General features: G+C 44.5%; 110 protein-coding genes and 6 pseudogenes (2 of these 116 only partly in view). 83 read left to right on the top strand and 33 right to left on the bottom strand.

Features of this window, described 5'->3' with window-relative positions; genetic code table 11:
• The 13 genes from DX060_RS05955 to DX060_RS05900 all read left to right on the top strand — a co-directional run.
• On the top strand, positions 1–232 hold the end of the coding sequence (locus tag DX060_RS05955) for an ArnT family glycosyltransferase (RefSeq protein ID WP_115011605.1). 995 nt of this gene lie to the left of the window's left edge; 232 of the gene's 1227 nt are visible here — the last part of the coding sequence; the start codon falls outside the window, past its left edge; it ends in the stop codon at positions 230–232.
• A gap of 1 nt (position 233) precedes the next feature.
• Positions 234–713 carry a hypothetical protein gene (locus DX060_RS05950; RefSeq protein WP_115011604.1) on the top strand — a complete coding sequence of 160 codons (480 nt, stop codon included), beginning with the start codon at positions 234–236 and terminating at the stop codon, positions 711–713.
• Positions 713–1954 carry a glycosyltransferase 87 family protein gene (locus tag DX060_RS05945; RefSeq protein ID WP_115011603.1) on the top strand — a complete coding sequence of 414 codons (1242 nt, stop codon included), beginning with the start codon at positions 713–715 and terminating at the stop codon, positions 1952–1954. Before DX060_RS05950 ends, DX060_RS05945 begins: the two co-directional genes overlap by 1 nt.
• Before the next feature lie 35 nt (positions 1955–1989).
• Positions 1990–2259 (top strand): hypothetical protein, encoded by a 270-nt coding sequence (locus tag DX060_RS05940; RefSeq protein WP_115011602.1) that lies wholly within the window; start codon positions 1990–1992, stop codon positions 2257–2259.
• Positions 2243–3754 (top strand): hypothetical protein, encoded by a 1512-nt coding sequence (locus DX060_RS05935; RefSeq protein WP_115011601.1) that lies wholly within the window; start codon positions 2243–2245, stop codon positions 3752–3754. The genes DX060_RS05940 and DX060_RS05935 overlap by 17 nt, the downstream gene beginning before the upstream one ends.
• Positions 3751–4746 carry a GtrA domain-containing protein gene (locus tag DX060_RS05930; RefSeq protein ID WP_115011600.1) on the top strand — a complete coding sequence of 332 codons (996 nt, stop codon included), beginning with the start codon at positions 3751–3753 and terminating at the stop codon, positions 4744–4746. Before DX060_RS05935 ends, DX060_RS05930 begins: the two co-directional genes overlap by 4 nt.
• Positions 4747–4751: 5 nt before the next feature.
• Positions 4752–5828, top strand: coding sequence for a hypothetical protein (locus tag DX060_RS05925; RefSeq protein WP_115011599.1), 1077 nt, complete (start codon positions 4752–4754; stop codon positions 5826–5828).
• Positions 5825–6187, top strand: a complete 363-nt coding sequence (locus DX060_RS05920) for a DMT family transporter (protein WP_181814211.1) — start codon at positions 5825–5827, stop codon at positions 6185–6187. The genes DX060_RS05925 and DX060_RS05920 overlap by 4 nt, the downstream gene beginning before the upstream one ends.
• Before the next feature lie 2 nt (positions 6188–6189).
• On the top strand, positions 6190–7185 hold the full coding sequence (locus tag DX060_RS05915) for an NAD-dependent epimerase/dehydratase family protein (protein ID WP_115011598.1): 996 nt from the start codon (positions 6190–6192) through the stop codon (positions 7183–7185).
• A 186-nt stretch (positions 7186–7371) separates the two neighbouring features.
• Positions 7372–7527 carry a hypothetical protein gene (locus tag DX060_RS11340; protein ID WP_181814210.1) on the top strand — a complete coding sequence of 52 codons (156 nt, stop codon included), beginning with the start codon at positions 7372–7374 and terminating at the stop codon, positions 7525–7527.
• 100 nt (positions 7528–7627) lie between these two features.
• On the top strand, positions 7628–9118 hold the full coding sequence (locus DX060_RS05910; RefSeq protein ID WP_115011597.1) for a DUF6056 family protein: 1491 nt from the start codon (positions 7628–7630) through the stop codon (positions 9116–9118).
• Positions 9119–9161: 43 nt separating this feature from the next.
• Complete coding sequence (locus DX060_RS05905) at positions 9162–9380, top strand: hypothetical protein (RefSeq protein WP_115011596.1); 219 nt, start codon at positions 9162–9164, stop codon at positions 9378–9380.
• Positions 9346–10824: a hypothetical protein gene (locus DX060_RS05900; RefSeq protein ID WP_115011595.1), complete on the top strand. Its 1479-nt coding sequence runs from the start codon at positions 9346–9348 to the stop codon at positions 10822–10824. Before DX060_RS05905 ends, DX060_RS05900 begins: the two co-directional genes overlap by 35 nt.
• Positions 10825–10896: 72 nt before the next feature.
• Here DX060_RS05900 and DX060_RS05895 read toward each other — a convergent pair whose 3' ends face one another.
• The gene (locus tag DX060_RS05895) at positions 10897–11229 is read right to left on the bottom strand and encodes a hypothetical protein (protein ID WP_115011594.1); all 333 of its coding nucleotides are present in this window, start codon (positions 11227–11229) and stop codon (positions 10897–10899) included.
• Positions 11230–11235: 6 nt separating this feature from the next.
• Here DX060_RS05895 and DX060_RS05890 point away from each other — a divergent pair, with 6 nt between their 5' ends.
• The 16 genes and pseudogenes from DX060_RS05890 to DX060_RS12475 form a co-directional block, all read left to right on the top strand.
• Complete coding sequence (locus tag DX060_RS05890; protein WP_115011593.1) at positions 11236–11670, top strand: hypothetical protein; 435 nt, start codon at positions 11236–11238, stop codon at positions 11668–11670.
• Positions 11591–12310, top strand: coding sequence for a hypothetical protein (locus DX060_RS05885; RefSeq protein WP_181814209.1), 720 nt, complete (start codon positions 11591–11593; stop codon positions 12308–12310). The genes DX060_RS05890 and DX060_RS05885 overlap by 80 nt, the downstream gene beginning before the upstream one ends.
• 154 nt (positions 12311–12464) lie before the next feature.
• Positions 12465–13409: an MqnA/MqnD/SBP family protein gene (locus DX060_RS05880; RefSeq protein ID WP_115011591.1), complete on the top strand. Its 945-nt coding sequence runs from the start codon at positions 12465–12467 to the stop codon at positions 13407–13409.
• Complete coding sequence (holA, locus tag DX060_RS05875; protein WP_181814208.1) at positions 13402–14439, top strand: DNA polymerase III subunit delta; 1038 nt, start codon at positions 13402–13404, stop codon at positions 14437–14439. The genes DX060_RS05880 and holA overlap by 8 nt, the downstream gene beginning before the upstream one ends.
• 85 nt (positions 14440–14524) lie before the next feature.
• Positions 14525–14953: a 30S ribosomal protein S6 gene (gene rpsF, locus DX060_RS05870; RefSeq protein ID WP_115011589.1), complete on the top strand. Its 429-nt coding sequence runs from the start codon at positions 14525–14527 to the stop codon at positions 14951–14953.
• A gap of 24 nt (positions 14954–14977) precedes the next feature.
• Positions 14978–15532 (top strand): single-stranded DNA-binding protein, encoded by a 555-nt coding sequence (locus tag DX060_RS05865; protein ID WP_115011588.1) that lies wholly within the window; start codon positions 14978–14980, stop codon positions 15530–15532.
• A 9-nt stretch (positions 15533–15541) separates the two neighbouring features.
• A complete protein-coding gene (rpsR, locus tag DX060_RS05860) occupies positions 15542–15796 on the top strand; it encodes a 30S ribosomal protein S18 (protein WP_023930631.1) in 255 nt (84 codons plus the stop codon).
• A 93-nt stretch (positions 15797–15889) separates the two neighbouring features.
• Complete coding sequence (locus DX060_RS05855) at positions 15890–16120, top strand: hypothetical protein (protein ID WP_115011587.1); 231 nt, start codon at positions 15890–15892, stop codon at positions 16118–16120.
• Positions 16121–16271: 151 nt separating this feature from the next.
• On the top strand, positions 16272–16463 hold the full coding sequence (locus tag DX060_RS05850) for a hypothetical protein (RefSeq protein WP_115011586.1): 192 nt from the start codon (positions 16272–16274) through the stop codon (positions 16461–16463).
• Positions 16464–16468: 5 nt separating this feature from the next.
• Positions 16469–18004 (top strand): CDP-glycerol glycerophosphotransferase family protein, encoded by a 1536-nt coding sequence (locus tag DX060_RS05845; protein WP_115011585.1) that lies wholly within the window; start codon positions 16469–16471, stop codon positions 18002–18004.
• Between the two features lie 3 nt (positions 18005–18007).
• Positions 18008–20500 (top strand): membrane protein insertase YidC, encoded by a 2493-nt coding sequence (gene yidC, locus DX060_RS05840; RefSeq protein WP_115011584.1) that lies wholly within the window; start codon positions 18008–18010, stop codon positions 20498–20500.
• The gene (locus DX060_RS05835; RefSeq protein ID WP_115011583.1) at positions 20497–22002 is read left to right on the top strand and encodes a sugar phosphate nucleotidyltransferase; all 1506 of its coding nucleotides are present in this window, start codon (positions 20497–20499) and stop codon (positions 22000–22002) included. The genes yidC and DX060_RS05835 overlap by 4 nt, the downstream gene beginning before the upstream one ends.
• Positions 22003–22145: 143 nt before the next feature.
• Complete coding sequence (locus DX060_RS05830; RefSeq protein WP_115011582.1) at positions 22146–22997, top strand: DMT family transporter; 852 nt, start codon at positions 22146–22148, stop codon at positions 22995–22997.
• 124 nt (positions 22998–23121) lie between these two features.
• Positions 23122–24561: an aspartate ammonia-lyase gene (gene aspA / locus DX060_RS05825; RefSeq protein WP_115011581.1), complete on the top strand. Its 1440-nt coding sequence runs from the start codon at positions 23122–23124 to the stop codon at positions 24559–24561.
• A gap of 328 nt (positions 24562–24889) precedes the next feature.
• Positions 24890–25654: pseudogene (locus DX060_RS12480) on the top strand (anaerobic C4-dicarboxylate transporter family protein); the annotation flags it as partial.
• A gap of 402 nt (positions 25655–26056) precedes the next feature.
• Positions 26057–26629, top strand: a pseudogene (locus DX060_RS12475) (anaerobic C4-dicarboxylate transporter family protein); the annotation flags it as partial.
• 101 nt (positions 26630–26730) lie between these two features.
• Here the strand turns inward: DX060_RS12475 and DX060_RS05815 are convergent.
• Positions 26731–27744 (bottom strand): YeiH family protein, encoded by a 1014-nt coding sequence (locus DX060_RS05815; RefSeq protein ID WP_258552217.1) that lies wholly within the window; start codon positions 27742–27744, stop codon positions 26731–26733.
• A 176-nt stretch (positions 27745–27920) separates the two neighbouring features.
• Between DX060_RS05815 and DX060_RS05810 the strand changes: the two genes are divergently transcribed.
• The 4 genes from DX060_RS05810 (at position 27921) to DX060_RS11985 (ending at position 32208) form a co-directional block, all read left to right on the top strand.
• Entirely contained in the window at positions 27921–28913 is a 993-nt protein-coding gene (locus DX060_RS05810; protein WP_115011578.1) for a glycosyltransferase family protein, read from the top strand.
• Positions 28914–28982: 69 nt separating this feature from the next.
• The gene (locus DX060_RS05805; protein WP_115011577.1) at positions 28983–29948 is read left to right on the top strand and encodes a methyltransferase FkbM; all 966 of its coding nucleotides are present in this window, start codon (positions 28983–28985) and stop codon (positions 29946–29948) included.
• Between the two features lie 57 nt (positions 29949–30005).
• A complete protein-coding gene (locus DX060_RS05800) occupies positions 30006–30950 on the top strand; it encodes a glycosyltransferase family 2 protein (protein WP_115011576.1) in 945 nt (314 codons plus the stop codon).
• Positions 30951–30972: 22 nt separating this feature from the next.
• Complete coding sequence (locus DX060_RS11985; RefSeq protein ID WP_258552216.1) at positions 30973–32208, top strand: class I SAM-dependent methyltransferase; 1236 nt, start codon at positions 30973–30975, stop codon at positions 32206–32208.
• On the opposite strand, the gene DX060_RS11335 is transcribed toward DX060_RS11985, so the two are convergent.
• Positions 32195–32368 (bottom strand): hypothetical protein, encoded by a 174-nt coding sequence (locus DX060_RS11335; protein WP_181814207.1) that lies wholly within the window; start codon positions 32366–32368, stop codon positions 32195–32197. The two genes, DX060_RS11985 and DX060_RS11335, sit on opposite strands and share 14 nt — an antisense overlap.
• Positions 32369–32422: 54 nt before the next feature.
• Here DX060_RS11335 and DX060_RS10850 point away from each other — a divergent pair, with 54 nt between their 5' ends.
• Complete coding sequence (locus DX060_RS10850; protein WP_147278783.1) at positions 32423–32635, top strand: hypothetical protein; 213 nt, start codon at positions 32423–32425, stop codon at positions 32633–32635.
• Between the two features lie 108 nt (positions 32636–32743).
• On the opposite strand, the gene DX060_RS05790 is transcribed toward DX060_RS10850, so the two are convergent.
• The 5 genes and pseudogenes from DX060_RS05790 to DX060_RS05770 all read right to left on the bottom strand — a co-directional run bounded on the left by DX060_RS05790 (position 32744) and on the right by DX060_RS05770 (position 39597).
• Positions 32744–33862, bottom strand: a complete 1119-nt coding sequence (locus DX060_RS05790) for a glycosyltransferase (protein ID WP_181814206.1) — start codon at positions 33860–33862, stop codon at positions 32744–32746.
• 44 nt (positions 33863–33906) lie between these two features.
• Positions 33907–35511 carry an arginine--tRNA ligase gene (gene argS / locus DX060_RS05785; RefSeq protein WP_115011574.1) on the bottom strand — a complete coding sequence of 535 codons (1605 nt, stop codon included), beginning with the start codon at positions 35509–35511 and terminating at the stop codon, positions 33907–33909.
• Between the two features lie 308 nt (positions 35512–35819).
• Positions 35820–36032 (bottom strand): annotated as a pseudogene (tatA, locus tag DX060_RS11980) (twin-arginine translocase TatA/TatE family subunit); the annotation flags it as partial.
• 69 nt (positions 36033–36101) lie between these two features.
• Complete coding sequence (gene gmk / locus DX060_RS05775; protein ID WP_258552215.1) at positions 36102–36764, bottom strand: guanylate kinase; 663 nt, start codon at positions 36762–36764, stop codon at positions 36102–36104.
• Positions 36754–39597: a midas domain-containing protein gene (locus DX060_RS05770; RefSeq protein WP_115011571.1), complete on the bottom strand. Its 2844-nt coding sequence runs from the start codon at positions 39595–39597 to the stop codon at positions 36754–36756. Before DX060_RS05770 ends, gmk begins: the two co-directional genes overlap by 11 nt.
• A gap of 65 nt (positions 39598–39662) precedes the next feature.
• Here DX060_RS05770 and DX060_RS05765 point away from each other — a divergent pair, with 65 nt between their 5' ends.
• The 7 genes from DX060_RS05765 (at position 39663) to putP (ending at position 49200) form a co-directional block, all read left to right on the top strand.
• Entirely contained in the window at positions 39663–40184 is a 522-nt protein-coding gene (locus tag DX060_RS05765) for a phospholipase D-like domain-containing protein (RefSeq protein WP_115011570.1), read from the top strand.
• 19 nt (positions 40185–40203) lie between these two features.
• Complete coding sequence (locus tag DX060_RS05760; protein ID WP_258552214.1) at positions 40204–41043, top strand: CheR family methyltransferase; 840 nt, start codon at positions 40204–40206, stop codon at positions 41041–41043.
• A 13-nt stretch (positions 41044–41056) separates the two neighbouring features.
• Entirely contained in the window at positions 41057–41719 is a 663-nt protein-coding gene (locus DX060_RS05755) for a CheB methylesterase domain-containing protein (RefSeq protein WP_115011569.1), read from the top strand.
• Positions 41720–42049: 330 nt separating this feature from the next.
• Positions 42050–42421 (top strand): DUF485 domain-containing protein, encoded by a 372-nt coding sequence (locus DX060_RS05750; protein ID WP_115011568.1) that lies wholly within the window; start codon positions 42050–42052, stop codon positions 42419–42421.
• Entirely contained in the window at positions 42418–44082 is a 1665-nt protein-coding gene (locus tag DX060_RS05745; protein ID WP_115011567.1) for a cation acetate symporter, read from the top strand. The genes DX060_RS05750 and DX060_RS05745 overlap by 4 nt, the downstream gene beginning before the upstream one ends.
• A 72-nt stretch (positions 44083–44154) precedes the next feature.
• Positions 44155–47709 (top strand): proline dehydrogenase family protein, encoded by a 3555-nt coding sequence (locus tag DX060_RS05740; RefSeq protein WP_115011566.1) that lies wholly within the window; start codon positions 44155–44157, stop codon positions 47707–47709.
• A 9-nt stretch (positions 47710–47718) separates the two neighbouring features.
• Positions 47719–49200 carry a sodium/proline symporter PutP gene (gene putP / locus DX060_RS05735; RefSeq protein WP_115011565.1) on the top strand — a complete coding sequence of 494 codons (1482 nt, stop codon included), beginning with the start codon at positions 47719–47721 and terminating at the stop codon, positions 49198–49200.
• A gap of 36 nt (positions 49201–49236) precedes the next feature.
• On the opposite strand, the gene mnmA is transcribed toward putP, so the two are convergent.
• Positions 49237–50265: a tRNA 2-thiouridine(34) synthase MnmA gene (gene mnmA, locus DX060_RS05730; RefSeq protein WP_115011564.1), complete on the bottom strand. Its 1029-nt coding sequence runs from the start codon at positions 50263–50265 to the stop codon at positions 49237–49239.
• A gap of 157 nt (positions 50266–50422) precedes the next feature.
• Positions 50423–51175 carry an outer membrane beta-barrel protein gene (locus tag DX060_RS05725; RefSeq protein WP_115011563.1) on the bottom strand — a complete coding sequence of 251 codons (753 nt, stop codon included), beginning with the start codon at positions 51173–51175 and terminating at the stop codon, positions 50423–50425.
• A 136-nt stretch (positions 51176–51311) separates the two neighbouring features.
• Between DX060_RS05725 and DX060_RS05720 the strand changes: the two genes are divergently transcribed.
• From DX060_RS05720 to DX060_RS05700, 5 genes are all read left to right on the top strand, one after another.
• Complete coding sequence (locus DX060_RS05720; RefSeq protein WP_115011562.1) at positions 51312–52037, top strand: ThiF family adenylyltransferase; 726 nt, start codon at positions 51312–51314, stop codon at positions 52035–52037.
• Complete coding sequence (locus tag DX060_RS05715; protein WP_258552213.1) at positions 52037–52252, top strand: hypothetical protein; 216 nt, start codon at positions 52037–52039, stop codon at positions 52250–52252. The genes DX060_RS05720 and DX060_RS05715 overlap by 1 nt, the downstream gene beginning before the upstream one ends.
• 18 nt (positions 52253–52270) lie before the next feature.
• A complete protein-coding gene (locus DX060_RS05710; protein WP_309473197.1) occupies positions 52271–53140 on the top strand; it encodes a carbon-nitrogen hydrolase in 870 nt (289 codons plus the stop codon).
• Positions 53141–53568: 428 nt separating this feature from the next.
• Positions 53569–54900 carry a Na+/H+ antiporter NhaC family protein gene (locus DX060_RS05705; protein ID WP_115011560.1) on the top strand — a complete coding sequence of 444 codons (1332 nt, stop codon included), beginning with the start codon at positions 53569–53571 and terminating at the stop codon, positions 54898–54900.
• An 8-nt stretch (positions 54901–54908) separates the two neighbouring features.
• Entirely contained in the window at positions 54909–56054 is a 1146-nt protein-coding gene (locus tag DX060_RS05700) for a glycosyltransferase family protein (protein WP_115011559.1), read from the top strand.
• A gap of 44 nt (positions 56055–56098) precedes the next feature.
• Here DX060_RS05700 and DX060_RS05695 read toward each other — a convergent pair whose 3' ends face one another.
• Together DX060_RS05695 and DX060_RS05690 are read right to left on the bottom strand one after the other, a co-directional pair.
• The gene (locus DX060_RS05695) at positions 56099–56872 is read right to left on the bottom strand and encodes a glycosyltransferase (RefSeq protein ID WP_115011558.1); all 774 of its coding nucleotides are present in this window, start codon (positions 56870–56872) and stop codon (positions 56099–56101) included.
• A complete protein-coding gene (locus DX060_RS05690; RefSeq protein WP_115011557.1) occupies positions 56847–57587 on the bottom strand; it encodes a glycosyltransferase in 741 nt (246 codons plus the stop codon). The genes DX060_RS05695 and DX060_RS05690 overlap by 26 nt, the downstream gene beginning before the upstream one ends.
• Positions 57588–57659: 72 nt before the next feature.
• On the opposite strand from DX060_RS05690, the gene bioD reads away from it, so the two are divergent.
• The 3 genes from bioD to DX060_RS05675 all read left to right on the top strand — a co-directional run bounded on the left by bioD (position 57660) and on the right by DX060_RS05675 (position 59850).
• On the top strand, positions 57660–58310 hold the full coding sequence (gene bioD / locus DX060_RS05685; protein WP_115011556.1) for an ATP-dependent dethiobiotin synthetase BioD: 651 nt from the start codon (positions 57660–57662) through the stop codon (positions 58308–58310).
• A gap of 99 nt (positions 58311–58409) precedes the next feature.
• Entirely contained in the window at positions 58410–59186 is a 777-nt protein-coding gene (locus DX060_RS05680; RefSeq protein ID WP_115011555.1) for a HugZ family heme oxygenase, read from the top strand.
• Between the two features lie 175 nt (positions 59187–59361).
• Entirely contained in the window at positions 59362–59850 is a 489-nt protein-coding gene (locus DX060_RS05675) for a hypothetical protein (RefSeq protein ID WP_115011554.1), read from the top strand.
• Here DX060_RS05675 and lpxB read toward each other — a convergent pair.
• The 6 genes and pseudogenes from lpxB to DX060_RS11330 all read right to left on the bottom strand — a co-directional run bounded on the left by lpxB (position 59847) and on the right by DX060_RS11330 (position 65917).
• Complete coding sequence (gene lpxB / locus DX060_RS05670; protein ID WP_115011553.1) at positions 59847–61091, bottom strand: lipid-A-disaccharide synthase; 1245 nt, start codon at positions 61089–61091, stop codon at positions 59847–59849. The genes DX060_RS05675 and lpxB overlap by 4 nt on opposite strands.
• Positions 61092–61147: 56 nt before the next feature.
• Positions 61148–62551 (bottom strand): outer membrane family protein, encoded by a 1404-nt coding sequence (locus DX060_RS05665; protein ID WP_115011552.1) that lies wholly within the window; start codon positions 62549–62551, stop codon positions 61148–61150.
• Between the two features lie 152 nt (positions 62552–62703).
• Positions 62704–63303 carry a hypothetical protein gene (locus tag DX060_RS05660; protein ID WP_115011551.1) on the bottom strand — a complete coding sequence of 200 codons (600 nt, stop codon included), beginning with the start codon at positions 63301–63303 and terminating at the stop codon, positions 62704–62706.
• A 391-nt stretch (positions 63304–63694) separates the two neighbouring features.
• The gene (gene groL / locus DX060_RS05655) at positions 63695–65335 is read right to left on the bottom strand and encodes a chaperonin GroEL (RefSeq protein ID WP_115011550.1); all 1641 of its coding nucleotides are present in this window, start codon (positions 65333–65335) and stop codon (positions 63695–63697) included.
• Between the two features lie 35 nt (positions 65336–65370).
• Positions 65371–65637: pseudogene (gene groES, locus DX060_RS05650) on the bottom strand (co-chaperone GroES); the annotation flags it as partial.
• 142 nt (positions 65638–65779) lie between these two features.
• On the bottom strand, positions 65780–65917 hold the full coding sequence (locus DX060_RS11330) for a hypothetical protein (protein ID WP_181814205.1): 138 nt from the start codon (positions 65915–65917) through the stop codon (positions 65780–65782).
• Between the two features lie 56 nt (positions 65918–65973).
• On the opposite strand from DX060_RS11330, the pseudogene DX060_RS05645 reads away from it, so the two are divergent.
• From DX060_RS05645 to DX060_RS05620, 6 genes and pseudogenes are all read left to right on the top strand, one after another.
• Positions 65974–66294 (top strand): annotated as a pseudogene (locus tag DX060_RS05645) (glycosyltransferase family 2 protein); the annotation flags it as partial.
• A gap of 120 nt (positions 66295–66414) precedes the next feature.
• Positions 66415–66720: pseudogene (locus tag DX060_RS11975) on the top strand (glycosyltransferase family 2 protein); the annotation flags it as partial.
• Positions 66721–67412: 692 nt separating this feature from the next.
• Complete coding sequence (locus DX060_RS05635; RefSeq protein WP_147278782.1) at positions 67413–67820, top strand: hypothetical protein; 408 nt, start codon at positions 67413–67415, stop codon at positions 67818–67820.
• A complete protein-coding gene (wecB, locus tag DX060_RS05630; RefSeq protein WP_115011547.1) occupies positions 67820–70384 on the top strand; it encodes a non-hydrolyzing UDP-N-acetylglucosamine 2-epimerase in 2565 nt (854 codons plus the stop codon). The genes DX060_RS05635 and wecB overlap by 1 nt, the downstream gene beginning before the upstream one ends.
• Positions 70371–72377, top strand: coding sequence for a glycosyltransferase family 4 protein (locus DX060_RS05625; protein WP_115011546.1), 2007 nt, complete (start codon positions 70371–70373; stop codon positions 72375–72377). Before wecB ends, DX060_RS05625 begins: the two co-directional genes overlap by 14 nt.
• On the top strand, positions 72349–72783 hold the full coding sequence (locus tag DX060_RS05620; protein WP_115011545.1) for a glycosyltransferase: 435 nt from the start codon (positions 72349–72351) through the stop codon (positions 72781–72783). The genes DX060_RS05625 and DX060_RS05620 overlap by 29 nt, the downstream gene beginning before the upstream one ends.
• 19 nt (positions 72784–72802) lie before the next feature.
• On the opposite strand, the gene DX060_RS05615 is transcribed toward DX060_RS05620, so the two are convergent.
• Positions 72803–76342, bottom strand: coding sequence for a S8 family serine peptidase (locus tag DX060_RS05615; RefSeq protein WP_115011544.1), 3540 nt, complete (start codon positions 76340–76342; stop codon positions 72803–72805).
• 221 nt (positions 76343–76563) lie between these two features.
• Positions 76564–77589 (bottom strand): ketol-acid reductoisomerase, encoded by a 1026-nt coding sequence (ilvC, locus tag DX060_RS05605; protein ID WP_115011542.1) that lies wholly within the window; start codon positions 77587–77589, stop codon positions 76564–76566.
• Positions 77590–77719: 130 nt separating this feature from the next.
• Between ilvC and DX060_RS05600 the strand changes: the two genes are divergently transcribed.
• Positions 77720–79513, top strand: a complete 1794-nt coding sequence (locus DX060_RS05600; RefSeq protein WP_115011541.1) for an ATP-binding protein — start codon at positions 77720–77722, stop codon at positions 79511–79513.
• A 192-nt stretch (positions 79514–79705) separates the two neighbouring features.
• On the opposite strand, the gene DX060_RS11325 is transcribed toward DX060_RS05600, so the two are convergent.
• A complete protein-coding gene (locus DX060_RS11325; protein ID WP_181814204.1) occupies positions 79706–80740 on the bottom strand; it encodes an HAD family hydrolase in 1035 nt (344 codons plus the stop codon).
• A gap of 134 nt (positions 80741–80874) precedes the next feature.
• On the opposite strand from DX060_RS11325, the gene DX060_RS05590 reads away from it, so the two are divergent.
• The 7 genes from DX060_RS05590 to ilvN all read left to right on the top strand — a co-directional run bounded on the left by DX060_RS05590 (position 80875) and on the right by ilvN (position 86466).
• Positions 80875–81468 carry a hypothetical protein gene (locus tag DX060_RS05590; protein ID WP_115011540.1) on the top strand — a complete coding sequence of 198 codons (594 nt, stop codon included), beginning with the start codon at positions 80875–80877 and terminating at the stop codon, positions 81466–81468.
• Positions 81469–81505: 37 nt separating this feature from the next.
• Entirely contained in the window at positions 81506–81763 is a 258-nt protein-coding gene (locus DX060_RS05585) for an HP0495 family protein (RefSeq protein WP_115011539.1), read from the top strand.
• A 108-nt stretch (positions 81764–81871) separates the two neighbouring features.
• Positions 81872–82936, top strand: a complete 1065-nt coding sequence (locus DX060_RS05580; protein ID WP_115011538.1) for an Mrp/NBP35 family ATP-binding protein — start codon at positions 81872–81874, stop codon at positions 82934–82936.
• 196 nt (positions 82937–83132) lie between these two features.
• Positions 83133–83813, top strand: a complete 681-nt coding sequence (gene hsrA / locus DX060_RS05575) for a homeostatic response regulator transcription factor HsrA (protein ID WP_115011537.1) — start codon at positions 83133–83135, stop codon at positions 83811–83813.
• 20 nt (positions 83814–83833) lie between these two features.
• On the top strand, positions 83834–84253 hold the full coding sequence (locus tag DX060_RS05570) for an META domain-containing protein (RefSeq protein ID WP_115011536.1): 420 nt from the start codon (positions 83834–83836) through the stop codon (positions 84251–84253).
• Positions 84254–84302: 49 nt separating this feature from the next.
• The gene (locus DX060_RS05565) at positions 84303–85988 is read left to right on the top strand and encodes an acetolactate synthase large subunit (protein ID WP_115011535.1); all 1686 of its coding nucleotides are present in this window, start codon (positions 84303–84305) and stop codon (positions 85986–85988) included.
• 10 nt (positions 85989–85998) lie between these two features.
• Positions 85999–86466: an acetolactate synthase small subunit gene (gene ilvN, locus DX060_RS05560; protein ID WP_115011534.1), complete on the top strand. Its 468-nt coding sequence runs from the start codon at positions 85999–86001 to the stop codon at positions 86464–86466.
• Between the two features lie 38 nt (positions 86467–86504).
• Here the strand turns inward: ilvN and DX060_RS05555 are convergent, their stop codons facing one another.
• Positions 86505–87257 carry an EI24 domain-containing protein gene (locus DX060_RS05555; RefSeq protein ID WP_115011533.1) on the bottom strand — a complete coding sequence of 251 codons (753 nt, stop codon included), beginning with the start codon at positions 87255–87257 and terminating at the stop codon, positions 86505–86507.
• 273 nt (positions 87258–87530) lie between these two features.
• Here DX060_RS05555 and DX060_RS05550 point away from each other — a divergent pair, with 273 nt between their 5' ends.
• The 3 genes from DX060_RS05550 (at position 87531) to prfB (ending at position 91300) form a co-directional block, all read left to right on the top strand.
• On the top strand, positions 87531–88691 hold the full coding sequence (locus tag DX060_RS05550; RefSeq protein WP_115011532.1) for an asparaginase: 1161 nt from the start codon (positions 87531–87533) through the stop codon (positions 88689–88691).
• Positions 88692–88774: 83 nt separating this feature from the next.
• The gene (dcuC, locus tag DX060_RS05545) at positions 88775–90145 is read left to right on the top strand and encodes a C4-dicarboxylate transporter DcuC (RefSeq protein ID WP_181814203.1); all 1371 of its coding nucleotides are present in this window, start codon (positions 88775–88777) and stop codon (positions 90143–90145) included.
• 60 nt (positions 90146–90205) lie between these two features.
• Complete coding sequence (prfB, locus tag DX060_RS05540) at positions 90206–91300, top strand: peptide chain release factor 2 (RefSeq protein ID WP_115011531.1); 1095 nt, start codon at positions 90206–90208, stop codon at positions 91298–91300.
• A gap of 65 nt (positions 91301–91365) precedes the next feature.
• Here prfB and DX060_RS05535 read toward each other — a convergent pair whose 3' ends face one another.
• From DX060_RS05535 to DX060_RS05515, 5 genes are all read right to left on the bottom strand, one after another.
• The gene (locus DX060_RS05535) at positions 91366–92877 is read right to left on the bottom strand and encodes a M48 family metalloprotease (RefSeq protein WP_115011530.1); all 1512 of its coding nucleotides are present in this window, start codon (positions 92875–92877) and stop codon (positions 91366–91368) included.
• An 8-nt stretch (positions 92878–92885) separates the two neighbouring features.
• Complete coding sequence (locus tag DX060_RS05530; RefSeq protein WP_115011529.1) at positions 92886–93776, bottom strand: class I SAM-dependent methyltransferase; 891 nt, start codon at positions 93774–93776, stop codon at positions 92886–92888.
• Complete coding sequence (gene argH, locus DX060_RS05525) at positions 93769–95226, bottom strand: argininosuccinate lyase (RefSeq protein ID WP_115011528.1); 1458 nt, start codon at positions 95224–95226, stop codon at positions 93769–93771. The genes DX060_RS05530 and argH overlap by 8 nt, the downstream gene beginning before the upstream one ends.
• A 25-nt stretch (positions 95227–95251) precedes the next feature.
• A complete protein-coding gene (gene hemJ / locus DX060_RS05520) occupies positions 95252–95707 on the bottom strand; it encodes a protoporphyrinogen oxidase HemJ (protein WP_258552211.1) in 456 nt (151 codons plus the stop codon).
• A gap of 61 nt (positions 95708–95768) precedes the next feature.
• Entirely contained in the window at positions 95769–96881 is a 1113-nt protein-coding gene (locus DX060_RS05515; protein ID WP_115011527.1) for a GDP-L-fucose synthase family protein, read from the bottom strand.
• A gap of 151 nt (positions 96882–97032) precedes the next feature.
• Between DX060_RS05515 and DX060_RS05510 the strand changes: the two genes are divergently transcribed.
• The 17 genes from DX060_RS05510 to DX060_RS05435 all read left to right on the top strand — a co-directional run bounded on the left by DX060_RS05510 (position 97033) and on the right by DX060_RS05435 (position 111139).
• On the top strand, positions 97033–98316 hold the full coding sequence (locus DX060_RS05510) for a 3-isopropylmalate dehydratase large subunit (RefSeq protein ID WP_115012315.1): 1284 nt from the start codon (positions 97033–97035) through the stop codon (positions 98314–98316).
• A complete protein-coding gene (locus DX060_RS05505; RefSeq protein ID WP_115011526.1) occupies positions 98316–99743 on the top strand; it encodes a M23 family metallopeptidase in 1428 nt (475 codons plus the stop codon). Before DX060_RS05510 ends, DX060_RS05505 begins: the two co-directional genes overlap by 1 nt.
• Positions 99743–100348 carry a septum site-determining protein MinC gene (locus DX060_RS05500; RefSeq protein WP_181814202.1) on the top strand — a complete coding sequence of 202 codons (606 nt, stop codon included), beginning with the start codon at positions 99743–99745 and terminating at the stop codon, positions 100346–100348. The genes DX060_RS05505 and DX060_RS05500 overlap by 1 nt, the downstream gene beginning before the upstream one ends.
• Entirely contained in the window at positions 100345–101238 is an 894-nt protein-coding gene (lpxC, locus tag DX060_RS05495; protein WP_115011524.1) for a UDP-3-O-acyl-N-acetylglucosamine deacetylase, read from the top strand. The genes DX060_RS05500 and lpxC overlap by 4 nt, the downstream gene beginning before the upstream one ends.
• A complete protein-coding gene (locus DX060_RS05490; RefSeq protein WP_115011523.1) occupies positions 101239–101775 on the top strand; it encodes a hypothetical protein in 537 nt (178 codons plus the stop codon).
• Positions 101776–101843: 68 nt separating this feature from the next.
• Entirely contained in the window at positions 101844–102308 is a 465-nt protein-coding gene (locus DX060_RS05485) for an HP1233 family protein (protein ID WP_147278781.1), read from the top strand.
• Between the two features lie 52 nt (positions 102309–102360).
• Positions 102361–102813 carry a peroxiredoxin gene (locus DX060_RS05480; protein WP_115011521.1) on the top strand — a complete coding sequence of 151 codons (453 nt, stop codon included), beginning with the start codon at positions 102361–102363 and terminating at the stop codon, positions 102811–102813.
• A gap of 143 nt (positions 102814–102956) precedes the next feature.
• A complete protein-coding gene (locus DX060_RS11970) occupies positions 102957–103082 on the top strand; it encodes a hypothetical protein (protein WP_258552210.1) in 126 nt (41 codons plus the stop codon).
• A 37-nt stretch (positions 103083–103119) separates the two neighbouring features.
• Positions 103120–104454 (top strand): sodium-dependent transporter, encoded by a 1335-nt coding sequence (locus DX060_RS05475; protein ID WP_115011520.1) that lies wholly within the window; start codon positions 103120–103122, stop codon positions 104452–104454.
• A 6-nt stretch (positions 104455–104460) separates the two neighbouring features.
• Positions 104461–105864, top strand: coding sequence for a sodium-dependent transporter (locus tag DX060_RS05470; protein ID WP_115011519.1), 1404 nt, complete (start codon positions 104461–104463; stop codon positions 105862–105864).
• A gap of 15 nt (positions 105865–105879) precedes the next feature.
• Positions 105880–106089: an exodeoxyribonuclease VII small subunit gene (gene xseB, locus DX060_RS05465; protein ID WP_115011518.1), complete on the top strand. Its 210-nt coding sequence runs from the start codon at positions 105880–105882 to the stop codon at positions 106087–106089.
• Positions 106089–106874 (top strand): carbon-nitrogen hydrolase family protein, encoded by a 786-nt coding sequence (locus DX060_RS05460; RefSeq protein ID WP_115011517.1) that lies wholly within the window; start codon positions 106089–106091, stop codon positions 106872–106874. The genes xseB and DX060_RS05460 overlap by 1 nt, the downstream gene beginning before the upstream one ends.
• 76 nt (positions 106875–106950) lie before the next feature.
• Complete coding sequence (locus tag DX060_RS05455) at positions 106951–107991, top strand: ribonucleotide-diphosphate reductase subunit beta (RefSeq protein WP_115011516.1); 1041 nt, start codon at positions 106951–106953, stop codon at positions 107989–107991.
• Positions 107981–108718, top strand: a complete 738-nt coding sequence (locus DX060_RS05450; protein ID WP_115011515.1) for a nitrilase-related carbon-nitrogen hydrolase — start codon at positions 107981–107983, stop codon at positions 108716–108718. The genes DX060_RS05455 and DX060_RS05450 overlap by 11 nt, the downstream gene beginning before the upstream one ends.
• Entirely contained in the window at positions 108706–109389 is a 684-nt protein-coding gene (pcm, locus tag DX060_RS05445) for a protein-L-isoaspartate O-methyltransferase (protein WP_115011514.1), read from the top strand. Before DX060_RS05450 ends, pcm begins: the two co-directional genes overlap by 13 nt.
• An 8-nt stretch (positions 109390–109397) precedes the next feature.
• Complete coding sequence (locus DX060_RS05440) at positions 109398–110126, top strand: prepilin peptidase (RefSeq protein ID WP_115011513.1); 729 nt, start codon at positions 109398–109400, stop codon at positions 110124–110126.
• Positions 110123–111139, top strand: a complete 1017-nt coding sequence (locus DX060_RS05435) for an LptF/LptG family permease (protein WP_181814201.1) — start codon at positions 110123–110125, stop codon at positions 111137–111139. The genes DX060_RS05440 and DX060_RS05435 overlap by 4 nt, the downstream gene beginning before the upstream one ends.
• Here the strand turns inward: DX060_RS05435 and lolA are convergent.
• From lolA to DX060_RS05405, 6 genes are all read right to left on the bottom strand, one after another.
• Positions 111136–111654, bottom strand: a complete 519-nt coding sequence (lolA, locus tag DX060_RS05430) for a LolA-like outer membrane lipoprotein chaperone (protein WP_115011511.1) — start codon at positions 111652–111654, stop codon at positions 111136–111138. The genes DX060_RS05435 and lolA overlap by 4 nt on opposite strands.
• 10 nt (positions 111655–111664) lie before the next feature.
• Positions 111665–112225 (bottom strand): FKBP-type peptidyl-prolyl cis-trans isomerase, encoded by a 561-nt coding sequence (locus DX060_RS05425; RefSeq protein ID WP_115011510.1) that lies wholly within the window; start codon positions 112223–112225, stop codon positions 111665–111667.
• A 3-nt stretch (positions 112226–112228) separates the two neighbouring features.
• Entirely contained in the window at positions 112229–113149 is a 921-nt protein-coding gene (locus DX060_RS05420) for a tetratricopeptide repeat protein (protein ID WP_115011509.1), read from the bottom strand.
• An 18-nt stretch (positions 113150–113167) separates the two neighbouring features.
• Entirely contained in the window at positions 113168–113656 is a 489-nt protein-coding gene (locus DX060_RS05415) for an OmpA family protein (protein ID WP_115011508.1), read from the bottom strand.
• A gap of 75 nt (positions 113657–113731) precedes the next feature.
• Complete coding sequence (tolB, locus tag DX060_RS05410) at positions 113732–114985, bottom strand: Tol-Pal system protein TolB (protein ID WP_115011507.1); 1254 nt, start codon at positions 114983–114985, stop codon at positions 113732–113734.
• A gap of 9 nt (positions 114986–114994) precedes the next feature.
• Positions 114995–115343: the 3' end of a TonB C-terminal domain-containing protein gene (locus DX060_RS05405; RefSeq protein ID WP_115011506.1), read on the bottom strand. 359 nt of this gene lie beyond the right edge of the window; 349 of the gene's 708 nt are visible here — the last part of the coding sequence; its start codon lies beyond the right edge, outside the window; the stop codon is at positions 114995–114997.

The following is a 115343-nucleotide window of genomic DNA, read 5'->3' as shown; positions in this document are numbered from 1 at the left end:
CAAATCAAACCAAGTCTCACTACTCCCATTTGCGCCCATTGCCGCTGGCTTCCTAGTCTCTCTTATTTACCTGCTCTTTTTTGTCAATAAAGCGTGGGAAGCCTACTACTTTAGCTCCATAGCTCTTGCTATCCTTGTGCTAAGCACACTTGGCACACTGCGTGTGTCAAAGCTTCTAGGGGGGGGGGGCAGTATTGCTTGCGGTGCTGTTTGTCCAAATTATCGGGGCTAGTATGAGCGGCTCTTATAAGCAAGTTTTCACCAAATACTATGCACAAGCGGATTCTAAAGCGACTATGTATGCCTTAAGCGATGAGCTTATAGAGACTCTGCGTCCGCTGATCCACGATACTCGCGCGACAATTTTAAGCGAGAATACAAACTTTGCTTACTTATCGCTTGGGCTAAAGCCCACACAAATCTACCCGATTTATGGGCTTTCTTATCCTGCTGGGTTTGTCTATGAAGAGTGGGCTAAAGAATCTAGGGCAAATAGCTTTATACCAAAGGATTTTATTATCCTATATAGAGACAAAGATCGCTACCCCACGCCCAAAAATGCGCAAGAGCAAGAGGCAAAAAACATCTACCAGAAGCTTATAAATGGCTCCTACCCTTATAGGCAAGTCGCTAAAAGTGCGCATTTCATCATCTTTGCCAACACTGACACAGAGCATAGCAATATCCTAACCCCAGCACCAAAGGAGCAGTAATGTCTAAACACCTAGCAAATTTCACCAACACTATCAATGCGCTTATCAAGCGATACCCCAAGACTAGCTTTGTGCTTTTTGCACTTATTATCGCGCGTGCTGCGTATCTTAGCTTTGGCGCAGCGACACTTGGGGAGTGGGCATCACTTGATATGCAGTGGTATCCCACAAAGCAGCTCTTTGGCTTAGGGGAGTTTGAGCAAGCTATAAACCCCTATATCGCTTATCTTAATGGCGATGTATTCCTAGCAAATGGACCTAATTATATGCCCTTGATGTATTATGTGATGTTTCCCTTTGGCTTGCTGGAGTGGGAGGGAGCAAAGATCGCCTTTGCTTTGTGTAATATCGCGCTATTTTGTGGGGTGATTGCTCTTTTTATACGCTATGGGATAAATCGCGCCTTTGTCTATGGCGTGGCTATACTTGCGGTGCTGGGCTATTGCTTTGGCAATGTGATTGGCAATGCCCAAAGCGCGATTATGATAGGCTTTTTCATAGCCCTAGCCTACTGCTTCCGCCATAAGCCCATTGTCCTAAGTATCGCCCTAGCTTTTGTGTGCATTAAGCATTCCTTTGGGCTGCCGCTTATGCTTGGATTTTTCCTAGCTGGATATAAAAGAGAGGTCATAGCAGCAGGCGTGCTAGTGGCTTTAGTGGTATGTGCCTTTAGCTTGCAGACGCACACAAGCCCCATAGACACCCTGCGCCTACTAAGCCAAGTCAATGCTGCTCACTATGCTAGCGGCAGCGCATTAGGCGGTCCTAGCGATCTTTTCTCGCTCTCACAAAAGCTCTTTCATAATCCCATAAGCCCCATAAGCCTTATAATCCTAGCCATTTATGCAAGCTTTGTGTGGATTGTCTATGTGTATAAGCCAGAGCAAGGAGCGATCATTAGCGCGAGTATCGTGCTTGCACTCTTCACCCTGCCTCACCTAGGCTATGATAGCTATATGCTCTTTCTCGCCCTGCTTATCGCTAAAGACTCTTACAAAGCATTCAGCCTGCCTATGCTAGCTCTTTTGACTCTCACGCTCTTCATCTACCGGGGGCAAACGCTTAAGCCCTATATCGACTCCCTAAGCGCGACAATTATGCAATTATTGAATGGGGGGGGGCAGCACACAATACAAGAAACCCACTGGGCTATGAATATGGGCGTGCCATTTTGTATCGCTATGTGTGTGGGATTTGCCCTTGTGTTTTACCTACTCTTGCTTTATGCACGCAAAAGCTAGCTGCCCACAAAGCTAGAATCTAACAGGAGGTCCCAATGCTACTGCACCGCACCATATCACTACTACAAGCCCTAGAATCTAGCTTTGCTAGATTCTATCGCCCTAGGCTTACTTTCACCATAGCTTGCGTGTTTTTGGGATTTTTATGCGCTTCTTTTATGCTAGCAAGCCTTGGATTTTTGCTCCATATCCCTATCACGCCGCTGCATTTGCCACTTGCCTTTGCTATAAGCCTTATCCCGCTTTTTCTAGCAAAAAGTAGGGAAATTCTTCTAGGGGGGGGCAGTTGTGCTAGGGGGGTTTAGCCTATCATTTGTGCTAAGTGCTCTGCTGTATGACTACTCGTGGGACGGCAGAGCCTACCACCAAATAGGGATTTTATACTTTGCTAATGGCTGGAATCCTGTATGGCAGAAAATGGCAGATGTAGAATCTCTCCTGCCTTATTTAAGCCACGAAATCTGGGTGGAGCATTATCTCAAATTTAGCGAGGTAGTCGCTAGCTCTATTGTAAGCGCGTTTGCTTCTATCGCTCCTAGTAGCCTTGATACTATCGAGCTAGGCAAGGCACTAAACTTCATCGCCGTATTTGGGGCGTTTTTGTATAGTGTCTCTGTGCTAGCCAAGTTTATACACCCCCTGCCAGCTACCATAATCAGCCTTTTTGCGAGCTTCTCACCTGTGGTAGGCGCGCAAATCGCCACTTATTATGTCGATGGGCTGCTTTCTTGCGCGCTTTTGGTGGCATTTTGCGCCATTGTCGATAGGGAGTTTTACCGCAGGCAGCTAGTGGATTCTAGCCCTAGTGAAATAAGCTCTCTAAAGCGCGCGATGTTTGCTCGCTCTTGTATCCTAGCTGGCGCACTGCTGGCAATGGCTAGCATAAAGCTCACAGGCATAGCGTATGCGGGCTTCATCGGGCTAGGCTATCTTGTCTATCTACTCTGGTTTTATCCTTTTAAAGAGGCTAAGCCCCTTATCGTGCTAGGGCTTATCACAGGCTCTCTTATCCTTGCTTGCAATGCCAATCCGCTCCTTACCAATCTAGCATTAGGCAAGCACTTTGGCTACCCGCTTCTAGGCAAAGACAAGATTGACATCATCATAGGGCAGCAGCCTAAAGTATTTGATGAGCTAAACTCTGGCACCAAGCTTCTCTACTCGCTCTTTTCTCGCACGCAAAACTGCACCGCACAATGCACCCCGCAGCTTAAAGCCCCCTTTTCACGCTTGCACGATGAAGCCCCCAATGTCGATACGCGTATCGCTGGCTTTGGAGCGTATTTTAGCGGAGCGGTGCTGCTTAGTGTGCTTATGGTGGTGCTTTTTGCCCAAGGCTTTAGGCGCAAGGAGATTCTAGGGCTTTTGGTGTTAGTTACAGGGAGCTTTCTTATCAATCCTGAATCGTGGTGGGCGCGCTATGTGCCGCAGATGTATTTTGTGCCACTGCTTGTGCTAGTAGCTAGCTACTATCTAAGCAAGCCCCCCTTAAGCAGCCTGCTACGCATAGCCCTACTACTCACAATCACCATAAACACCGCCCTATATGCCACGCAGTTCTACAAGCACGGCTCGCGGTATAAGCACGCCACTCAAGCACGCCTAGATTCTGCCAAGACCTACGCTAAAGAGCAACAGCTCTATATCTACTCAAATGGCTGGGAGCACTCATTCTTGCACAAGCTAGAATCTGCCAAGATCCCTTTCACTAGGCTTATTAGCAAGGACAATGCCCCTACCCCACTCTATGTCGTGCCTAATAGCCTAGGCGAAATCTATTGGAGTATAGAGAGCTTATGAGCAAATCCCCCTTGCAATCACCCTATCAAGCCTTCTTAAGCTTGCTTGCACGATATGCGACATTTTTGCGCTATTGTGCAGTGGGTGCGCTTGCAAGCGGGGTATTCTACGGCGTGGCAAATCTCTCAGCCCTGCTTTTAAAGCAAGTGGATTCTAGCCCTAGCACCCCAGCTCCATCATTGCAAGTGAGCGCAGCAATCCATAAAAACACCGCCCAAAAATCACAAAAAGCGGATTCTAGGAGTGAAGCGCAAAACCTAGAATCCACTTTTGAAAAAACTCTGTCATCGCGAGCGAGTGAAGCCCTTTTCCTGTCATCGCGAGCCGATGAAGTCGGCGTGGCGATCCATAAAGGCGCAAAAGTGGATTCTAGTAAAGACTATTCTGCTAGCGCAGAATGTATGGATTGCCACGCCACTAACGCGGCTCGCAATGACAAAAACAATCCTAGTAAAAAAGTGGATTCTAATGCTTTTACTCAAAATGCCCAAAATTTAGAAACACCACAGGCGACTAACAGACAACTCCAAAATGTAAGCGAGCAAGCGCAGGATTCTAGGATTTTGGAGCTACAAATCGGGGTTTTTCAAGGCTCGCAAGGAGATAAGACTAGTGGTCTATCGACGCTGCGAGCCGATGAAATCCACGATTTTAGCCCGAAAGCCGAATCCTCCAAAGACCCCCAACACTCACAGACAGCTACCCTGCTAGGCTCTCTTGCCAGCTTTCTCTTCGGCTACTTCGCACAAATGCGCCTAGCATTCCGCGCCTATCCCAACCACAGCACAATGCTGCCGCGCTATCTCATCGTGCTAGCCCTAATCGCCCTCTACGCCCAGATCATCACCTATCTTGGCGCGTTTTTCACGCTCTCCTACTATCTTATAAGCGCGTTTATCGCCCTAAGTGTGCCACTCTTCTCCTATCCGTTGCAAAAGTTATGGGTGTTTGCGGGAGCTTCTAAGGGGGGGGGGGGCAACTTAGGCGCGTAGGCTTTTTGCGGAGGGATTCGGCTTGTGAGCTAAAATCACCGATTCTGCGGCGTGGGCTTGCTCATTATCGCCTAGATAAATCCCTTCGCCCACGCCTTGAAAGCGGCGATTTCTCATCTACAATCCTAGAATCCCAAAGCAGCACTGAAAACACAAAACAAGGCGCAGCCGCAGTTTCTTTAGTAAATCCAACCGCGAGCGACTTTACGCCAAAACACACGCAAAGCCACGATTCTATCTCCAAAATCCTAGAATCCCAAAGCAGCACTGAAAGCACAAGCCCAGCCGCGAGCAAGTTTAAGCTAGAATCCGCGTTTTCTCTGTCATCGCGAGCGAGTGAAGCCCTTTTCCTGTCATCGCGAGCCGATGAAGTCGGCGTGGCGATCCATACATCACGCCTAGAATCCACTTTGACAAAACTAGATTCTAGTATCTCCGCATTCTTAAACAATCTTATTTATTTCACACAAGCGCATTTTTTAGCGGTCTTTTTCTCTCCATTTTTGTGGCTCATTGGGCTTACTCCACGCTCCTTTATGCGCCCCTTGCTCCTTGCACCTTGTAGCAACTTCTCTAAGACAAACGCCCTTTTTGCTACCGCAGAAACAATGGATTGCCACGCGGATTTTCAATCCGCTCGCAATGACAGAAATAACGCCACCACGCAAAACGAGGATTCTAGGAGTAAAGCCCAGCCAAAAACACCACAGGCGGCAGGATTTTGCGATGATTTTGGTGGCTTTCAAGCGGTGGGCGCAGGGATTTACCTAGTCGGTAATGAGCAAGCCCACCGCGCAGGATCCACCAAAAGCGCGCAAAACAAGCGAAGCGAAGTTTCTTTAGAAAAGCCAACGCCAAAGTCAAGCAAAAACGAGGATTCTAGGAGTAAAGCCCAGCCAACCCACCACGATTCTAAGCATTGCGGTGGGGCTGTGGTTGCTTTGCGTGATTTTGGGGGCAGAGCTAGACTAGAGGTCTGCGGTTGTCCCCAAAATCGCGCAATCAATCGCATTGCCTACCCAAGACTGAATCGCCGCCAACGCCAAAAACATTTAATCCCATTTTTTAAGGAGTCCCTATGATCGCCTTCATCCCTCTCATTCTTTTTTCTGTCCTACTCAATGCCACAGCCCAGCTGCTATTAAAGCGCGGTATGAGCGAGCTTGGCGAGCTAAGTCTAAGCCTTAGCTTTATCCTAAAAGGCGTGCTAAATCCCTTTATCCTAGGGGGCTTGGCGATTTATGCCATTAGCATTGTTAGCTGGCTTATCGTGCTAGCACGCGTGAATGTCTCTATCGCCTATCCTTTCCTTAGCTTGGGCTTTATTTTTTCCGCAGTGGTGGCGTATTTCGCCTTTGGCGAGCCGCTCACTTTGCAAAAGATCCTAGGCATTGCGCTTATTTGCGCTGGGCTTGTGTTTTTGACTTTTAGCAGGGGGTAGATATGCGCTATATTGTCCTTGGTGGGAGCGGATTTGTGGGCTCCTATACGATTGCCGCCCTTGCAGAGTCTATGGCTAACAGCCGCATACAAAAGGCAGAGATTTTCTGCCTAGATCGCGTGCCAAACCCAGCCCTAGATGCTTTCAGCACCTTTGTGCCTTGCGATTTGCTGCAAGGCTTTGATTTCGCGCTAGATTCTAGCGACATTATTATCCACCTAGCCGCTAGAGCTTACGCGCCAAAGCCCCCTTTAAAGCCCTTTGGTCTAAAAGCCTTAAAGCAGTATTTCTATGAAGTCAATGTCGCTGGCACGCAAGCCCTGCTTACATCAATGCTAGAATCTAAGGCAAGCAAGCTTATCTACTTTAGCACCGATATGGTCTATGGCACGCCTGCTTACTTGCCTGTGGATTCTAGGCACAAACGCACGCCCTTTGGCTACTATGGCGCGAGCAAGGTGCAAGCAGAGGACCTAATCGTATCTGCAAGAGAGCAGGGCATAAATGCAAGCATTTTCCGCCCTAGGATCATCGTAGGAGCCGGGCGGTATGGGATACTGACTAAGCTTTTTGCGCTTATTTCCCACTCTTTGCCCGTGCCACTTATCGGCGATGGCAGCAACTGCTATCAAATGATTAGCGTGCAAGACTGCGCCCAAGCCATCATCTGCGCCATAGAAAAAAGCTTCCCCAACAACGCCTACAACCTAGGCTCGCACAATCCCCCCACGATCAAAGCCCTTTTAAGCGATCTCATCACACAAGCAGGATCAAAAAGCTTGCTTATCCCCACCCACGCAGGCAGTGTGAAGCTAGCCCTAAGTGTGCTAGAGACTCTTGGAGTGCCGCTTATGTATAAAGAGCAATATGCCATAGCGGACTGCCAATACATTGTCGATATTAGCAGCACGCAAGCAGAGCTAGGGTGGAGTCCGCAGTATAGCGATAGCGATATGCTCCTAGCGGCGTATAAGCAGTATTTACACACCAAGCCATAAGCGCATTAGCTTTTGAAGTCTCTCTGTCATTGTGAGTGAGTGAAGCCCTTTCTCTGTCATCACAAGCCTTGCGCCAGCAAGGCGTGGCGATCCATATTTTTTGCGGCAGCAAAAATGGCGGTGTTGTGAAAAATCCTAGAATCCACTTTTGAAAAAACGCGGATTCTAGGATTGTGCTTTGTTTTTATGGATTGCCGCGCGGATTTTCAATCCGCTCGCAATGACAGAAATAACGCCACCACGCAAAAAGTGGATTCTAGGACAGATCACCTCGCAATCGCTATCGCGTGGGCTTGTAATGACAACAAAGAGCTTAACAAACAAAAGCGGATTCTACTTTAACTGCGCTAAAGCCTAGCGCGATATAATGCGAGCCTTAGACTTCTTTACCTTTGGAGATACTTATGGAGACACAAACTTCTAAAGCCGCTAGCAGCGTGCTTTGCCCCCCCCCCCCCGTTTTAGCCAAATCGCGCTAGCCTTTGGCATTTTCCTCTTTCTCTATGCTTTAAACGCGCTCTTTCCACCGCAAAGTGATGACCTAGGCAGAGGCTTAGGACTCTTGCAAGGTGCTATTAGCGTGTATATGAATTGGCTAGGGCGTTTGGGCGAGCTACTAGCAGCAGGCTTTGGCAGCTACTTTGCCACCACGCCCTACTTCGCCCCGCTAAACGCGCTTGTAGGCACTTATGTGATCTACGCGCTTTTCTTTGTGATCTTTGGTAGAAAGCCCAATGATACCCTGCAAGATCTAGGCACTATCGCGCTTATACTCTTTATCCTTATGGTCGATGGCTCTTCATCATTTGGCGGGATTTTTATCGTAGTCTTTGGGGCGTTTAATTACCTCTTAGCATATATGCTTATCTTTAGCTTCCTTATCCCTTATAGAATCTTGCTTAGCTACATTCTAGGCGAGCGAGCCACCCCGCCCAAGCTCTCACTGCTCTGCACGCTAGGGCTATTTGTGCTAGGGGTTCTTGCTGGCTGGAGTAGTGAGTTTATCATCGTGGCTATTGCCTTTTTGCTAGGACTATTAGTATATATGCTCTATAAAAGAGAGGCGATACCTGCGTGGTATGTGCTTGGGATCGCTGGGCTTGTGGTTGGGTTTCTCATCGTTTTCCTAGCTCCGGGGGCGTTAAAGCGTATCGCAGTATTTAGGGAGCTTGGCATACCCTTTCATAGCTTTAGCGAGCTGCTTGCTATGAGTCTAGGCGAGCTAAAGGAGTGGCTAAAATATGTCTATCAAAAGGCAAATATTTTTCTCACACTAAGCATTATCCTAGCAAGCGCGCTCTATCTACTAGAATCCACTTTTAGTAAGGCTCAAAAGCTGCTTTTCATCGCTCTTGTAGCTATCGCCGCGCTCATCTTGCGCCAGCACACAAGCGGGGCATTTTTCCTGCTAGCTCTTGCGTGGGCGTGGTATTTAAGCTTCCTAGCACACAAGCAAAATAAGCTTGCTTTGCGTAATATGCTTTTGTGTGTGGGCTTTTGCTTTTTTGCTGTGTTTATGTATAAAAGTGCCAATATCCAAATGGGCTGGCTGCCTAAGCGCACTTCGCTGCCTTTTACACTTTTGCATATCGCTATGGTGCTGGCGTTTTTACACTATCTTATCTCGCGCTATCCGCATTGGCGTAAGCCCATAGCGACACTAGGGATTGCAAGCTGTATAGCTTATGGGAGCTTCGTGCTTATCGCCTATGTGGATATGCGGATCAAATGGCACACTATGCTTTCCTCAATCGCCACGCAAAAGGCATTAGGGCAAGATGAAGTCATAGTGGATTCTGCGAGCTTTGCCTCCTACTACAAGGGCTATGGCGACTTTGGCAATCCGGGCGAAGATCCACAAGTGTGGCCCAACAACACCTATGCGAATTATTTTGGGGTCAAAAGCTTCACTGCCAAGCCTATGCGCCCATAATACGCTATAATCGCTCCTTTTAATCCAACACTAAGGAGCATTTATGGGCTTTAGCAATAGCTATGTAGAACGCTTGCGCAAAAAGGCGCGAGGCGTGATCCTCCCTACCCAAGAGATCTGCGCGATCTTAGAATCCACTTTTGACCTTCGCGTGCCTCGCACTATCGCAGACTTTGGCGCAGGGACGCTGTATTTTAGTGAGTATTTTGCTGCAATGATGACTAATAATGATATTTCTATGGGGGGGGGGGCAGATAACTAAGGATTCGGCTTGTAGCGATAAATCACCGATTCTGCGGCGTGGGCTTGCTCATTATCGCCTAGATAAATCCCTTCGCCCACGCCTTGAAAACAAGGGACACCGCTCGGCGTTAGCCGATGTTTCTTTAGAAAGCGGCGATTTCTCATCTACAATCCTAGAATCCCAAAGCAGCGCTGAAAGCACAAACCCAGCCGCGAGCAAGTTTAAGCCAGAATCCACTTTTACGCAACACAAGCCTTTCTCATCTACAATCCTAGAATCCCAGAGCAGTAGTGAAAGCCACAAAACAAGGCGCAGCCGCAGTTTCTTTAGTAAATCCCACCGCGAGCAGCTTTCCCTAGAATCCACTTTTACGCAAAGCCCCGATTCTAGCTCCACAATCCTAGAATCCTGCGCCAATAGTAAAAATCAAAAATCTTTCCGCGAGCAAACTTCCCTAGAATCCACTTTTGAAAAAAGCCACGATTCTAAGAGCAATGCTCATTCTCTGTCATCGCGAGCGAGTGAAACGAGCGTGGCGATCCATAAAGGCGCGCAAGCGGATTCTAAGAAAGCACACAATACAGAAAGCCTAGAATCCACTTTTTCTAAAGTGGATTCTAGGGTGGATTGCCACGCGGATTTTCAATCCGCTCGCAATGACAGAAAAAACGCCACTTTTCAAAAAGTGGATTCTAGCACCGCCACAAATGTAAGCGAGCCACAAAACAAAAGGGCTGAAAGTGCGTTTGATAAACGAGTCGCAGGCGGCAGGATTTTTGATGAGAAAGCGGGGTTGTGTAGCCTTTTGTGCGGAGATAAGACTGATGGTCTATCGCACAAACAAAAGGCAAGCTCCCCGCTTTATCGCAAAAAGCCCACGCCGAGCGGTTCTAAGAATTGCGGTGGGGCTGGGGTTGCTTTACACACATTTGGGGGTAGGAGTTACCTAGGCGGTAATGACTATCCCCCAAATGTGTGTAATCAATCGCATTGCCCGCCCAAGGCTGAATCGCCCAAAGGCAAAGTTGTAGCCATTGACTCTATCTACACCACCCTAACCCCCACCACCACTTATCCCAATATCACGCTTGAGCCAGATCTCTTCCACGCGCTTGATCGCTATGAGTTTGACCTATTTTTCGCAAGCGATGTGCTACACCACTTATCCCCAGACTTCACGCAAAAGCTCCTAGAATCCATAGCCCATATCCCCATAATCATCATCAAAGATATAGATTCTAGGCATATCTTTGGGCATTATGCAAATGCCCTGCACGATCTAGTCTTTAATCAAGAAAAAGTTTGCAAGATCTATCCAAACAAGCTAGAATCCACCTTGCAAGCTCTAGGCTACACCACGCGCTACCACTATCTGCCAAAGCTCTGGTATCCGCACTTTTTACTCCTAGCCTATAAGCCACCACATAACCCAACCACTACAAAGGATATAAATGAGAGATAATGCCCTAGATATATTGCGCGGACTATGCGCGCTTGGCGTGGTATTTATCCACACGACATTTTGGAGTGGCGATTAAGGATTCAGCTTTTTGGCTAAAAACAGCGATTTCATCGCCGCGCTTCGTCGATAGACCTCTAGTCTTATCTCCTTGCGCGGCTTGAAAAACGCCGTTTTTAGCTCAAAAATCCTAGAATCCCACAGCAGTAGTGAAGCACAAATCACAAAAAAACGCCCAAACCCAGAATCCACTTTTGACAACACCGCGCGAAAAAGCAAAAAAGTGGATTCTAGGATTTGCGATGAGAAATCTTTGCTTTGCAAGCGCGTGCAAGGGCGCATACTTGGCGTATGTAACTGCAGCACGCGCGAAGCAATCAAAGATTTATCGCGCAAAGCCGAATCCACCAAGCGATGATTGCAGGCGCGCTTATTATAAGCTTTATCCGCGTGCCGCTGGCTTTGCTAGCGAGCTTTGCTCTAGGGCTGTATATCGCGGCGTTTTTTGGGGTCTTTAGCTGGCAGGGCTCTTTCCTTGGCGTGGGGTTACAATATCTCGTGTTTTATACTGCTTTGATTGTGCTAGGCTACTACTTTATCCGCTCTCAAAGGCAAGTCCCCATCATCATAGCTTGTGCGAGCGTGGGGATTCTAGGCTTTGCTATGCTTATGATCTTGCACTCTAGCGGCTCTCTTGCACACTTGCCCAGTATCTTTGATCTCCAAGCGCATAAATTCCCCGTATCTCTGCCCTATGTGCTGGCTTCTTGTGCGAGCTTGGCGGGGCTTTTGGTGGGGTATATGCAGCTTGCAAAACGGGGGGGGGGGGGGGAAGTTAGAGCGCGTTAGCTTTTTGGCTAAAAATGGCGATCGCTACGGCGATTCTGCGCTCATTACCACTCAAGGTAAATCCCTTGAACGCCAAAGCGAAGCCCCATTTTTAGCGCAAAAATCTTTCCGCGAGCGACTTAAACTAGAATCCACTTTTGAAAAAAGCCACGATTCTAAGAGCAACGCTCATTCTCTGTCATCGCGAGCGAGTGAAACGAGCGTGGCGATCCATAAAGGCACGCAAGCGGATTCTAGGGTGGATTGCCACGCGGATTTTCAATCCGCTCGCAATGACAGAAAAAACGCCGCTAGTGAAAAAGTGGATTCTAAGGACAATGCCGAAAATATAAAAAACCTAGAATCCACTTTTGACAACACCGCGCAAAAAAGCAAAAAAGTGGATTCTAGCTCCGCGCAAAATCTACACGACCAAGCCAACACGCTTTTAAGTAAAAAAGCAGGCAAAAAGCCTGTGCTACGCCTCTTTGCCACGACTCTTCTAGGCTTCTTACACTTTGCTGGGGTCAATGCGATTTACTTCTACATCGCACAAGGTATCTCATCAAGCTTGCTCTTCCCCATACTGCGCCACTTTCCGCCGCTTATATGGTGGGGAAGCTACCGCTGGCATTTTGCATTAACCTTGGCTTATGCGTAGTGTTTGTATGGGGCTTGATCGCGCTTTTTAGCACGCTGCACACGATATACCACAAGCTCACCCTAATGGCAAATCGCGCAAAGCTAGCATTTGTGCCTTAAGCCACGACTTGCTATACTTGCGGGCAATCCCACAATATGCGCGAAGGACTTGTATGCGATTTGGCAAGATTCAGTATCTCAATCTCCTGCCCTTTGATGTGTTTGTGAAATCCTACCCCACCACCACTCGCTTCAAAAGCGCAGCCTTTGCCAATCGCTCCTATCCCTCAAAGCTCAATCAGTCCTTTTTGTTTCACCGCATTGATGCGGGCTTCATCTCTACTATCGCTGGAGCTACCGCCCACCGCAAGCACAAAGCCACGCAAGCAGGTATCATCGCAAAAGGTGCGGTATGGAGTGTGCTAAGCCTAGAATCAAACGGGGATTCGGCTTTACTAAAGAAACATCGGCTATCGCCGAGCGATTCGCTTGTTTTGGGTAGTCATTCCCTAGAATCCACTTTTTCAAAAGTGGATTCTAGGGTGGATTGCCACGCCGCAGCTCACGCAGCGGCTCGCAATGACAATAAAACAGCCCAAAGTAAAAACGCGGATTCTAGCCCACAAGCCCAATCGCCACGCAAAGACTATCAGTCTGACACTTCCAACGCCCTAAGCACCGTGCTAAACTTACACGGACGCGTGCTTATCGGCGATCGCGCCTTACAATATCGCTTCAATGGCGGCAAGGCTATTGATATGGGGCAAGTGTGGTGGGAGAAGCATCGCCTGCCCTTTGTCTTTGGCAGGCTCTGCTACAACAGCTATGGAGAGTTCTACAACAATATCGCGCGCGCCTTTGTGAAAAAGCGCGTTAAAATCCCGCACTACATCTTGCAAGCACGCGCCAAAGCCTGCGGTATCCCGCCTCACTATATCCGCGAGTATTTAGCCCATATCCACTACCATATCCACGCTAAAGAGCGCGTAGGATTGGAGCGATTTTATCGAGCATTACGGCTAAAGGCGATCAAGCCCCCAAGTAGGATCTACCCGCGCAATGTGGATTCTAGTAAATGCACACCAAATACGCCCTACAAAGGCAGCTCTAATGTATAAAAAAGAATTTGACGCTCTTTTGCGCACACACACACCGCGCGCGTGCCTACTCTATGGCGAGAGTGAATACCTCATAGAATCCACTATTAAAAGGCTTTTGCAAGCAAATGCCCTAGAGCCTAAAGTCTTTAACTTTGGAGAATATGCCCTAGCCCCCACGCTAGATATTTTGTCTCAAAGTAGTCTCTTTGGCGATGCGCAGTGCGTGGTGCTAAAGCTTGAGAAAAAGCCTAGTGATAAAGAAATCAAAGCTCTTTTAAACGCCCTAGCTCATAATCCTGACCACAGCCTAATCGTGGCGTTTTTCCGCGCTGAAAGCAAGACCCCTAGCCAATATGCACGCGATTGCAAAAGCCTAGGCGCGCATTTTAAGCATAAAGATATTTATGCGAGAAAAGCAAGTGACAAAAGCATTGATGAGAAGAAAAATGGCGTGATAGAAGTGCGCTTTTTCAAGCCAAGCCCCACTGAAGCAAAGGAGCTTTTATCCCAAGAGGCAAGGGCTTTGGGGCTTAGTATCGCTGGCAATTTACTAGAGCCGCTGCTTGCTATGCAAGGCTATGATGTCGCCCTAGCAAAAGCCGAGCTTAGTAAGCTTGCCTTGCTAGATCGCGCCATTACGCAGCAAGACATAGCCCAGCTGTGCTATGGGCTAGGGAGTGTGGAGATAGGAGAGCTTTTGCAAACGCTCTTTAGTAGGGGCGATATAGCAAGGGCGTTTGAGTGTATGCTAGATGGTGGGCTAAGTAGTGAGCTATCACTTGTAGGCGAGCTTGAGCAGTATTTTTATAAGATTTTTTTGTTTGGCGTGTATATCCGCTTGCACGGCAAGCCAGATAGCAAGGAGATTTTAGGCTATGCCCTGCCATTTCAAGAGGCAAACGCTCTCTCCCAGCGCGCGATGAAGATTAAAGAGGGGGTGTTTGTAGAGATTTTTAGCCTGCTAGGTGCGTGGCGCAATGGTATTATGCAAGGGCAGAAGTCCATATCCCTGCGCTGCTTAATCAAATTGCAAGCTTTAGTAAGCTAGAATCGCGCCTTTATTTCTTGCTCTTGCCTACCTTGCAGCCTAGATCTAGGTGTATATGGCAAGGGCTATACCACAAGGAGTATGTATGAAGCGTTATGAGACGATGTTTATCCTAAAGCCCACACTGACAGAAAAAGAGATTAGACAAAAAATCGACTTCTACAAAGATGTCATCACCAAAAATGGCGGTAGTATCGAGACTTGCTTAGATATGGGTATGCGCAATCTCGCCTATGAAATTAAAAAGCACAAGAGAGGCTACTACTTTGTCATCTACTTTACCACACAGCCGCAATCTATCCTAGAGCTTGAGCGACTCTATCGTATCAATGAAGACATTTTGCGCTTTATTGTGATCAAGTATGAGAGCAAAAAGGAGCAAAAGCAGTGGCAAGCCCTTGTCGATAGGGCAAACAAAAAGCCAGAGCCAAAGGCTAAAAAGCCAGAATCTAGCGTAGATGCAAACGCGGATTCTAGCCCAAGCCCAGAATCCAGCGCAGAGCAAGCGCAGTAGCACAAGCCCGATAAAGGACATAAGATGTTTAACAAAGTCATCATCGTAGGCAATCTCACCCGCGATGTAGAGAAGCGTTATCTGCCATCAGGCACGGCGATTTCGACCTTTGGTCTTGCTAGCACACATCGCTTCAACAAGCAAGATGGCAGTAAGGCAGAGGAGACTTGCTTTGTTGATGTGAAGATATTTGGTCGCTCTGCAGAAGTAGCAGAGCAGTATCTCCACAAAGGCAGCAGGGTGCTGATTGAAGGGCGGCTTGTGTATGAGAGCTGGGTGGATCAAAATGGCGCGAAGCGGTCTAAGCACTCAATTTTATGCGAGAGTATGAAAATGCTTGATAGAAAGGGAGACTCTCAAGGCGGGAGTGAGTATGGAGAGCAAAATCAAGGCTACTACAACCAAGCCCCAAGCCAAGGCTACACCAATCAGCCCTACCCCAATCAATCCTACTCGCAGCCACAAAGCCAATTTCAAAGCAAGCCCTATCAGCAAGCACCACAGGGACAGAGCAACGGAAACGGATATGAGCAAAATATCCCAAGCATTGACATCAATGATGATGATATACCATTCTAGGAGAACACAATGGAAAGAAAAAAATACTCAAAACGATACTGCAAATACACAGAGGCAAAGATCGAGTTTATTGATTATAAAGACATCGATATGCTTAAGCACTCTCTATCAGAGCGATACAAGATTATGCCGCGCCGCCTAACAGGCAACACAAAAAAGTGGCAAGAGCGAGTCGAAGTAGCGATCAAACGCGCCAGACATATGGCTCTAATCCCCTATGTCATCGACCACAAAAAAGTCGTAGAAAATCCTTTCAAGCTCTAGGTCCTTTAGGCATAGCTGGTCCTGCGATAAACTTTTACCTAGAGAAAGCTAGGGTCTAGAGTTTATAGCCGCCTATCTTGGCAATGTTTAGAAATGTGGATTCTAGGGCTTAGAGATTTTAGGGGTTTTAGAGTGCGGCTAGAATCCACTTTTACAAAAGTGGATTCTAGCCTTTGCGCGTTTTTTCTGCTTGGGATTCTAAGATTGCATTTGGATCGCCACGCTGTGCTAACGCAAGGCGATGACAAGGATCTGTCATTACGAGCGAGTATAACGAGCGTGGCAATGCAAGCGAAGCGGTGCAAGGCGCAAGCCGCGTGCTAAGTTTCTTTAGAAAACAAGCGAAGCGAAGTTTCTTTAGAAAACAAGTAAAACGCTCGGCGCAAGCCGATGTTTCTTTAGAAAACAACAAACGCGATGAGTGCAACTCTAATAACGCCAAGCCAAACATAAAAACCACTACCGAAAGGGAAAAATGCATAGCATATCACGACTTAGCCTGCTACTTTGTGCTAGCTATACCTGCTGCTTTGCCTACCTTGACCCAAGCACGGGATCACTGCTTTTATCATCATTTATCGCGCTTATTGCCTCAATCATCTTTCTCTCTAAAAGTATCTTTTATAAGGCTGTTCAAATCGTGGTAGGGGGGGGGCGAAGTCTCTAAACCCCTTGCGCAAGCGCGATACCCACACGCTTGTCTTTTATAGCGAGGGTAAGCAATACCACAATGTCTTCTCGCCCATTCTTCTTGCCCTAGATCAATTTGACTATCCCTACACCTATCTCACCTCATCACAAGAAGACTACGATCTCTACCACATTAGCCCACCCAAAAATCCAAATGCCACATTTGCCTACATAGGCGATAGCAATAGCAACGCCGCCATAGCCCAGCTAAACAGCCTAAAAGCCGATCTAGTCGTGATGACTACCCCGCAGCTAGATGTGCTGCAAATCAAGCGCAGCAAGGGTGTCAAGCACTACTGCCACATTATCCACTCGCTTCCACATATCGATATTTATGAGATTTTCGCGCTAGATTATTTTGATAGTGTTTTGACAAACTCCCCTATACACACGGATTTTATCCGCCAAGTAGAATCTAAACGCGCCCTTAAACACAAGCAAGTCATCATCACAGGCTGCACCTACCTAGATGTCCTAGCCCAAAAGCTCCAAGACTATCGACACTCACAAGAAAAATTCGCCTTTTTCCCACAGCAAAAAGCCACCCAAAACCATAATCAAAAAGTGGATTCTAGCCAAAGCCCCAAAGCCGCCCTAGAATCCACTTTTTCAAAGGATTCAGCTTGCGGGCTAGAATCCCAAAGCGGTGATGAAACAAGCCTAAATCTCCTAGAATCCACTTTTGCCACGAGTGCCCAACTAGAGAGCAAAAAGGCATACCCCCTAGAATCTAGCGCGACCACAACTACCCCCACCGCTCCCACTATCCTTATCGCTCCCACTATCCTTATTGCTCCTTCTTGGGGGCGTGAAGCCCTGCTTAGTAAATATGGCTTTGCTATCATAAAGCCCTTTATCAATACAAGATTCCAGCTCATTATCCGCCCCCACCCACAAAGCTACCTAAGCGAGACTAGCATTTTGCAAGAGCTACAAGAGCGCACCAAGCATTGTAAAAATATCGTATGGGATAGCAATAGAGATAATATCTATGCACTAGATGCTGCTGATGTGATGATTGGGGATTTTTCTGGGGTGTTGTTTGACTTTGTGTGCTTGTTTGAAAAGCCCGTGCTAACGCCAGAATTTCGCTTCTGCAACATCGGCTATGATTTAGAAGACATCTACCCTACTCCGTGGGTGCAAAGCGCGCTGCCTCGCATAGGCAGGCAATTCCACCCAAAAGATCTCCACCACCTCCCCACAATCATAGAATCTATGCTTAGTGATAAAGACTCTATGCAAGAAAGCTTGCGAGCGATGAAGCAAGAATTGTGGCATTTCCAAGGAAGCGGAGGTGAGCAGAGTGCGCAGGCATTGCTTGCGATAGAAAGCCAGATCCTAGAATCCAGCCTAGGACACAATCTCCCCTTACACAAAAGAATCCTAGCCATACAAAAGATCCTAGCCACACCAGCCCTAGAATCTAGCACACAAGTAAGCTTAGATCCTATCCCCCTCTCCGCACACCAAGCCAAAGTATCCAAAGCACATAAGCTTAATAAGCAAGGAGCATAGATAATGGGCGAGTATTTGTATTATCTCTTCATTTATCCTTTGCAGCAAGTGCTTAGCTTTGGGCTAGATCAGCTCTATATTCTTACGCATAATTATGGACTAAGCATCATTGCCCTAAGCCTGCTTGTCAATCTCTTTTTACTCAAGCTCTTTCTCTACACTGATCAAAAGGCAAAAGAAGAAAACGAGCTAAAAGCTATGCTAGATACTAGGATCAAAGCGTGGAAGCGCGTGTATAGTAGAGCCAAGCTCTATGCCTTTACGCGCACGCTTTACCGCCAGCATAGCTACCACCCTATCTACGCGCTAAGGGGGCTTTTGGGCTTGGGGCTGCAGCTGCCATTTTTCTGGGCGATGTATGAGGTCATCAAGTCTGCTAGCTATTTAAACGGCGTGGGCTTTTTGTGGATCAGCGATTTAAAAGCACCAGATAGCGTGGAGATCTTTGGGCTTAGTGTGCATATTTTACCACTGCTAATGACCCTCCTAACGCTTATCAACGCCCTATATAGCGCGAAAAGCCTAGGCGCAAAGATTCAGGGCATAGCCATAGCCTTGCTTTTTTTACTGCTGCTTTATGATATGCCTAGCTCTTTGGTGCTGTATTGGACTTGCAATATGGGCTTTGCCCTATTAAAAGAGCTATACAAATCCGCCAAAGCAAAGAATCCACCAGCTAAAAGCACACCAAGAGTGCTTGACACACAAGCCCTAGCCCCCTATCGCAGCACTATCGCCCTAATCCTTAGCAATCTCTGCTTGCTCGCGTGTGTTTTCACGCCTTTTGGGCTTTATACAAGCGATCTAGGGAGCTTTAGTCTAGCAGATATACTCCCCACGCTTCTTAGTCTCTGTGGATTCTATTTGCTCGCTAGCTTTGTGCTTATTTATCTATGCAACCACATCTTCTCTCTCCCAATGCTTGCTGTAAAGACTCTAGCCACGCTGCTGCTAGCCCTGCTTTTGCTAGCTCTTAGCTATACCTTTATTTTCGTGGGGGATTATGGGGCGATGAGCTTTTTTATCTTCGATCGCCCGGTGATCGCCACAGATACTCAAAAGCTCATCGACTATATCGCAATCCCCACAGCCATTATCCTAGCAATCTTTGCCATACGCTATCAGCGCGCCATCATCTCTGCCAATAAGATTCTAAGCATAGTGCTAGTAGTTAGCGCGCTTTTTTATGCAAGCAAGGCAGCTCTTTATGCGCAGAAAAACGCCGCCTTTGCTACCCTTGCTACAAAAACCAGTGATAAGATTTTGGACTTTGCTAAAGAGCATAGAAATATCTTGGTGCTATTGCTTGATCGCGCCGATGGCTACACGATACACAAGCTTCTAAATAATGAGCTACGCTCGCATTTTAGTGGGTTTGTTGATTTTAGCAATGCCATTAGCAGTGGGGAAGATACCCTACCCACCCTTACAAGCGTGATTGCAGGGGAGTATTATGCAGCGTATCATATCAATGCTCGCCAAGAGCCTTTAGCCAAAGCCATAGCCCAAGGCTATGCCAGCACGCTAAATAGCTTCCATAAAGCAGGCTTTGACACACGCGCCTTGCTTGATTTCCCCACAGACCCAGCCCACCTCTACCCGCTCCTTGATAGCACGCAAAATATTCTCTTTGATAGCCCATATCGTGGGCTATATGCTACCCAAGAGAGCCAGACTCTCCCGCTGAATCAGCTTATTTCCTTTGGGATTTTCCGCTTATCGACTTTCAAGCTACGGCGCGATGTGTATCGGCGTGGGGCGTGGCTCTTTATCCCAGCGCATTTGCAGACCAATCACTCCCAGATCTACTACGCGCTTCGCCCAATTAGCGAGATGAAAGCCCTAGCAGAGCATAGCAGTGCCAATGCCACAGCCCCGACCTTTACCTTTATCCACAACTCTATCACGCATAATCCCTATGCCCTAAATGCGCAATGCAGCTTTGACTCCACAGACTTCATCTCGCCAAATGATGAAGCTTTTGGGCTGCCACAAGGGCATTATAATAGTGAAAAATGCGCTCTTATGTGGGTCGCGCAAATGCTAGATCGCCTAAAAGAGCTAGGCGTATATGATAATACAGAGATTTTCATCACAGCCGATCACGGCGCGCAAAAAACCTTTCTCCCCGCTAAAAGCAAGCACCATATCCCGCTTTTTTATAAACCTTTTAATGCCAAGGGAGCTATGGCACAAGACTCTAGGCTCATTGCTAATTATGATATTCCTACGATTTTTTGCGCCAATCTTAAGCAAGGCTGCCCAAATGTCGCCCCAAATATTTTAGAGCATTACCCAAATGATAGAGAGATCATCACATTTAGCACACAAGGCTGGCGATTTGAAGACCATAAGCCTAATGCCTTTATCCTCTATAATTTCCATAAAGTTAGAGGCGATATGTATAATCCGCATAATTGGCAAAAAGTGGATTCTAGCCCCACAAGCCTAGAATCCACTTTTCACTCCCATACTCCAAAAAAGCGCGAGCGATGAGAGCCATAATCCTAGCAGCTGGCAAAGGCACGCGCTTAAAGCCTATGACACTCACCAAGCCAAAGCCACTTTTAGAGATCCGAGGTGTGAGTCTGCTAGAAAATATGATTATGCACCTAAGACAAAGCGGTGTAAAAGACATTATCCTAGTAAGCGGCTATAAACACGAGCTTTTTGCCCCCATAGCAAAAGCACAGGGCTTGACACAGCTTGTCTTCCCAGACTATGAGCTATGCAACAGCTCTCAGTCCCTGCTCTTTGCCAAAGACTATATATGCAAGGGGAGCATTATCCTAAATGGCGATCTCTACATCACGCAAGGATTTTGCCACTTGTTTAAGAAAAACGCCTGTCAATTCCTAGCGCAAAAAATCCCCCCAAACACCACCGCGTGGGGCTATATCACTGATGAAAACTACAAAATCCTAGATATAGATACAAATGCTAAAGAGGGCTATGGCGATGGGATCGCGTATTTTGATAATGAGCGCGATATAGGTATTTTTACTCACGCGTTGCAGCAATGCCACAAAGATGACTATTGGGAGCAAGCGGTGCTAGATACACTAGGGGCAATCAACTACTACGCCTTTTGCCACGATGATCTCTACACAGAAATCGATAGCTTTAGTGACGCACTCTACCACGCCTTGCTAACCCCAGAGGAGATCGCCTGCCAATGCGCCGATGATGGCAGAGCCACGCGACTTGCTGGTATCACCAATACCAACTACCTAATACACTTCCAAAACACCGCCCAAGTGATACGAATCCCGGGGCTACACACAGAGCAAGTCATCAACAGAGACAAAGAAGCACAAATCCTAGAGCTTATCGCGCCCTTGCACATCACACCAGAATCCAGATTTTATGGCAGTGGGATAAAAATGAGTGATTATCTAAGCGATCATAAGCCCCTAGATTTTGCGCAAATTAGCGATGAGATTTTAGAGCAAATCGCAAGCAAGCTCCTAGCACTCCATAGTATAAAGCACACTGCCTACCCGCATTTTGAGCCTATTTTGCTCTGTGATGAGATCGCTAAATATCAAGCCCTAGCCCATATCAAGCTCACCACCCCACAAGAGCATAAAAGGCTTATGACTATCGCCAAGACTCTTGATAAGCGCGAGCTAGTGCTATGCCACAGAGATTTGCAGCTGCCCAATATCCTCTATAACGCCAGCAATGGCGAGCTACTTTTGATTGACTTTGAGTATGCTGGATTTTCTTGCATAGAGTGGGAGCTTGGGAATCTAGCCGCCGAGCTAGAGCTTAGTCAAAGCCAGATTCTAGCCCTTTTGCACCACTACAACGCTAGCGCAAAAAGAATCATCACCTACACAGATGTGCTATATGGCAAGCTAATGGCTAATTATATCTGGGCGTTATGGGGCTGGGTGTATCACAGGATCGATCTAGGGCGAATGTATCTTGCTAGATTCTCACATAATCTTGCAGAGCTTGAAAGCCTAGAATCCACTTTTGAAAAAACGCCCTGAATTGTCATTGCAAGCGAGCTTTGATACTACACAACGCAAAAGTGGATTCTAGTATGAGATACATTGCAAACAATTCTATGGGCAAACAATTCTATGGCGGGGTTTAATGCTATCTTAAGACTAAAGCCCATAAAGGAGTAGCGATGATAAAGGGACATATTTTTGCGCTAAGTAGTGTGTTTTTCTGGTCGGCTTTGTATGTATGTGTGAAGATCCTGCTAGGGTATTTCTCACCCTTTGAGCTGCTGATTTTGCAATTTGGACTAGGCTATTGCTTCTTGCTACTCTATCGCCCAAAATACTTGCGTTTGCCACTTCAAGATGAGCTAAGGATCGCCTGTGCTGGGCTATGTGGGATAGCTATATATAACTTATTTTTAAATCTTGCTATGGAGCAAACGACCGCTTCAAATGTGAGCATTATCATCGCTACTGCGCCGCTATTTACGGGGATATTTAGCTTTATCTTGCAGATAGAAAAGCCTTATATTAACTTTTTCTTAGGCTTTGTGCTGTGTATCGCTGGGGTAGCACTGCTTAGTCAGGGCTTTAGCATTAAGCCTGTGGGCGATGTGCTAGCACTGATCTCTGCGCTGGGCTGGGGGGCATACTCGGTGCTAATAGTTAGGATCTTAGCTAGAGGGTATGATTTGGTGCTTATTACAAGGCGTATGATTTTTTATGGGATAGTGTTTTTACTCCCGGGGTTTTTGCTCTTTGACTTTTCTCCAAATCTAGCAGCCCTAAGCGATCCAAAAGTCTCTATCAATCTTTTGATAGTCGCTTTTTTTGCCTCTGGGCTGTGCTTTATCCTGTGGAATCGCGCCACCACGCTCATTGGCGCGATACAGACAAATATCTATGTCTATCTAACCCCCATTATCACCATCTTTGTGGCGATGATCTTACTAGGTGAGCGCATAGAGCTTATGGGCTTTGTGGGAGTCGCGCTTACCCTGCTTGGTGTAGCCCTTAGCGAGTGGCGCAAGAAATAAGCTTGCTAGAATCTAGATCTAGTGGGATGCAAGTTGGGTGGATTTAGATTATTTTTAGTTTATAAAGCTAGAATCACGCCTAAGTTATCACTTGTGATAACACATTTCACCCAAAGGAGTTATTATGGGAAAACGCGTAGAACACGATTTTATAGGGGAGCTAGAAATTGCTGATGATGTGTATTATGGAGTGCAAACTTTTAGAGCATTGCAAAACTTCAATATCACAGGTGATAAACTCAGTGGCTATCCAAGCTTTATCAAAGCTTTCGCACAGGTAAAAAAGGCAGCAGCTCTAGCAAATAATGAGCTAAAACTACTAGATAGCACAAAAAAAGATGCTATTTGCAAAGCGTGTGATAGGCTTATCGCTGGGGAATTACGCGACCAATTTGTCGTAGATATGATCCAAGGGGGCGCAGGGACTAGCACAAATATGAATACCAATGAAGTGGTAGCAAACCTTGCATTAGAGATTATGGGACATAAAAAGGGTGATTATCAACACTGCCACCCAAATGACCATGTCAATCTCTCTCAATCTACAAATGATTCTTACCCAACAGCTATTCACGTAGCCCTTTATGATGAGCTTTCAGCCCTTGCAAAAGATATGGAAGTGCTTAAAAAATCCTTTGAAAATAAATCAAAAGAGTTTAAAGATGTGCTAAAAATGGGACGCACACAGCTCCAAGATGCTGTGCCTATGACTTTAGGGCAGGAGTTTCATACTTTTTCTGTGATGATGGGCGAAGATATTACTAGAGTGCTAGAAGCAAGAAGCCTTGTAACAGAAATCAATATGGGCGGCACAGCAATCGGCACAGGGATAAACTCTCACCCAGACTATCCAAAAATCGTGCAAAAATATCTTTGCGAAGTTACAGGACACCCTTTCAAAACTGCTGATGATTTGATTGAAGCCACCCAAGATACAGGCGCGTATGTGCAAGTAAGTGGTGTGCTAAAAAGAGTAGCGGTAAAACTCTCTAAAGTATGCAATGACTTACGACTACTAAGCTCTGGACCTCGTGCTGGGCTAAATGAGATAAATCTACCTAAAATGCAGCCCGGAAGCTCCATTATGCCCGGAAAAGTAAATCCGGTAATTCCAGAAGTAGTCAATCAAGTGTGCTATGCGGTTATCGGTAATGATGTAACTGTGAGCTTTGCGAGTGAAGGCGGACAATTGCAACTCAATGTATTTGAGCCAGTGATTGCCTATGGGCTCTTTAACTCTATCTCTATGATGAGAAACGCAATGCTTACCCTTGCGAGCAAATGTGTAGATGGAATCACAGCGAATGAAAAAGTATGTAGCGATTTTGTGTATAACAGCATAGGTATCGTTACTGCGTTAAACCCATATATCGGTTATGAAAACTCTGCGTCTATTGCTAAAGAATCTTTGCAAACAGGCAAACCGGTAAAAGAAATCGCATTAGAGCGAAAGCTTTTAAGCAAAGAGCAGTTAGATGAGATTTTCCAACCGCAAAATATGCTAAACCCTCATATGAGTGCGGAAGATAAAGCGAAGTTTCAAAAGAATTCGCCATTTGTGTAAAATCTCAAGCATAAAGGCGAAGTCTAAATGTGCCCTTGTGCTTTAGGAAACTCTCACGCTATAAGCTTTAAGTAGCTTGTGCGTGAGAGCCCAAATGCACCAAAAGCAAAATTATTAAAATCTGGATTCTAAAACACTTGTCATACTTAAGCGCAGCGAAGTATCTTAATGTAATCTAAACAGATTTTTCGCTTTTTCAAAAGCTCAAAGACAAAGAGACAACGCAGTTAAATAAGATTCTAGATTTTAATCAAATGGCGTGGGCTACGAGATTAGGGCGTATTCTAGAATCTAGGGCTTTTCAATATAAAATAACCAAAGGATTACAATGGAAATGTTAGTGCTTATACTTCAAGTTGCGGTGCTGCTTGGAGCTATTTTTATCGGTATTCGGCTTGGCGGTATGGCGATAGGCTATGCAGGTGGATTTGGTGTCGTTGTGCTTTGCCTCTTTTTGGGTATGAAGCCCGGAGCCATTCCTTGGGATGTTATCTTAATCATTATGTCCGTTATTGCAGCGATTGCGGCTATGCAGCTTGCTGGTGGGCTAGACTATATGGTGCAAGTAGCTGAAAAGATTCTAAGAAAGAATCCAAAATACATTAACTACCTTGCCCCAACGGTTACTTACTTTTTGACATTTTTGGCAGGGACTGGACATACGGCATTTTCTATGATACCTGTGATTGTAGAAGTGGCAAAGGAGCAAAATATTAAGCCCTCTGCCCCGCTTTCAATCGCTGTGGTTTCTAGCCAAATCGCCATTACCGCAAGTCCGGTAAGTGCGGCGGTAGTGTATATGACCGGTGTGCTAGAGCCACTTGGCTGGAGCTATCCTACTTTGCTTTTAGTGTGGCTTATCACAACCTTTAGTGCGTGTATGCTGACTGCTTTTGTAGTAAGCAAGTTTTTCCCGCTTGATTTAAGCAAAGATCCTGTATATCAAGAGCGGCTAAAAGCTGGGCTTGTGAAACCCACAAGCGGTGCAGCACATATTGAGCTAAAAAAGGGTGCGAAGCTAAGTGTTGGGATATTTCTTGCAGGTGTGCTTTGCGTGGTAATTTATGCGACTTCAATATCAGATGTCGTGCGCAAGCCTATGCTAGATTCTGTAAGTAAAAATATCCCTGTGTATGTCGATATTGAGCTAGATTCTATAAAGAATGAAGCAACTTCACTTTTAGCGTTCAAGGATAGTGAGCAACTAAAGCTAGAAAAGCAAAACCTTGTTGCACCGCTAGAATCTTTGAAAAAAGCTTATGTAGATTCTATCCCTGCGATTAAGGCAAATCCAAGTGATACACAAAATTTACAAAATGCCTTTGTTACGGCAAAAGATGAGATTGCTACCATTGCTAAAAATGAGCAGAATGAAAAAGCCCTTGAGCTTATAGAATCTAAGCTAGATTCGCTCAAGAATGAGCTAAACACTATCTTGCCTGATTTCGCACAAAAAGATGGAATGTTGGCAAACTTATCAGCAATAGTGAAAAGCTACATTGACCCTGTGCGATTGCCACGCGATGGGGCGATTATGAGCTTTATGCTGATGATTGCGACTTTGATTGTGATTTTCTGCAAGGTAGAAACGGGCAAATTGCTTGATGCAAGCACATTTAAAGCGGGAATGACAGCGTGTGTGTGCGTTTTAGGCGTGGCGTGGCTTGGCAATACTTTTGTTGATGGTTATAAGGCAGAGATCGGTGATCTAGCCGGTAAGCTTGTGGGCGATTATCCCGCACTTTTAGCAGTAGCCCTTTTCTTTGCGAGTATGCTGCTTTACTCACAAGCAGCTACGGCTAAGGCGATTATGCCGGTGGTGATTGCCGCACTTGGAATCACTGCTACAAATGCGGATTCTGCGTATATTTTGGTAGCAAGTTTTGCGGCTGTATCAGCGTTATTTGTGCTTCCTACTTATCCAACGCTTCTTGGTGCGGTGCAAATGGATGATACCGGCTCTACTCGCATTGGCAAATTTGTCTTTAACCACAGCTTCATACTTCCGGGTATTATAGCCATAGTATTTGCTGTGGCTTTAGGCTTTGCCATAGCTCCGTTATTCTAAAATCTTTGCATAGAATCTTTTTAGATTCTATGCGCCTTTTTTATGCTATTTTGCACTCATATCTCCGCTTCTTATTCACTCAAGCAGATCCCCAATCTCACTCAAGCTAGAATCCACACCAAGCCAAACCCCAGCCCACTCACAAGCACAAAAAGCAATAGCCCAAAGCCAAACACCCCCTTAGCACTGCCCATAGTTTTTATATCAATCTGCAAGCCAAGTGCGCACATCGCCATACTCAAGCACAGCATACAAGCAAACTGGGCAAACCCCACAATAGCCTCTGGGATCGCGACAAAAGAGTGCAAGATCACCACCGCCACAAAGCCTAGCGCGAAATAGGGGATATAGAGCTTTTTAGCACTTTTGCCTTGCCCATATCTATCAAACAAAAACGGCACGATAAACAGCACAGGAGCCAGCAGAGCCACGCGGATCATCTTTTCAATAAGAGCGATATTCGCACCCTCTTGCCCTAGCACATCACTTGCTCCCACGACATTTGCCACTTCATACAAGCTAGCCCCCATATATAAGCCCATTTGCGAGACACTAAAGGGCAAAAGCCCAGCACTATATACAATCGGGTAGGCAAACATCCCCAAAAGCCCAAATACCACCACACTGCCTATGGCTATCGCGCTTTTTTGGGCATTAGCACGCAAGGCGGATTCTAGAGCTAGCACCGCAGCTGCCCCACAAATCGCACACCCAGCACTCATCAAAATCGCTAGCTCCCTATCAAGCCTAAAGATTTTCACCCCTATGACAAAGCCTGCTACAAGTATCCCAGCTACCACAGCTACTGCCACGCCCACGCCCGCAAGCCCCACGCTCTGTATATCTGCTAGAGAGACAAAAAACCCATACAAGATAATCCCCAAGCGCAAAAGCTTTTTACCGCTAAAATCCACTCCACTCCTGCACTCATCAATGATCCTAACCCCAAAGCCACGCAGCACACTTGCCACAACAATACTTAGCACGATCCCCAAAATAAGCGGCGAAATATGCCACGCACTAAAGAAGCTAGTCTTTGCCAATGCGATACTACACACTGCTAACACCAAAGTAAAAGTGATCCCTAAAACAAACGAGGTATAAGCTTTTTTCATCATTGTCCTTTATAATTGTTCTGCCACCACCAAGCCAAAGGCAAAGCGCGGCATTGCAAGGCGCATTGTAAGTCAAAAGTTATAAAGCTAGCATAAATACCGCGCATACATACACTAGTTTAAGGGCTAGATAGCTATAATGCACTCTTTACTTACTTAAAGAAGGTTTAGGATTTATGGATTCTACACTTGCGCCAATCGTGCTTTTTACCTACAATCGCCCACGGCACACTAAAGCCACGCTAGAAGCCCTAAAGGGCAATCTCTTAGCCAAGCAAAGCCACCTATATATCTACCAAGATGCACCTAAGCAAAATGCCCCACAAGAGCAAAAAGACTCCGCCCTAGAGGTTACTAAGCTTTTGCAAGAAGTCATTGCTAGCAATGAAAATGGCATATACTTTAAGACAATCACCCTAATCCAACGAGAGCGTAATTTCGGGCTAGCGGATTCTATCATCGATGGTGTTACAAGCATTATCAACAAACACAGCACCATTATTGTGCTGGAAGATGATATTGTTGTCTCTCCTGTGTTTTTAGACTATATGAATACTGCCCTTAAAGTCTATGCAAATGAAAAAAAAGTATGGAGCATAGCAGGCTGGGGATACCCCATTGACACCCAAGGCTTAGGGGATTGCTACTTTTGGAGAGTCCCTCACTGCTGGGGCTGGGCTAGTTGGGGGGATCGATGGCAGTATTTTAAGCGCGATATGTCTTTGAATTTTAAAAACTCTTTTAGCAAGAGTGATATTGCTTATATCAATCTTGATAGCGTGGCTGACTACTTTAGCCACTTTACGCTCAATCATAAGGGCAAGATAAAAACTTGGGCGATATTTAATTATCTTATCGCTTATAAGCACAATGCCCTAACACTCTGCCCAAGCCTTTCATACATCAAGCAAATAGGTTTTGATGGAAGTGGGGTGCATTGCGGTGACAATGGCAATATTTTAAATGCTTCCAAAATCAATACAAAATTCCCCATTCTCTTCCCTGATACAATCGTAGAATCCACTTTAGCACTACAGAGGATAAGGGATTTTGAGCTAACTCACAAAACAACTATAACAAAGCGCATAGCACACAAAATACAAAAAATCTCCACAATAATGCAAAAAAGCTTATCTGTGATAGCTCATAGGGGGGGGGGCAGCATATAATCTAAATTATGCACTCATACACACAAATACCGCTTATTGTAATAATGTGTGTGCAAGTAGGGCAGCATAATGCAGCCCCCTATCTATCGCTGTCAAAATGCTGTATTGCTACTCTTTTTCAATCGCCTAGACACCACGCTTGCTGTGCTAGCACAAATTGCCAAAGTCCAGCCCAAAGTCATCTATCTAGCCCAAGATGGTGCTAGAGATGATAAAGAGCTAGCGCAAGCTGCACTATTGCGCAGACGCGTTATAGAGCATATTACTTGGGAGTGTAAAATCCACACGCGATTTTTGGATACAAATTTAGGCTGCAAGCTCGCTGTAAGCTCGGCTATATCGTGGTTTTTCTCGCAAGAAAAGCAGGGTATTATCCTAGAAGATGACTGCTTGCCTAGCATAAGCTTTTTTAGATTCTGTGATGAGTTATTAGAGCGATATAGCAATGAACAGAAAGTCTTTATGATAAGTGGCTGGAGCGGACTTGATTTTGCTAAAAATACTTCGGTAGAAACATTGCACCCAAAGGCACAGCTGCAAGAAGACTACTTTTTTTCTAAATACCCACATATTTGGGGCTGGGCTAGCTGGGCTAGAGCGTGGCAAAAGTATCAACTAGAATTTAGCGACTTTGAAGCAGAATTTAGATTGCTTGATAATTTCTACTCCGTTAAAGAAAAACGCTATTGGTATAAAATCTTAAAAGCCTATGCACAAGGCAAAATAAATACTTGGGACTATCCTTTGGCATATAGTGTATGGAAACACAAAGGGCTTTGCATTTATCCTAAGAATAATATGATCAAAAATATTGGATTTAATAGAGATGATGCCACGCATACCACAGGAGAATCTAAATTTGCCACAATGCCAAGCTATGAGCTAGCTTTCCCCATCATACACCCAAACTCTACCCAAGCCCACGCCATAGATACCACAGCTTTCCACATAGCCTTTCATCAGCCATCTATATATGCAAGAATTGCAAAAAAACTTACCAAACTCTTCAAAGCTTCAACAATCCCCAAACATTAGCCTAACGCACGCCCATTGTGCTATAATCGCACAAATTTATCAAGAAAGCCCACTATAATGGATACAAGCACGCAAGCACAATCCCCGCTTATTTCTGTCATCACCATTGTTTATAATGATATAGCCCATATTATAGAAACAATGGATTCTGTCATCGCACAAGACTATCCGCAATTAGAATACATCATCATCGATGGCGCAAGCAGTGATGGCACAAAAGAAGCGATTATGCGCCATATACAAGCGTGCGCAAAAGTGGATTCTAGGGGCAAAGGGGTAGCGAAAACAACCCACGCGCACAATGAAAAAAGTGGATTCTACCTTGAAGCCACGCATAAAGAGAAAAATCTCACTTTTAAATTCCTAAGCCAAAAAGACAGCGGGATCTATGAAGCGATGAATAAAGGCACAGAGCTTGCCACAGGGCAGTGGTGCAACTTTATGAATTGCGGGGATAGATTTTATAGCCCAAATGCATTAAAGGAGTTTTTTGCTTATTTTTCTCACCAAAGCACGCAAAGTATGCTACAAACACAGCCCCAAATCACTCCCCAAATCCTTTATGGCGACTCCCAGCTTATCTATGATGACACCCACTCTAAAATCCTCTATGCCTCCACCAAATCGCATAAATACCGCCACCACTTTATCCATCAATCCGCCTTTATCGCCACCCCCCTTATGCAAGCCTACCGCTATGATACAAGCTTTAAAATCGCAGGAGATACGGACTTTTTCGCCAAGGCTTACAATAATGGCGTGAGCTTCTATCATATCCCGCTTGTGGTCTCAAGCTTTAGCCTAGAGGGCGTAAGCTCACATCTCTCGTGGCAGATGTTTAAAGAAGACTGCCAAATCGGCTATAAATACAACCGCCTTTTCCCCCTGCTCCACGCACTCAAATATCTTTTTTGGATTATTCCGCGCGTGTGTATCCGCGAGCTTATCCCAGCAAGATTCCGCAGCCAAGCGAGAATCCTACTAGGTAAAAAGACAAGCTAATCCCAAACTACAAGGAGTTTTTATGTATCTTGACACCCCTGCAAAAAAGCCCACGCTTAAAAGCATTTTACGCAAAGCCAAACGCAAAGTAGAAGCCATCTTTGGGCAAATAGACTTTGTCCCAAGTGGGCATTTCTACTCGCCCATTGCCAATGCCAAAGAGATAGAAGAAGGCATTGCCAATCGCTCCTATGATCCACGCGATTTAATCGGTATAGACTTAAAGCTAGAATCCCAAAGGACATTGCTGAAAGAATTTGCCACGCTTTATGCAGAAATGCCTTTTACAGAGCAGAAACAGCCGCATTTGCGTTACTATTTTGACAATCAAGCCTACTGCCACAGCGATGGCATCTGCCTCTATGCGATGATACGCCACTTGCGACCACAAAGGATTATAGAAGTAGGCTCTGGCTTTAGCTCCGCGCTTATGCACGATGTAAGAGAGCTTTTCTTCACAGATAAGAAATCTAACGGGGGGGGGGGGCAAAATAAAGCAGATTCTGTTTGTGAGCTAGAATCTATTTTAGATTCTGGAAAAAATGCAATAGCTCTAAGCAAGTCCGCAAAGGATTCTAGGATTTTGCACGATGGCACAAATTCTACAAACGCAGCTAGGCGACAGGATTTTGGAGATAAAAATGGGGCTTTGCAAGACGAGTCAAGGGCGCGCACTTGGGCGTGCGTAACTGCAGACTCGCCGCAGCAATCGCCATTTTTAGCCCAAAAGCCAACGCCAGAACCAAGCAAAGCGCAATCTACCAATAAAGCCAAAACAACACCTTTTCATATCACCCACATTGAGCCCTACCCCGCCCTTCTCCACTCTCTCTTAAAACAAAGCGATATAGATTCTCCTTTCACACGCATTTTGCCAAATCGTTTGCAAGAGATAGATGAAAAGCTTTTTGAAGAGCTTGAAGCCAATGACATTTTATTTATAGATTCTACACACATTGCCAAAATCAACTCCGATGTCAATAGAATCTTTTTTGAGATTCTCCCTAGGCTTAAACGCGGCGTATATATCCACTTCCACGATATTTTTTATCCCTTTAGCTACCCAAATGATTGGCTAAGGGACAAAAACTCGTGGAATGAAGCCTATCTCTTGCGTGCATTTTTAAGCTTCAATCCTGCCTTTGAAATTGTCTTTTTCAACACTTGCTTAAATCATCTCTACAAAGATGAGTTTGCCGCCGCACTGCCCCTAAGCCAGAAAAATACCGGCGGAAGCTTATGGCTTAAAAAGCTATAAGCCAAGCTGCCTGCCCTGCAACACAATGTGGAGCAATTATGCAGACTCTATGCCAGCCCCCTACTCCATAGAATCCATTAAATCCACTTGCCCTAGAATCCACTTTTTTATCGTCATTGCGAGTGGTGCTTGGCATCCAAACTAGAATCCACTTTTGCAAAAGTGGATTCTAGTCTTTGCGCGTTTTTTCTGCTTGGGATTCCAAGATTGCGTTATGGATCGCCACGCCTTTTTCAAGGCTCGCGATGACGATGTGGAGCTGTCATTGCGAGCGAGTATAATGAGCGTGGCGATCCAATGTAAGCGAAGCGGCGCAAGAGCAATCCACAAAACGAAGTTTTTTAGAAAACAAACGCAGTGCAGTTTCTTTAGAAAACAAGTAAAACGCTCGGCGTTAGCCGATGTTTCTTTAGAAAACAAGCGATAGCGGTGCGAGCGAAGCGAAGCAGGTTTCTTTAGAAAACAAGCGAAGCGAAGTTTCTTTAGAAAACAAGTAAAATGCATTCTTAGTAATCCATAGGTATTTTGCTAGAATCTACAATGTCTTAAAAAGCTCTTCCCACTGCTGCAAGACCGCAGATTTAGAAAACTGCTCTTCTACGCGCTCTCGCACGCCAGCCCCACACTCTTCACGCAAGCTGCTTGATCGCATAAGCTCCTTTAGGCGCGTAGCATAAGCTTGCATATCATTATCGTGTATCAAATTTTTAGGACAAGGTATCACATCGCTAGGTCCGGTATTGACATCAAAAGCGATGAGAGCAAGCCCCATAGAGCCTGCTTCTAGTAGCACCATAGGCAGGGCTTCATAGTAGCTAGTCATCGCGTATATGCTGGCTTTGGCGTATTCTTCTTGGATTGTTTTGCTAAAGGGCTTTAGCATAATGCTAGATTCTAGCCCTTTTTGCGCGATTTTTTCTTCTAGCTCACACTTAATCTCGCCATCGCCTATGATACAGAGCTTCCAGCTAGCAAACTCTCCACTACGCTGCACCATCTCCCATATATCAATAAGCCGTGAAAAGCCCTTTTGATCGCCCTCTTCCATACGCCCCACAGATAGCACCACCTGTGCGGAGCTATCACACTCCTTTTTGCTAGCAAATTCTGTGATGAAGTTTGGGATCACGCTCACGCGCTTATAGTGCTTGTGCCACAAGTCATACTGCTTATTTGATAGCACCACAATGCTATCAAAGCTTTTGGCACGCGAGCGTGGGCGAGAAAATGGCAGATGAAAGACTTTGATTGTCTTTGGAAAGGCATTAAAACGCAATAAGGGGGGGGGCAGATAGATATGATCATTGTCAATAAGAAAGTCAAAGCCCCTAGCAAGTGCGCAAACCTTATGGCTTAACACACGCTCAAAGATATTGCGATAGTAGAGTTTATAGAGCTTGCTTTTTTGGGCTTTTTGGTGCATTGGCGCACCGCTATAATCATAGATATAGCTAAGGCTCACGCGAGAGTCTAGCACATAAGGCAACTCATCATAGCGTTTAAAACAACTACAAACCCCAACCTCATAGCCCAGAATCTGCACAAAGGCATTAGCAAGATTTACCACCACGCGCTCTATGCCGCCTTTGCGCGTGATGTCGCCTATGACAAAAAGCACTTTAGTTTTGGTGGATTCACCAACCCTAGAATCCACTTTCACACTAGAATCCTTTTTTGCGTCTTTGGCATTGCATTGGGCTACATCTGTGTTTTTGCCTCTATGCCAAGCATATCTAGGGCTTGAGTTAGGGCTTGGCTTACCAGCATAGAAGCTTTAAGCAATGGGGCTTGCAAAGTGGATTCTAGGATTTTATGCGCATTGTAGAATGCGTGGAACTCTCCAGCAAGAGATTTGGCGTATTCGCAGACTTTCTGCAAGCTTTTCTCCTCCCACGCCATTTGCGCCACTCGAGGCAGTAGCAGAGCTTCAAAGACTAGCTCCCTAGCCGCCACTAAAGCCGCACTAGAATCCACTTTTTGAGCCAAATCTGCTTGAAGTATGGCACTAGGCTCTAGGGGGGATTTTTTCAGCAAAGTGTGGATTCTAGCATTGGCATAGTTGATATAAAAAATAGGATTGCTAGAATCCTGCTTGCTTAGTGTGGCGACATCAAATTCTAAATGTGTATCAGGCTTTTTAGAGAGAAAGACAAAGCGCAGCGCATCAGCTCCAATATCCGCTAAAACATCGCGCATAAGGATAAAATTCCCCGCGCGCTTGCTCATTTTATAGGGCTTGCCATCTTTAAGCAGGCTTACCATTTGGGCTAGAAGCACTTGTAGCTTTGAAGAATCATAGCCCAAATACTCGATACTTGCCTTTACTCTAGCGATATAGCCGTGGTGGTCAGCTCCCCAGATATTGATATAGCGCGAAAAATCGCGGGAAAATTTATCGCCGTGGTAGATAATATCTCCCGCCAAATATGTCGGCTCGCCATCTTCACGCACGATCACGCGGTCTTTCTCATCGCCCTTTGTGCTTGAAGCAAGCCAAAGCTTACTATCTTGCTCATAGACACCTTGATGAGCCTTGAGCCGCTCTAGCGCGCTATCCCAGCGTGTGAAAAGCTCTTTTTCACTCACATAGTTATCAAAGTGGATTCCACACGCCGCGAGATTGTCCTTGATCTCTTGAAGCATTAGATCCTTGCCAAAATCACTTAGGACAGGGATTTGCTCCTTGGTCATTATCTCTTGCCCAAAATGCGCGATAGCAGACTTAGCAATATCGATGATATATTCACCCTTGTAGCAGTCATCATCGTATTCCACGCTATCGCCCAGCAGCTCCCTGCCCGCTAGGTAGATCGATTTCCCCAGCTTGCCAATCTGCGCACCTGCATCATTGACATAGTATTCACTGCTAATGCTATGCCCTAGGTAGCTCCCTAGCCTCTGCAAGCTATCGCCTAGCACTGCCCCACGCGCGTGTCCTATATGCAAAGGACCTGTGGGGTTTGCGCTCACATACTCAAGCAAGATTGTCTCGCCCTGCGCCAAAGGCACGCTAGAATCTATACGCTTTTTGCCCAAAGCAGAGCTAGCAAAACTCTCTAGCAACGAATCTTTCAACAAGAGATTGATATAGCCCCGAACTTGAGTAACTTTAGCAAACGCGCTATGCCCTTCTAGCTGTGCGCATAGCTCTTTTGCGATCACCTCTGGAGATTGCTTGCGTGCCTTAGCTAGCGTAAATGCCACAGGCGTAGCAAAATGCCCAAATTCTCTGTTTTTAGGTCGCTCTAGCACAATCTCGCAATGCGTGATTTGCGAGATAATGGACTTGACATATTCATACATTTCTTGCCTTGCTTTATGATCTATTTGGTGCTTTTTGTTGATTTTGCTTTGGTTGTTTCGCCAGATTTTTTGGCTTTAGTTTGTGTGGATTTCTTAGGCTTGGATTCTTTGCTAGATTTTGGGCTTTTGGAACTTTTGCTCGATGTATCTTTGGGCTTGTTTGTAGAGCCTTTAGGGCGTCCGCGCTTTTTGGGTGCTTCTGCTGTGCTTACTTCAAGGCGCACCACTTGTGGTGCAGGCGCACTCACAGGCGCATTTATAGAAGCCTGACTTGCTACGACTTTAGCTTCTATGATCTCTTTACTATCACTTTTTGCGATAGTTTGTTGCGTGGGTTGCGCGGGCGTTGGTGTATCTAGCTTTGGCATATCGCTTTCATCATCATCGCGCACGGCTTTTTTGAAGCCCTTAATCCCTGTGCCAAGCCCTTTTAGAAGCTCGGGGATCTTTTTCCCTCCGCCAAATAGCAACAACACCACGAGTAAAACAATCAGCCAATGCCACCAACTAAAACTTCCCATATTTGCTCCTTGTGTAAAATAGGCGGTATTCTAAGGTGTTTTTATTTAATTGTAAATATCTATCCTAGACTACTGCTTCATATCTTCGCCAACATCTTGCCACAGCGACTGATAGATACTAGGCTGCGGGATAAACTCCAGCGAAGTAGCGATCCCAATAATCGCACGCTTAGAGCTTTGCAAATCATCATTGACGATAAGATAGTCAAAATGCGAGAGCTGCTGCATTTCATTATAAGCGTGCAATAATCGCAGCTCGATATTTTGCGTAGAATCTGTCTGCCTACTCTCTAGCCTCTTGCGCAAAATCTCCTTGCTCCTAGTTGTGATAAACACTGATCGCGCGAGATTCCCATAATACTCCTTGATACTTTGATGTCCTTGCACATCAACATCAAATATCACAAGCTTACCCTGCTCTAAAGCCAGCGTGATAGGTAATAACGCTGTGCCATAGTAGTTATTATGCACTTGCGCCCACTCTAGAAACGCCCCCTGCTTAATATCTGCTATAAACTGCTCTTGACTCACGAAGTGATAATCCACCCCATCGCGCTCACCATCTCTAGGGGCTCGCGTAGTCGTAGAGATAGAGAAGTAAATATCACTAAAATGCTCTTGCAAAATCTTGCACAAAGTAGATTTGCCCGAGCCAGATGGTCCAGATAGGATCAGGATCCGCCCAAACAACGCCCCTTGAGTCGCTTGAGATGCTGGCATACTATTTGTCATATGTATCCGCGAAGCTGATATTGATAGAGATTTTCGCGCCATTGAGCAAAGAGCGGATTTCTTGAGCAGATTTATTTGCTAAAAGCTCACTAAAAAGCTGGGCTTGTGTTTGATTGGCTTGGGTGGAGCCGCCAGAGCGGTTATCTGCGTGGGTATTTTCTGTGCTACCTAGCGCATTATCCCTGCTTTTTCTTTCATTGCTTTTTGCAAACGGATCCAAATCGCCAAGTGATTGCATTTCATCACGCAAGGCATTGATAGCTTGCAAGCTTGAGCCAAACTCACCTAAATCATCAAGCGTGGCTTGATCTTGGATCTCCTCTTGCTCCTCTTGCGCTTCTTCTAGCTCCTGCAAATCGTGCGCCACCATAGAATCTAACGCCCCTGTCAAAGCACTAGAATCTTGCAATGCACTAGCCCCTTCACTAGAATCCTCCACGCCAAACTCTCCCAAATCCCCAGCCAACTCGGAGTTTTGCAGCATAAGATCTTGCGACTCCTGCGCCAAAGCACTAGAATCTTGCATAGATTCTAGCTCGCCTACATCCTCTAGCCCCTGTCCTATTAGCTCTTCTGCTAGATTCTTATCTATATCCTTATGGCTTGATCCATCGCTAGATTCTAGTGTGCTTGCCTGCAAATCGTGCTCAAGTATATCTGCTTCTTCTTGCACGCCTTGCAAATCCTCTTGCACACTCTGCTCTTGCATATCTGCTTCTTGCAAGCTCTCTATATCCGTGCCAACTTCCAAAGATATAGGCAAGTCATCTTGCACGCCTTGCTCTATACTATCTAGCACACTCTCTTGCGCGACAAGATCCTGCGCGCTAGAATCTAGCTTGCCTTGGCTAGATTCTATATCTGCGGATTTTACAAGGTCTGCACTTGGCTCATCTTGGCTAGATTCTAGCTTGAGATCATCACTCATATCACTAAGTGGGTCTTGAAGTGGATCTTGCGGATCTGTAGATTCTACTAAGCTAGATTCTATGGCTTGCTCGCTGGTAGGTAGATCTTCGCCCAATGCCTCGCAAATCTCACTCTCACTTAGCTGCAAATAATCCTCTTGCATATCTGCGCTAGATTCTTCTGCCTGCTCCACTTGCGCAAGATCATCAAGCTCAATATCAGCAAACTCTTCTTCACCCAAAGCCATATCGTGATCTGTGGCTGTGGCTTCTTGATTAGATTCTAGCTCTTGCATATCTTGTGGCTGCTGTGTCTCTTGCTCTTGCAATGAGTCCTTTGCATCCGTATCTTGCTCTTGTGTCTCCACATTTTGCGTCTCCTGTGCTGCCGTAGAATCCACTCCCTCCTTGCTATCATCAAGCAGAGTTTTGACAAGCTCAACCTCATCTTGCGGGAGGATCTCGCACTCCTGATTAGATTCTAGAGAGTCCTTACCATTTAGCTCGCTAGCTTCTTTAATATCCGCACTATCTTCTTCTGCTAGATTTTGCGCCTGCTTATGTGAAGAATCTTGATCAATCTCTGCGATCACTTCTTGTGTTTGAGTCTCTTTAGACTCTGTCTTTGTCTCTTCATCAGTCTCCAAAGGGTCAGCAAATCTCTCATCTATATCTACACCAGATTCTAGGATCTCATCACCTATGATCTCATCATTTAGCTCTAGATTCTCTTGCATATCCACTTGAGTATCGCCCTTTTGACTATCGCCATTATCTAAGGCAGTGTCGCTCACAAGATTATCTACCATACCTAAGTCATCTAAGTCGCTCTCTTTGCTACTCGACTCGCTGGATTCTAGAGATTGCACTTTGTCTTGCTCCAATGTCTTAGCACTAGAATCTGCAATAGATAAATCCAAAGGATCTGGCGTATTTTGTGCTATCTCATCACCGATCTTATCTACTGCCTCGCCTGTATCTTTTGCTACATTTGGCTCTAAATCATTGGATTCTAGGATGTTTTCAAGCGTATCTTGATCTGTCTCTTGCACATCTTGTGCTTCATCGCCTAGATCGATCGGCTTGGCACTATCTACTGCACTCTCAGCTAGATCTTGTCCAGAATCTAAACTCAAATCACCCAGATTACCCAGATCTAGCGGTATTTCATCACTGCTATCATTTGCAGCCACATCAGCACTAGGCTTATCCCCACCTAGCTCATCTAATGCCCCTACATCAAGATCCTCCATATCTCCATCTTCTAGGAAATTAACCTCATTGCGCCCATTACTCATCTCATCTATCATTGCACCTACATCACTAGCACTGCTACTCTTTGTATCTTCCCCACTATCTTCTTGCCCTATATTTTGTTCATCAATTTCTTGCGCAGCTTGTGTTGTGGATTTCTCACTAACACTAGAGAGATCTAAACTATCTGGGAGTGATGGAAGCGCAGAGACATCATCAAACTCCTGTGCAATATCAAAATCCCCCAATTTATCTAGCACACTCATATCTAGCTCTGGCATTTGCACACTATCATCAACTTGGGCAATCTCATCTTGTGTAACTTCAGAAGCATTGTGCAAATCCTGCCCAACTTTTAGTAACTCTGCTTGCAAAATATCCAAAATCTCCGTAGGTAAAAATGGCTTTTTCACGAGATAGGAAAACTCTTTAATCGCCTTGGTTTTAGCATACAACATACAGCTCAAAAAGTCTTGTGCTATGGATTTTACACGATCTCTATCCTGCCCTAGCCCACTCTCATCAACAAAGACAAAATACTCTTTTGTCAATGTGCTTACATCACACTCATCAGTGCTTATATAGCTTATAAGCGTGATCCCTGTTTTCTTCGCAGTGGCTTCAATAAGCTTTGCAACCATTGGATCGGTATTGATCAAAACGATTTTCATAAAGTTACCTATTTTAGAGTAAAATGGCACGGATTATAGCATATTTTTCACCCAAAGGGCTTTTGATGAGAAAAATCCTAGTGTTTTTGGTAAGCTCGTGGCTTATATGTGAAGCAAAAAGCGAGCTATTTATGTTGCCCTATGAGCAAGACAAAGCCTTCAAAAGCCTGCACAGCTCACTCAAACGCGCACAAAAAAGCATCGATATAGCCATTTATAGCTTCACCAATAGAGAGCTAGCAAAAGCTCTCCGCGATAGCGCGCAAAGAGGCGTGAAAATCCGCATAATCTTTGATGAGAGTAGCAAAAACGACTCGCGCTCAATGATCGGCTATCTTGATAAATACAACAATATCTCCACCTGCCTGCTCAAAGGAGGAAAATCCCCAAAAGGTAACTACTATGGTATAATGCACCAAAAGCTCGCCATAATCGATAAAAATCTTCTCTACATCGGTTCAGCTAATTGGAGTAAAAATGCGTTTGAAAACAGCTATGAAACGCTTTTTTATGATGATGATAATTATCTTGTCTCCAAGGCTGCGCGCTATTATGAAGATATGTTCAAATCCTGTCGAGCATTTTAATCTAGCCTAAAGGACACTCTTGAATATAGACACAGCCAAAGCGTTCAAAGAGATCCAATCCTATCTCCACACAATCACAGGAATTTACCTAGACATCTCTAAACAAACAATGATGAAAAACCGCCTAGATTCTCTCAAGCAGTTTCCTGTCTTTGATAGCATTACAACTGCAAGTGAGCTTATCGCGCTTACTAGCAAAAACCCCCAAGCAAAGCAGCTTTTCATCAATGCCTTTACCACCAATCAAACAGACTTTTTCCGCGAGAAAGTGCATTTCCAAGATATGCTTGATCGTGTTTTGCCAGCACTTTTTCAAAACCAATTCAATATCAAAATCTACTGCGCTGCTTCATCAACAGGCGAAGAGCCTTACTCCATAGCCGCCACTGTGCTATATGCTAGCGAGATATATAACTCTTCTTGCAATGTGGAGATTTATGCAAGTGATATTGACACAAAAGTCTTGCAAGATGCTAAAGATGGGGTTTTCACCCTAAGCCCCACGCTCAATCTCCCCAACTGGGTCAATATGGATAGATATTTTGACACCTTGCAAGTAGCTGCAAATGGCACAAAAACTATCCGCGCTAAGACAGTGCTAAGAAAAATGATCAAGTTTTTTCAGCTAAATTTGCACGACTCCACCTATCCATTCCACCAGAATGAATTTGATATTATCTTTTGTCGCAATGTGCTTATTTATTTCCAGACCCAAGAGCAAGAGCAGATTCTAGGAAAGCTCTTGCGATTTTTAAAGACAAATGGCACGCTATACATTGGACACGCAGATGATATTTTAGGACTCAAGGATAAGGTAGAGAGACTAGGCAATAAAACTTATATAAAAATACGAGATTAGCCTAAGGATAACTATGAGAGAAATAGAAGAAAAAAAACATCCAGATGTGCTACTAAAAAGCAATCCTTGCTTAATCAATCGTGAAAAGCTTATTGTCATAGGCTCTTCTACCGGAGGTCCCATCGCCTTAGAAGAAATCTTTGTCGCACTGCCCGCGTGCAATCTCCCGCCCATTGTCGTAGTCCAGCATATCCCCGAGCATTTTAGCCAAACGCTAGCCAAACGACTTGATACAAAATCTAAGCTTAGTGTCTTTGAAGTCAATCAACGCTTCGTGCTTAAAAATGACTGCATTTATCTAGCAAAAGGCGGGACACAAATCGCGCTTGGCTATGAAAATGGCAAATATTCCGCCCATCCTATCCTAGATGCCCCTAGGATCTCAAGGCATCGCCCAAGCGTGGATATTCTCTTCCGCGCAGCCAACAACATTGCCGGGCGCAATACTTTAGCGATCATTCTCACAGGTATGGGTGATGATGGCTGCATAGGCATTAAGGAGCTGCACGATAATGGCGCAAAAACAATCGCGCAAGATGAGCAAACCTGTGTGGTATTTGGTATGCCAAAACGCGCGATAGAAGTAGGCGCGGTCGATGAGATTTTGCCGATCAGTAAAATCGCAGATAGGATTGTCAAATTTGCTCAAAGTAACAAGAAAGATGACAATCAATAACTCTATCATAAAACCCAAGCACGCCCCCTACTTTATCTCTAGAAACACCCCTAGCAATTTTCTTAAAATCCACAAAGCTAGAATCTAGTTTTGCAATACACTTCTATGCTTCTACCCAATGCACCTACACTACCGCACTTCTAAGGCAACACTCATTGGTGATAATTTTACACATTTATTTTTATAGATGTTACTATTTTACAATCATAAATGGTATTTGACCTGCATATCATTTTATCACCGACATTTTATTGTAGTATCAAAGTGTATGTTACTTTATTGGCATAAAACAGCATAGTAACAAGAAATTTTTACACATAAGGAGAAGAAATGGGGCTCAAAGAAAATCAGCAAAACGCCTTATCGAAATTTCGGCAGTTTGTCAGCTTTAGGAACAAGATTTCGCTTGTTCTTTCGCTTGTAGTTTTGGTGTGCTACTACATCTTTGTCCTTAGCGTAGGATTATTCCCAGAGGTGTTGGGGTATCGCTTAGGACCAAGCTCTGTTACACTTGGGATTATTGGAGGACTCTTTATTATTGTTTTAAGTATTGTTGTTACAGGGATTTATACATTCCTAGCAAACACTTATTTCGATCGAGATCAGGCAAATATCTTAAATCAACTGCAAGAATCTAACTTGATCAAAGACCTACAAAATGGCGAGATTGATTATAAAAACCAGCAAGGAGGTGCCCAATGAAAATATGGCAAAAATTTTCTATCACATTGTTTGCAAGCACATTTGGTGTCCTGCCACTTTGTGCTGATGCAATCAATACCGGTGGTGCAAAATCCGATGTAAATCCTGTCGCTATCGGTATGTTTCTAGCTTTTGTGTTGGCGACATTATTCATTACTTATCTCTCAAATAAGAAAAGTCAGTCTGCAAGTGGATTCTACACTGCTGGCGGTAATATCACGGGTATGCAAAATGGTGTTGCCATTGCTGGGGATTATATGAGTGCAGCGAGCTTTTTGGGTATTACGGCATTAGTTTTTACAAATGGCTTTGATGGATTGATCTACTCTATTGGGTTTTTAGTGGGTTGGCCTATCATATTGTTTCTAATTGCTGAAAAGTTCCGCAATCTTGGAAAATTTACCTTTGCAGATATTACCGCATATCGCCTTGATGCAAAGCCTATCCGCATTATTTCAGCGGTTTCAGCATTGAGCGTGATTGTGTTTTACCTTATCGCACAAATGGTTGGAGCAGGGCAGCTTATACAAGTGCTTTTTGGACTTCCTTATGGTGTCGCAGTGATTCTTGTGGGGATTTTGATGATTTGTTATGTTGTCTTTGGTGGAATGCACGCGACAACTTGGGTGCAAATCATTAAAGCGATTTTACTTCTAGCAGGGGCTAGTTTTATGGCGATTATGATTTTGTATTTGACAAAATTTGATCTTTCTTATTATTTTGCTCAAGCTATTTCTCACCACCCAAAAGGTGAAGCGATAATGTCGCCTGGCACATTCTTGCCAAACACTATCTCCGCAGTTTCACTTGGACTTGCTTTAATGTTTGGGACAGCAGGTTTGCCACATATTTTGATGCGCTTTTTCACGGTTAAAGACGCTAAAGAAGCGAGAAAATCAGTCTTTTATGCCACAGGGCTTATTGGGTATTTTTATATCCTTACCTTTATTATTGGCTTTGGTGCGATTGCTTTGCTTTATGGGAATCCTGAATTTACAAATCCCGATGGCTCTTATAGCGGTGTGGCAAATATGGTGGCAATCAGCCTAGCTGAAGTGCTTGGTGGCAATGTCTTTTTAGGCTTTATTTCAGCTGTGGCATTTGCTACGATTTTGGCTGTTGTCTCGGGTCTTGCCATTTCTGGAGCGGGGGCTATTAGCCACGATTTGTTTGTCAATGTCTGCAAAGATGGCAAATGTGATCCTAAGCTTGAGATGAGAGTAACTAAGGGTGCGACTATATTCCTTGGTGTGCTAGCTATCGCGTTAGGATTCTTGTTTGAGAAACAAAATATCGCCTTTATGGTGGGGCTTGCTTTTGCTATTGCAGCAAGTGTGAATTTCCCTATTTTGCTCCTTTCAATTTATTGGAAAAATCTCACGACTAAAGGTGCGTTTTGGGGAGGATTGATAGGGCTTGTTGTGGTGCTGACACTTGTGGTGCTAAGTCCTAGTATTTGGGTGAAAAGCTTTGGCTTTGAATCTGCGATTTTCCCTTATGATCATCCAGCAATTTTTACAATGCCTTTGACCTTTATAGCAATTTTTATTATCTCTAAGCTAGATAACTCCAAACGCGCACAAATCGATAAAGATGGCTTTAGAGCGCAAGATTTCCGCGCACAAAGTGGAATTGGTGCTAGCGAGGCTGTAGCCCACTAAGCCGTATCTCACTTATCTCTTCCTGCCCTATGTGGCAGGACACAAAACCAAATCTACCTACAAGGTTTATCAATGATACAAAAATCCATCGCTTTGGCAGAAGAGCTACAAAGCAAAATCGAGCAAAATCTCTCCACTAGTGAGAGACAATTCCACGCTAAAATGCAAAAGCTTCTTAATAATCCCAAAAATAAAGTAATGCTAATCGAGCTACTTGACCGCTCTTTTCGCTGCAAGGATAAAAAAGCGAGTTTTGAGCTTATAGAACACACGCTGAATAAATTTGGTATAGCGGACTTTTTCTCTGCCTTTGAGAAATTCTTGCTTTTTAGCTTTTTAAACTTTGGTAAGCTAGCACCCAATTTTAGTGTGCCGTTTTTCATCTCGCATTTGAGAAATGATACAAAGGCTATGGTGCTAGACGCTGATGAAAATTTCCTAGCCCCGCACATTACCAAGCGTAAAAATGAGCAAAACATCACGCTTAATGTCAATCTCATCGGTGAAGAGGTTTTAGGAGAGGCAGAGAGCAAATACCGTATGCAAAAATACGAAGAAGCCCTAAAATCAAGCTATATCACTTATATTTCTATCAAAATTACTACAATTTTTTCACAGATTAATATTATTGATTTTGACTATTCTAAAGATGAAGTAGTAAAAAGACTTGATACGCTCTATGCCCTAGCCTTAGAAGAGCAAAACAGGCAAGGCGTGAGTAAATTTATCAATTTAGATATGGAGGAGTTTAGGGATTTAGAGCTAACTGTGGCGGCTTTTATGGAGAGTGTGGGCAAATTTGACATTAAAGCGGGCATTGTTTTACAAGCCTATATCCCTGATTCTTACGAGTATCTTAAAAAGCTCCTTGCCTTTTCAAAAGAAAGGGTTTTAAAGGGTATGCAGCCTATTAAAATCCGCTTTGTAAAGGGTGCAAATATGGAAAACGAAGAGACAATCGCTAGCCAAAGAGGCTGGGAGCTACCGACCTTTGAGCGTAAAATCGACACCGATAGCAACTATAATAAAATGCTAGATCTTGTGCTAGAAGATGAAAATTACAAATATATCAATGTAGGCATCGCTAGTCATAATATCTTTGAAATCGCTTACGCCTACACACGCATTAAGGAAGCAGGGGCAAGTGAGAGCTTCACCTTTGAAATGCTTGAGGGTATGAGCTTGCAATGCTCTTATGAGCTATCTAAAATGCACGATTTAATTCTCTATGCGCCCGTGTGTGATGAAGCGCATTTTAACAATGCCATTGCTTACCTTGTGCGCCGTCTTGATGAAAACACAAGCGAAGATAATTTTATGCGCTATTTTTTCAACCTTAAAGTCGGCTCTAAAGAATGGGAAGAGCAAAAGGCACTCTTTTTAAATGCCCTTGAAGGTATCAAAACTCTTGATAATACCACACACAGAAAGCAAGATAGAACCAAAACGCAAAATGTCCCAAGCTCTTACACGACAAAAACTTTTACCAATGAAAGCGACACAGATTTCATACTCTCACAAAATCGCTTGTGGGCGCAAAATATTAAAGCAAAATACGAAAATTTAAGCGATTATGATGTCTATCCTGTTGCTGGAGAGCTTGACTTCACACAAGCGGATTTAAACACTTTAGAAGTTAAAGACAAAATAGCCCATCGCACCATAGGCACAGCGTATTTAGCAGGAGAAAATGAGCTAAAAGCAGCTTTAAAAGTGGCGAAAAACTCAAACTTCACGCAAAAAAGTAGCGATGAAATCTATGGCATTTTAGCCAAAGTCGCCAAGCTTATGCGTGAGAGAAGGGGGGATTTGATAGGGCTTGCGGCGTTAGAAACAGGCAAGACTTTTTTAGAAATTGATCCTGAAGTAAGCGAGGCGATTGATTTTGTGGAGTTTTATCCCCACTCTCTAGAAACACTCAAAAAGCAAAATCCAAACGCCACCTTTAAGCCAAAGGGCATAGGCGTTACCATTGCGCCGTGGAATTTCCCTGTGGGTATTTCTGTGGGCACCATAGCCGCTCCTTTAGCTGCTGGTAATGTCGTGCTTTATAAGCCTTCATCGCTTTCTATGCTGACAGGCTATAAGCTTTGTGAGTGCTTTTGGGATGCGGGCATTCCAAGAGATGCGCTAATTTTCTTACCAGCAAAGGGCAGTGATATATCGAAATATATTTTAAGCGATGAAGCGGTGAAATTCTCCATACTTACAGGCGGTGAAGATACTGCTTATGCGATGCTAGAGGCAAATCCAACGCTACTTTTAAGCGCAGAAACTGGGGGCAAAAATGCGACCATTGTGTCTAAATTTGCCGATAGAGATAGCGCAGTAAAAAACATTATCCACTCTGCGTTTTCAAATTCTGGGCAGAAATGCTCCGCCACCTCTTTGCTTGTGCTTGAAGATGAAGTCTATGAAGATGAAGAATTTAAAAAAGCCCTTGTTGATGCGGCAGCTTCTTTGGCGGTGGGAAGTCCTTTTGTCTTTAAAAATAAATTAGGTGCTTTGTGTGATAAACCTAGCGAGAAACTGACAAAAGCTATCAATGAGCTAGAAGCTGGGGAAGAGTGGGCGTTAAAACCAACATTTATAAATGATAATCCACACTTAATGACTCCGGGTATAAAATATGGCGTGAAAAAAGGTGCTTTCACACATATGAATGAGCTTTTTGCGCCACTTTTAAGTGTGATTAGGGCTAAAGATTTAAAAGAAGCCATTGAGCTAGTTAATGCCACAGGTTATGGGCTTACAGCGGGATTTGAGAGCTTAGATGAAAGGGAGTGGGAGTATTTTCACACTCATATTGAAGCAGGTAATATCTATATCAACAAGCCCACAACAGGTGCTATCGTGCTAAGACAGCCCTTTGGCGGAGTGAAAAAATCTGCCATAGGCTTTGGGAGAAAGGTTGGGATCTATAATTACATCACGCAATTTATGGATATAGAAGCAAAAGCTGATACAAACTTGCTTGATAGTCCCTTAGCAAATGCGTTAGAAAAACTAAGCAAAGCAAGTGATGAAAGCACACAAGCTACCCTAGCAAATGCCACCCTTATGGCAAAGTCCTATGCCCACCACTATAAGCACGAATTTAGCGTAGCAAGAGATTATGTCAATATCCGCGGAGAAGATAATCTTTTTTCTTACACGCGGATTAAAAATCTAGCCTTTAGGGTGTGTGAGCAAGATAGCTTGCAAGATATTCTAGGCGTTATCATAGGGTGCAATACACTAGGCTTAAGCCCACTGGTAAGCTATGAGAAAAAAGTGGATTCTAGGGTTTGTGATACAAACGCGCAAAAAGTGGATTCTAGGGCGATTATCACCTTGGCTCAAAAAGTTTGTCAAATGACAGACTTAGCCGCAGATTTTGTAGCAGAAAGCAGCGATGAGTTTATCGCTAAGCTACCACTTTTTGAGCGCGTGCGCTATCACGCCAAGCCGGATACAAGCGATCCTATCTATCAAGCTGCTGCTAAAGAGGCTAAAATCATTATCCGCGATAAGCCACTATTAAATGGGCGTTTTGAGCTTTTGTTCTATCATAATGAAAAGGCTTTAAGTGTGTCTTATCATCGCTATGGAAACTTGGGCATTCGTGCTTTAAAAAATTCACAATAAGGAGAAACAATGGAAGTTGTAAAAATCAATACAGAAATTGCCATTACTTTTATCGCCTACTCGGCTTTAATGCTATTTATCGGCTTTTATTTTTATAGGAAAAACAAAAGCACAGAAGACTACTTCTTAGGTGGTCGCTCACTAGGTCCTGTGGTTTCAGCCCTAAGTGCTGGGGCTAGTGATATGAGCGGCTGGCTTTTGATGGGGCTGCCCGGAGCTTTGTATGTGGGCGGCTTGGTGGAGAGCTATATCGCCATAGGGCTTAGTATTGGGGCATTGCTTAATTGGAGCTTTGTCGCCAAACGACTTAGAATCTACACAAGCATTATTGCCAATAGCATTACAATCCCTGATTATTTTGAAACGCGCTTTGATGATGATAAGCATATTTTACGCATTATTTGTGCGATTGTAATTTTGGTGTTTTTTACCTTTTATGTATCTGCTGGGCTTGTCGGTGGGGCGAAACTTTTTGAAAGCACCTTTGGGATCGATTATGCTTATGCCCTTACCACAGGGACTATCATCATCGTAGCCTACACATTTTTAGGTGGGTATAAGGCAGTGTGCTGGACAGATATGATTCAAGGGCTTTTGATGATGAGTGCTTTAATTATCGTGCCTGTGGTGATGCTCACAAATCTTGGCGGCTATGATGAGGCGATGAAAATCGTAGCAGATATTAAGCCCAAAGCTCTTTCTATGGGTGAAGGTGTATCAGCCCTTGCGATCATCTCTGCCCTTGCGTGGGGGCTTGGCTATTTTGGACAGCCACATATTTTGGTGCGCTTTATGTCTATCCGCTCGACTAAAGATATTCCAACTGCTACGATTGTGGGGATTTCTTGGATGGTGATTTCACTTATCGGGGCTTGCTTTATAGGAATTTTAGGCATTGCTTATGTGTATAAATTTAATCTCTCCTTGCAAGATCCAGAAAAAATCTTTATCGTGATGAGTCAGCTTCTTTTCAATCCTTGGATCGCTGGGATTTTGCTTTCCGCGATTTTAGCAGCGATTATGAGCACAGCTAGCTCACAGCTTCTTGTTTCAAGCTCGACTTTGGCAGAAGATTTTTATCGCCGTATTTTCAAGCAAGATGCTAGCCCACAAATGGTGATGAAAATCGGTAGATTTGGGGTATTACTTGTAGCTGTTATTGCATTTTTAATCTCTACGGATAAGGATTCTAGTATTTTAAAGATCGTATCTTATGCGTGGGCAGGCTTTGGGGCTAGCTTTGGCTCTGTGATGCTCTTTTCACTCTTTTGGAGTAGAATGACACGCATAGGCGCGATCGCCGGAATGATCACAGGCGCGGTAGTGGTGATTGTATGGCAAAACTACATTGCTGAGTATATCAAGCTCTATGAAATTGTGCCAGGCTTCCTTGCTGCATCACTAGCGATCATTATCGCAAGCCTTATGACAAGCGTGCGCCCAGGCACAAAAGCAGCCTATGACAAAATGATCGCTAATCTACGATCTTAGATTCTATGCTAGATTCTAGCTAGCCTAGAATCTAGGCTAGCCGATCACCCCTCCTCCTAGCACACATTCTCCATCATACACCACCAACGCCTGCCCCTTTGCCACGCCAAACACCGGCTCTTGCAAATGCGCGACAATCCTATCATCACACACCTCAAGCCTAGCTTTTGTAGGCTCGGAGCGGTAGCGGATTTTGATGTCGTATTCTTTATCATTATAGATCGTGGGTAGGCTGATATTGCTTGCTTGGACTAGCTTTTTTGCTAGCTCTTGCTTTTTGCCCACGATGATTTCATTTGCCTTTGGGTCAATATCTAGCACGAAATGCGGCTCTAGCGCACCTTTGACACTAAAGCCCTTGCGCTTACCTATGGTGTATTGCATATAGCCCTTGTGGCTGCCTACGATATTGCCCTGCGTATCGCGCACGACTCCGGGGCTATCGACTTTGGCGTGCTTTTTCAAAATATCAATATAATCTGTTTCAACAAAGCAGATTTCTTGACTCTCTTTATAAGTCTCCAAAGTCCCAAACCACGGCATCGCCTCAAAGGCTTTGGGCTTGACTTCGCTCTTTAGCATATCGCCAAGCGGGAAAATCAGCCGATCAATGGCATCTTGGGATATGGCATACAAAAAGTAGCTTTGATCTTTGCTAGAATCCACCGCCTTTGCAATACGCTTTATGCCATTTACTTCTTGTATGCGCGCATAATGCCCGGTGGCGATTTTCTCACAGCCAAGCTCTAGGGCTTTTTGCAATGCGAAGCCAAATTTCATATTAGGATTGCACATAGCACAAGGATTTGGCGTCTCGCCATTTTGATAGGAGCGCACAAAATAGTCATATACAATCGCCTTAAACTGCTCTTGTGCCTCTAGGACGATAAACTCAAAGCCTAGATTTTTAGCGACTTTCTCGCAGTTTGGGATAAAGACTTTGTGCTTTTCTTCTTTATCGTGTAGCTTTAGGTAGATCCCAAGCACCTCATAACCTTGCTGTTGTAGTAAATAAGCTGAGTAGGAGCTATCTACTCCCCCGCTCATTAGTAACGCAACTTTCATAGATACGCCTTTTAGTGAGATAAATAGGATGTAATTGTATCGCTAGAAATCTCACAAGCACCTTAACAGCGCAGTCAAATGGGGAGCAGATATGTAAGTATATGCGCGTGGATCATCGCATACTTTGTAAGCCAATGCCAATAGATTCTAGGCAAGCCTAGAATACATAAGAATATCCAACGCTTGTGATCAAATTGCGGCTTGAAAATTCAGTATATGTGGCATTTAGCCCCATATTGTCCTTGAAGCTTGCGGCAATTGTAGGGATACGGAAGTTTAGCCCTGCTCTATGATGCTTGCCTATCCCCACTTCAAGCCCGATATTTACAGGCAGGATAAATCCAGATCCTAGATTGGCTTCTGTGATAGTCGCTTGCGCACCTTCTGCGCTTGTTGTTTTAGCTGTGTGCGATCCATACCCTACCCCAAGCCCAGCATAGACCCCAATGCTTGCTTGACTAAGCTGCACAAAATCCCATACCACCTCGACATTAGCACTCACTTGGTGGATTGATTGCATTGTAGAGTTTGTGGTGATAGTAGTAGTCCCGCCACCGCTACCGCCACCACCTTGCTCTATCTCTGTGCTAGTTCCATTTGATCCATTGACCCCATAATGATAGCTCGCATAAGCACGCACGCCAAATGAAGGGACGAAGTAATATCCATACCCAGCCTTCAATCCCAACGCAGCATAGGGATAGGTGATGTTTTGCCCTTGGGTTGTAGTCTGCTGCTGCTGGTTTGTAGGGATAGGATCTACCCTAGTGAAGCCAGCTGCATAGCCTACCTCCGCCCCGATAAATGCGCCACTTTTATCCATACTCTTATCTACACCTTCTGCTTGCAAGCTAGCTAGCAGCACCGCACTAACACCCAAAAATCTTACCCCAAACTTCCTTGCACTCATACATTCTCCTTGTAATGACAAACTCAAATCAAACGCGCCACATTGTGAAAATCTAAAGTAAATACATTTTAAACAAATCACAAAACACGCTTTTCGTGCTACAATTTCGCCTTACACAATTTCCCTAAGGATTGATATGCTAGAGCGAGAGCTTGTAAGCACGCCACAAGAAGAAGCCCAAGATCGCTTCACAAGGTCGCGTTTGCTATTTGGTGATCATTGGACATTTTTACAAAGCAAGCGCGTGTTGATTTTTGGTGTTGGAGGAGTGGGGGGGTTTGCGCTTGATGGCTTGTATCGCTGCGGCGTTACTAATCTCACCATAATTGATAAAGATCGCTTTGACATCACAAATCAAAACCGCCAAATAGGCGCAGAATCTATCGGCGAGATAAAAGTCAAGGTGCTAGAGAAACTATATCCGGGCATTGTGGGTATAGAAGCTAGGCTTGATGAGCTATGGCTAGAAAGCTTTATAGCCCAAAATCCTTCATCTAGTAGCAAGCAATTTTGCGGCTATGATTATGTGATCGATGCTATTGATGATATTCCGGCAAAGATTCTACTAGCCAAAGCTTGTGCTTCTATGCCTTATGGGAGATATATCTGCTCCACAGGCTCTGCCAAGAAGTTTGATCCATCGCATATCAAAGTTGCTAGTATTTGGAAAAGCTATGGCGATAGATTTGCAAGGAAGCTTCGCGATGGATTGAAAAAAGCCGGGTTTAAAGGAGACTACAAAGTCATCTTTAGCCCAGAGCCACCTAAATGCAAAGGCTTAGGGAGCTTTAGCGCGGTAACGGCTAGCTTTGGCTTGCAAATCGCAAGTGAAGTGGCAAGAGATATTATAAAGGAGTCGTAATGATAGTGGATTCTAGCAAGCACAATATGCTTACATACGCAGATTTTAGAAGTCGCGCGGATTTTAGAAGTCGTGCAGATGATGACTTTGATGATGATATAGAAAATGGGTTTGATGATGTAGAGAGTGAATGGGATGATGATGAGTGGGAAGATGACTACAATCAATATGATAGCGATGACTATGAAAGTCCAGATTCTGAATATCAAGAGTAGAGAAGAGCTATGAGAGATATGATAAAAGTCGCTGCTTTGCAGCATAGATTCTATGGCAGCAGAGAAGAGACGATTGCTTACATACGCCAAGAAGTGCTAAAGCTTGCAGGAAGTGTGGATCTCATCGCCCTGCAAGAGCTACATCAAAGCGCGTATTTCTGCCAATATGAGAGCGTGGATCTCTTTGATTTGGCTGAAAGCTTTGAAGCAGATATTGCGCTATTTAGCGATCTAGCAAAGCAGGCAAATGTCGTGCTTGTAACCTCACTTTTTGAAAAACGCGCTAAAGGTCTATATCACAACACTGCCGTAGTCTTTGAGCGCGATGGCTCTATCGCAGGCAAATATCGCAAAATGCATATCCCTGATGACCCAAGCTTTTATGAGAAATTCTACTTCACGCCCGGGGATCTAGGCTTTACCCCCATACAGACAAGCCTAGGGCGGCTTGGTGTGCTTGTGTGCTGGGATCAGTGGTATCCAGAGGCGGCTAGGATTATGGCACTAAAGGGCGCGGATCTACTTATCTACCCCACTGCCATAGGCTTTACCCCAAGTGATAGCAACGAGGAGAAATCCCGCCAGCTCCAAGCGTGGCAGATTATCCAGCGTGCCCATAGCGTGGCAAATGCCCTCCCACTTATAGCGATCAATCGCGTGGGCTTTGAGCTAGATTCTAGCGGGGCTGGAGAGGGGATAGAGTTTTTTGGGCATAGCTTTATAAGTGGAGCTCAAGGCGAGATCCTAGCCCAAGCACAAAGCGAGCAAGCAAGCCTAGTGTGTGAGATCGATCTAAATCGCACGCAAGCCGTGCGGCAAATTTGGCCCTTTTTGCGTGATCGTAGGATTGAGTCGTATGGGGAGATTTTGCAGCGATTTTGCGACTAGCCTAGAATCCACTTTTTCAAGCGATTCAGCTTTGGGATAACATTAGCGCGATTATGGGATTTTTGAGATAGTCATTACCGCTCTAGGTAACTCCTACTTCAAAATTTGAGTAATCAGGCAAATGGATACCCAAAGCTGAATCGCTTGAAAAAGTGGATTCTAGGAGTGAAGCCCAAATTCTCAAAACGCCGCAGGCGGCAGGATTTGCCGATGATTTTCTAAAGAAACTTCGCTTTGCTTGTTTTCTAAAGAAACTTCGTTTTGTGGGTTGCGCGTGGCGAGGCGTGGGCGAAGGGATTTACCTAAGCGGAGAGTCAAGCCCACGCCGCAGCTCCCGCAAAACAAGTGAAGCGGTCGGCGATAGCCGATGTTTCTTTAGTAAAAGCGCGGCAAAGCCAACGCCTTTAAAGATAAAACAAAGGAGTCTTATGAGTGATCTTACCACCCTAGCGACCAACCCAGCTCTACTCAGCGTGCTTGTGATGTGCGCTCTTTGCCTACTGCGCTGCAATGTCTTAATCGCGCTTTTTGCCTCTGCTCTGCTTGCTGGCACACTAAGTGGCAGTGCGGTGCAGCAAACGATACAAATCTTTATCAATGGTATGAGCTCTAAGCTAGAAATTGCCCTAAGCTATATCCTGCTAGGCTTCCTTGCTTCTGCCATTACCAAAAGCAATCTCATCACCATAAGTATCTATAAGCTTACGCAGATGTTCCAAAAAGGCGTGATAAAAAGTAGCGTGCTTATCTGCCTTGCGATCGCAGCTCTCTCTTGCCTTTCGCAAAACCTAATCCCCGTGCATATCGCCTTTATCCCCATTCTAATCCCACCGCTCCTTAGTGTCTTTAATCTCTTAAAAATCGATCGCCGCGCCATTGCGTGTGCGCTTACCTTTGGCTTGCAGGCTCCTTATATCACGCTGCCTTTGGGCTATGGGCTATTCTTCCACCAAACAATCATTGAAGAGATGAATAAATATGGCTTTGCCATAACGCTTAGTGATACAGCCGGTGTGCTGTGGATCGGCGGGCTTGCTATGCTGCTTGGACTGCTTGTTGCAATAATTGGATTCTACTCTCGCCCTAGAATCTACCGCGAGCAAGCGATTGTAGAGCAGCAAGAGTGTATGGAAAATATGCGCTTAGGGCTTGCTGATATTAGTGTGCTTGTGGGGGCGGTGGTAGCCTTTATCGTGCAGCTTAGCACAAACTCTATGCCACTTGGCGCATTTAGCGGGATTGTGATAATGATCCTAGGCGGTGGGATTAAGTGGGGGGCTATGGACTCGCTTGTCGATAGTGGGCTTAAGCTTATGGGCTTTATCGCTTTTGTTATGCTCCTAGCTGCTGGCTTTGCTTCTGTGCTAGAATCTAGCCAAGCCATCACCCAGCTTGTAGAAGTAGGCTCTATGCTTGTAGGGGGTAAATTTGGCGGAGCGGTGCTGATGATTTTACTAGGGCTTTTTATCACTATGGGGATTGGCTCTTCCTTTGGCACGATCCCAATTATCGCGACTTTTTACTGCCCTTTGTGTGTGCAATTAGGCTTTAGTGTGGAGGCGACAATTTTACTCATAGGCATTGCAGCTGCCATAGGCGATGCTGGCTCACCTGCGAGTGATAGCACCATAGGTCCCACCTCTGGGCTTAATGCCGATGGCAAGCACGATCATATTTGGGATACCTGTGTGCCGACATTTTTAGCCTTTAATGTCCCGCTGCTGCTAGCAGGCGTGATAGGCGCAGTGCTTTTAGGCTAGGATGTTTCTTGCGCCCACATATTGCTATGCTAGCGGACTTTGATACGACAAAGCGACCCAGACCGCACAGAATGATTTCCGCGCTAAAAGATATTGCCCAGATGTTTGTCATCGCGCGAGAAGCGAGCCAAGAAAATGGCGCACGCTGCTTTAGCTTCCCTGCCCCAGAATCTAACGCCCAGACCCGCACCAAAGAGCAAAACGCTAGAATCCACTTTTTGTGTGAGCAAGGCGACTTTGCCCCGCTTATCTACACCAAAAACCGCGCAACAATCCCTAAGATTTTAGAATCTCTCCCTAGGCTTAATCTAATCATTGTCGAAGATCTAGCACTACTGCCTTTTGCGTGTGATTATAAAGAGAAGTATCCTTGCAAGATTCTAGTGGATTTGCGTGAATTTTATCCGCTAGAGTATGAAGATAAGCAGTGGCTAGAAGGGCTTGGCAGATTCTTTACCCATTTGTGTAAGCACTACTTGCCAAAGGCTGATTGCTGCTTATGCGTAAGCACCCCCATAATAGATCGCTATGCTAAGGACTTTGGCATCACAAGCATTCTTTACTACTCACTCCCGCCCTACCATAGCCTAACCCCAAGCGCGATTAGCACGCCTATCAAGCTCATTTATCACGGGCTAATTAGTGAAGAGAGAGGCTCTACTAATCTCCTAGAGCTTGCCAAAGAGCTAGGAGAGGGCTATGAGATTTACTGCCAAGTGCTAAGCAACAATAGCGATTTTCTAGCGCGATTTATCGCTCAAGCAGCCCCTATCCCAAACTGCCATATCCTCCCGCCTGTGAGCTTAGAAGAGATTATCCCTAGCTGCAATGACTTTGATATAGGCATAATCAGCCTGCAAGACACAAGCTTCAACAACAAAAACGCTATGCCAAATAAGCTTTTTGAATATATCCAAAGCAGGCTTTGCGTGGTAGCTACACCGCTAGATTCTATTAGAGAGTTTTTTAGACATTATGAAGTGGGCATAACTTCTAGCGATTTTAGTGCTAGCTCCCTAGCCCAAGCCGTGCGCTCTCTCTCACCTGCGCAAATTATGGCGTATAAAATCCGCTCCCACAGCCACGCACAAGAGCTAAGCCTAGAGAGCAACGCCAAAAAAGCACGCCAAATCGTGCGAGATTTGCTGAAGTAAGCCAAAAGTGGATTCTAGTATCTAGCAATCTAGCTATCAAGCCCTCACCTAATCTCATCGATAAAATACCTTGGACGCGCCTTGCTCTCTTGATAAATCTTGCCGACATACTCGCCAATGACCCCAAGACTTAGCAGCTGCACACCGCTAAAAAAGCTTAGCGGGATCATCGTCGAAGCCCAGCCATACACCGCCCAATCTGTGAAAAACCGCACAAAAAGCACATACCCACCAAGCCCAATGGAGAGCAAGAAAAACACAAAGCCTATCACACTCACAAGCCTAAGCGGCACGATAGAGAAGCTTGTTATGCCATTCCACGCGAAAGAGAGCATTTTGCGCAAGGGGTATTTTGACTCCCCGGCATAGCGACTAAGCCTATCATACTCCACAACTCCACTAGAGAATCCAAGCAGCGGCACAATCCCTCGTAAAAACAAATTCACCTCTTTAAACTCCCTAAGCGCAGTGATAGCACGAGAGGAGAGCAGGCGATAATCCGCGTGATTATAGATAATCTTCACCCCCAAAAACGCCATAAGATCATAAAAGCCCTGCGCACTCTTGCGCTTAAAGGCTGTGTCTGTATCGCGCCTTTTACGCACGCCATACACGACTTCTTTGCCCTGCTTGAACGCAGCGACAAACGCATCAAACACTTCAATATCATCTTGCAAATCCGCATCAATGCTAATGGCACAATCACACTGCTGGGCGACAAAATCTAAGCCTGCTAGCAGGGCATTTTGATGTCCTACATTGCGCGAGAGTTTAAGGGCTCTAGTGGGGATTCTACGGGGGGGGGGGGGGGAAATCAACTAGGGATTCAGCTTTTGGACTAGAATCGCGGATTGCTTCGCCGCGCTTCGTTGATAGACCACTAGTCTTATCTTCCTTGCGCGGCTCGCAAAGCCACGATTCTAGCTCCAAAATCTTAGAATCCTTTGCAAAGTTGGCTATATTTTGGACTTCATTGCTAGAATCCTGCGCCAGCTCATTTAAATTTGCTTCGGTGCTAGAATCCTCGTTTGCTTCCGCCTGTGGCTTGCTTGGATTTTGGGCGTTTTTCCTAGAATCCACTTTTTGAAGCACGGCGTTTTTATCGTCATTGCGAGCAAATGCGCTAGCGTTTGCGTGGCAATCCACACTAGAATCCAACTCGCTGTCATTGCGAGCCGACTTGTCGGCGTGGCAATCCATAGATGTTGCGTTAGCAAAAAGGGCATTCCTAGAATCCACTTTAGCAAAAGTGGATTCTGGCAGTAAATGAGCCGTAGCAAGCTGGCTTAGAATCTCCCAAGTGCTATCCTTGCTGCCATCATCGACATAGCATATAAAGCTTTTTGGGCTAATATCGCTAGAATCCACAAGCGCGCGAAGCTTGTGGCTCAATGCCTTATGCGTATGCGCTAAAACCGCTTCTTCATTGTAGCAGGGCACTACCACTGCTACAATGGGGGGCGAGCTTTTTGCTTGGGGGCTAGATAGCGGGCTTTTCAACACATTTTGGCTAGTAGAATCTACATCTTGCATCACACTCTCCTAAAAAAAGCGCATTGTAGCATAAAGCTTTTGATACAATGCCCTATCACACAAAGGGAATATATGGCACAAATCTATATCGCAGGTATCCACACTGACACGGGCAAAACACACTTTAGCGCGGCTTTTTGCAAGGTATTTGGGTATGGGTATTTCAAGCTTGTGCAAGCAGGGCAGGAAGAAGATCGCGCTTTTATCAAGCAATTTGTCCCAGAATGCACGATTTTTGACAATGGTATAAGCCTGCGCACTCCAGCATCGCCACATATCGCTAAGATCATAGAGCGATGTGATTATCAAGGTAGCCATATCGCAATCCCAAGCGCGCAAAATCTCATCATAGAGCTAGCCGGAGGGCTTTTCACACCGCTTGATGATACGCAGTGTATGATTGATTATATGCGCTTAAATCCAAAGCCTTGTGTCCTTGTGGGGCGGTATTATCTAGGGTGTATCAATCATATTTTATTAAGCATTAGCGCGCTTAAGGCGCACAATATCCCCTTGCTGTGTTTGGCGATGATGACAAGTAGTGATGATAGCTATCAAACATATATCAATGATTTTTTACACAATCACCCCTTGCTGCAAGGCACTCCGCTTGTGCGCACACCATTTTTCACACAAGAGAACTTCTCCTATGCCTGCGATACTCTAGCCAGCCAAGCACCGCTTATCACAAATCATTTGCGCCTGCAATGTTTGCAAGGCTAGAATCCGATTTTATCATTTGTGATAGTTATTCTTATTTTTAATAAAAATCTAAGTTAGCTTGCTTTATAATACCCCCCAAAGAAACACAAAGGAGTCAAGATGGATTTTACAAGTATCATTACTCATATGAATGATCATCACACAAACGAGCTTATCGGCTTGGTGAAAAAGTTTGGAGGCAAGAGCGATCCCAAAGATGTCAAGCTAGAGGGCGTGGATTTTGAAGGACTAGATATAGCCTATGCAGGTGGGAGTGTGCGCGTGGAATTCCCCCAAAAAGCCTCACCAGATACCATAAAAAACGCCATTATCTCACTATGTATGAGCGTAGAGCAGACACACGATCTAGCGGGCATTAAGCAAGAGATTGATGCATTTGCCAAGGCGTTTGGCTCAGGTGTGTTGGCAAGCATTAGCCCTAGCGGCGAGGCATTGGCGACCTATGCGCCTGTGATCCACAGCGAAGGTAGATTCTATATCTACATTAGCGAAGTGGCGGAGCATTATGCAAGCATCCGCGCCAATCCAAACAATGTCGAGCTGATGTTTTTAGAAGATGAGAGTAAAGCACAATCTGTCATCTTGCGCAAAAGACTGCGCTACCGCGTGAATGCAAGATTTGTCGAGCGAGATAGTCAGGAGTTTGAAAATGTGTTTGCGCAATTTATCGAGCAAAGTGGTGGAAGTGGCGGGATCAAAACTATCAAAAATATGCACGACTTTCATCTCATTGAGCTAATTGTCCGCAATGGTCGCTATGTCAAGGGATTTGGTCAAGCCTATGCCATCACAAATGGCGAGATCTCCTATCTTGGCGGATCTGGCAACCCTCATAGCAGAAATCCCCATAGCAAAGGCACACACCCCGCACACTAGCACAACTAAGGAGTAATAGGGTAGGAGTGTGGTGGGTCTCCTTTAGTTGTTGTGATCAGTATTACTTTGCATTATTCTTCCTTTATACCCCCTTTTCTCTCTCCTTTGGGGGGTATTTTTCTCTTACGCATTATGATTTTGGTAAAATCCTTATCTTTAAGTAAGGAGATCTTCTATGCACAAACGCTCGTATTGTATCATCGGTTTAGAATTATATATGGAGGAGTTTTGCCCCATCGCTGTCTATGAAGCCCTAGGACTTCGCCCAAGTATCTATAAGCACAAAAACGCAGAATCCATCACCCTATCCTATAAACATTGGAAACAAGAATTAGAGCAGTATCACAAAGCCTCTAATCTAGAATCCACCTCTACAAGTGAAGCGGGATCTAAAGATGAGCCTAAAGCCTTTTATAAAATCCACTCCAAAATCATAGCTTTAAGCGTGTTTCGCAAAGAGTGCGAGCGATTTGTAGAGCGCATTAGCCACAAGCACAAAGCCCTAGAAAATCTCAAAGAACAGCACAATGCCTTCATCGTGCTAAAGATCCACTCCTATCTAAACAAAGCCGACACCCTAGCCCTAAACCTCTCCCCCAAAGTCTCGCAAGTGTGCGCAAGGCTTGGGATACGGATCCTTGTGCAAGTCGAGATTCTAGACTAATGCCCCAAAAGCCGCGCGGCGACATTACGCGCACTGCCGTGCTTAAGATAGGCGCGGAGCTTGTAGGCATTGTCGATGAAGTCTTGCACGCGCACTTGGCGGTAGGCTTGCAAGAGATTTTCCACACTCATAGCCCCTTGGATTAGCTCTTGGTGGATTCTAGAGCTACCGCAGCCGGGCTTCTCTCCGCATAGCGCATTGTAGAAAATATTTGCCAGCCCTATATAGCGCAAATGCACAAAACAGCGTGCGATATAGTAGTCAAGCCACGCGCTTTTATACGCTAGGACAAATGGCACCCCAAGCAATGCTGCCTCTAAAGTCGCGGTGCCAGAGCAGATGAAAGCAAAATCCGCTTGCATAAGCGCAGATCTAGTATCAAAGCATAGGGTGAAGTCCTGCAATGCCCCCTTAGTGCAAGGGCTTATCTCATAGATTGTCCGCAAGCTTGCAAGGTCGCTAGAATCCTGGGCAAAAGTGCTTGGGATCACAAGAAGCTTTTTGGCATTGGGAAGTTGCTTTGCCACTTGATAAAATGTCGGGAAAATCCGCTTGATCTCCCCACGCCTAGATCCGGGCATAAAGACAATGCAAGCAGGTTTATGGCTAGTGGTAGTCGCATTTGCCCTAGAATCCACTCTAGAATCTAATAGGCTAGATTCTAGCTCATCAAGCAGCGGGTGTCCCACATACACAAACTGCCCGCTCTCTCTTGCCTGCTTGCTATAACACTCCGCTTCAAAGGGCAAAATCCCAAGCAATGTATCACAATATCGCTCTAAGCTCTTTGCACGATAGCTCTTCCACGCCCAGAGCTGTGGCAAGATATAATAATAAATAGGCGCGATCACACCGCCACTACCTGCTTCTTGCAGTGAGCGGATACGCTTGCTCAAACGAATATGAAACGAAGAAGAATCCATAAGCATAATCACACTAGCTCCTATCGCACTCTTTGCAAGAAGTCTTTGCGCACGGAGCAAAAAGGGGATTTTCACCGCCACATCGCTAAAGCCCATAATAGAAAAATCCCTAGGGTGATAAAGTGGATTTAGCAGCACACCTTGTGCTACAAACTCACCAAACAACGCCCGATCAAAGACCCCTACAATCTCTAGCGGTGCAGTCTCTAGCCCACAGGGCTTGCCACCACTAGAATCACGCAGGCAAAGGAGCTGTCGTATCACTTCTTTGGCGTGGATATTGGCACTAGATTCTAATGCACTAAGAAAAAGTCTCATAGCATCTCCCAAGCAGAGCTAGAATCCACTTTTAATTAAATGCATAAAAGTGGATTCTACAAATCAAAGCTAAATTTTGTCATCACATAGCTGCGGTTTATGGCGGTGTTTGGCGCGATGTTTTGCGGCGCGAAGTCGGGGTTCAGCACGCCGCTGTGGCGGTAGATGCTTGTGTAGTAATTTGCGATGAGTGAGAGGGTTACAAGCTTGTTGATACTCATATCTAGGGTAAGCTTGAGCGAGTATTCATCAGCGGCAGGGGCAGTGGTGTAGCGACCATCTAGCCCTATGTCATAGCGATTTTTGTAGCCCAAAAACTCTCTATCAAAGCTTGCTTTGGTGAAAAATAGCGCGCTAAAGGCGTCTTTATACACGATAGCATTAAGCGAAGAGCCAGTGGCATACACGCTATTATCCCAGATATTTACCCCAAGTGGCGAGCCAAAAAACCCAAGCCTAGCGTGAGATAGCCCGATATTTTGCTGCATAGCAAGCGCGAGATTATAGGAGCTGCGCTCTTTGTAGAAGTCCAAATCCTGCTTTAGCATAATGGTAGCAGTAAGCCCCTCTTCTCTCCCATTTTCATCGCGCAAAAAGCTCCCAAGCAGCACAGGTACAGGCATATAGAGCCTATCATATATCGGCAGGACGACATTGAGCCTTGTGGTGGCGTTAAAGCCGCTAGACTCGCTAGCAGCGGCGTTTGTCTCATAGCGCGCATTAAGTCCGGGCGCACTATACTCACTAATGCCATAGTAATAAAACGCGTGGATAGCAAGGCTGCTGCCATTGCCAAAGAGCTGCGAGAAGCCTAGCTTGCCACTTAGCAGCCCCCTAGGCACATTCGCGCGGCTATAATCCCAGAAAAATCCATCACCAAGCAAGGCTATGCTAGAGATAGCAGCAAGCTCCGTGTAGAAAATCCCAGAATCTGTGAGTTTTAGGCTATATCCTAGCTTGCCGCCCTCCACAAAGCCATTGACATAGTCGCCATCATCGTAGGAAAACCGCCCCAAAGATAGGTCATACGCGCTCTTGCCCCTATCTTGCGTGAGCGCGAAATACGCATTGTGGATATAGTAGTTGCGCGTGTTTAGGGCGGTGGGAGTGCCTGTGCCATCGTAGCTTGGATTAAAGCCCACATAGTTGTAGCCAAGATTATCGCCCCTTCTTGTAGAGTCTTGCGCCAGCCCTGCCCCAGCACCGCCTAAGCCCACTTGGATTGAGCCAGACTCTAGGGCAGCCCTAAGCTCTAGCCCAAGCGTGCCTAGCATATAGCCATAGCTCTCTGTTGGCGAGATTTTGTCTCCGCCGAGCGCGAATTTATTAAAAGACTCTACTTGTATCGTGGGGAAGATCCCTCTTGTGCTTGTGTCTTTGCTCTGCGCAAGAGTTTGCACACTATCTAATGAAGCGTGCGCAAAGCCCATAAACAGCCCAATCATCGCAATTTTTTTCATTACCGCCCTTTGTGAGAAGTTGTCAAATGCGGCATTATAGTGGGGCTTTGATTATTGTTTGCTTTATGTGTTAGGCATTGAGAAGTGCGAGTTTGCAGGGCTTGCTAGATAAGCGCGCCGTTAATGCTTTGAAGCAATGCCTTAAGAAGTTCTTACAAAAAAGTCCAAACAAAGTTTAAGCTATGGATTGTCCCTAACTCTAAATCATTGTGTCTGCCATAGATATTTGCACGATAAGTAATATCGGTATTGACTAAAAGTGGACTTATTTTTAATAAGCCTAAGCCTACTTCAATATATGCTCCATTTGCTTTGAGATTATGCGTCTGGCTAAAATTTGCTCCAGCACCAATTATAATTGAGCCTGTGCCCATAAGCCCTTCTGGGTGGATATATAGCACTCCACCCACAGAGTGAGTGGGAGCATAAGTGTCCATATAAAGATATTTAAGCCTTACACCAAATCCTATTTCATAATCAGTAAAAGGAATGGATACAGAAGGCTTTAAATAAAAATGATTATCCACAAAGAAATTCCACCCTACACTAGCACCAACGATTCCGCCAAATCTATCTTTAGCTACTTTATTTGAATCTATCTTGTTTAAATCTGTGCTAAAGCCATAATGAAATGAAGCTATTTGCAACATATTTCCTATTAAACATCTAAAATCTCCTATCATACAGCCAACTCCAGCCCTTAAACTCCCACATATCATAATGCTAAGTAGAAAGATTTGTAATAGTCTCATCACCTTATCCTAAATACTCTTTACAAAAGCGGATTCTAGCTAAAATCCATATAGGATTCTAGCCGCAGATTTCACCCAGCGCGAGCGATCGCGGATTGCGCACTTTTGTAGGTTGCTAATCTGGCTGCTTGCTACCACCAAGATACTACTCCGCCCTAGCCTAAATGAGTGTCTCCAAGCTCCGCCTTACACTAGAATCCACTTTTGATTATGGATTGTATGTTTGTTTGGGGCATTGGCAAGATTGGCACATATCCGCCTTATATCATTATATGTAGTGGGTGGGGGATATTGTTTGCTTTATGTGGTTGAAGTGGTTTGCTAAAATCTATGGAGAGAAGCTAGAAAAGCTAGATTCTAGGCAGAATCTAGCTAAAGACAGGGGCTGGGGTTACATCATTCCCATACCGCCCATTCCACCCATACCGCCCATATCTGGCATAGCTGGAGCAGGCTTGTCCTCTTTGATCTCATTGATTGTCGCCTCTGTGGTAAGTAGCATACTTGAGACAGACACGGCATTTTGCAGTGCTACTCGCGTAACTTTCAAAGGATCGATGATACCTGATTTAAACATCGCTACATACTCGCCACTTGCGGCATTGAAGCCATAGCCTTCTTCTTTGGTGTTTTCGATTTTATCAATCACCACGCCTGCGTCATAGCCCGCGTTGATAGCGATTTGTGCCAAAGGAGCTTTAATAGCGCGCTTGATGATGTCATAGCCGATTGCTTCATCGCCTTCAAGCTTTAGCTTGACCTTTTGCGCCGCGCGGATAAGAGCCACGCCACCACCTGCTACAATGCCTTCTTCTACCGCAGCTTTTGTCGCAGAGAGCGCGTCATCTACGCGGTCCTTTTTCTCTTTCATCTCTACTTCGCTAGCCGCACCCACTTTGATCACCGCTACACCGCCGCTAAGTTTGGCTAGCCGCTCTTGGAGCTTTTCTTTGTCATAATCGCTTGTGGTCTCTGCGATTTGTGTGCGGATTTGCGCCACTCTGGCTTTGACATCAGCACTCTTGCCCTTGCCATCGACTATGGTTGTGTTGTCTTTATCGATGACGATTCGAGCAGCTTGCCCAAGGTGTGCGATCTCTGCGTTCTCTAGCGTGAGTCCCACTTCATCGCTGATGACTTCGCCACCTGTAAGGATTGCGATGTCTTTTAGCATTTCTTTTCTCCTATCGCCAAAGCCCGGAGCCTTCACCGCTGCGACATTTAGCACACCACGCAATTTATTGACGACCAAAGTCGTAAGAGCCTCTCCCTCAATATCTTCTGCGATGATAAGCAGCGGCTTGCCGCCTTTCATAGTCGCTTCAAGCAGCGGAAGAATATCTTTCATCGATGAGATTTTCTTATCTGTAAGTAGCAAATACGCGTTCTCTAGCTGGATATTCATCTTATCCGCGTTGGTTACAAAATATGGGCTTAAGTAGCCGCGGTCAAACTGCATACCCTCTACCACACTTAGCTCATCATTGATCCCTTTAGCTTCTTCCACGGTGATCACGCCATCTTTGCCGACTTTTTCCATAGCTTCTGCGATTAGGTTGCCGATTTTCTCATCGGAGTTTGCAGAGATTGTCGCTACTTGGGCGATCTCACCCTTGCCACCGACTTTTTTGCTAGCCTTTTTAAGCTCTTCTATGATCGCTTCAGCAGCCTTATCCATACCGCGCTTAACTTCCACAGGGTTTGCCCCAGCAGTGATATTTCTCAAGCCCTCTTTATAGATACTATGGGCTAGCACAGTTGCAGTAGTCGTGCCATCACCCGCAGCATCTGCTGTCTTGCTCGCCACTTCTTTGACAAGCTGCGCGCCCATATTTGCGATAGGGTCTGCAAGCTCGACTTCCTTTGCCACAGATACGCCATCTTTGGTGATTGTAGGCGCGCCATAGCTCTTTTGGATAAGGACATTGCGCCCTCGTGGTCCCATTGTAACTTTCACTGCATCGTGCAGTTGCTTCACTCCCTCATAGAGTTTGTTTCTCGCGCTATCGCTAAATTTGATTTCTTTTGCCATTGTTTGCTCCTTGTGTTAGTTTGTATTGACTACTTGGACAAAACGCCAAGCACATCTTTGATCTCAAGCACGATATATTCTGCTTTATCAAGCTTGATCTCACTACCAGAATATTTCCCAAATACAACTACTTCGCCCTCTTTCACAGACTTTTCATCGGCGACTTGCTTGCTTATGGCAATCACCTTGCCCATAAGCGGCTTTTCTTTCGCGCTATCTGGGATAATGATCCCTGAAGTTGTCTTGCTTTCTTCTTCAAGTCGTTCAACCAGAATCCGTTCGCCTAGTGGTTTGAATTTCATTACCTGCTCCTTGTTCTAAAAATTAGCACTTAAAAATTTTAAGTGCCGAAAGTGTAGAAATATTATGTAAATAAGTCAAGTATTTATCCATTTACCATAAATATTTATTAGTCTATATGACTAAACTTTATTTACTATACATCTATAAAGAATTATTATCTACATAGTATAAATCCATCATATATAATGCACAATCAATGCCAAACAGCCCCGACTCTGCGGCTCCGCCCCACTCACACTCATACACCCCACACAAATCCATAAGACCAATCAAGCACATAAAGCAAGCTTTAACCAAAGCCTAGCTATGATACGCACACTCTAGCTTAAGGATATATGTTGTCTCCCCTAGTTTCTATCATTATCCCTGTCTATAATGTAGAATCCACTATTGCGCGGTGTTTGGATTCTTGTATCAATCAAACTTTTAGCGATATTGAGATTATTATCATAGATGATTGTGGCAGCGATAGCTCTATACACATAGCACAAGACTACGCCCACAAAGACCCTAGAATCCACATCGTGCATAATGCGACCAATCTAGGACTCTTTAGCACACGCATAGCAGGAGAGAGAGTAGCAAGGGGCAAATATATCTTGCCTCTAGATAGCGATGACTACATAGAGCTACACGCGTGCAAGAGACTCTACCGCCTATTGCACAATCTCGCAGAATCCACACCGATCCCTAAGCTCACACTCCTAGTCAATGAAAAGGCGTGTAAAAATGCCATTGGGGGGGGGCAGCACATAAACCACACAGGCAGCCGCGCTATGCCGCCTAAAGTCTCTATCATTATCCCTGTGTATAATGTAGAATCCTACATTGCTCGCTGCCTTGAGTCTTGCATACACCAAAGCTTGCGTGATATTGAGATTTTAGTTATAGATGATTGCGGGAGTGATAGCTCTATACACATAGCACAAGATTATGCTCACAAAGACCCTAGAATCCACATTATCCATAATGCCAAAAATCTCGGCACATTTGCTACGCGCATTAAAGGGATCAAAGCAGCAAAGGGGGAGTATATAGCCTTTTTAGACGCTGATGACTATCTCACAAGCAATGCCTGCGAGATCTCTTACAACGCCACGCTAGAATCCACACAAGCCCAAAGCCCAGCCAACCCCCACCCCACAAATCTAAGCAAATCTAAGCAAAGCGCGCAAGAGCCTGATACAAGTCCGGATATTGTGTTTTTTGGTATGCGTTTTGAGCCGCCAACGCTTAAGCGCGTAAGTCCCCCTGTGCTATGCAAGCCACTTTTCGGAGATGAAGTGCTTTTTGAAGTCTTCGCCCATTGTGCCACACCTCCGTGGCACATATGTGCGAAGCTTTATAAAGCTTCGCACATACGAGGCGCGATCGCGCAGCTCGTGGCACATATGGGCGAAGATGTCCGCCTAACAATGGCAGAAGATGTGCTTAAAAGCTTCTGGCTAACCGCACTAGCTACAAAAAGTATCGGCATACCCGATAAGCTCTATGTCTATTGCGACTCTAGCTCCTCAATCACGCGCAAAATCGATGCAAAAACGCGCGACAAAAAGATCGCTGATATAGGGCGCGTGATTGATGAGCTTCGTAAGCTCTCGCAAGTTGATTGCCTGCGTGCTAATGCAAGCTTTAGTATCGCGCAAAAGCGTGCGATTGCTATCCTTACAAGCGTGCAAGTGCTAGAGCACCGCTATGATGGGCTGATAAATGGTAGTTGGGGGGGGGCGGCATATCTTATGGCTTGTCTCAAGTCTCTACGCTATCATCGCAAGTGGCAGACCTTTGTGCGCTTGCTTGCTTGTATCTTTTCGCTAGGGTATATCAAGCTCTAAGCCTAGAATCCACTTTTTCTAATGGGGATTCAGCTTCGGGTGAGCAATGTGGCAGTGTTGCGCGTTATGGCAAAGGCACGAACACCAAGTTCGCTAACCTTTACCATAACGCGCAAAGCTCCCACAGCCCCACCGCAAATCTTAGAATCTTGGAAAAAGAAAACAACCAAACCGAGCTAGAATCTAACAAGCTAGATTCTAGTGTGCAAGTGGATTGCCACGCCACTGCTAGCGCAGTGTCTCGCAATGACAGCAAAAACACAATATGTAAAAAAGTGGATTCTAGGAGTGAAGTCCAAATTTTAAACAACTCCGCGCAGGATCCTAGGGAAATGGTGGCAGCATAATGCAAACCCCACTAGAATCCAACGCATTTACCAAAGCGCATATCCTAATCATTCGCTCAAATCCTTGCGACCCAGACTCACGCGTGCAAAAAATCGCCACAAGCCTAGCCAAGCAGCGTGCTAAAGTCCGCGTGCTTGCGTGGGATAGAAATAGTGCGCAAAACTCACGCGCCACACTCACACCACAAACCTCTCATATACTCATCGATAGACTAGGCATTAAGGCTAGCTATGGTGTCGGGCTACGCAATCTCCTGCCCCTGCTACTCTTCCAAGTCAAAGTCCTTGCCTATCTCTGGGCAAATCGCAAGACAATCGATGCCATCCACGCGTGCGATTTAGACACGGCATTACCGGCATTGTGTATAGCAAAGCTGTGCAAAAAGCCCTTGATCTATGATATTTTTGACTACTATGTCGATACCTTTAATGTCCCTAGAATCCTAAAGCCACTTATAAAGTCCATAGAGACCTTTGTCATCAATCATAGCGATGAGTGCATCATCTGTGCGCAATCTCGCCTAGAGCAAATCGCCCCAAGCAAGCCCAGATCCCTAAGCATTATCCACAATGCCCCAGAAAAGCCCGCATATATTAAGCCCTTTGCTCTGCTAGATTCTAAAGCCAAGCGTGTGAAAATCGCCTATGTCGGCGTGCTATGCCACAATCGCTACTTACTTGAGCTACTAGAGCTTATAGCAGCAGATCCACGACTTGAGCTGCATATCGCTGGCTTTGGGATTTTGCAAGATGTAGTAGAGAGCTATGCCGCGCGTGCGGATAATATCAGCTTCTATGGCAAGATCTGCTATGAAGATACCCTAGCCCTAGAATCTGCTTGCGATATTATCACCGCTCTTTATGACCCAAGCGTGCCTAATCACCTCTACGCCGCGCCCAATAAATTCTACGAATCTCTCCTGCTAGGCAAGCCTGTGGTAATGGTAAAAGGCACGGGAATGAGCGAGATTGTAGAGGCTATGGGCATTGGCGCGGTGATTGACTTTAGCCTGCACAATCTCAAGCAAGCATTCATCTCCCTTGCTGCTAGCAACTCTCCCCAGCTACAAGCAAAGCGGCAAGCTCTCTATAAAGAGCAGTTTGCTTGGGGGATTATGGAGCAGCGACTCTGGGAGATTTATGCGCGATTCTTCCCCAATCTGCGCAAATCCCTAATCGCTGTCATCTTTGGCACACGCCCTGAAGCCATCAAGCTAGCCCCGCTCATCAAGCAGCTAGAATCTAGCGAGCATTTTGCGATCTGCACTATCACAAGCGGGCAGCATACAGACTCTATGCTCTCTCCCATTTTGCAAGCCTTTGCGATCACGCCTAGCTACAATCTCCATATCCACGCCCCACACCAAAGCCTAGAATCCATAAGCTATAAGCTCCTGTATCATCTCTCCCCACTGCTAAAGACCCTAGAGCCAGATCTCCTCTGTATCCACGGCGATACGACTACGGCATATATAAGCGCGCTATGTGGATTCTACCAGCATATCCCCATAGCCCATATTGAAGCAGGATTGCGCACGCATAATATCCACTCGCCTTTCCCAGAGGAGTTTAATCGCCAAGCCATAGCACTTATTGCCACCTATCACTTCACCCCCACAAACACCACCAAAGCCCACTTACTTAATGAGCGCGTTGCACAATCAAGCATTTTTGTCGTGGGCAACACCGCCATAGATGCCCTGCAAACCACCATAGCAAGCGACTTTACCCACCCACTACTAGAGTGGCTAGGGACTGATAAATGCCTTTTACTCACAGCCCATAGGAGGGAGAATCTAGGCAAGAATTTAGCGCGGATTTTTAGCGCGATCAACGCCCTGCTAGAATCTATCCCCAATCTTAAAATAATCTACCCAATCCACCCCAACCCAGCCATACAAGCCAGCGCGCAAAAGCACCTTAAATCCCAAGAGCGACTGCGTATTGTCCCACCGCTTGATGTGATTGCTTTCCACAATCTCTTGCATAGAGCAGATATTATCCTAACTGATAGCGGCGGTATCCAAGAAGAAGCCCCAGCCCTGCATAAGCCCGTGCTTGTGCTAAGAGAATCCACAGAGCGCGTAGAGGGGCTAGAAGCCGGCACGCTAAAGCTTGTGGGCACAGATCCTAGCGCGATCTTTGAAGCTGTATATGAGCTTTTGCACAATCAAGCCCTCTATGCAGCAATGGCTTCTAAGAAAAATCCTTATGGAAATGGCACAAGCTCTAAGCAAATTACTAGCATTTTAGAAAATCTCTTAGGGGGGGCAGAGCTAGGCTATAGGATCTATGTTTTTGTAGATTTTAGCCTAGAATCCACTTTTTCTAAAAAGGATTCAGCTTGTGGGCTAGAATCGCGGATTGCTGCGCCGCGCTGTGTCGATAGACCTCCAAGTCTTATCTCCTTGCGCGGCTTGCAAAGCCACGATTCTAGCCACACAATCTTAGAATCCCAAAGCGGCGTGGTGCAAGGCGGGGGCACGCAAGCAGGTTTCTTTAGTAAAGCCCAATCCTCCAAAAAAGCTGAACCACTTTTAAAGGTAGCTTATGTCGCTGCCTAAAGTCTTGCACCTAGCCTCCGACACCTTCAAAGGCGGCGCAGAAAGTGTGTTTCGCAACACCATAGAAGCCACCCTAGAATCCAAGCAGTTTGACATCTATGTCGCAAGCTGTGATAGGCTGCCGCCTTGTGGCATAGAGAGTGCGCGATTTTTGCGCCTTGATGATTGGCAGCTCTATCCTAAGTGGCGCGGGGCATATAAATATGTCTTTAATCTCGCAAATTACAAGCGGCTTAAAGCCTTTCTTTTTACGATCAAGCCAGATATTATCCACACGCAAAACTACCTTTCCCGCCTAAGCCCTAGCGTGCTTTTTGCCCTTAGAGCCTACAAGGCAAAGCACCCAAACGCAAAGCTTATCTACACACAGCACGGCTTTGGACCTTGCGCAAATGGCGGGCTATACAACTATGCCAAGGGGCAAATTTGCGAGCAATGTATAGGGCATAGCAAGGGCTTGCGCATAGCCTATAAAAACTGCGATAGAAGAGGGCGGATATACTCGATTTTAAAGGCACTGCGCTCGCCCTTTTATCAAGGAGCATTGCTGCAAGAAAAAGAGCTTTTTGACACAATCATTTGCGTGGGGGAGTTCCAGCGGCAAAAGCATATCCAAGATGGCTGGGATAGCTCTAAGCTAATCACCCTGACAAACCCCATAGAGACCAAATTCTACAACCCGCACATCTCCCTAGCAGATAAACGCGATTTGCTCGTGTTTTTTGGCAGGCTAGCCCCGGAGAAAAATGTCCCCTTGCTACTCCGCGCCTTTGCCAATCTCATCAAGATCCCGCGCTTCTCCCACTATAAGCTGCTTATCATAGGCGATGGCGATGATAAGCCAAAATGTATAGAGCTAGCTAGAAAGCTAATACCCCAAGCAAGCCCAAATACCAAAATCCTAGAATCCACTTTTTCAAAAGTAGATTCGGTCTTGGGTATCCATAGCGACGATTTAGCAAAATTTAGGGCAACCGCAGACCGCAAGTCTTGCTCTACCCTAAATTTTGCTAAAAGCCCCACTAGCAACACCGCAATTCCTAGAATCTTTGAAGAGAAACAAGCCAGACGAGAATTGTCATCGCGAGCCGATGAAGCCCTTTTCCCGTCATCGCGAGACTTGCAGCAGCACGGCGTGGCGATCCAAAGCCTAGAATCCACTTTTGAAAAAGTGGATTCTAGGAATGCCCTTTTTGCTAACGCAAAATCTATGGATTGCCACGCCGACAAGTCGGCTCGCAATGACAGCGAGTTGGATTCTAGGGCGGATCGCCACGCAGAACATAACGCTTGCAATGATGATAAAAACGCGATGAGTGAAAAAGTGGATTCTACTTTTGAGACTATGGATTGCCACGCAAACGCTAGCGCGCTTGCTCGCAATGACGGAAAAAATGCCGCTAGTAAAAAAGTGGATTCTAGGAGTGAAGCCCCCTTTCTGTCATTGCGAGAAAATCCGCAAGGATTTTCGTGGCAATCCATATCCGCACAAGCGGATTCTAAGCAAAATGCTCAAAATTTAAGCAAACCGCAGGCAGTAGCAAAAGTGGATTCTAGCACCGAAGCAAATGTAAGTAAGCAAGCAAAGCTTCCTTACACCTTCTTGCCAGCACGCTCACCCAAAGAGCTAGCAGAGATTCTAGCTAAGGCAAAGCTCACAATCCTGCCAAGCTTGTGGTATGAGACCTTTGGGCTTACAATCATAGAATCCATTTTAGCCGGCGCGATCCCCATAGTAAGCGATCTAGGGGCTATGCAAGAAACTATTGAAAATTTTTATGGCAAGAGCTTTGGCTTTGATCCGCGCCAAGCCCTACAAGATAGCAATATCCAAAGCCTAGAAGTGTGTATCATAAACACCCTAGACTCTTATGAGAGCGAGTTTGCCACCTTGCTACAAAAGCGCGAAGAGATTATGCAAGATCTCCACAGCTATGCCAAAAAGCTTATAAATCTCTATTTCTATGGGGGGGGGGGGCATAATAACCATTGAGCTAGCTTTACTGAAGCTTTACGCGCTTGCCCACTATCTCAACTCTTCCTTTCAATTTGCCCCTGCCCTACCCCCACAAGAGCTAAAGCAAATCCTAGCTAAAGCCAAGCTCTCTATCTCACCAAGCCTACTCAATGAGACCTTTGGGCTTACCATTGTAGAGTCTATGCTCTCTAGCACGCCAGCTCTCGTGGCAAACCGCCCCGAGCTAAACACCACAGCACAGAGATTTGGGGGCTTTGTGTTTGATGATTTAGAGCAAGATTTGCAAGGGATTTTAGATAAGTATGCTAAGTATTATGAAGATTTCTCACGCAAGCGCGCACAAAGTATCGCTTATATCCTTTCACACCCATATCCTAGAGAGCTATTTGCACTCTACTTGCAAGGATCTAGCCTTATCTAGCACCACAAGCCTGTGCAAGCTAGAAATATAGTCCCACGCTTGCATTGGCATTGATAGAGTAGTAGTCTGCGCCTACTTGTGAAGCTAGCCCAAGCCGCGCGAAATATCGCTTATAGTTTATCTGCGCATTAAGTCCGCCATAAAATCCATGCATACTTAGCTGATGATTTTGGCTAAACCACAAATGCGAAAAATCGCTAAAAGAGCTTTGACTCTGCAAGTTTGTCAAAAGCCGCAAGGTGTAGAATCCAAATCCATTGACACTAAAGCTGATAGACTCTAGCGACTTAGCATAGCCGATATGCAAGCCTAGACTAGAGCCTAGTGTATTGTAAGTCGCGCTCGCATACGATTTGGCAAAGATACCGCCCTGCTCGGCGTAGCTGCCTTGCGCGACTAGAGAGTAGTTGAGCAGTGCCATAGGCTTAAATACCACTGATTTGATAGCAAAATCCCTAGCGATCCCAACTTGCGCATTTAGCAGATACTGCATAAAGGAGCTTTGCAAGCTTTGTGGAGAAGCGATGATAGATCGCGTAGTGGAGTTTGCCCCAAGCCCAGCACTAAGCGCGCTTATCACGCTTATATGCTTCAAATCCCATATCGCGCTACCACCTAGAGAAAAGGCATTCGCGCTAGCTTGCGTGTAGGTGTGCTTGGCTTGATTGGTTGTGAAGTCTAAAAAGCCGCCGATTATGAGACTATCGCTCATTGTGCGCTTTGCTTGGAGAGTGGTGGAGACAGCATTAGAGCGGTAGGAGCTATGGGCAAAATGCGTGTAGTTGGTGCTAAAGGACACTTCATTTTTCTTAGCCCCAAAGCTACTAGCAATGTCTGCAAGCAGCTTTGTCTGCAGCATATTTGTGCCAGCCACAGCTGCAAGTCTTGGGAGCTTGCGGTAGGCTAGTGGCATAGGGCTTGCAATCGTAGAGTCCGCCAAAAACGCAAGGCTATTGATAGAGAGACTTTCTTGAAGTGTAAGTGTGTCTTGCATAGCTTGGAGCGGGGCGTTTTCTGCAAGGCTATCAAGGCTTGCTTGATACAATGGGCTAGCAGCGTTTGTGATCGCGCCAAAGTAGTCTTGGTAGTCTTTTGATAGGCTAGGGTCTTGGAAAATATCTTTCAATGTCTCGCCCATCGTAGAATCCCCACTTGGCTTAAACGCATCAGCTCTCAATGTGGTGCTTAGGGTTTGCTTGGCGTGATCATAAGTAAAATCTAGGACATTATTGCTCTTTGGCAAAATAGTGTCAAATTTATCAGTATGATTTTTGAGTGAGCCTAGATCTAGCTGTATTGTTTTCCCAGCGGTGAGCAAGCTACCCTCGCCGCTATATATGGGGACAAATTCTAGTGTGCCGCCTTGTATGTCGTAGCTATTTGCTTCTAGCTTAGAGTTGAGATTGCCGCTAAAGGCGATTTGCAGCTTTGCATTAGAATCCTGCGTATAAGAGCCATTGATTGTAAGGGTGTTTTGTGAAAGGCTTGTGATAGGCGCAGCTCCAAATCCTGCCATCACAACACCGCCTAGATTCTCCACCTTGCTTGTGCTTGCTTGTATCTCACTTCCTGTGGCTATGCTGCCAGAGCCAGCTAAGACTCCACCATTTGTGAGCTTGACACCAGAAGTAGCAAGTGTCGCGCCGCTTGTGTTTGTGCCATTTATCACAGAGCCTAGCTGGATTACTCCGCCATTTTCCGCATAGGTCGTGCCTTTAATTGTTGCGCTATTTTCAATATGCACGATCCCAGAGTCTTTGGCATAGGCGTTTTTCTCTATCACACCGCCACTTAGGAGCAAGACTCCAGCGTTTTCCGCATAGGCATTGCTCTTTACTAGCTTGCCGCTTTTACTTAGCTCTAGCACACCTTGCAGGACGCGTGTCGCACCTTCATAGGTGTTTGTCCCGCTTAAGGTTAGCTTCCCAGCTCCTACTTTGATAAGCCCTGCTTTTTTGATGTCTTTTAGCTCTTCTTTAGGCGAGTTCCACGCACCCTCTGTGTGCCATTTATCTTCCCATAATCGCTGATCTATATCGTTGCTAAACTCACCGCTTAGCCCCTTTGTATCAATGGTATAAAAGGCTTGATTCTCTCCCTCAAAATGCTCTACGCTATTTTTACCCATACGATTGACATCAAGTCGTGCTAAGCCTTTTAAAGCTTTTTGCACATCTAAGATCCCCTGCCCAAAGACTTCTTCTTTGCTAAGCTTGATAATTGCTTCGGCATCATCGCGGGCTTGATCTGTCTTGCTAAGATTATTGAACATTTTGTCAATCTCGCTATCTGTATAGCCTAGCCCTTTCAAATCCTGCCTTACTTTATCTCTATCTATTTTGCCATTTTTCATAGGTGGTTCATTATCAATATAAATGATATTAAAGGAAGTGTATTTACCACTTGATGTTGGCATAGCTTTAATAGTAATTTTTGGTGCAGTGTAGTTATTGTTCGCCGTAGTAAGCAGCACATCAGCAAGCTGTGCCCCACCTAAAAAGCCAAATTTCTGCTGCACGAGCATTGCCGCCCCGCTTACCATAGGCGTAGCTTGCGATGTCCCACTCATCGCACAAAACTCTTCCTTGTTATCCCCATCGCAAGCAGCCGTATTGTTTCCCCCTGCACTAGAAAAATTCGCATTCGCAGAATCTATATTGCTACCCGGAGCCGTAATCGCATAGAGTGCTGCGCCTTTAAAGGCATTGCTATAACTTGCCGCACCATTGCACTCTGCATTAGCGTTACCACTACATTTACCACTCATAATAGTAATATGCTTTGTTTTCTCATCAATGGTTATCCCCCGTGCGTCTAAAGCCCCTACCACAAGCCACGCACGCACGGCTTCATCATAGCTTGGAGCCACCGCTGTGGCAGCAGGGGTGATCTTACCCTCATTCCCAGCTGCCATAACATTTAGCATATCTTTTTCTTTAGATAGGCGGATAAGGTCTAGAGTAACATGTGGGGTTCTCCTGCCTGTGGAAGTTTCTTCTTGGTTAATCCTCCACTCTAAAAGCGTGTTGAAATAATAATCCGCACTAATTGTCCCGCTATTTTTATCAATGACAGCATAGCCAGAATCTGCATAGTAACGATTATTGAGCGGATACCACCTAGCTACCCAGCTATTATTGATGATTTTGACATTCCAATTCTTTACATCTTCATATAAATTGCCCGTATAGGTTAAGCTTGGATTATTTTTGCCAAGCCCATAATATCTGCCATTATAGGCAATGCCGTGCGGATTCCTATCACCTTGCATCGCACCAATGGCAATGCCAGCGACATGAGTGCCGTGCCACTCCTTTACATTAGAAGAAATACCATTGATTAGCCCCACATCTTTACCGGCTAAACTCGGGTGATTTGGGCTAAAGGCAGAATCTATCACGCCAAGATTCACGCCACTGCCATCTATGCCCGGATTTTCCTTGTAGGCTTCATCAAGGTTGATAAGTTTCCACGATTTTTCAAGGATATGGATCAGCTCACTAGCACTTAGCACAAGCGGTAAGACACCTATACAAAGGGCTATCACATACTTTTTCATTAGAATCCTTACTAAAATTTTGGCGGGATTCTAACAAAAAAAAAAAAAAAAAAACGCTTTACTATTTGTAGCTTTATATCAAGAAGACAAAATAAGTTACCAATATCCACAACGGACAGCACTAAAAAGCAAAGTAGAAAAAAGCTATGAGAGCTACTGCATTGCGGAGATTCCACAATGCAAAGCCACAAGAGAGACAAACAAAGTTTAAAAGGCTATGCCTAGTTCTTATCCTTATCCACAAGTTTATTTGCACCAATCCAGGGCATCATCGCCCTTAGTCTGCCACCGACTTTTTCAATCCTGTGAGCGTTTAGATTCTTTCTCTCTGCATTCATTCTAGCATATCCAGCCTTTCGCTCTAAAATAAAATCTTTTGCAAAGCGTCCTTCTTGAATATCTTTTAGAATCTCTTTCATAGCTTTTTTAGATTCTGCATTTATCACTCTTGGACCACTCACCATATCGCCGTATTCTGCGGTATTTGAGATAGAGTATCGCATATTTGCAAGCCCTCCCTCATAGATTAAATCTACAATCAATTTTAGCTCGTGCAAACACTCAAAATACGCCATCTCTTCAGGATATCCCGCTTCTACCAAAGTTTCAAATCCAGCTTTTACAAGGCTAGTTACCCCACCGCAAAGCACGGCTTGTTCGCCAAAAAGGTCTGTCTCTGTCTCATCTTTGAAAGTTGTTTCTATAATGCCACTTCTACCACCACCAATAGCACTTGCATAGCTTAATGCAATCGCCTTTGCATCGCCCCTGCTTGTGTCTTGCTCTACTGCGATTAAATCTGGGGTCCCACCACCTTTTACAAACTCACTTCTAACCGTGTGTCCGGGAGCTTTAGGGGCGACCATTATCACGCCCACACCCTTTGGGGCTACAATCTGTCCAAAGTGGATATTAAAGCCGTGTCCAAAAGCGATGATTTTATCTTCACTTAAATTTGGCTTAATATCTTGTGTGAATACATCAGCTTGCAATTCATCTGGGATTAGAATCATAATCACATCAGCTTCTTTTGTCGCAGCTCCCACTTCTAGCACTCTAAAGCCTTTTGCTTCAGCCTTAGCCCAGCTAGACCCACCTTTATACAGCCCGATGATGACTTCTACACCTGAATCTCGTAAGTTCTCCGCGTGTGCGTGTCCCTGACTCCCAAAGCCAATAACAGCTACCTTTTTGCCCTGAATAAGCCCTAAATCACAATCTTTATCGTAATATACTTGTAATGCCATTGTGTAGCTCCTTAGTGAAATATGCTCGCAAATGCGCGTGTAGGGCGTGATTGTAGCTAAATATGCTTACAATTTTTTTAAGATGTTTAAGCTAGGCTTGTGTATAATCGCTGATTTTTAAGGACTCTGTATGCGCTATCTTAAAGACTTTCTCTCCCAAAAAGACTTCACCAAGACTCTCATCTATCCGTATCTAAAATGCACCGAGCAAGAAGCAGCGATCCTGCGCTATTTAGTGCTAGCAGCCCTTGATGGAGAGAGTGAGGAGCGCGTGCTTGACATACTTGGCGCGATTTTTGGCAAGCCCACAGATGTAAAAAAGCTAAGGCTAGATAATCTCAAAGATTGGGGCAGGCAAGAGTATATCAATAAAATCGAGCGGACAGAGCATTTAGGCGCGATAAAGTCTCTGCTAGATTCTGGCTGGATCAATGCGGTGGATTTCTCTTTCTTACGCGATAGGGAAGTGGGGCGCGATATGGCACTGCTTGAGCTGCTGCCACTTGAAGTAAGCCTATCATCAAGCTTTCTGCGCTTGCTAGAAGATGGCAGCGTGCAGCAAGAAGTCCCGGCAAACACGCCCTACACAGATCATTTGGAGTATTTGACAGATCAATTTCTACGCATTGGGCTGCTTGCTAGCTTGCGTCATAAAAAAAGTGCCAAAATCGCTAGCCAAATCCGCTCGGTAGAAGAGCGCATACAAGCGCGCTTAGAGCGGAGCAAAAGCGAGATCCCAGCGCACAAGCTGCTAAAAGATCACCACCTAAACACAAAAGAAGAAATTATATTTTTCGCCTTGTTAAAGGAGGAGTATTACGGCGGTGATGGCTACTACCGCGATATGAATAATCTCATCGATCTTGTCAGCCACAATGAATATGAGAAGATCCAAAACCGCGCCTTGCTCGATGAGAAATCCACCCTTGTAGAAAAGGGCTTGCTTGATTATGGTGAAATGCTTAATCCCTTTGGCGGGATTATGCGGACATTTTTTATCCCTGAAGAGCTTTTACGCAAGCTCATTAACACCCCCAAAAAGCGCAGGGGCAATAAGCAAAATCTAGCCACCGAGCTACTAGAGCAAGATATTTTCGAGCTACTTACGCCTAGTGCTAGCTTTGATGAAGTGATCTTGCCAAGTGCTACGCGTGCCACACTAGAATCTATCTTGCAGCAAGTGGATTCTAGTGTGGTGGCGCGATTGAAAGAATGGGGCATTGTCGATAAGCATAAAGGCGTGCAGGCAAAGATCCTTTTCTATGGGGCAGCTGGCACAGGCAAAACACTAAGCGCGCAGGCAATAGCCAAGGCGTTAAAAAAGCAGATCCTACACTTTGATTGCAGCAAGATTCTCTCAATGTATGTGGGCGAGTCGGAAAAAAATGTGCGCAAGATTTTTGACACCTATAAAGACATCGCGCAAAAGAGCAAGAATCCGCCCATACTGCTCCTAGATGAAGCCGATCAATTTCTAAGCACGCGCATACACAGCAATAGCGGCGCAGAGAAAATGCATAATCAAATGCAAAATATCTTCCTAGAGCAGATCGAGCGATTTTCTGGCGTGCTGATTGCTACGACAAATCTTGTGGAGAGCTTTGATAAGGCATTTTCTAGGAGATTTGATTATAAGATCGAGTTTAAACGCCCAGATTTTGCTATGCGCGTGGCTTTATGGGAGAAATTCCTGCCCAAAACCGCGCCTTATGCACGCGGTATCAATGCAAAAGCCCTTGCCAGCACACTTGCTAGCTATGATCTAAGCGGTGCGCAAATCGCCCTAGTGGTGAAAAATACCGCCTACAAAATCGCCACACAAGCAAAGCCGATATTCAAAGAAGAAGACTTTATCCAAATGATTATACGCGAGCAAAAGGGGGATTTTGATGAGCAAAAAAGCGTAGGCTTTAACACACACTAGAATCCACTTTTTGACAAGGATTCAGCTTGCGCGGCTAGAATTGTGGATTTCTGCGGCTTACTGCGTCAATAGACCTTAAGTCTTATTATCCTTGTAAGCCTTGAAAAGCCACAATTCTAGCCGCGCAATCTTAGAATCCCAAAGCGGTGATGAAACAAGCCTAAACCCCCTAGAATCCACTTTTTAGCTACATTAAAATGGCTTATAGAATGCGTGTGTAGCAAGCTCTAGCATAGCTCTATCGCCCTTGCTATCGCCATAGGCATAAATCTCTGCATAGTTGCTTAAATCATAGCGCGCGCGGATACGCACTGCCTTTTGCTCTCCATAGCAGTTTGGCGTGGCAAACTCGCCGCTTACAAAAGTGGATTCTAGGGTTTGTGTGGATTTTTCTAAAGAAACCTGCGAGCTCACGCTCACACCGCTTCGCTTGTTTTGATGAAAAATCCTACCGCCTGCGGCTTGGTTATCAAACACGCTTTCTGCTTTTTCGTTCTGCGATATTTCTACATTTTGTGCGTTATTCCTAGAATCCACTTTTTGACTATGGATTGCCACGCCGCTATCGCGGCTCGCAATGACAGAAAAAGGGGCTTGCTTGCTAGAATCCACTTTTTTATTTTCGGTGGATTTTTCCAAACTGCCCCAATTGGCGTCTTTAAGGATTCTAGGATTTCTAAAGAAACCTGCTTGCGTGCTTGCGCCTTGCACCGCTTCGCTTGTTTTGGGGGCAGAGCAAGAGTCTGCGGCTGCCTCCAAATCCCCAAAATCTGCGGAATGCCTACCCAAGACTGAATCCCCCCTAGAATCCACTTTTTTAAGCTGTGTCGCAAGTCTTGTGCCTATACACTCCATACCAAGCCTAGCACATAAGGGGGCAAGGTATTCTTCAAAGCTTGCACTGACCATTACGACCCTATCGCCCCTATCTTTATGCCATTGCAAGCGCGCTAGAGCAGCAGGCTTTAAGCGACTCTCAAGCTCTGGGCAAAACCGCTCGCACTCTTGCAAAAATTCCTTATAGTCCATACCGGCAAAAAAATAGCGCATCAATGCTTGCTTGGCTTTGGTATTGCTAATAAGTCCTAGCGCGTATCCAATGAGTATAAAACATCGTGAAAATAGCCCCCAATATAGCCTTTTTTTGCCCCGCACAAATGCGACAAACGCTAGCAGACTATCACCCTTTGCCATCGTGCCATCAAAGTCAAAAAATGCGATATTCATTGCGCTCCTTCTATGCTGTGGTAGCTGGGATTGTAGCCAAAACTCTCGCGCTTTGCAAAGCTATATCTTATGTGAGTTAGTGATTTGGCATATATTTTGCTTTCACTTTGGCAAACCAGTTGCAAGGAATATATATGAGCAGTATCACTAATGTATCAAATGACACAAAAGCTATGCAAGATCTTTTCGCCCAGCGTGCCAATCTCCACCAAAAGCCCGAGCTTCTCGCGCCAAAGCCAAGCACACAGGAGCTAGAATCTAGCACCAACACTACGGAAAAAGATCCTATGCTAGGCTTGCTTAGTGCGCTAGCTCCTGTAAAATCGCTTGATAAAATCCAAGGTATAGATGAGACAGATAGTGGTAGCTTGCACAAAGACTCGCAAAAAGACCCCTATGATTCACTCCATAGAATCCAAGATACATTCACACCATCTAAAGAGCTAAGTGCTGCTATGAGTGCCAAAGCCTATGTGAAAAATGGACTTGCCGATGTCGATAGCTTCAAATCTATGGCAAAGCAGCTCCAAGCAGATGGCGTGCTTAATCGCGATGATATGATGGCGGTGGATTTTCTCAGTGCTAAATCTCCCAATATCAGTCTAAAAGATTTTGATGCGATGATCAAAAACGACAACCTAAGCCGAGAAATGCGCTCGCTTATCTCCCAGCTTGTCCAAAAGCTCCATATGGTAAATTACATTAGCGGCGGCTTGATGAACGCCTAAGCCACATAAGCCAAACACAATCAACACGAGCCACACAATGCGACATATAGAAGGAAAGCCAGAGATACACTACCCCTGCTTATGGGAGTTTAGAATCATAGGGGAGAATAAAGCGCGTTTAGAGCAGATTATCAGCGAGCTTATGACAAAGCCCTATACCCTAGATGAGAAAAATCACTCAAGCAAGGGGCGATTTGTCTCTATGCATTTAAGCGTTGAAGTAGAGAGCGAGGAAGAGAGGAACGCGCTCTACCAAAGCCTAAGCACGCACAAAGAAATCTCTATGGTGCTTTAGCCCCAATTTTAAGCGGTATTTAACGCAAATTATTTTACATATTACCGCGCAGTAATGCACTAGTCGTATAACGCACTAGAATCCACTTTTACAACACAAAGGAAGAATATGCAAACAACAATTACAAAGCTTTTATCACAAGTGCTTTACCCAAACTTTGAAAAAGACATTGTAAGCTATGGGTTTCTTAAGGAAATCAAGCTTGATAATGGTGTAGAAATTATCCTAGCTATCCCCTCAAGCGATCCTAATGTCGCCAAAGCTCTTTATGATAGGATCGATAATGTCTTGCAAAAGGCAAATATCCAAGCGACTATCACCATAAACACCCCACAAATCGCCCAAGAGAAAGCCGCCCCACAAGCGAAAAATCTCTTGCCCCAAGTTAGGCATTTTGTAATGGTAAGCTCTGGCAAAGGCGGAGTGGGCAAATCAAGCGTGGCGACAAATCTCGCCATAGCCCTAGCGATGGATGGCAAGAAAGTAGGGCTGCTTGATGCAGATATTTATGGACCAAATATCCCGCGTATGTTTGGGCTACACGGGGTAAAGCCAAAGCTTGATCCAAGCGGGAAGAGACTTATCCCCTTACAGGCATTTGGCGTGGATCTTATGAGTATGGGAATGCTTTTTGATGAAGGAGAGAGTCTTATATGGAGAGGTCCTATGCTTATGCGCGCTATCACGCAGATGTTTAGCGATGTGGTGTGGAAAGAGCTTGATGTGCTTGTGCTTGATATGCCTCCAGGCACAGGAGATGCGCAGCTATCAATCGCACAAAGTGTGCCAGTAGGTGCTGGAGTGGCGGTTACAACGCCGCAGCTTGTGAGCCTTGATGATGGTGCAAGGGCTTTAGATATGTTTCAAAAGCTCTCAATTCCAATTGCTGGCATTGTAGAAAATATGAGTAGCCATATTTGTGCAAATTGTGGCAGCGAGCAAGATATTTTTGGCAAAGACACCACGCTTCCTTTGGCGCAGAAATACAATACCACAATCCTTGCAAAAATCCCCCTAGATCCTGCCGTGCGAGAAGGCGGAGATAATGGCAAGCCTATTGTGTATTTCGCGCCGGATTCTAGCATTGCCAAAGTATATAGACAAGCCGCGCAAGAGTTATGGGAGTTTTTAGAAAATAATCGCGCAGATAATACCTCTATCCAGCCGCGCTAAAAGATACGCATAGAACCTATGCTATGGATTCTATGCGATTATTACCCAATAGTTATAAATGCTTTAACTACAATAAAAAAATCATAAGAAATAGCTGAAAATAACGCATAATTTGTGCTATAATCCAACTTCAGCATTTCTTAGTATGCTGCAGACATACTAAAAATCACAGATAAGCTTTTTTAAGGAAGGAAATATGCGTATTTTAGTAGTTGATGATGACGCAGCTTTGAGCAAGAAAGTCAGCGAAGAGCTAAACGATAATGGGTATCAAACAGATATGGCAGAGAGCATAAAAGATGGCTCGTATTATGTCAATATTCGCAATTATGATTTAGTGCTTGTCAGCTCCAAGCTGCCTGATGGAAATGGATTAGATCTTATCGCAGAAGTGAAAGCAAAATCTCCAAGAGTGCCTGTTATTGTCTTGGCGCACAAGCCAAAATCCGATCAAGAGATTTTGGCGTTTAAAAGTGGGGCTGATGATTTTATCGCCAAGCCTTTTGAGAATCTCGTGCTGCTTGCTCGCGTTGAGGCTAGGCTTAGATTTTGGGGTTCTAGCACGATTGAAATCGATGATCTAGTCATCAACCCAGATGAAGAAAAGATCACCTACAAAGGCAAAGAGATTGAAGTCAAAGGCAAGCCATTTGAAGTGCTGACCCACCTAGCTCGCCATCGCGATCAAATTGTCTCAAAAGAACAGCTACTTGATGCTATTTGGGAAGAGCCAGAGCTAGTAACGCCAAATGTGATAGAAGTGGCAATCAACCAAATTAGACAAAAGATGGATAAGCCTCTTGGTATCGCTACAATAGAGACAGTGCGCAGAAGAGGGTATCGATTCTGCTATCCTAAAAAACCTGCAGAAAACTAAATATTTAAAAAGGGTGTTTGATGAAAAAAGCTTTGGGTATGTGTATTTTGGCAATGGCATTTATCGGCTGCGGTAATGAGTCTGCAAAGCTCTATAATACTTGGAATATCGTGGCTCTAAGCGATGGTGGAAATCCCATTGATGTGGGACATAGCGAAAGAAAAATCTCTATAACAATCGATAAAGACAAGTTTAATGGCTATTCTGGGTGTAATTCGTTTTTTGGATCATATAAAATCAATGGCGATCAGTTTCAAAGCGCAAATTCTGGTATGACAAGAATGCTATGTGAGCCAAAATCTATGGAGATAGAAGAATCACTCATTAAATTATTTTCCGATAATTCTGTGCGTTTTACACTCCAAGAAGGAAAACTTATCTTTGAGAAAACCGGTGAAAATGGTGGTGTGCAGGCAATTTTTGAAGCACAATCCAAATAACTAGTATTATTTAAGCATTTAGTATAGGCACTTTTGATTAGGGGTTGCTATGGGCGGTGTATTAAATGGTTCGCAAATGCTCATTGAAGCATTGCATTTAGAAGGTGTGGAGATAATCTTTGGCTATCCCGGTGGTGCTGTTTTAAATATTTATGATGAGCTGTATAAGCAGACATATTTTCGGCATATTCTTACGCGCCACGAGCAAGCAGCCATACACGCTGCAGATGGCTACGCACGCGCAAGTGGCAATGTGGGTGTAGCACTCATCACTTCAGGTCCGGGATTTACCAATGCTGTAACAGGCATAGCCACAGCCTATATGGATTCTATCCCTCTTGTGGTTATCAGCGGGCAAGTGCCTGTGGCACAAATCGGCACCGATGCATTTCAAGAAATTGATGCTGTTGGGATCTCGCGCCCCTGCACGAAGCATAATTATCTTGTCAAAGACATCAAAGATTTACCTAGAATCATAAAAGAGGCGTTTTATATCGCTAGGAGCGGGCGATGTGGTCCTGTGCTCATCGATCTCCCCAAAGATATTTCAGCAAGCCTTGGTGATTTCATTTATCCAAGCGAGGTGAATCTCCGCACCTACAAGCCTACTTATAAGCCCAATCAACGCCAGATCAAAAAGCTTATCGAAGCCATTAAACTCTCCAAAAAGCCTTTGGGCTACATAGGTGGGGGTGCGATAGCAAGCAACGCAAGCAAGCTAGTGCGTGATTTTGTCCAGAAAATTGGCTTGCCTAGTGTAGAGACGCTAATGGCAAGAGGCGTGCTAGATTCTAGTGATGTGTGCAATCTCGGTATGGTGGGTATGCACGGAAGCTATGCGGCAAATATGGCGATGTGCGAGTGTGATTTGCTCCTATGCTTTGGGGCTAGATTTGATGATCGCGTTACAGGCAAGGTAAGTGAATTTGCCAAAAATGCCAAAATCGCCCATATTGACATTGACCCAAGTTCTATTGGCAAGATTATCGAAGTAGATTATCCTATTGTCGGGGATATACGCTCTGTGTGTGAAGAGCTGCTTGATATGGCGACACAAGTGGATTCTAGTAGCTTTCAGCAGTGGCGAGTACATTTACAAGACTATCAAAATCTCCACCCACTAGGCTACCAAGACAGCCAAGAATCCATAAAGCCACAATGGGCGATAGAGCAGCTAGGTGAGCTACTAGGCGGCAATGCCATTATCGCCACAGATGTTGGGCAGCATCAAATGTGGACAGCGCAGTTTTATCCATTTAGTGCGCCTAGAGAGTTTCTCACCAGCGGTGGGCTTGGGACAATGGGCTTTGGCTTCCCGGCGGCTATGGGCGCGTATTTTGCTAGCCAAAATAAGCATATCATCAACATCACAGGCGATGGCAGTATCCTAATGAATATCCAAGAGCTTATCACTTGTGTGGAGAGTCAAATCCCTGTTGTCAATGTCATTCTTAACAATAATTATCTTGGTATGGTGCGACAATGGCAGACATTTTTCTATGAAAATAGATTCTCACATACAGATTTATCGCTTCAGCCAAACTTTGTCGCACTAGCAGAGAGCTTTGGCGGGCTAGGATTCCGCATTGAGCGCAAGGAAGACTTTATCCCCACGATACAAAAAGCACTTGATAGCAAGCAGGTGTGTTTGGTTGATGTTGTGATAGATCGCTATGAAAGCGTGCTGCCTATGGTGCCCGGCGGTGCGCCTTTAGATAAAATGATTTTGAAATAAAGAGAGCGAGATGGCAAGGAAAATCATAAGTGTGATTGTAGTCAATGAGCATAGTGTTTTAGCGCGTATATCGGGGCTTTTTGCCGGTAGGGGATATAATATCGAATCTCTCACCGTAGCCCCCATACCAGATAGCGATCTCTCTAGGATCACAATCGCCACAGATGGTGAGGCGCGTGTGCTAGAGCAGATCATCAAGCAGCTACACAAGCTTATCCCTGTGCTAAAGGTTAGCGATGATAGCGATTTATTAGAAAAAGAAAGCGTGCTAATCAAAATTGGCATAGAAGAAGATCTAGCGAGCATACAAGCCCTAGCCCACGCCTATAATGGCAAAATCGCCAATGCTAATGAAAAATACATCATCATCGTAGCCACTGAAAAGCCTCATAGGATCACTAGTCTCATCAAAGCTATGTCGCGCTTCAAGCCCAAAGAAATCGTGCGTAGCGGTGTCATCGCTATGGAGCGGTATTGATCTAGTAATCACCCAAGGATCATAGAAATATTAGGATTCTATGATCTAGGCGAGTGGTCGCTCTGCTCTGCCTGAGATCCCAAAAGAGTATGGAAGCAATAATGGCTTAGAATAATAACCTGCAGCAATGGTGTAAAAAAGTTTAGAATAGGTATGAGCCCTAGTAGATATGTTAGTAGGGCTATGGTGTATTTACGCTTGGCTTTGTGGAGCTTAGGGCAATCATCTCTCCCAAGCACTTCTTGCCCCACATCAAAAAGCATCGTTTGATAAAAAAACACAAAAAATGGCACAAGCATTATCACCCCGCCAATCACAGGGATAAAAACTAAAGGCATACACACGACACAAAGCGCACACAGCAAGACAAATGCCTTAAGAAACTGCTTCAAAGTCACTAGGATAGGCACACTTGCAGGCTTTGGTATATGAGGATAATGATACTTGCGGATATAGCCAACCACAAGCGGTGCGTAAAAAATACTCACAAAGACATTTCCCACAAGAGCTAGCAAAATCACACAAAACCCAAGTAGCGCATATAAAGAAATCGTGATCACACGACCTAGGATACCATTGTCATTGATATAAGCTTGCAAAGATTCTGGCAAAAGCCCCGTAGCATAAGCGATCAAAACATCGCAAAACACATAGAGTATCCCGCCCCACAACGCTACCCCAAATAGCACAGGCAAGATATTTAGCGCAATCATAGGGAGAGAGAGAAAATCGCGCTTACTTTTGCGCAAAATAGCTAAAAACCCAGCCTGAACAGACAATGTAGAATCCATCGCGTATCCTTGAGATTAAAATAACCATAGGATTCTAGGGAGTTTTGCCAAATAGTGCAATAGATTCTACAAACCCTAAACACAGCAAACACACTAATGCCACTACATCTACGCCTTGCGTATTGCACTACACAAGCTCCTTGAAAGCGATTCATCAACATCTCTTTTAAAGCGTGGGGATAAAGAGCGCAAAATCTCCATTGACTTATACTACCCAATCCCCTACAATAAGCCCCAGGTCTTATGCCTAATCAATACTTCAAGGGAGATTATATGAGTGGGGTTATAAAAAAATGCGCTATTTGCGCTGTTTTTGCAAGTATCCTAGGGCTATCTGGCTGCTCGGATTCTCAAGAAAGCAAGCAAAATGAGCAACAGGAGCAAACTATGGCAGAGCAAACAACACAAGCTATGCAAGACACACAAAAACCGCATAAAAACACCACAAAGCCAAATATTGTGATCCTTGCCACAGGTGGGACAATCGCCGGAGCGGTAGATTCTTCACTGCAGACAACAGGCTATCAAGCCGGCGTGCTAAGTATAGAATCTTTGCTGCAGTCCGTGCCAGAGCTTGCGAGTATCGCACATTTAGAGAGTGAGCAGATTGCTAATATTGATAGTGCGGATATGAGCGATGAGATATGGCTTACACTTGCTAAACGCGTGAATGCCTTGCTGAAAAGCTCTCAAGTTGATGGCGTGGTGATAACGCACGGCACAGACACAATGGAGGAGAGTGCATTTTTCTTGCATTTGGTAGCAAAGAGTGATAAGCCCATTGTGTTTGTGGGGGCTATGCGTCCAAGCAGTGCTCTAAGTGCCGATGGTCCTAAAAATCTCTATAATGCTATCTCTCTTGCAGCAAATCCTAAATCCCAAGGCAAAGGCGTTATGGTGGTGATGAATGATAGAATCCAAAGTGCAAGATATGTGAGCAAAATCCATACGCTTAATGTCAATGCCTTTGCTTCGCCAAATACCGGCGATATGGGCTATATCCTTGATGGCAAGGCGTTTTTCTACACTACGCCAAGTAAGCCTCACACCCTGCAAAGTGAGTTTGATATAGATAAGCTAGATTCTTTGCCTAAAGTTGATATTCTCTACTCTTATGCTAATGATAATTCTCAAGTGGCAGCCCAAGCGTTGTTTAATCACGGCACAAAAGGGCTTGTCATCGCAGGAAGTGGGGCGGGAAGTATCCACAAAAATCATAAAGATATGCTAAAAAAGCTTATGCAAAATGGCTTAGTAGTGGTGCAAAGCTCAAGGATAAATAATGGCTTAGTCATCGCAAATGAGGCGGATTCTAAGCTTGGGTTTATTAGCGGCTATGACCTAAATCCACAAAAAGCACGAGTGCTACTAATGCTAGCTTTAAGCAAAACGGATAATAATGAGCGGATTGCTAAGATTTTTGAGACTTACTAGTGCTAAACAAGGTTCGTTTGGATTTTTGTAAATTTTATGCCAGATTCTAAGGGCGGTAGGCACAATAAAACAAAGGGGTGGTAATGAGTGTGTTATCAATAGTTTTGACACTCTTAGTCGTAGTTGGCACGGGATATTATGTGCTAAAGGCATATAATCCTATTTTTGTCTTGCTATTTTCTGGCATAGTTGTGTTGTGTGGGGCGTTTTTTCTCTATGGAGTGGCAGTGCCTTTACCTAAAAATACTCCATCTCAAGGCGTGTTTTTAGATGTATATAAGTTCTTATCAGCCACTTTTGCAAAAACACTTTCAGAAGTTGGGCTTATCATTATGTCTGTGGCTGGGTTTGCTGCGTATATGAAGCATATCAACGCCTCTTCAAAGCTCGCCTTTGTGGCAAACGCTCCACTTAGCAAAATCAAAAATAAATACCTTATCCTAAGTGGGACTTTTGTGGTGGGTATGATGCTAAAGATTGTCATCTCAAGCTATGCTGGGCTTATCTTATTGCTGTTAGCAAGTATTTATCCTGTGCTTATCGCCCTTGGGATCCGCCCTATCACAGCGGTTTCTGTGCTTTCACTTATCACCCTTGATTATGGTCCAAAAGATGGCAACTCAATCAATATGGCAAAAATGGTAGGAGAGCCTGATAATGTTGTGGGATTATTTTTGCATTACCAAATATGGAGTGTTGTGGCGTATGTTGTTATCATCGCTCTTGTGATACCGCTATATTATGCGTATGTGGATAAAAGAGATAAGGCAAAATTAGAGGCTGAAAATGTGGAGATTGCAGAAATTACCAACCCGCAATGCCCGCTTTTTTATATTTTGTTGCCGTGGCTGCCTATCGTGTTGCTGTTTGGGACATATTTTGCAGGGATTAAGCTTGATGTAGTGAGTGCGAATTTTATTGCTATTTCCTTATGCTTTTTGATTGAGTTTATCCGTCATAGAGATGGCAAAAAAGTGAGTGAAGATATTATCGTGGTGCTAAAGGCAATGGCGGAGATTTTTGTCTCTGTGGTGAGTATCATCATCGCTGCAAGCGTGTTTGCTGAAGGGATAAAGGCTCTAGGCGGACTTGAAGTCATTGTGGGGTATCTAGCAAGTATGGGGAATATCGCCGTGCTGCTTTGCATTATCGTGCTAAGCTTTCTTGTCTTTGGGATTACAATCATTATGGGAAGTGGGATAGCGGCATTTAGTGCTATTGGCAATATCGCGGCAAATCTCGCTCCAAAGCTAGGCATTAAACCTATCATTTTAGTTTTACCCCTTGAGATAGCTTCTTGTCTTGGTAGGGCGGCTTCGCCCATTGCTGGTGGGATTTTGGCATTAGCTGGATTTGCCAAGCTAGAGCCTTTGGCGATTATCAAACGCACCTTGCCGCTTTTACTTTTAGGTATGGTGATAAATATTATCGTGGCGTGGAGCTTTACGCTGTAAGCTTCAAGTCGTAAAAGTGGATTCTGTGCTAGAATCCTAGATTTGAAACAAAGGCAGAAAATGGATTCTTATGAATATGGCGAGTTGTTAAAAACCCTGCACAATAAAGCACAAAATATCGCAAAGATTCTAAACCCAGATTTATTACAAAAGCGACTAGATGAGATTAACGCATTAGAATCGCACCAAGAGTTTTGGAATGACGCAAAAAAAGCAGGGGAAATCACAAAGGAAAAGCGAAAATGTGAGCGGATTTTACACACATTTGCAGAGATGAAAGCCGAGCTAGATGATGCAAAAGAGCTATTTGAGATAGCACAGAGTGATGGGGATTCTAGCACTTTGGAGCTGTTGTTTGAGAGCGTAGAATCTTTGCAAAGCCATATACAAAAGGTAGAAATTCAAGTTATGCTAAGTGGGGAGCACGACTCATCAAATGCCATTATTACCATTCAGCCCGGAGCCGGTGGGACGGAGTCCCAAGACTGGGCTTCTATGCTGTATCGTATGTATTTGCGTTGGAGTGAGCGGCGGGGCTTTAAGGTAGAGCTACTAGATTATCAAGATGGCGAGGAGGCAGGTATTAAGGGGGTGGCGTTTATCATCAAAGGTGAGAATGCCTATGGCTATGCTAAAAGTGAAAATGGCGTGCATAGGCTGGTTAGAATCTCGCCCTTTGATGCTAATGCCAAGCGGCATACAAGCTTTGCTAGCGTGCAGGTAAGCCCCGAGCTAAGTGAAAACATAGATATAGAGATTTTAGATAAAGATATTCGCATTGATACCTATCGTGCCAGTGGTGCGGGCGGTCAGCATGTGAATAAGACAGAATCTGCTATCCGCATAACGCACTTTCCAACGGGGCTTGTCGTGCAGTGTCAAAACGATCGCAGTCAGCATAAAAATAAGGCAACAGCTATGAAAATGCTGCAGAGCAAACTCTATGAGCTAGAGCGGTTAAAACAAAGTGAGGGCGTGGCAAATGCAGAAAAAAGTGAGATAGGCTGGGGACATCAAATCCGTAGCTATGTCTTAGCCCCTTACCAGCAGGTAAAAGATCTGCGAAGCAACTTTGCTACGAGCGATACTGATGGCGTGCTAGATGGCGATATTGATGATCTAATAGAATCTGTGCTTGTTTTGGGCAAGCAATAGCCAAGCCACTTTCAGAGCTTAAGCCTACACCCCTATCCACTCAAGCAAAGCGCACTTTTACAATACTAGATTCTAGCCATAGCTTGCAGTGTCTCTATGCGCTTATGTATGGGAGGGTGCGTGGCAAATGCACCTTTAAACCCCTGTAAGAAAAACATATGCGCACAGGGCTTGGCTAGCTTGTTGTGTAAAAAGCCCTGCGTGTCTTTTGCCAGCTTGTGCTCTTGCGACTCTTTTGGCGACTCTTCTTGTGCTATTGTTTGCAGTGCGCGCAGAATTGCATTTGGGTTGTGTGTGTATTGCACGCTTGTGGCATCGGCTAGAAATTCTTTCTGCCTTGAAATTGCTGCTTGGATAAGGCTTGCACAAAGCGCGCCAAGAAGCCCCAAAGCATAAAAGCTAAAGGCAAATAGCGCGATCACTGCCTCACCTTTAGAGTCCCCTTTCCCAGCAGATCTCGTGCGCCGAGCAATAGAGTGCATAAGAATCTCGCCGATAAAGCTAATACTCATAAAGCCAAAAATCAAGCTAAATATCCGCAGATTTAGCGCGACATCTTGGTGGAATGCGTGGGAAAACTCGTGCCCCACCACGCCAGAGAGCTCTTCTCGTGAGAGCTTATCAAGCGCACCTTGTGTGAAAAATAGCGCGAATCGCTCATCGCTCTTGCCAAATCTCTCGCCACTACACATTGCGTTGATCCCTTGCTCTTGTCGCATAATAAACACGCGTGGCATAGGCATAGCACTAGCGATGGCAATTTCTTTTACGACATTAAGCAGCTGTGCGTATTTGTGGTGGTTTTTGTATTTCTTAGGGGTGATTTCTATGGCTTTTAGGGTTTTGGCAAGTCTGTCTATGCTATGGCGACTAAGCAGCAGAGATTTCACCACAAAGCTCCCAAAAATCACAAGTAATATGCCAGCACTTAAGCTTAAGCTATATATAAACCAGCCCATTTGCTTGCGAGAATTATCTACAAGAAAGCTAAAGCTATCAGGCTCATCAAAAATAGCCGGCACAGCGAGCCAAAATATCAGCTCAAACACGCAAAAGCACAGCATAAAAAACAGCACAAACACCACGAAAAACAGCATATTAAGCCACAAAACTTTTCCTAATGCTAAATCTTTATGCGCGGCAAAGCCTAGCTCTTTAGGCTTTCTTTTTAGGCATAAACGCGTAGCGAAAAATAGCAAGCAAGCGCAGAGCAAAACCACGCAAAGCAGCCCGCCATACACCATCGGTCCGCCCCATATAAGCAGCCATAGCGCAAAAAAGCCAAGCGATGTATCGCCTTGCGCTAGCATTTTAATGCGCATTGCAAAGCTATCCAAAACACTATCTCTAATCTCTTTATACTCAGCTATTAGTGGGAAAATCTGCGCCATAACGACCCAAAGGCTTATCGTTGTAAGACTGATTAGCACAAAGAAAAGCAATGACCTAGGCAGGCTTGGGTTGGGGCATTTATTGAAATTTATGATAAGTATCGCACAAAAGCCAATGGTTATCAGCAGTGCTGGCACAAACACCCAAGGGATAAAATGTGTAAGAAGCGCGTCTATGACTTGCATTATGGATCCTAGCTTTTATCTACTTTCTCACAGGGTTTTTGCCCCAGCACGAGATGAGAAATCCCAGCAGAGTAGGATTTGATCTCTAGGGGCTTTATGCCTACTTTTTCAAAAGCTAAGGCTAGCTCATCTGGGCTAATAAACTCCTCCATAGAATTTGGGAGATATTTATATGCCGCATAATTGCGCGAGATGAGATAGCCAATACAAGGCAAAATATGCTTGGTATAGATCCCAATAATGCGATCAAGCAGACTTGGGCTAGGCTTTTTGAAAAAATCTAGCACCACCACTATGCCCCCTGGCTTTAGCACGCGCGCAAACTCGCGCAATGCCTGCTCGTATTCTAAGACATTGCGCAAGCCATAGGAGATAGAGAGTATATCCACGCTTTGGGATTGTAGCGTGCTTAGATCTTTTGCTTCCCCTAGGTGCAAGGCTATCTTAGAATCCACTTTTTTAGACTCTAGCTTTTGGCTATGTTCTTCTAGGATTCTAGAGCTAGAATCTACTTTTGCAAAACTTCCGCCAATAGTTTGCAGCTTCTTCTCTGCGATTTTTAACATCTCTTGCGATGGATCTATCCCGATAATCTCACTCAAGGCTATGTTAGATTCTAGTGCATAGCTATACCAATGCTTTATCATATCCCCACTGCCACACGCCACATCGACAATCCGCTCTATCTCACTTGTATTACGCGCTTTATAGGCTCTTTTGACCGCATCTTTACGCCAAGAAATATCAATGCCTAGGCTTAAAATCCTATTAGTTTTATCATAGTCTTTAGCAATGTCATCAAACATTGCGATAATGTTTTTTTGGGCAATAATGGTTTTTTGTGCTTCTTGCTTGGTGTGCTGGTCTTTTGTCTGTGTATTGTGGGCTTGGCTATTCATTCTCAACCTTTGCTTCAATCTTTAGCTCCGGGAGCTTTTTACGCGCTTTTTTCGCCCACGCATTTAGGCTAGAAATCTGCGTGCTTGTAGCCTTAGACGCCGTGCCGCCAAGGCTTGTGCGCGCCTGCATAGAGGCAAGGAGAGTGAGCCGTTTGCTAATGCTGCTTTTTGCAAAAGTGGATTCTAGGCTGGGGGTTAGCTTTGTAAGCTCGCTTACTAGCTCTCTCTCACTAAGCTCGCTTACATCACAGCCGCTTGATTCTGCATAGGCGACTATGCGCCCGGTGATATGATGCGCCTCCCTAAAAGGCACGCCACACTCACGCACTAGGAAATCTGCCAAATCTGTCGCGCTCAAATGCCCCTTTTGACACGCTTTAAGCATAGCCTTTTTGTCAAAGCTAGCACTCTCACACACAGCGTGTAAAATCTCTAGGCTAAGGAGTGTGCTATCCACACTATCAAACACAGCTTCTTTATCTTCTTGCGTGTCTTTGTTATAGGCTAGGGGGAGGGATTTCATCACCACAAGCAAGCGCATAAGATTCCCATACAATCGCCCACTCTTCCCGCGCAAAAGCTCTGGGACATCGGGGTTTTTTTTCTGTGGCATTATGGAGCTACCTGTGGCGTATTCATCGCTTAAACGCATAAAGCCAAACTCCGCGCTACTCCATAGCACAAGCTCTTCTGCTATGCGTGAAATGTGCATACCAAGCATAGCAAGGGCATAAAGCAAATCTAGCGCGAAATCCCTATCACTCACAGAGTCCATCGCATTGCGCGTGGGTGCGCTAAAGCCTAGCTGCTTGCTTATCCACTCTCTGTCATTATTATAAGGCGTGCCAGCAAGCGCACCAGAGCCAAGTGGCATAAGATTATTACGCGTATGCAAGGACTCTAGCCGCTCCACATCGCGCCTAAGGCTCTCGCACCACGCCACTAGGTGGAATCCTAAGTTGATAGGCTGGGCGTGCTGGAGATGCGTCATACCCGGCATTAGCGTGTGCGTATGCTTACGGGCTAGGGCTAGGAGCATAGTCATTAGCGAGAGAATCTTATCGGCAATAAGCACAGAGTGATCTAGCACATACATTCTAAAATCAAGTGCGACTTGATCATTACGCGATCTGGCGGTATGGAGCTTTTTGCCCACATCGCCTATGCGCTCTATCAAGGCGGATTCTATCGCCATATGTATGTCTTCTTGCTCTATGCTAAAGACAAACCGCCCTTGCTCTATCTCACTAGCGATTTTATCTAGCCCAGATTCTATAAGTGCTATCTCACTAGAATCCAAAACCCCTATGCGTCCAAGCATTCTAGCGTGGGTCTTAGAGCCTAAAATATCATACCGCCAGAGCTTTTGATCAAATGTGATAGAGGCATTAAACTCATCTAGCAATGCGCTAGATTCTAGCTTAAACCGCCCTCCCCATAGCTTTGCCATACTTACTCCTTAGAATCCAATAAGCCTAAAATTTTAGCACCGCGCATAGCACGATACCTATCATCAGCAATGTCGGGATCTCATTAAACACACGGAAAAAGCGCGGACTAAGCGTGCAGGTCTCTCGCTGCATTTTGCTAGCAAATATCCCACAAGCGATGTGAAAAATCAGCAGCAAAGCCACAAGCGTGAGCTTGATGTGAATCCACATTCCACTTTTGAAAATCGCCGTATTTGCGATAATAAGCATTGAGCCTGTGATCACGCTAGCAAGCATTGCTGGGCGCATAATGTAGGCAAAAAGGCGGTATTCTTGCAGCTTGATGATCCGCACAAACTCCTTAGAATCTCTATTTTGACTATGATAGACAAATAGCCTAGGGAGATAAAATAGCCCTGCCATCCACGCGATAATACTCATAATATGCACTGCCTTTAGCCATTGATAATATTCCATAAGCATACTTGAAAACGCTTGCATTAAACTTCCTTTGTGTTGAGATTATGTGCTGATTGTGGGAGCAATTGTGGTGTAAAACGCCTTAAAACGCCTTAAAATCGCTCGTATAATGCCTATACACACGCGCTATGCCTTCTTCTAAGCTCACGCTAGGCTTCCAGCCAAGGGCGTGTATTTTGCTAGAATCCATAAGCTTTCTAGGAGTGCCATCAGGCTTTGATGTATCAAACACAAGCTCACCACTAAAGCCCACAATCTCGCGTATAGACTCTGCTAGCTCCTGTATGCTTACATCACTGCCATAGCCGATATTGATATGCGTATTGCGCACTTGGGGGCTTTGTTGGGGTGTGGTGTGAAAAGTGGATTCTAGGCTAGAATCCACCAAATGAGCAAAATCAATGTTTTGCAGCATAAACACACACGCTTGCGCCATATCTTGTGCGTATAAAAACTCTCGTCTCACCTGCCCACTGCCCCATACTTGCACGCTATCTTTGCTAATGCCATAATGCTCTAGGAGCTTTTCAGGGCTAAGGGCTTGCAAGGCAGGGTTTTTGGGCTTGCGCTTTGTAATATCTGCCACCACAGAATCCATATCGCCCGCACGCAATAGCTTGGCTAAATGCATTTTGCGCAAGAGAGCTGGGAAGACATGTGAGGTCTCTAGGTCAAAATTATCTTGCTCGCCATAGAGATTTGTCGGCATAGCACTCACAAAATTACAGCCATACTGCAGGCTAAAGCTCTCGCATAGCTTGATCCCAGCGATTTTAGCGATGGCATAAGGCTCATTGGTGTATTCAAGCTCGCTGGTTAAAAGAGCGGATTCTAGGATTGGCTGTGGGGCAAACTTGGGGTAGATACAAGAGCTACCTAGAAATAGGAGCTTTTTTACGCCGTGTTTATAGGCATTGTAGATCACCGCATTTTGGATAGCTAGATTCTCGTATAAAAAATCTGCTCGATAAGTATTATTGGCATAAATACCACCGACTTTGGCTGCAGCAAGCACGACATATTCTGGGCGATTAGTGGCAAAGAATTTTTCCACCGCAGCCATATCGCGCAAATCTAGCTCATCTCTGCTGCGCGTGATGATCTGTGTATATCCTTGCGCTTGCAACTCACGCACAATAGCACTCCCCACAAGCCCTCTATGCCCAGCGACAAAAATCCTAGAATCTAGCTGCATACCTACTCCTAAAATCACGCATTATAACGAAATTTCCAAAAACACGCGCAAATAAGGGCAAAGTAATGTATAATGCACGCTTTGTTTTGCGTGTATCTTGGCGGATTACACAAGTGTGGATTCTCATATTTTTAGGGGTGCTTATATGGGTATGGGGCAAACGATAGTAGAAAAAATCTTTTCAGAGCATTGTGGCGAGAAAGTTTATGCAGGGCAGATTGTAGAATCTCCCATTGATATGGTCATTGGCAATGACATCACCACGCCGCTTTCTATCAAGGCGTTTGAAAAAAGTGGGGCAAGCACGCTTGCTAGAGCGGATAATTTTTGCATTGTTATGGACCACTTTATCCCGGCAAAAGATATTGCCTCTGCCAATCAAGCGCGCATTAGTCGAGACTTTGCCAAAAAGCACAAGCTAAAATATTTCTTTGATGAGCGCGATATGGGGATTGAGCACGCGCTGCTACCGGAAAAGGGCTTAGTAGTGAGTGGTGATGTGATCATCGGGGCAGATTCTCACACCTGCACACACGGCGCACTTGGGGCATTTAGCACGGGTATGGGTAGCACAGATTTAGCCTATGCAATGATCACGGGCAAAAATTGGTTCAAAATCCCAGAATCCATACAAGTGGTCTTTGATGGCACACTCCCTAAAGGCGTGTATGGCAAGGATTTGATTCTAGAAGTGATACGGCAGCTTGGCGTTGATGGCGCGCTGTATAAAAGCCTAGAGTTTTGCGGCAGCGCGATAGAATCTTTGGGTATGGATGATCGCTTTTCACTCTGCAATATGGCGATAGAAGCCGGCGCGAAAAATGGCATTATCGCTCCAGATTCTATCACCAAAGCCTACTTGGCAGAGAGAGAGGCAGTAAATGGCTCTTTGCGCTCTGCGCCTAGAATCCACTTTAGCGACTCTAATGCCCGCTACACACAAATCCTGCATATCGATGTATCAGCCCTAGAGCCACTTGTCGCCTACCCCTTTCTCCCGAGCAATGGCAAGCCTATTTCCCACGCAAGTGGTGAAAATCTAGCTATCGATCAAGCTTTTATCGGTAGCTGCACCAATGGTCGCTTGAGCGATCTTAAAATCGCCGCAGAGATTCTTAAAGGTAAGCAAATTCACCCAGATGTGCGGCTTATCGTTACACCCGGCACGCAGAAGATTTATCGCCAAGCCCAAGAGCTAGGCTACATTGATATTTTGCTAGATTCTGGTGCGCTTATCTCTAATCCCACTTGTGGCGCGTGCCTTGGGGGATATATGGGGATTTTGGGCGATGATGAGCGATGTATCTCTACCACTAATCGCAACTTCATCGGTCGTATGGGCTCTAGGAGCTCACAAGTATTTTTGGCAAACTCCGCCGTGGTGGCTTACTCTGCTATTATGGGTAAAATCGCTGATCCAAGAGAGGTGCTTTGATGAGTAGTAGCTCGGGGCTTTTGCGGATTTTAGTTGTCATAGCACTAGGGCTTTTTGGCTATTTTCTCTATACGCTTGATTTGTTTAAAAGCACGCCCATTGCTGTGCAGACATTTTTGCATTTAAACCCCACAGAGCAAATCCCCATCGATGACAATTCTGCGTGGAATCCAGAGCGTAGAATCTCCCTAGAAGTAGAGAGCCAAAGCAAAATCAAATCCTACAAAATTAGAGCCACCACAGGCGATGGAGTTGTCGTGCTAGAGCAAGAAGAAGTCGTTACAAATCGCCCAGAAAAGCTTAGGATCTGGCTACCGCGCCCCGAGATCGATTTGCCCGATAACACAAAGCTACACTATGAGGTAGCTATCACGGACTGGAGCAATGCTAACTTTTTTAGCGGTGAGACATTGGTTAAGCACCTAGATTTTACTATCAATACCAAGCAGCCTGTTATTACGATTCTGGCGCACTCACCGCGCATTAGCTATGGTGGCAGCGCACTTGTGGTATTCCAGGTTGAAAGCGTGGATATTAAAAGCATCACAATCACTAACGGCAAAGATACATTTGTGCCTTTTCCCTTTGTCGCGCAAGGCTACTACGCTGTGATTCTTGCTTGGCCCCTAAGCAATCAAAACTTCAGCGGTAGAATCCAAGTATCTGATACAGCCCTAAATGCTAGAAGTATCACTATCCCTTTCATCAAAGACACTTCCCCGCGCTATCAAGCCTCCACGCTAAAACTGCAAGAGCAATTCTTGCGCGACAAGATGGATGGGCTAATTAGCGAGATAAAGGCTATCCGCTATGAGCCAGAGCTTGATGAGCTGCACGATGATTTTGAGAAGTTTGTCTATATCAACGAACAGGTGCGCTTGAAAGATGAAGCAATCATTGCTGAGAGTGCCTATCAAGCCTGCTTGCAAGATGCGCAAAACACAAACTTCCCAATTGAGTGGGGTCCATTTATCCCACTAAAAGGCTATAGCGTGGTGGGTCGCTTTGGCGATAAGCGCACCTATGTCAATGCGCAGGGCAAGACCAGCCAATCTCTCCACCTAGGGCTTGATATTGCAAGTGTGAAAAATGACAGAATCATTATCACCAATAATGGGCGCGTGATCTTAGGGCAAAAGCTAGGCGTGTATGGCAATACAATTATGATTGACCACGGATTTGGCGTGGCAAGTTTATATGCGCATTTATCAGACTTTCTTGTAAGCAATGAGCAAGAAGTGCTAGCTGGCGATGTGGCTGGGCTTACAGGCGAGAGTGGCTGGGCATTTGGCGATCACTTGCACTTTGGTATGCTTGTGCAAGGACTTAGCGTGCGCAATGTAGAGTGGCTGGACTCTCGCTGGATCAAGCATAATATCACTGATATTTTGGCACAAGCCAAACTCCTAATCAACCAAGCCCAATGATGAAAACACGACAACACCGCGCACAGATTCTAAGCTTCACAGATGGTGATCACCAAGAATGGAGCGCGTTTATCAAGAAAAATGCCACTCTTTTGCAAAGCTTTATTTTGCATTTTTCCGCCCCTATTGATACAGGTATGCAGGAGCTATGCCAATCTTATGGGCTTTTATACACCATAGGCACTCTACCTAGCAAGCCTAGCCTAGAATCTATACAAGCCCTAAATTCTACGCCACCCAAGCAAGAAGCAAAGATTGAAGAAGCTAAGATCTCACAATCTTCTCCACAAAAGCAAAGCCACACACTAATCCATAAAATCCGCAGTGGCGAAGAAATGACACTTGATGATAATGCAATTATTTTAGGCGATATTGCGCACGGGGCAAATATTTATGCCAAGCAAAGTGTCGTGATTTTTGGGGATTGTGCTGGGGTATTGCGCGTAGATGGGGGGTTTTTCATCGTGCGCAATCTTACTTCTGGGCATATTGTCTTTTGCGATTCTATCTTGCCAGAGGCTATTGTGGCTAAAATCAATGCCAATAGCCATTTAAAAATCATTATCAAAAATAGCGATACAATAGCGGTCAAGGAGATACTATGAAGCAAAGGACGATTACAAAAAGAGTCGAGCTAACAGGCATAGGCTTGCACAAGGGCGTGCCTGTTACGCTTGTTTTAGAGCCTTTGGAGGCTGATAGTGGGATAGTGTTTTACCGCAGTGATTTGGGCGTGAGCATTCCACTTGTGCCAGAATCCATTATCGATACGACTATGGCAACGGTGATTGGCAAAGGCGAAGCAAAAGTCTCTACGATAGAGCATTTGATGTCGGCGATTTATGCCTATGGGATTGATAATCTAAAAATTAGCATTGATAATGAAGAAGTCCCTATAATGGATGGCAGCTCGATCGCGCATTGCTTATTGCTTGATGAAGCGGGCATTGTGGAGTTTGATGTGCCACGCAAGCTTATAGAGATCAAAAAGCCCATAGAAGTGCGCGATGGCGATAAATTTGTGCGGCTAGAGCCAAGCCAAAAGACCATATTTGATTTTTCTATCGATTTCAAGCACCCAGCTATCAAAGAGCAGCAATACACCTTTACTTTCTCTAAGCTTTCTTATATCGATGAAATAGCCAAGGCTAGGACATTTGGCTTTTTGCAAGAAGTAAATTATCTGCGCTCTATCGGGCTGGCAAAAGGCGGGAATCTCAATAATTGTATCGTGCTTGATGAAGCAGGCATTATGAATAAAGAGGGCTTGCGCTATCCAGAGGAGTTTGTGCGGCATAAGATTTTAGACGCTATTGGAGATATGGCGATTTTGGGGATCCCACTACTTGGGAGCTATATCTCCTTTGCCGGAAGTCATAAGCTAAACTCTCTGCTCACCCAAAAGCTCTTGCAAGAAGAAGGCGCGTATGAGATCGTTACTGCAAGCGAGAGTCAAAAGGTGCTAGAGTTTGAAAAGGCAGTGGCAATTAGCTAAATGCACGCCTATAATCTCCTAGTCGTATGTATCAACTCTCCCTTGCATTACGCGCTTTATGATGATGATAGGCTGCTAGAATCCTTTCATATCGATGAGAAGCCTTCGCGTGCCTTGCCGCTAATGTATCAGCACCTGCAAGAATCAAGCGTGCGCGTGGGGGGCATTTACTATGCTAGCGGTCCGGGCAATCTTAGTGCGCTTAAACTTACGCATATTTTCTTGCAGAGCTGGGCGATTGTAGAGTCTATCCCCTTGTATGCCACAGATAGCTTCTCTTTATGTTTGGACTCCCATATCCCCGCCTTTGGGAAAAAGTATTTTACCTTGCAAAACTGCTCGCAAATCCCCTATATCCTAGAATCCACTTTTGAGCCAAACACAAAAGCCACAAATCTCGCCATAGCCCAAGCCCATATCACACACACCCTCTGTCTCACCCCCAGAGAGAGACAGCCATTTCTCGCACCACAGATACTGCCAAAGCAGCGATTTTGCCTGCCGTGTGAGCCGCTTTATATCCTACCGCCCCTATAAATCCAGCCTTGAGATATTGGAGCGATTTTTGCTTCACTTTGTGTGATATTTGGATTTGGAGCTGGCGCGTGCGTATTGACTATGGACTCTCTACTACTTCTCTCTCCTCTTTGCTACACACGACAAAAGACCCAGACACCACCCCACAAGAAAGCAGTAGCACACAGACTACCAAAGAGCCAGCCCCGGTATCAAAGACCCTGCCACCCAAAGCCCCCCTAGAATCCACGCAAGCAGACACCCCTACACAAAGAGAGACCTTTGGGCTAGAGATTTTAGAAAAAATGAGCGACAAAGAGTATCAGGTGTTTTTGCGCGCAAGTGAAGGAATGAGCGAAGTGGAAAAAATGGCAGCCGCCCAAACTCTATATATCTTCACAGAATCTTACGCTAAAGATTCTACCCAAGCCACAAAGCCCCATCCATCAACACCACCTATGAAGAAAAACCCCTACTTCAGTGCTAGAGAGCAGTTTCTCACGCGCTATGTCGCACTCTACAATGGCGCGCAAGAAGTCAATATCATAGGCTAAGGTTAAGCTAGCGTGCATTACAATGTCTTAAACCACTATCAAAGGATCAACTATGCAACTACAAGCCAATGACATCGCACCAGATTTCAAGCTCCCTGATGCCCAAGGCGTAGAAATCTCACTCAAAGATTTTGCACAAAAGACCATTATCCTCTACTTTTACCCCAAGGACAATACACCCGGCTGCACCATAGAGGCGCAAGATTTTAGCCAGCTGCTGCCGCAATTTTTTGCCAAAAATGCGGTGGTGATAGGCATTAGCCCAGATTCGCCCAAATGCCACCAAGGCTTTATCACCAAGCAAGATCTCAAGCATATTCTCCTAAGTGATAAGGACAAAGCTGTGGCGAGTGCCTATGGTGCGTATGGCAAGAAAATGATGTATGGCAAGGAGGTGATGGGGATCATACGCTCGACTTTCATCATCAAAAGTGGCAAGATTTTGCACGCACTCTATAATGTCAAAGCAAAAGGACACGCGCAAGCTGTGCTAGATATGCTCTAGGCTGCATTCCTAGAATCCACTTTTTTACTCTCGGCTGTTTTTGTCATTGAGAGCGAGCGCGGTAGTGCTTGCGCGGCAATCCACTCTCTTAACTAGAATCCACTTTTGAAAAATCGCCAAAAGTGGATTCTAGGAATGAAACTATGGATTACCACACGGAAATAACACTCGCAATACATAATGATGAAAAAGTGGATTCTAGCTTAGAATCTATGCCAAGCCCCTTAGAATCCACTTTGCCACGCTCAATAAGTTTTAAGCCTGATTAGTTATAATGTCTGCTTTATTATTATTTAAGGTTTGACAATGGGTAGCTTTTCTAAATTTGGCTTTATTATGGCGACACTTGGTAGCTCGATCGGGCTTGGGCATATTTGGCGATTCCCCTATATGGCGGGGCAGATGGGTGGCGGGGCATTTGTGCTGCTATTTTTGGTGATGACACTTTTTATCGGGGTGGCAATGCTTGTGGGTGAAATGCTTATGGGCAATAAAACGCAAAAAAACACTGCTGATGCGTTTATCGAGCTAGATCCAAGCCCCAAAAAACCTTGGCGTTTTGCTGGGCTCACACTTATTGGCGGTCCTATTATCCTATCTTTTTATGCAGTGGTGCTAGGCTGGGTGGTGTATTATCTCGTGGGTGTAAGTATCGATCTGCCAGATAATGCCGAGCAGGCTGATAGAATCTTTGGGGCTCTTTTGACCTCGCATTCTTTCTATCAACTCCTAGGCTTTAGCGCGGTGCTTGGGCTAACGGGACTTATCGTCTCGCTTGGCATTAAAGATGGGATTGAAAAGCTCAATCTCGTGCTTATGCCGCTACTTTTTATCATCTTTATTGGACTGCTTATTTATGCGGCCTTTCAGCCGTCGTTTATGCAAGCGGTGCATTTTTTGTTTGACTTTAAGTATGAAGATATTACCTTTGAAGTGATTATCGCTGCTATGGGGCAGATGTGCTTCTCGCTTTCGCTTGGCATTGGGATCATCATCACCTATGCCGCTTCTACAGATTCTAGGCAAAATCTCCTTGAGAGTGCGCTATATGTCGTGATATGTGGGATTATCATCTCGCTTATTGCTGGTGTGATGATTTTTACTTTTGTCTATGAATATGAAGTAGCAGTAACCCAAGGCACCGGACTTGTATTCAAAGCTCTGCCCATTGCCTTTAGCAAAATGGGGCTAAGCGGGACGATTGTCGCGATACTCTTTTTCATAGGGTTGGCATTTGCTGGGATTACTTCTACGATCTCGCTCCTTGAACCAAGTGTAATGTATTTTGTGCAGCGATACAATAGAAACCGCAAGGTTGTTACTTGGACGATTGTAGGAGCGATTTATGCGGTGGGGCTTGTGTTGCTTTTCTCACTCAATAGTGATTATTCACAGACTTTAAGCTTAGCGGGCAAGCAGCTTTTCGTGTGGTTTGATAGTGCTAGCTCAAATTTCATTATGCCTCTTGGCGCACTCATTAGTATGATTTTTGTGGGTTATGTGATTGGCAAAGATAGAGTCAAGGAAATGGCGCAAGGATTCTTGGGAGAAATGGGGTTTGTGGTGTGGTTTTTCATTATCCGCTATGTTGTCCCACTTGTGATTATCGCTGCGTGGATTGGCACGATTATAAGTGAGTAGGCAAGTATGAATACATTTTCTAAATTCGGCTTTATTCTAGCGACACTTGGTAGCTCGATCGGGCTTGGGCATATTTGGCGATTCCCCTATATGGCGGGGCAGATGGGTGGCGGGGCATTTGTGCTGCTATTTTTGGTGCTTGCCCTAGTGATTGGCGTAAGCTTGCTTATCACAGATATGGTGATTGGCAATCGTGGCAAAAAAGATGTAGTGGGCTGCTTTGAGACACTTGATCCAAGCCCTAAAAAGCCGTGGCGACTTGCTGGGATAGCGATCATCGGCGGTCCGCTTATCTTGTCTTTTTATGCTGTGATTTTGGGCTGGATCCTCTACTACTTCGTGGCTATAAGCTTTAATCTCCCTAGCAATATGTTTTTATCCAAATGGGCGTTTAATGAGCTTATGAGTGAAAGGATTTGGTGTCAAGTCTTAGGGCTTTTTGCCTGTCTTTTTATCACCGCACTCATCGTCTCTCTTGGGATTAAAAAGGGGATTGAGAAGCTTAATCTCGTGCTTATGCCACTGCTGTTTATCATCTTTATTGGACTGCTTATTTATGCGGCTTTTCAGCCATCGTTTATGCAAGCGGTGCATTTTTTGTTTGACTTTAAGTATGAGGACATCAATTCTAATGTCTTTATGGAAGCCCTAGCACAGATGTTTTTCTCACTCTCACTTGGTGTTGGGACAATTATCACCTATGCTGCCTTAACCCAAGAGAAGCAAAATCTCCTTACTTCAGCGTTGTGGGTAGTGGTCCCTGGCATTATCATCTCGCTTGTGGCAGGGCTTATCATTTTTACTTTTTACTTCGGCTATGATGGCTCGCTAGGCAATGATGGGGATAGAGGAATAAATCTGGTATTTATCTCATTGCCACTTATCTTTTCGGAGTTTGGTGCAGTTGGGCAGATTCTATGTTTGGCATTTTTAGGGGCATTGCTCTTTGCAGGGATCACTTCTACAATCTCGCTCCTAGAGCCAAGTGTGTTTTATCTCACGCAAAGATGCGGTGTATCGCGAGCTAAAGCGAGCTTTTGGGTAAGTGTGGTGGTATTTGTGCTAGGGCTTTTTGCTATCCACTCTTTTAGCTCATACCACATACAGCATCTACAAACCCCACTGCTTATCACAACAGATAAGCACAGCATATTCTTCTGGCTCAATACCCTTATACAGCTGGATAACCCGGCATTTTTCTGGCTTGATTATCTAACAGCCAAAATCATTATGCCTCTTAGTGCGCTTGCTTCGATTATTTTCCTTGGCTATATCATCAAAAAAGATACGCTAAGAGAATTTACGCGCGACTTTCTTAGTCCCATTGCATTTTCAGTGTGGTATTTTATCATTCGCTATATCGCGCCAATAGTGATTCTAGCGGTATTTATTTTCAAATTTTTTGAATGATATAAGGAGAACTACTTGGAAAATTTCGAAGACAAAATCAAGCAAATCAAAGATATTTTACAGCAACTCAATACGCAAGACCTAAGCCTAAAGGATAGCTTGACACTTTATAAGCAAGGAATGCAGGAGCTGAAAAATGCTCAAGATCTTTTAGAAAAAGCCAAGCTAGAGTATGAAGAGATAAAATCACTAGATTCTAGTATAAATCCAGCAGAGACACACTAATGCGTATAGAGCTTTATCAGCAAGATACTCTTAGCATAAATGATTCTCGTTTAGCACTCTTTTGCCATAAATTGCCAAAAGATGCGCTAGTAGTCCTCCCAGAATACACCCTTAATCCATTTTTCACTGCATTATGCAAGCAAAGTCAAGATGAGATTCTCGCACACTCCACAGCACAGATAATCTCACTTGAAGCTCTGGCACAAAAGCATCATATCCACTTTGTCGCTCCCATCATTACTAAAGTCAAAAACACTCTATGTAAGCAACTAGTTTATATCAACCCAGAATCCACAAAGCATATTTACTACACCCAGCAGCGACTTATCGCTTATGAATATTGGAACGAAGCCGCATATTTTGGCAATCCACAGCCTAAAACTATCAAAACGCCAAGTATTTTTACGCTAGGTGGTTGCAAAATTGCTATGCTTTTTGGCTTTGAAATACATTTTGATGAAATTTGGTGCAAGCTTAAGGCGCAAGGTGTGGATATTGTGATTATGCCTTGTGCAAATACTTTTGATTCTGCTAGCAGGTGGAGAGAATTGTGCAAAGTGCGCTCGCTACTCAATGGCTGTGCTATCTTGCGCGTAAATCGCATAGGCACCTGCGAAGTTTGCGATGAGCAATGGGAGTTTTATGGTGATAGTCTTATCACTATGCCTGATGGCACGATTTTAGATCATTTAGGAGATGCACAAGAGAGACTCTCAATCACTCTCACACGCACACAAATCACGCATATAGCGCAAGAATGGGGATTTAGAAAAATATTTGAGTAAAGTATGATTTTCTTAGACTATAAGCTTTTTAGATTATAATAACGCCCTTGATATTTTGATGAAGGATAGTTGCGTGATGAAAAAGCCTATTTCTCTACTAACACATAAAAAAATATATGACCCAAACTCCAATGAGTCCATAGATGAGCGCAAAATCTTTGGAGGAAATCCCACAGCGATGTTTGATTTAACAAGGATCAAATATCAATGGGCTTACAAGCTTTGGAAAACAATGATCGCTAATACTTGGTTCCCTGAAGAAGTGAATATGAATGGTGATAAAAAGGATTACGCAGAGCTTAGTGCAGCTGAAAGGCAGGGCTATGATAGGGCTTTAGCCCAGCTTATCTTTATGGATTCCTTGCAAACAAACAACATAAACGACAATATCAATCCATTTATCACAAGCCCCGAGATCAATCTACTGCTCATACGACAGGCATTTGAAGAATCGCTCCATAGCCAGTCCTATGCAGTTATGGTAGAATCTATTAGCGACAACACAAATGAAATCTATGATATGTGGCGCAAAGATATGCAACTACGAAACAAAAACGACTATATTGCTGATATTTACATAAGCTTAGCAGAAAGCCCTACAGAAACAAACTTCATCAAAGCATTATTTGCCAATCAAATTTTAGAGGGTATTTATTTTTATAGTGGATTTTGCTACTTCTATGCTATCGCACGCACAGAAAGAATGCTCAACACTGCCCAAATGATACGCTTTATCCAACGAGATGAAGTTACACATCTGCTCATATTCCAGAATCTAATCAACACACTCAAGCAAGAGCGTCCTGATCTATTTACAAAAGATCTGCAAGATGAAGTTGTAGAAATGTTTAGGGCTGGGGTAGAGGTAGAAGCCAAATGGGGGGAATACATCACGCAAGGACAATCACTCGGGCTATCATCACAGAGTATCCGGGGATTTTTAGAATACTTAGCGGATGAGCGACTGAGCAAAGTCGGTATGCCAAAGCTCTACAACACTAAAAATACTTTAGATTGGTTTAGGAGCTTTAGTAGCTTTAACAACCAAAGAACCAATTTCTTTGAAGGCAAGGTTACAAACTATACTAAAGGTGGAGTAGATTTCGATGATTTTTAAAGACATTATATCGCTACAAATAAAGACAAAGCAGAATTTTCAGGACAATCTCGCGCGTGTCATTACACAAATCCAAAAGAGTAAAAGCGGCTCTATTATCCTAACACCGGAATTAGTGCTAAGTGGATTCTGCTATCAAAATATGGATGAGGCAAGTGAATTTAGCAAGCACGCCACAGAGCAGCTACTCAATGCAAGCACCAATCACACAATCATCACCACAATGATTGAGAAGAAAAACCACAAGTTTTACAACAATCTTAAAGTGTTTTCCAAGGGCGAATTGATCCACAAGCAATCTAAACATAAGCTATTTATGCTTGGTGAAGAGCATTTGCATTTTGCATCAGGCTCAGCAAATGAAATTATTCCATTTCGACTTGATGGTATGAATTGTGGCGCGCTTATTTGCTTTGAATTGCGATTTGTCGATCTATGGCAGAAGCTTCAGGGGGTTGATGTCTTATTTATCCCAGCGCAATGGGGACAAGCACGAAAAGATCACTTTGAAACACTCTCGCGTGCGCTTGCTATAGCAAATCAATGTTTTGTGATCACTAGCAATAGTGCTAGCTTACATATGGCAAAATCAAGTGCTGTCATCAGTCCTTATGGCAAGACTATACAAGATGATAGTCAAGAGATTATACAAGCTCAAATCGACATTGCCGAAGTAGAAAAAATGCGCAAGTATATCAATGTAGGATTAAAGGAATGCATAAGATAAAAGGACATTTTATGTGCAATGAAATTGTCAGGCAATTTCCCCTGCAAGATCAAGTGCGCAATGCCCTAGAATCTGTCGATAGAGAGATGTTTGTCCCAGATTTCTCTAAACATTTAGCCTATAGCCTAGATCCACTACCTATGGGAGCGGCACAATGGGTATCATCTCCCCTTACAGTCGCCAAAATGACGCAGTATCTCACTCCGGGCGATAGTGTCCTAGAGATTGGCTGTGGAAGTGGCTATCAAGCTATGGTGCTTGCGCAAATCTTTCGCCGTGTTTTTAGCATTGAGCGCATAGAGTCATTGCTCACAGAAGCAAGAAAACGCATTCGGGCAATGGGTGTAAGTAATATCCACACAAAATTTAGTGATGGACAGCAAGGCTGGGCAGAATATGCGCCTTATGATAGAATCCTATTTTCTGCCTGTATAGAAAGCAAGATTCCACAAGCCATTATCGATCAACTAGAAGAAGGAGGGATTCTCGTAGCCCCTATGCAAGCCCCAAACACCACACAGACTATCTTAACGCTCTCTGGGACTAGCCCTGCCCCCAAACAAGCTAAACAATACATAAAACGCTTTACCAAGCGCAATGGGATTCTAAGCAACGAAGAGATTTTAGAAGAATGTTTGTTTGTGCCTGTTGTTGATGGCACAATGCATTAGAGGTAGGTATGGAGATTTTTACTATAACCCTTGATGATGTATGGCAAGCATCTTTTACACAAAATTTCTCTGCTATGCGATGCTGCTTGGGGGCTTGTGTGGGAGCAGCTGGAGTTTGGCTACTTAGCCCCAATCCCCACAAACCACACCTTGAGCAAAATGACACCACACACCAAACTCACACCACTCAATACAAGCACACTTCGCGCTATCTATGGAGCGGGATTGGCGCATTTATATGTGCCATAATTGGTAGCAGCGGAGACTCTACTTTGCTACCTTGGCTACTTGGGATTGTGATATTAAGCCTATCTCTTTGCGTATGGGATATTTACTACTATGCCGTGCCAAATTGGCAAAATCTAGCTCTTTTGCTTATAAGTGCTAGCAAAAGCATCATACTCGCACACATCTTGCAAGACAACTTTTTCATAGATATATCTACTATTTATGATTTGCTATTGGGTGCTGGACTTATCAGCTTAGTATATATTCTAGGGATAATGTTCTTGCAAAAACAGCTTCTTGGGGAAGGGGATATTATCTTTTGTGCAAGTTTTAGTGCGCTTTTTGGTTTTGAAACCACTGTGATTAGCATATTTTGGGGCTGTGTGTTGGCTAGTATTGTTAGTATTTTTAGCAGAATCTTTACCAAACACACAAACATTGTAATCCCTCTAATCCCCTATATAATTGGAGGACTTGGAGTGGGGGTATTGTGGGGACTATGGCTATGAGACAACGCTATCTTTTTCATTCAGTTGCGCAGATATTTTTACCATTTTTTATTGTGCTATTCTTTATAGCTTCTGTGGTGCTGCTCATAGGTCTTGCTACCATTACACAATTTATCAAGCTTAATGTGTGGGATCTAGGACAGATTTTTTTATATTCCATACCAAATGGTGTATTTTTTATCATTCCTATCACTTTTTTCTGCGCCTGTGTTTTGGGGCTATCAAGATTGTCGTTTGATTATGAGTTACTTGTATTTTTTTCTCTAGGAATTTCACCGCGCAAGATTCTAGCTCCATTTATTGGGCTTAGTATTTTTGCTAGCATTGTATTGCTATTTTTCTCTCTCGCGCTGATCCCACTCTCTAAAAGTGCTTATGGCAATTTTATGGCTCAAAAACGCGCTGAAGTAAATATCAATATTAAAGCTGGTGAGTTTGGGCAAAAACTGGGTGATTGGCTTGTGTATGCGGATACTGCACACGATAGACACTATGAAGGGTTGGTGCTCTTCTCTAGTAACCTAGAATCCCAAGAAGTATTTATCACTGCCAAAGAAGGTGAAATGTCTAATAATGAAGGTGTATTTACCCTACTACTACGCAACGGAAGCGCATACTTTGCCGAACCAAACAAAGTAGAACGAGCAGATTTTGGGCAAATGCTTGTGCATACCAAAATCGATGAAATAAATCTCAGCTCATATGATTTGTGGGCATACTGGAAGAGTGCCTTTGAAGGAAGCAGCTCGCAAGCTAGGCGTCTTGCCCAAGCTATAATCACATCACTATTTCCCATAGCAAGTATTTTTCTCATACCATTATTTGGCATAGCAAACCCTAGATTCCACAAAAATCTTAGCTATGTATATTTACTAATTAGCGTGGCTGGATATTTTATAGCAATGCACATATTCAGTCAAAATGCCCCATTCTATGGTATATTTGGCTTGCCATTGGTCTGGCTGACAGGATCTTATTTTCTCTATCGTAAATTCGTGCTACGAGTATATTAATATTGCCGGATAATATCAGTCCCAGCCGGAGGCACAAATACAAATACATCATCGCTAATTGTGCGGTTTATATATACATTATGCAGTGTAATTTCTACAGCATTATCAAATTCATCGGTAAAGGTGAGTTTGCTAGGAAGATTATTGGCTAAAGTGAGCACATATCGCGTGCCATCAAAATCTGTGCTATATGTATCATCGTGCTGTTTTTTTGCCTTGCGCAAAATCTCGAGAAAATCAATTTTTGTTTTACCAACACTGGCTTGATCTAAAAATGGCTCATAAATAGTCGCTTTATCACCATCTACATAGAGCTCTTTCTTAGTCGGTGCTTCATACACCCATTTTGCCTTGGTTGGAGCCTTAATATACAATTTACCGCTATACACAAGCACGCTATCTTGACTTTTGGTATGCTGCGTGAAAGAAGCCTCTAGAGTCTTAATATGCTCACCATATCCATAGGCAGCACTAAAAAACCCAGCAAAAATCACACAGGCAAAAAACTCTCTCACGCACTAGCCCCTAGTGGCAGCCACAAGATCCACCGCCACCACAGCAACCACTATCTCCATGATCGTGATGTGATGTATCACAAGATCCACCACCACAGCAACCACCACCCACATAACCCTGCAAGATCTCATCGGCAGTAGCATCTCGCATATCAACAATCTCAACATCAAACAACAAAGTCTTGCCGGCTAGTGGGTGGTTATAATCAATCATCACGCTACTATCATTAAAATCCTTAACAACAACCTGCACTGTTTGCCCATCTTCTGCTTGTCCAAAAAGTGTCATACCCTTTTCTAAAACAATACCATCAAACTGATCCTTTGGAACCTCTTGCACAAAATCTGCTTGATAAACACCATAGGCATCTTCTGGAGCTATAGATAAATTAAGCTTATCGCCCTTTTTCGCGCCTAATACAGCCTGCTCAAGACCGCTGATCACCTGCCCAGCACCAAGCAAAAACTCCAATGGTCGAGAAGTTACATTGCTATCAATAATATCTTGAGTATCCGCATCTTTTACTTCATAAAATATCGCCACAACTTGCTTTTGTTCTGTAGAATCCACCTGTCATCCTTTGTTTTTATTTTTTTGTCGTAAATCTTTGGCTTTCCTACCCTGTTCAGATTCTGGATATAAACGAATAAGAGAATCCAAAAATTTATTGTAGTTATCCATATCTTTAGAATACCTAAAAGCCCACGCTGTATGCCACAAAAGAATAGGCATATAACTCGCCTTATCATCTAACGAAGTGCTTTTTTTATAAAAACTTATCGCTTCTGCAAACTTACTGCGCTGATATTCAATCTCGCCAAGCATATAAAGCGATGATGCAACTTTATAATTATTCTTCACCAACCACTCATAGCGTTTTTTAGATTCTAGGAGATTTTTCTCTCTATATAGTTTTCTGGCTTGATCGATAATCTCTTTGTTGCTAAGTTTAGTAAAATCATCACTGCCCCTGCCCCCAGCATTTACCGACTTGACATCTTCATTACTAGTTTGGGATTTTGATTTTTTCTGCGCTTGATTATTGGTCCCTGTCAAGACACCAAGCTCATTCAAAATATCTTGATTTAGCTTGGTTGTCAATGTGGTCAAATCACTAAGTTTAGCGGTAAGCTGATCTATAGTTTTTTGCATATTCTCAATCGTTGAGTTATGTTGTCTAACCAAGTCATTCTGATAATCAAGATTTGACTGCAAAGTTTGTATTGTTGCTTCCTGTTTCCCTATGGTATCAAGCAAAGACTTTATGCGTAACGCCTGCCCATCTAAAACGCTCTGCATACCATCTCTAGATTGTTCAAGCATTTGAATCCTGGCACTATAATCTATTACTAAATTTTCAAGATTTTTATTGGTAGATTGAAGGGTTTTTAACTCTTTCTTTGTTGCGCCACTCTGCAACTCAAAAGCCGATGGCTCAGCCCACAGAGCCACCAAAGAAAGCAAAAGGCAATAAGAGAATTTACCACACTTCACTTATTCTGCTTTGATAAACTATTTTGATACTTTTACATCGGAGCGACGATTTTTCTGGTAACAATCTCTTGTCTTATCCATACAAATAGGCTTGCTCTCACCAAAACTCACAACACGAATACTATCCCTACTCATACCTTTAACCACGAGAGCATCACGCACAGCTATGGCTCTTTTTGTGCCAAGAGCATAATTATATTCATCTGTTCCAAACTCATCAGTATTACCTTCAATCACAAGCTGAATAGAATCTTGTGATTGCGCTTGAGTTGCAATCTCATCTACTACAGATTGCATATCGGGTCTAATAACAAACTTATCAAAATCAAAATATACACTGCCCAGCAAATCCCCAGTCTCTTTAGATGAAATGCTGCTTGTGGATTCTGAAGATCCACCAACCATCTCCCCATCTCCAGCCCCAACGACATTAACCTTCTCTTTTGGACACCCAGTCAGCATAAAAAGTGCTGCAACCACTCCAAAAATCACAACCGCTTTCTTCATTTCAAACTCCTTGCTTCAGATTTAGGGTTTAGATTATACCAAACTTTTATTGCTTTTTGTTTTTACTCCATTTACTTACCAATCAAAAGACTGGATACTAGCCCTATTGAGTGGAAATAGATAGCTTTTGTTGTAATCAAGCCGTATAACCCCTAAAGCAGTTTGCCCAGATGTATGCTTTAAGAACATCACACTTCCGCCATCTTTAGAGAATCTTGGCATTTGATTATTTCCTATAGCAGTTAGTCGCCTAATATAATCTGTTTTGGTTGAAATAAGATAAATATTGAATGTATTAGCACCAAACTCATTGTCGCTTTCCCTGCTAGAATAGGCTACATAATCCCCATAGGCAGTTATAGAATTATTATTGCGCCCATGATAAACGACTTGTTCGGCAGGCGCATCAATATCAAGTCTCTTGGAATAAATATTGGCATAACCAGATCGATCAGACACAAATACCATAGATCTTTCATTATCAATAAAATAGCCCGATACATCAATGCCGGAATACTTAGTAAGTTGCGTAAGCTCTTTGTTTGCAACATTATAAAGGTAAATATCTGATTGATGTTTAGGTGCTAAGGTAACTAGAATTTTCTGCCCATCTCTACTAACATCCGATACCGCAGCCATACCATCGCTAGCAATAATCTGCTCCGAACTACCGGTTTGAATGTTGTATTTTATGATTGTTGGACGCAATAAATACTTGGTAAAATAAATTTCTTTTTGTGTAGAATCTACCCATTTTGGAAAGATATTTAAGCCTCCTGTAACAATTGTGCGATTATATGTGAGTGTATAGTCGCCCAGGACAATATTAGCTTGTCCGCTACCTGTATATTGTGCATAAACAACATAGCGATTCATCCAAGCAATTGTGGGTGCTTTAATATAAGAGTTAATATCAATTGCCATCTTATGGGCAACAAAAGGATAAAGAGCAGAATCTGTTAGTTGGTAAGTTTTATTGATCTTTAGAGACGATGAGTTATTATCATAAAAAAGCAATGACACCTTAAGAATCTTATTTTCTTTGATAACTCGAACTATGCCTACAAGGTCAATTTTTTTTGCCCGATATGCACCAAAATCTATAGTGTCTTGTGCATATATTGAGCCATCCACAGGATCAAAATGCCCAGAGACACTCAAATCACCCAATAAAATTTTATAAATTTTTTTTGCCAACAAAGACTCGCCACTAGCAACATAACCAATCTCAACCTTTGGAGTTTTCTGTCCAGACTTAACTATATCAATCGTAGCATCAGCACTAAATAAGCCACTAATCAGCACCATAATCCCAAAAAAACTTCTCATAACACTCCTTTATTTGAGCCGAAAATTTACCTTTATCTCAACAACCCTACCCTTTGGATAAGGCGGAAGCTTTTCTTGTTTTAAGGATTCCAAAAGATCAATCACACTTTGATTATAGTCATCATATTGCGAGAGCTTTACAATGCGATAGCTAAAATTACCTATATTAGTTACACGAATTAGTGCGCTAACTTCAGCATCCTGATAATATCTTGACTGCCATTTTCGGTAGATTATATCATAAATTTTACCAAACCATTCATTATACTCTCCATCTGCAAATTCTGGAGAAATACTTTGTGATTGCACATCAAGTGCTTTATTGTCCATTGCATTAAAAGTGGAATTAAGCTTTTCA

Source organism: Helicobacter canis (assembly GCF_900451095.1).
Taxonomy (GTDB): domain Bacteria; phylum Campylobacterota; class Campylobacteria; order Campylobacterales; family Helicobacteraceae; genus Helicobacter_B; species Helicobacter_B zhangjianzhongii.
The sequence above is the reverse complement of the archived record's forward strand: the minus strand, read 5'-3'. Positions and strand labels throughout refer to the sequence as shown.

Excerpts from the sequence above, each read along its gene's own strand:
- DX060_RS05950 (WP_115011604.1), top strand. The coding sequence starts at position 234 with ATGAGCGGCTCTTATAAGCAAGTTTTCACCAAATACTATGCACAAGCG.
- DX060_RS05620 (WP_115011545.1), top strand. The coding sequence starts at position 72,349 with ATGGGGGGGGGGGGCATAATAACCATTGAGCTAGCTTTACTGAAGCTT.
- DX060_RS05555 (WP_115011533.1), bottom strand. The coding sequence starts at position 87,257 with ATGGATTCTACATTGTCTGTTCAGGCTGGGTTTTTAGCTATTTTGCGC.
- argS (WP_115011574.1), bottom strand. The coding sequence starts at position 35,511 with ATGTATGAATATGTCAAGTCCATTATCTCGCAAATCACGCATTGCGAG.
- DX060_RS05680 (WP_115011555.1), top strand. The coding sequence starts at position 58,410 with ATGGATTTTACAAGTATCATTACTCATATGAATGATCATCACACAAAC.
- lpxB (WP_115011553.1), bottom strand. The coding sequence starts at position 61,091 with ATGAGACTTTTTCTTAGTGCATTAGAATCTAGTGCCAATATCCACGCC.
- DX060_RS05750 (WP_115011568.1), top strand. The coding sequence starts at position 42,050 with ATGGGGCTCAAAGAAAATCAGCAAAACGCCTTATCGAAATTTCGGCAG.
- DX060_RS05900 (WP_115011595.1), top strand. The coding sequence starts at position 9,346 with ATGATATTTCTATGGGGGGGGGGGCAGATAACTAAGGATTCGGCTTGT.
- DX060_RS05815 (WP_258552217.1), bottom strand. The coding sequence starts at position 27,744 with ATGAAAAAAGCTTATACCTCGTTTGTTTTAGGGATCACTTTTACTTTG.
- DX060_RS05705 (WP_115011560.1), top strand. The coding sequence starts at position 53,569 with ATGAGTGATCTTACCACCCTAGCGACCAACCCAGCTCTACTCAGCGTG.
- DX060_RS05805 (WP_115011577.1), top strand. The coding sequence starts at position 28,983 with ATGCAGCCCCCTATCTATCGCTGTCAAAATGCTGTATTGCTACTCTTT.
- DX060_RS05440 (WP_115011513.1), top strand. The coding sequence starts at position 109,398 with ATGGAGATTTTTACTATAACCCTTGATGATGTATGGCAAGCATCTTTT.
- DX060_RS11330 (WP_181814205.1), bottom strand. The coding sequence starts at position 65,917 with ATGTGCTTGATTGGTCTTATGGATTTGTGTGGGGTGTATGAGTGTGAG.
- DX060_RS05755 (WP_115011569.1), top strand. The coding sequence starts at position 41,057 with ATGAGAGAAATAGAAGAAAAAAAACATCCAGATGTGCTACTAAAAAGC.
- DX060_RS05945 (WP_115011603.1), top strand. The coding sequence starts at position 713 with ATGTCTAAACACCTAGCAAATTTCACCAACACTATCAATGCGCTTATC.
- DX060_RS05550 (WP_115011532.1), top strand. The coding sequence starts at position 87,531 with ATGAGTGGGGTTATAAAAAAATGCGCTATTTGCGCTGTTTTTGCAAGT.
- DX060_RS11340 (WP_181814210.1), top strand. The coding sequence starts at position 7,372 with ATGGATTGCCGCGCGGATTTTCAATCCGCTCGCAATGACAGAAATAAC.
- DX060_RS05675 (WP_115011554.1), top strand. The coding sequence starts at position 59,362 with ATGCACAAACGCTCGTATTGTATCATCGGTTTAGAATTATATATGGAG.
- DX060_RS05905 (WP_115011596.1), top strand. The coding sequence starts at position 9,162 with ATGGGCTTTAGCAATAGCTATGTAGAACGCTTGCGCAAAAAGGCGCGA.
- DX060_RS05890 (WP_115011593.1), top strand. The coding sequence starts at position 11,236 with ATGATTGCAGGCGCGCTTATTATAAGCTTTATCCGCGTGCCGCTGGCT.
- DX060_RS11970 (WP_258552210.1), top strand. The coding sequence starts at position 102,957 with ATGGATTACCACACGGAAATAACACTCGCAATACATAATGATGAAAAA.
- DX060_RS05500 (WP_181814202.1), top strand. The coding sequence starts at position 99,743 with ATGAAAACACGACAACACCGCGCACAGATTCTAAGCTTCACAGATGGT.
- prfB (WP_115011531.1), top strand. The coding sequence starts at position 90,206 with ATGGATTCTTATGAATATGGCGAGTTGTTAAAAACCCTGCACAATAAA.
- rpsR (WP_023930631.1), top strand. The coding sequence starts at position 15,542 with ATGGAAAGAAAAAAATACTCAAAACGATACTGCAAATACACAGAGGCA.
- aspA (WP_115011581.1), top strand. The coding sequence starts at position 23,122 with ATGGGAAAACGCGTAGAACACGATTTTATAGGGGAGCTAGAAATTGCT.
- DX060_RS05590 (WP_115011540.1), top strand. The coding sequence starts at position 80,875 with ATGAGCAGTATCACTAATGTATCAAATGACACAAAAGCTATGCAAGAT.
- DX060_RS05690 (WP_115011557.1), bottom strand. The coding sequence starts at position 57,587 with ATGCAAGATGTAGATTCTACTAGCCAAAATGTGTTGAAAAGCCCGCTA.
- DX060_RS05490 (WP_115011523.1), top strand. The coding sequence starts at position 101,239 with ATGCACGCCTATAATCTCCTAGTCGTATGTATCAACTCTCCCTTGCAT.
- DX060_RS05665 (WP_115011552.1), bottom strand. The coding sequence starts at position 62,551 with ATGAAAAAAATTGCGATGATTGGGCTGTTTATGGGCTTTGCGCACGCT.
- DX060_RS05740 (WP_115011566.1), top strand. The coding sequence starts at position 44,155 with ATGATACAAAAATCCATCGCTTTGGCAGAAGAGCTACAAAGCAAAATC.
- DX060_RS05715 (WP_258552213.1), top strand. The coding sequence starts at position 52,037 with ATGATAGTGGATTCTAGCAAGCACAATATGCTTACATACGCAGATTTT.
- gmk (WP_258552215.1), bottom strand. The coding sequence starts at position 36,764 with ATGACAAATAGTATGCCAGCATCTCAAGCGACTCAAGGGGCGTTGTTT.
- DX060_RS05580 (WP_115011538.1), top strand. The coding sequence starts at position 81,872 with ATGCAAACAACAATTACAAAGCTTTTATCACAAGTGCTTTACCCAAAC.
- DX060_RS05625 (WP_115011546.1), top strand. The coding sequence starts at position 70,371 with ATGTCGCTGCCTAAAGTCTTGCACCTAGCCTCCGACACCTTCAAAGGC.
- DX060_RS11985 (WP_258552216.1), top strand. The coding sequence starts at position 30,973 with ATGTATCTTGACACCCCTGCAAAAAAGCCCACGCTTAAAAGCATTTTA.
- DX060_RS05460 (WP_115011517.1), top strand. The coding sequence starts at position 106,089 with ATGCGTATAGAGCTTTATCAGCAAGATACTCTTAGCATAAATGATTCT.
- DX060_RS05920 (WP_181814211.1), top strand. The coding sequence starts at position 5,825 with ATGATCGCCTTCATCCCTCTCATTCTTTTTTCTGTCCTACTCAATGCC.
- DX060_RS05455 (WP_115011516.1), top strand. The coding sequence starts at position 106,951 with ATGAAAAAGCCTATTTCTCTACTAACACATAAAAAAATATATGACCCA.
- lpxC (WP_115011524.1), top strand. The coding sequence starts at position 100,345 with ATGAAGCAAAGGACGATTACAAAAAGAGTCGAGCTAACAGGCATAGGC.
- DX060_RS05530 (WP_115011529.1), bottom strand. The coding sequence starts at position 93,776 with ATGAATAGCCAAGCCCACAATACACAGACAAAAGACCAGCACACCAAG.
- wecB (WP_115011547.1), top strand. The coding sequence starts at position 67,820 with ATGCAAACCCCACTAGAATCCAACGCATTTACCAAAGCGCATATCCTA.
- DX060_RS05660 (WP_115011551.1), bottom strand. The coding sequence starts at position 63,303 with ATGAGACTATTACAAATCTTTCTACTTAGCATTATGATATGTGGGAGT.
- DX060_RS05600 (WP_115011541.1), top strand. The coding sequence starts at position 77,720 with ATGCGCTATCTTAAAGACTTTCTCTCCCAAAAAGACTTCACCAAGACT.
- DX060_RS05720 (WP_115011562.1), top strand. The coding sequence starts at position 51,312 with ATGCTAGAGCGAGAGCTTGTAAGCACGCCACAAGAAGAAGCCCAAGAT.
- DX060_RS05450 (WP_115011515.1), top strand. The coding sequence starts at position 107,981 with ATGATTTTTAAAGACATTATATCGCTACAAATAAAGACAAAGCAGAAT.
- DX060_RS05435 (WP_181814201.1), top strand. The coding sequence starts at position 110,123 with ATGAGACAACGCTATCTTTTTCATTCAGTTGCGCAGATATTTTTACCA.
- DX060_RS05940 (WP_115011602.1), top strand. The coding sequence starts at position 1,990 with ATGCTACTGCACCGCACCATATCACTACTACAAGCCCTAGAATCTAGC.
- DX060_RS05615 (WP_115011544.1), bottom strand. The coding sequence starts at position 76,342 with ATGAAAAAGTATGTGATAGCCCTTTGTATAGGTGTCTTACCGCTTGTG.
- yidC (WP_115011584.1), top strand. The coding sequence starts at position 18,008 with ATGGGCGAGTATTTGTATTATCTCTTCATTTATCCTTTGCAGCAAGTG.
- hemJ (WP_258552211.1), bottom strand. The coding sequence starts at position 95,707 with ATGCAAGCGTTTTCAAGTATGCTTATGGAATATTATCAATGGCTAAAG.
- DX060_RS05475 (WP_115011520.1), top strand. The coding sequence starts at position 103,120 with ATGGGTAGCTTTTCTAAATTTGGCTTTATTATGGCGACACTTGGTAGC.
- DX060_RS11325 (WP_181814204.1), bottom strand. The coding sequence starts at position 80,740 with ATGAATATCGCATTTTTTGACTTTGATGGCACGATGGCAAAGGGTGAT.
- holA (WP_181814208.1), top strand. The coding sequence starts at position 13,402 with ATGTATAAAAAAGAATTTGACGCTCTTTTGCGCACACACACACCGCGC.
- DX060_RS05770 (WP_115011571.1), bottom strand. The coding sequence starts at position 39,597 with ATGAAAATCGTTTTGATCAATACCGATCCAATGGTTGCAAAGCTTATT.
- DX060_RS05470 (WP_115011519.1), top strand. The coding sequence starts at position 104,461 with ATGAATACATTTTCTAAATTCGGCTTTATTCTAGCGACACTTGGTAGC.
- DX060_RS05865 (WP_115011588.1), top strand. The coding sequence starts at position 14,978 with ATGTTTAACAAAGTCATCATCGTAGGCAATCTCACCCGCGATGTAGAG.
- DX060_RS05535 (WP_115011530.1), bottom strand. The coding sequence starts at position 92,877 with ATGCAAGTCATAGACGCGCTTCTTACACATTTTATCCCTTGGGTGTTT.
- DX060_RS05850 (WP_115011586.1), top strand. The coding sequence starts at position 16,272 with ATGCATAGCATATCACGACTTAGCCTGCTACTTTGTGCTAGCTATACC.
- DX060_RS05930 (WP_115011600.1), top strand. The coding sequence starts at position 3,751 with ATGAGCAAATCCCCCTTGCAATCACCCTATCAAGCCTTCTTAAGCTTG.
- DX060_RS05835 (WP_115011583.1), top strand. The coding sequence starts at position 20,497 with ATGAGAGCCATAATCCTAGCAGCTGGCAAAGGCACGCGCTTAAAGCCT.
- hsrA (WP_115011537.1), top strand. The coding sequence starts at position 83,133 with ATGCGTATTTTAGTAGTTGATGATGACGCAGCTTTGAGCAAGAAAGTC.
- rpsF (WP_115011589.1), top strand. The coding sequence starts at position 14,525 with ATGAAGCGTTATGAGACGATGTTTATCCTAAAGCCCACACTGACAGAA.
- DX060_RS05830 (WP_115011582.1), top strand. The coding sequence starts at position 22,146 with ATGATAAAGGGACATATTTTTGCGCTAAGTAGTGTGTTTTTCTGGTCG.
- DX060_RS05725 (WP_115011563.1), bottom strand. The coding sequence starts at position 51,175 with ATGAGTGCAAGGAAGTTTGGGGTAAGATTTTTGGGTGTTAGTGCGGTG.
- DX060_RS05415 (WP_115011508.1), bottom strand. The coding sequence starts at position 113,656 with ATGAAGAAAGCGGTTGTGATTTTTGGAGTGGTTGCAGCACTTTTTATG.
- DX060_RS05515 (WP_115011527.1), bottom strand. The coding sequence starts at position 96,881 with ATGCAGCTAGATTCTAGGATTTTTGTCGCTGGGCATAGAGGGCTTGTG.
- DX060_RS05855 (WP_115011587.1), top strand. The coding sequence starts at position 15,890 with ATGTGGATTCTAGGGCTTAGAGATTTTAGGGGTTTTAGAGTGCGGCTA.
- bioD (WP_115011556.1), top strand. The coding sequence starts at position 57,660 with ATGGCACAAATCTATATCGCAGGTATCCACACTGACACGGGCAAAACA.
- DX060_RS05880 (WP_115011591.1), top strand. The coding sequence starts at position 12,465 with ATGCGATTTGGCAAGATTCAGTATCTCAATCTCCTGCCCTTTGATGTG.
- DX060_RS05765 (WP_115011570.1), top strand. The coding sequence starts at position 39,663 with ATGAGAAAAATCCTAGTGTTTTTGGTAAGCTCGTGGCTTATATGTGAA.
- ilvN (WP_115011534.1), top strand. The coding sequence starts at position 85,999 with ATGGCAAGGAAAATCATAAGTGTGATTGTAGTCAATGAGCATAGTGTT.
- DX060_RS05810 (WP_115011578.1), top strand. The coding sequence starts at position 27,921 with ATGGATTCTACACTTGCGCCAATCGTGCTTTTTACCTACAATCGCCCA.
- DX060_RS05915 (WP_115011598.1), top strand. The coding sequence starts at position 6,190 with ATGCGCTATATTGTCCTTGGTGGGAGCGGATTTGTGGGCTCCTATACG.
- DX060_RS05510 (WP_115012315.1), top strand. The coding sequence starts at position 97,033 with ATGGGGCAAACGATAGTAGAAAAAATCTTTTCAGAGCATTGTGGCGAG.
- ilvC (WP_115011542.1), bottom strand. The coding sequence starts at position 77,589 with ATGGCATTACAAGTATATTACGATAAAGATTGTGATTTAGGGCTTATT.
- mnmA (WP_115011564.1), bottom strand. The coding sequence starts at position 50,265 with ATGAAAGTTGCGTTACTAATGAGCGGGGGAGTAGATAGCTCCTACTCA.
- dcuC (WP_181814203.1), top strand. The coding sequence starts at position 88,775 with ATGAGTGTGTTATCAATAGTTTTGACACTCTTAGTCGTAGTTGGCACG.
- DX060_RS05585 (WP_115011539.1), top strand. The coding sequence starts at position 81,506 with ATGCGACATATAGAAGGAAAGCCAGAGATACACTACCCCTGCTTATGG.
- DX060_RS05480 (WP_115011521.1), top strand. The coding sequence starts at position 102,361 with ATGCAACTACAAGCCAATGACATCGCACCAGATTTCAAGCTCCCTGAT.
- groL (WP_115011550.1), bottom strand. The coding sequence starts at position 65,335 with ATGGCAAAAGAAATCAAATTTAGCGATAGCGCGAGAAACAAACTCTAT.
- pcm (WP_115011514.1), top strand. The coding sequence starts at position 108,706 with ATGCATAAGATAAAAGGACATTTTATGTGCAATGAAATTGTCAGGCAA.
- DX060_RS05710 (WP_309473197.1), top strand. The coding sequence starts at position 52,271 with ATGATAAAAGTCGCTGCTTTGCAGCATAGATTCTATGGCAGCAGAGAA.
- DX060_RS05565 (WP_115011535.1), top strand. The coding sequence starts at position 84,303 with ATGGGCGGTGTATTAAATGGTTCGCAAATGCTCATTGAAGCATTGCAT.
- DX060_RS05505 (WP_115011526.1), top strand. The coding sequence starts at position 98,316 with ATGAGTAGTAGCTCGGGGCTTTTGCGGATTTTAGTTGTCATAGCACTA.
- putP (WP_115011565.1), top strand. The coding sequence starts at position 47,719 with ATGGAAGTTGTAAAAATCAATACAGAAATTGCCATTACTTTTATCGCC.
- DX060_RS05570 (WP_115011536.1), top strand. The coding sequence starts at position 83,834 with ATGAAAAAAGCTTTGGGTATGTGTATTTTGGCAATGGCATTTATCGGC.
- DX060_RS05800 (WP_115011576.1), top strand. The coding sequence starts at position 30,006 with ATGGATACAAGCACGCAAGCACAATCCCCGCTTATTTCTGTCATCACC.
- DX060_RS05745 (WP_115011567.1), top strand. The coding sequence starts at position 42,418 with ATGAAAATATGGCAAAAATTTTCTATCACATTGTTTGCAAGCACATTT.
- argH (WP_115011528.1), bottom strand. The coding sequence starts at position 95,226 with ATGGCAAAGCTATGGGGAGGGCGGTTTAAGCTAGAATCTAGCGCATTG.
- tolB (WP_115011507.1), bottom strand. The coding sequence starts at position 114,985 with ATGAGAAGTTTTTTTGGGATTATGGTGCTGATTAGTGGCTTATTTAGT.
- DX060_RS10850 (WP_147278783.1), top strand. The coding sequence starts at position 32,423 with ATGGATCGCCACGCCTTTTTCAAGGCTCGCGATGACGATGTGGAGCTG.